The organism is Neobacillus niacini, from assembly GCF_019749295.1.
Classification (GTDB): Bacteria; Bacillota; Bacilli; order Bacillales; family Cytobacillaceae; genus Neobacillus; species Neobacillus niacini_D.
In genome coordinates this window covers 57,672-173,014 of the sequence record NZ_JACWFG010000005.1, presented here as the reverse complement: position 1 = coordinate 173,014, position 115,343 = coordinate 57,672, and the positions used below count along the sequence as shown (strand labels likewise).

117 protein-coding genes, 3 pseudogenes and 1 riboswitch (1 of these 121 only partly in view) are annotated in these 115,343 nt (G+C 37.0%); of the genes and pseudogenes, 44 read left to right on the top strand and 76 right to left on the bottom strand.

The genetic code is table 11. The features are described from left to right. Window positions 1–1,468, top strand: partial view of a squalene--hopene cyclase gene (gene shc / locus H0184_RS09665; RefSeq protein WP_221823836.1) — the 3' portion only. 398 nt of this gene lie to the left of the window's left edge; the window shows 1,468 of its 1,866 coding nt (coding positions 399–1,866); the start codon falls outside the window, past its left edge; it ends in the stop codon at window positions 1,466–1,468. Between the two features lie 200 nt (window positions 1,469–1,668). Here shc and mug read toward each other — a convergent pair whose 3' ends face one another. From mug to H0184_RS09565, 21 genes are all read right to left on the bottom strand, one after another. Next, window positions 1,669–2,178 (bottom strand): G/U mismatch-specific DNA glycosylase, encoded by a 510-nt coding sequence (gene mug / locus H0184_RS09660; protein ID WP_221823834.1) that lies wholly within the window; start codon window positions 2,176–2,178, stop codon window positions 1,669–1,671. Window positions 2,179–2,228: 50 nt separating this feature from the next. Then, window positions 2,229–2,804: a YitT family protein gene (locus tag H0184_RS09655; RefSeq protein WP_221823832.1), complete on the bottom strand. Its 576-nt coding sequence runs from the start codon at window positions 2,802–2,804 to the stop codon at window positions 2,229–2,231. Window positions 2,805–2,889: 85 nt separating this feature from the next. Next, window positions 2,890–4,203 (bottom strand): Na+/H+ antiporter NhaC family protein, encoded by a 1,314-nt coding sequence (locus H0184_RS09650; RefSeq protein WP_221823830.1) that lies wholly within the window; start codon window positions 4,201–4,203, stop codon window positions 2,890–2,892. 100 nt (window positions 4,204–4,303) lie between these two features. Next, window positions 4,304–4,732, bottom strand: a complete 429-nt coding sequence (locus H0184_RS09645) for a cell wall hydrolase (protein WP_221823828.1) — start codon at window positions 4,730–4,732, stop codon at window positions 4,304–4,306. 120 nt (window positions 4,733–4,852) lie between these two features. Beyond that, window positions 4,853–5,845: an L-glyceraldehyde 3-phosphate reductase gene (gene mgrA / locus H0184_RS09640; protein ID WP_221823826.1), complete on the bottom strand. Its 993-nt coding sequence runs from the start codon at window positions 5,843–5,845 to the stop codon at window positions 4,853–4,855. A gap of 97 nt (window positions 5,846–5,942) precedes the next feature. After that, window positions 5,943–7,829, bottom strand: a complete 1,887-nt coding sequence (gene abc-f, locus H0184_RS09635) for a ribosomal protection-like ABC-F family protein (protein ID WP_463674756.1) — start codon at window positions 7,827–7,829, stop codon at window positions 5,943–5,945. Between the two features lie 136 nt (window positions 7,830–7,965). Continuing rightward, entirely contained in the window at window positions 7,966–8,100 is a 135-nt protein-coding gene (locus H0184_RS27980) for an RAxF-45 family protein (RefSeq protein WP_313771738.1), read from the bottom strand. 114 nt (window positions 8,101–8,214) lie between these two features. Then, window positions 8,215–8,628, bottom strand: coding sequence for a hypothetical protein (locus H0184_RS09630; protein WP_221823822.1), 414 nt, complete (start codon window positions 8,626–8,628; stop codon window positions 8,215–8,217). 22 nt (window positions 8,629–8,650) lie between these two features. After that, on the bottom strand, window positions 8,651–9,544 hold the full coding sequence (locus H0184_RS09625; RefSeq protein ID WP_260631515.1) for a peptidylprolyl isomerase: 894 nt from the start codon (window positions 9,542–9,544) through the stop codon (window positions 8,651–8,653). A 21-nt stretch (window positions 9,545–9,565) separates the two neighbouring features. Further along, window positions 9,566–10,978, bottom strand: coding sequence for a S1C family serine protease (locus H0184_RS09620; protein WP_221823820.1), 1,413 nt, complete (start codon window positions 10,976–10,978; stop codon window positions 9,566–9,568). A gap of 163 nt (window positions 10,979–11,141) precedes the next feature. Then, complete coding sequence (locus tag H0184_RS09615) at window positions 11,142–12,563, bottom strand: sensor histidine kinase (protein ID WP_221823818.1); 1,422 nt, start codon at window positions 12,561–12,563, stop codon at window positions 11,142–11,144. After that, the gene (locus tag H0184_RS09610; RefSeq protein ID WP_221823816.1) at window positions 12,535–13,236 is read right to left on the bottom strand and encodes a response regulator transcription factor; all 702 of its coding nucleotides are present in this window, start codon (window positions 13,234–13,236) and stop codon (window positions 12,535–12,537) included. Before H0184_RS09610 ends, H0184_RS09615 begins: the two co-directional genes overlap by 29 nt. 169 nt (window positions 13,237–13,405) lie before the next feature. After that, a complete protein-coding gene (locus tag H0184_RS09605; RefSeq protein ID WP_221823814.1) occupies window positions 13,406–14,401 on the bottom strand; it encodes a phosphotriesterase family protein in 996 nt (331 codons plus the stop codon). Window positions 14,402–14,435: 34 nt separating this feature from the next. Then, window positions 14,436–15,410 carry a quinone oxidoreductase family protein gene (locus H0184_RS09600; protein ID WP_221823812.1) on the bottom strand — a complete coding sequence of 325 codons (975 nt, stop codon included), beginning with the start codon at window positions 15,408–15,410 and terminating at the stop codon, window positions 14,436–14,438. A 15-nt stretch (window positions 15,411–15,425) separates the two neighbouring features. Then, the gene (locus H0184_RS09595; RefSeq protein WP_396953592.1) at window positions 15,426–16,202 is read right to left on the bottom strand and encodes an enoyl-CoA hydratase/isomerase family protein; all 777 of its coding nucleotides are present in this window, start codon (window positions 16,200–16,202) and stop codon (window positions 15,426–15,428) included. Window positions 16,203–16,267: 65 nt separating this feature from the next. Further along, window positions 16,268–17,341, bottom strand: a complete 1,074-nt coding sequence (locus H0184_RS09590; protein ID WP_221823808.1) for a phosphotransferase family protein — start codon at window positions 17,339–17,341, stop codon at window positions 16,268–16,270. 112 nt (window positions 17,342–17,453) lie between these two features. Further along, on the bottom strand, window positions 17,454–18,017 hold the full coding sequence (locus tag H0184_RS09585) for a TetR/AcrR family transcriptional regulator (RefSeq protein WP_221823806.1): 564 nt from the start codon (window positions 18,015–18,017) through the stop codon (window positions 17,454–17,456). 99 nt (window positions 18,018–18,116) lie between these two features. Beyond that, window positions 18,117–19,730 (bottom strand): long-chain-fatty-acid--CoA ligase, encoded by a 1,614-nt coding sequence (locus H0184_RS09580; RefSeq protein WP_221823804.1) that lies wholly within the window; start codon window positions 19,728–19,730, stop codon window positions 18,117–18,119. Window positions 19,731–19,757: 27 nt separating this feature from the next. After that, window positions 19,758–20,510 (bottom strand): SDR family NAD(P)-dependent oxidoreductase, encoded by a 753-nt coding sequence (locus H0184_RS09575; RefSeq protein WP_221823802.1) that lies wholly within the window; start codon window positions 20,508–20,510, stop codon window positions 19,758–19,760. A 108-nt stretch (window positions 20,511–20,618) separates the two neighbouring features. Then, window positions 20,619–21,827 (bottom strand): acyl-CoA dehydrogenase, encoded by a 1,209-nt coding sequence (locus H0184_RS09570; RefSeq protein WP_221823800.1) that lies wholly within the window; start codon window positions 21,825–21,827, stop codon window positions 20,619–20,621. 122 nt (window positions 21,828–21,949) lie between these two features. Next, window positions 21,950–22,144, bottom strand: coding sequence for a hypothetical protein (locus H0184_RS09565; RefSeq protein WP_221823798.1), 195 nt, complete (start codon window positions 22,142–22,144; stop codon window positions 21,950–21,952). Window positions 22,145–22,361: 217 nt separating this feature from the next. Here H0184_RS09565 and H0184_RS09560 point away from each other — a divergent pair, with 217 nt between their 5' ends. Continuing rightward, window positions 22,362–23,243 carry a VanW family protein gene (locus H0184_RS09560; protein WP_221823796.1) on the top strand — a complete coding sequence of 294 codons (882 nt, stop codon included), beginning with the start codon at window positions 22,362–22,364 and terminating at the stop codon, window positions 23,241–23,243. A 25-nt stretch (window positions 23,244–23,268) separates the two neighbouring features. Here H0184_RS09560 and H0184_RS09555 read toward each other — a convergent pair whose 3' ends face one another. Together H0184_RS09555 and pssA are read right to left on the bottom strand one after the other, a co-directional pair. After that, a complete protein-coding gene (locus tag H0184_RS09555; protein WP_221823794.1) occupies window positions 23,269–23,544 on the bottom strand; it encodes a hypothetical protein in 276 nt (91 codons plus the stop codon). A gap of 159 nt (window positions 23,545–23,703) precedes the next feature. Next, the gene (gene pssA, locus H0184_RS09550; RefSeq protein WP_221823792.1) at window positions 23,704–24,195 is read right to left on the bottom strand and encodes a CDP-diacylglycerol--serine O-phosphatidyltransferase; all 492 of its coding nucleotides are present in this window, start codon (window positions 24,193–24,195) and stop codon (window positions 23,704–23,706) included. A gap of 144 nt (window positions 24,196–24,339) precedes the next feature. Here pssA and H0184_RS09545 point away from each other — a divergent pair, with 144 nt between their 5' ends. Continuing rightward, window positions 24,340–24,591 carry a sigma-G-dependent sporulation-specific acid-soluble spore protein CsgA gene (locus tag H0184_RS09545; protein ID WP_221823790.1) on the top strand — a complete coding sequence of 84 codons (252 nt, stop codon included), beginning with the start codon at window positions 24,340–24,342 and terminating at the stop codon, window positions 24,589–24,591. Window positions 24,592–24,825: 234 nt separating this feature from the next. Here H0184_RS09545 and H0184_RS09540 read toward each other — a convergent pair whose 3' ends face one another. Beyond that, complete coding sequence (locus tag H0184_RS09540) at window positions 24,826–25,695, bottom strand: YitT family protein (RefSeq protein ID WP_396953591.1); 870 nt, start codon at window positions 25,693–25,695, stop codon at window positions 24,826–24,828. Between the two features lie 1,159 nt (window positions 25,696–26,854). Here H0184_RS09540 and H0184_RS09535 point away from each other — a divergent pair. From H0184_RS09535 to H0184_RS09520, 4 genes are all read left to right on the top strand, one after another. Continuing rightward, window positions 26,855–28,108 carry an erythromycin esterase family protein gene (locus H0184_RS09535; RefSeq protein ID WP_221823788.1) on the top strand — a complete coding sequence of 418 codons (1,254 nt, stop codon included), beginning with the start codon at window positions 26,855–26,857 and terminating at the stop codon, window positions 28,106–28,108. 92 nt (window positions 28,109–28,200) lie between these two features. Next, the gene (locus tag H0184_RS09530; RefSeq protein WP_221823786.1) at window positions 28,201–28,404 is read left to right on the top strand and encodes a DUF1657 domain-containing protein; all 204 of its coding nucleotides are present in this window, start codon (window positions 28,201–28,203) and stop codon (window positions 28,402–28,404) included. A 64-nt stretch (window positions 28,405–28,468) separates the two neighbouring features. Continuing rightward, complete coding sequence (locus H0184_RS09525; RefSeq protein ID WP_221823784.1) at window positions 28,469–28,672, top strand: DUF1657 domain-containing protein; 204 nt, start codon at window positions 28,469–28,471, stop codon at window positions 28,670–28,672. A 20-nt stretch (window positions 28,673–28,692) separates the two neighbouring features. Next, window positions 28,693–29,553 (top strand): DUF421 domain-containing protein, encoded by an 861-nt coding sequence (locus H0184_RS09520; protein WP_221823782.1) that lies wholly within the window; start codon window positions 28,693–28,695, stop codon window positions 29,551–29,553. A 42-nt stretch (window positions 29,554–29,595) separates the two neighbouring features. Here the strand turns inward: H0184_RS09520 and H0184_RS09515 are convergent, their stop codons facing one another. Next, window positions 29,596–30,564, bottom strand: a complete 969-nt coding sequence (locus H0184_RS09515; protein WP_221823780.1) for a DMT family transporter — start codon at window positions 30,562–30,564, stop codon at window positions 29,596–29,598. Between the two features lie 226 nt (window positions 30,565–30,790). Between H0184_RS09515 and H0184_RS09510 the strand changes: the two genes are divergently transcribed. Then, entirely contained in the window at window positions 30,791–31,405 is a 615-nt protein-coding gene (locus H0184_RS09510) for a PH domain-containing protein (protein WP_221823778.1), read from the top strand. A 50-nt stretch (window positions 31,406–31,455) separates the two neighbouring features. Here the strand turns inward: H0184_RS09510 and H0184_RS09505 are convergent, their stop codons facing one another. The 3 genes from H0184_RS09505 to asnS form a co-directional block, all read right to left on the bottom strand. After that, window positions 31,456–31,656, bottom strand: coding sequence for a cold-shock protein (locus H0184_RS09505; protein WP_045523885.1), 201 nt, complete (start codon window positions 31,654–31,656; stop codon window positions 31,456–31,458). A gap of 254 nt (window positions 31,657–31,910) precedes the next feature. After that, window positions 31,911–32,132 (bottom strand): helix-turn-helix domain-containing protein, encoded by a 222-nt coding sequence (locus tag H0184_RS09500; RefSeq protein ID WP_221823776.1) that lies wholly within the window; start codon window positions 32,130–32,132, stop codon window positions 31,911–31,913. Window positions 32,133–32,536: 404 nt separating this feature from the next. Then, window positions 32,537–33,928 (bottom strand): asparagine--tRNA ligase, encoded by a 1,392-nt coding sequence (gene asnS, locus H0184_RS09495; protein ID WP_221823774.1) that lies wholly within the window; start codon window positions 33,926–33,928, stop codon window positions 32,537–32,539. 258 nt (window positions 33,929–34,186) lie between these two features. Between asnS and H0184_RS09490 the strand changes: the two genes are divergently transcribed. After that, on the top strand, window positions 34,187–34,417 hold the full coding sequence (locus tag H0184_RS09490) for a hypothetical protein (RefSeq protein ID WP_221823772.1): 231 nt from the start codon (window positions 34,187–34,189) through the stop codon (window positions 34,415–34,417). Here the strand turns inward: H0184_RS09490 and H0184_RS09485 are convergent. Beyond that, window positions 34,414–34,890 carry a GNAT family N-acetyltransferase gene (locus tag H0184_RS09485; protein ID WP_260631512.1) on the bottom strand — a complete coding sequence of 159 codons (477 nt, stop codon included), beginning with the start codon at window positions 34,888–34,890 and terminating at the stop codon, window positions 34,414–34,416. The two genes, H0184_RS09490 and H0184_RS09485, sit on opposite strands and share 4 nt — an antisense overlap. A gap of 83 nt (window positions 34,891–34,973) precedes the next feature. On the opposite strand from H0184_RS09485, the gene H0184_RS09480 reads away from it, so the two are divergent. Continuing rightward, window positions 34,974–35,111, top strand: a complete 138-nt coding sequence (locus H0184_RS09480) for a BA3454 family stress response protein (protein ID WP_221823769.1) — start codon at window positions 34,974–34,976, stop codon at window positions 35,109–35,111. A gap of 33 nt (window positions 35,112–35,144) precedes the next feature. Here the strand turns inward: H0184_RS09480 and helD are convergent, their stop codons facing one another. The 3 genes from helD to H0184_RS09465 all read right to left on the bottom strand — a co-directional run bounded on the left by helD (window position 35,145) and on the right by H0184_RS09465 (window position 38,819). After that, window positions 35,145–37,469, bottom strand: a complete 2,325-nt coding sequence (gene helD / locus H0184_RS09475) for an RNA polymerase recycling motor HelD (RefSeq protein WP_221823767.1) — start codon at window positions 37,467–37,469, stop codon at window positions 35,145–35,147. A gap of 188 nt (window positions 37,470–37,657) precedes the next feature. Continuing rightward, complete coding sequence (locus H0184_RS09470; protein WP_221823765.1) at window positions 37,658–38,530, bottom strand: hypothetical protein; 873 nt, start codon at window positions 38,528–38,530, stop codon at window positions 37,658–37,660. A gap of 148 nt (window positions 38,531–38,678) precedes the next feature. Continuing rightward, window positions 38,679–38,819 (bottom strand): hypothetical protein, encoded by a 141-nt coding sequence (locus tag H0184_RS09465; RefSeq protein WP_221823763.1) that lies wholly within the window; start codon window positions 38,817–38,819, stop codon window positions 38,679–38,681. A gap of 230 nt (window positions 38,820–39,049) precedes the next feature. Here H0184_RS09465 and H0184_RS09460 point away from each other — a divergent pair, with 230 nt between their 5' ends. Both H0184_RS09460 and H0184_RS09455 read left to right on the top strand, forming a co-directional pair. Beyond that, window positions 39,050–41,515 carry a S8 family serine peptidase gene (locus H0184_RS09460; protein ID WP_221823761.1) on the top strand — a complete coding sequence of 822 codons (2,466 nt, stop codon included), beginning with the start codon at window positions 39,050–39,052 and terminating at the stop codon, window positions 41,513–41,515. A gap of 532 nt (window positions 41,516–42,047) precedes the next feature. Continuing rightward, window positions 42,048–44,453, top strand: coding sequence for an immune inhibitor A domain-containing protein (locus tag H0184_RS09455; protein ID WP_221823759.1), 2,406 nt, complete (start codon window positions 42,048–42,050; stop codon window positions 44,451–44,453). A gap of 43 nt (window positions 44,454–44,496) precedes the next feature. On the opposite strand, the gene H0184_RS09450 is transcribed toward H0184_RS09455, so the two are convergent. The 5 genes from H0184_RS09450 to H0184_RS09430 form a co-directional block, all read right to left on the bottom strand. Next, on the bottom strand, window positions 44,497–45,228 hold the full coding sequence (locus tag H0184_RS09450) for a DUF3784 domain-containing protein (protein WP_221823758.1): 732 nt from the start codon (window positions 45,226–45,228) through the stop codon (window positions 44,497–44,499). 293 nt (window positions 45,229–45,521) lie between these two features. Beyond that, entirely contained in the window at window positions 45,522–46,016 is a 495-nt protein-coding gene (locus tag H0184_RS09445; RefSeq protein WP_221823756.1) for a L,D-transpeptidase family protein, read from the bottom strand. Between the two features lie 68 nt (window positions 46,017–46,084). Further along, complete coding sequence (locus H0184_RS09440; RefSeq protein WP_221823753.1) at window positions 46,085–47,593, bottom strand: aminotransferase class V-fold PLP-dependent enzyme; 1,509 nt, start codon at window positions 47,591–47,593, stop codon at window positions 46,085–46,087. Between the two features lie 109 nt (window positions 47,594–47,702). Beyond that, a complete protein-coding gene (locus H0184_RS09435; RefSeq protein ID WP_221823751.1) occupies window positions 47,703–48,047 on the bottom strand; it encodes a hypothetical protein in 345 nt (114 codons plus the stop codon). Between the two features lie 146 nt (window positions 48,048–48,193). Then, window positions 48,194–48,589: a sporulation protein gene (locus tag H0184_RS09430; protein WP_221823749.1), complete on the bottom strand. Its 396-nt coding sequence runs from the start codon at window positions 48,587–48,589 to the stop codon at window positions 48,194–48,196. Between the two features lie 108 nt (window positions 48,590–48,697). Then, window positions 48,698–48,837: riboswitch (cyclic di-AMP (ydaO/yuaA leader) on the bottom strand. Between the two features lie 245 nt (window positions 48,838–49,082). Between H0184_RS09430 and H0184_RS09425 the strand changes: the two genes are divergently transcribed. From H0184_RS09425 to H0184_RS09415, 3 genes are all read left to right on the top strand, one after another. Continuing rightward, the gene (locus H0184_RS09425; RefSeq protein ID WP_221823747.1) at window positions 49,083–49,871 is read left to right on the top strand and encodes an HAD family hydrolase; all 789 of its coding nucleotides are present in this window, start codon (window positions 49,083–49,085) and stop codon (window positions 49,869–49,871) included. Window positions 49,872–50,039: 168 nt separating this feature from the next. Then, the gene (locus H0184_RS09420; RefSeq protein ID WP_221823745.1) at window positions 50,040–50,912 is read left to right on the top strand and encodes a MerR family transcriptional regulator; all 873 of its coding nucleotides are present in this window, start codon (window positions 50,040–50,042) and stop codon (window positions 50,910–50,912) included. A gap of 52 nt (window positions 50,913–50,964) precedes the next feature. Next, complete coding sequence (locus H0184_RS09415; protein WP_221823743.1) at window positions 50,965–51,492, top strand: MerR family transcriptional regulator; 528 nt, start codon at window positions 50,965–50,967, stop codon at window positions 51,490–51,492. Window positions 51,493–51,541: 49 nt separating this feature from the next. Here H0184_RS09415 and H0184_RS09410 read toward each other — a convergent pair whose 3' ends face one another. Further along, a complete protein-coding gene (locus H0184_RS09410) occupies window positions 51,542–52,516 on the bottom strand; it encodes an acyltransferase family protein (protein WP_221823742.1) in 975 nt (324 codons plus the stop codon). Window positions 52,517–52,784: 268 nt separating this feature from the next. On the opposite strand from H0184_RS09410, the gene H0184_RS09405 reads away from it, so the two are divergent. Then, the gene (locus H0184_RS09405; RefSeq protein ID WP_221823740.1) at window positions 52,785–53,768 is read left to right on the top strand and encodes an NAD(P)H-dependent flavin oxidoreductase; all 984 of its coding nucleotides are present in this window, start codon (window positions 52,785–52,787) and stop codon (window positions 53,766–53,768) included. Between the two features lie 46 nt (window positions 53,769–53,814). On the opposite strand, the gene H0184_RS09400 is transcribed toward H0184_RS09405, so the two are convergent. After that, window positions 53,815–54,300: a nitroreductase family protein gene (locus tag H0184_RS09400; protein ID WP_221823738.1), complete on the bottom strand. Its 486-nt coding sequence runs from the start codon at window positions 54,298–54,300 to the stop codon at window positions 53,815–53,817. Window positions 54,301–54,449: 149 nt separating this feature from the next. Between H0184_RS09400 and H0184_RS09395 the strand changes: the two genes are divergently transcribed. Then, the gene (locus H0184_RS09395; protein ID WP_221823736.1) at window positions 54,450–54,788 is read left to right on the top strand and encodes a hypothetical protein; all 339 of its coding nucleotides are present in this window, start codon (window positions 54,450–54,452) and stop codon (window positions 54,786–54,788) included. Between the two features lie 33 nt (window positions 54,789–54,821). Here H0184_RS09395 and H0184_RS09390 read toward each other — a convergent pair whose 3' ends face one another. After that, on the bottom strand, window positions 54,822–55,553 hold the full coding sequence (locus H0184_RS09390) for a M50 family metallopeptidase (protein WP_221823734.1): 732 nt from the start codon (window positions 55,551–55,553) through the stop codon (window positions 54,822–54,824). Between the two features lie 201 nt (window positions 55,554–55,754). On the opposite strand from H0184_RS09390, the gene H0184_RS09385 reads away from it, so the two are divergent. Together H0184_RS09385 and H0184_RS09380 are read left to right on the top strand one after the other, a co-directional pair. Further along, window positions 55,755–56,879 carry an ABC transporter ATP-binding protein gene (locus H0184_RS09385; RefSeq protein WP_221823732.1) on the top strand — a complete coding sequence of 375 codons (1,125 nt, stop codon included), beginning with the start codon at window positions 55,755–55,757 and terminating at the stop codon, window positions 56,877–56,879. Then, window positions 56,879–58,435 (top strand): ABC transporter permease/substrate-binding protein, encoded by a 1,557-nt coding sequence (locus tag H0184_RS09380; protein WP_221823730.1) that lies wholly within the window; start codon window positions 56,879–56,881, stop codon window positions 58,433–58,435. Before H0184_RS09385 ends, H0184_RS09380 begins: the two co-directional genes overlap by 1 nt. A gap of 24 nt (window positions 58,436–58,459) precedes the next feature. On the opposite strand, the gene H0184_RS09375 is transcribed toward H0184_RS09380, so the two are convergent. Then, complete coding sequence (locus tag H0184_RS09375) at window positions 58,460–59,077, bottom strand: GntR family transcriptional regulator (RefSeq protein ID WP_221823727.1); 618 nt, start codon at window positions 59,075–59,077, stop codon at window positions 58,460–58,462. Window positions 59,078–59,290: 213 nt separating this feature from the next. Here H0184_RS09375 and H0184_RS09370 point away from each other — a divergent pair, with 213 nt between their 5' ends. Continuing rightward, entirely contained in the window at window positions 59,291–59,887 is a 597-nt protein-coding gene (locus tag H0184_RS09370; RefSeq protein ID WP_221823725.1) for a hypothetical protein, read from the top strand. 159 nt (window positions 59,888–60,046) lie between these two features. Here H0184_RS09370 and H0184_RS09365 read toward each other — a convergent pair whose 3' ends face one another. From H0184_RS09365 to H0184_RS27645, 10 genes are all read right to left on the bottom strand, one after another. After that, window positions 60,047–61,408 (bottom strand): aspartate kinase, encoded by a 1,362-nt coding sequence (locus H0184_RS09365; RefSeq protein ID WP_221823723.1) that lies wholly within the window; start codon window positions 61,406–61,408, stop codon window positions 60,047–60,049. A 146-nt stretch (window positions 61,409–61,554) separates the two neighbouring features. Beyond that, window positions 61,555–62,172 (bottom strand): NUDIX hydrolase, encoded by a 618-nt coding sequence (locus H0184_RS09360; protein ID WP_221823968.1) that lies wholly within the window; start codon window positions 62,170–62,172, stop codon window positions 61,555–61,557. A 135-nt stretch (window positions 62,173–62,307) separates the two neighbouring features. Next, entirely contained in the window at window positions 62,308–63,462 is a 1,155-nt protein-coding gene (locus tag H0184_RS09355; RefSeq protein ID WP_221823721.1) for a homogentisate 1,2-dioxygenase, read from the bottom strand. Between the two features lie 14 nt (window positions 63,463–63,476). Then, window positions 63,477–64,400 (bottom strand): fumarylacetoacetate hydrolase family protein, encoded by a 924-nt coding sequence (locus H0184_RS09350; RefSeq protein WP_221823719.1) that lies wholly within the window; start codon window positions 64,398–64,400, stop codon window positions 63,477–63,479. A 19-nt stretch (window positions 64,401–64,419) separates the two neighbouring features. Then, the gene (locus H0184_RS09345) at window positions 64,420–65,028 is read right to left on the bottom strand and encodes a flavin reductase family protein (protein WP_221823717.1); all 609 of its coding nucleotides are present in this window, start codon (window positions 65,026–65,028) and stop codon (window positions 64,420–64,422) included. 91 nt (window positions 65,029–65,119) lie between these two features. Further along, complete coding sequence (gene hppD, locus H0184_RS09340) at window positions 65,120–66,235, bottom strand: 4-hydroxyphenylpyruvate dioxygenase (protein WP_221823715.1); 1,116 nt, start codon at window positions 66,233–66,235, stop codon at window positions 65,120–65,122. Window positions 66,236–66,404: 169 nt separating this feature from the next. Continuing rightward, window positions 66,405–67,199 (bottom strand): ABC transporter ATP-binding protein, encoded by a 795-nt coding sequence (locus tag H0184_RS09335; protein ID WP_221823713.1) that lies wholly within the window; start codon window positions 67,197–67,199, stop codon window positions 66,405–66,407. After that, the gene (locus H0184_RS09330; RefSeq protein ID WP_221823711.1) at window positions 67,174–68,205 is read right to left on the bottom strand and encodes an ABC transporter permease; all 1,032 of its coding nucleotides are present in this window, start codon (window positions 68,203–68,205) and stop codon (window positions 67,174–67,176) included. The genes H0184_RS09335 and H0184_RS09330 overlap by 26 nt, the downstream gene beginning before the upstream one ends. Before the next feature lie 105 nt (window positions 68,206–68,310). Continuing rightward, window positions 68,311–69,306: an ABC transporter substrate-binding protein gene (locus H0184_RS09325; protein WP_221823709.1), complete on the bottom strand. Its 996-nt coding sequence runs from the start codon at window positions 69,304–69,306 to the stop codon at window positions 68,311–68,313. Window positions 69,307–69,523: 217 nt separating this feature from the next. Beyond that, entirely contained in the window at window positions 69,524–69,658 is a 135-nt protein-coding gene (locus tag H0184_RS27645; RefSeq protein WP_260631511.1) for a hypothetical protein, read from the bottom strand. A 223-nt stretch (window positions 69,659–69,881) separates the two neighbouring features. Between H0184_RS27645 and H0184_RS09320 the strand changes: the two genes are divergently transcribed. From H0184_RS09320 to H0184_RS09305, 4 genes are all read left to right on the top strand, one after another. Beyond that, window positions 69,882–70,430, top strand: a complete 549-nt coding sequence (locus tag H0184_RS09320; RefSeq protein WP_221823707.1) for a cupredoxin domain-containing protein — start codon at window positions 69,882–69,884, stop codon at window positions 70,428–70,430. Further along, window positions 70,420–71,886, top strand: coding sequence for a cbb3-type cytochrome c oxidase subunit I (locus tag H0184_RS09315; RefSeq protein WP_221823704.1), 1,467 nt, complete (start codon window positions 70,420–70,422; stop codon window positions 71,884–71,886). The genes H0184_RS09320 and H0184_RS09315 overlap by 11 nt, the downstream gene beginning before the upstream one ends. A gap of 92 nt (window positions 71,887–71,978) precedes the next feature. Beyond that, complete coding sequence (locus H0184_RS09310) at window positions 71,979–72,080, top strand: YjcZ family sporulation protein (RefSeq protein WP_221823702.1); 102 nt, start codon at window positions 71,979–71,981, stop codon at window positions 72,078–72,080. A gap of 125 nt (window positions 72,081–72,205) precedes the next feature. Continuing rightward, a complete protein-coding gene (locus tag H0184_RS09305) occupies window positions 72,206–72,682 on the top strand; it encodes a hypothetical protein (RefSeq protein WP_221823699.1) in 477 nt (158 codons plus the stop codon). A gap of 71 nt (window positions 72,683–72,753) precedes the next feature. On the opposite strand, the gene H0184_RS09300 is transcribed toward H0184_RS09305, so the two are convergent. From H0184_RS09300 to ltaS, 10 genes and pseudogenes are all read right to left on the bottom strand, one after another. Then, a complete protein-coding gene (locus H0184_RS09300) occupies window positions 72,754–73,284 on the bottom strand; it encodes an HD domain-containing protein (RefSeq protein ID WP_221823697.1) in 531 nt (176 codons plus the stop codon). Window positions 73,285–73,469: 185 nt separating this feature from the next. Beyond that, the gene (locus H0184_RS09295; protein WP_221823695.1) at window positions 73,470–74,117 is read right to left on the bottom strand and encodes a ThuA domain-containing protein; all 648 of its coding nucleotides are present in this window, start codon (window positions 74,115–74,117) and stop codon (window positions 73,470–73,472) included. A gap of 110 nt (window positions 74,118–74,227) precedes the next feature. After that, on the bottom strand, window positions 74,228–74,929 hold the full coding sequence (locus tag H0184_RS09290; RefSeq protein ID WP_221823693.1) for an SDR family oxidoreductase: 702 nt from the start codon (window positions 74,927–74,929) through the stop codon (window positions 74,228–74,230). A 9-nt stretch (window positions 74,930–74,938) separates the two neighbouring features. Further along, the gene (locus H0184_RS09285; RefSeq protein WP_221823691.1) at window positions 74,939–75,418 is read right to left on the bottom strand and encodes a VOC family protein; all 480 of its coding nucleotides are present in this window, start codon (window positions 75,416–75,418) and stop codon (window positions 74,939–74,941) included. Between the two features lie 6 nt (window positions 75,419–75,424). Further along, a complete protein-coding gene (locus H0184_RS09280) occupies window positions 75,425–75,904 on the bottom strand; it encodes a VOC family protein (RefSeq protein ID WP_221823689.1) in 480 nt (159 codons plus the stop codon). 78 nt (window positions 75,905–75,982) lie between these two features. Further along, window positions 75,983–76,861, bottom strand: a complete 879-nt coding sequence (locus tag H0184_RS09275; protein ID WP_221823688.1) for a carbohydrate ABC transporter permease — start codon at window positions 76,859–76,861, stop codon at window positions 75,983–75,985. Between the two features lie 89 nt (window positions 76,862–76,950). After that, on the bottom strand, window positions 76,951–77,859 hold the full coding sequence (locus H0184_RS09270) for a carbohydrate ABC transporter permease (RefSeq protein ID WP_260631510.1): 909 nt from the start codon (window positions 77,857–77,859) through the stop codon (window positions 76,951–76,953). 68 nt (window positions 77,860–77,927) lie between these two features. Continuing rightward, window positions 77,928–79,241: an ABC transporter substrate-binding protein gene (locus H0184_RS09265; RefSeq protein WP_313771737.1), complete on the bottom strand. Its 1,314-nt coding sequence runs from the start codon at window positions 79,239–79,241 to the stop codon at window positions 77,928–77,930. A gap of 237 nt (window positions 79,242–79,478) precedes the next feature. Beyond that, complete coding sequence (locus H0184_RS09260) at window positions 79,479–80,519, bottom strand: LacI family DNA-binding transcriptional regulator (RefSeq protein WP_221823686.1); 1,041 nt, start codon at window positions 80,517–80,519, stop codon at window positions 79,479–79,481. 615 nt (window positions 80,520–81,134) lie between these two features. Continuing rightward, window positions 81,135–83,099 (bottom strand): annotated as a pseudogene (gene ltaS / locus H0184_RS09255) (lipoteichoic acid synthase); the annotation flags it as partial. A gap of 462 nt (window positions 83,100–83,561) precedes the next feature. Here ltaS and H0184_RS09250 point away from each other — a divergent pair. Beyond that, window positions 83,562–83,741 carry an H-type small acid-soluble spore protein gene (locus H0184_RS09250; protein ID WP_221823681.1) on the top strand — a complete coding sequence of 60 codons (180 nt, stop codon included), beginning with the start codon at window positions 83,562–83,564 and terminating at the stop codon, window positions 83,739–83,741. Between the two features lie 60 nt (window positions 83,742–83,801). On the opposite strand, the gene H0184_RS09245 is transcribed toward H0184_RS09250, so the two are convergent. Both H0184_RS09245 and H0184_RS09240 read right to left on the bottom strand, forming a co-directional pair. After that, entirely contained in the window at window positions 83,802–83,954 is a 153-nt protein-coding gene (locus tag H0184_RS09245) for a hypothetical protein (protein ID WP_221823679.1), read from the bottom strand. A gap of 88 nt (window positions 83,955–84,042) precedes the next feature. Then, window positions 84,043–85,201: pseudogene (locus H0184_RS09240) on the bottom strand (acyl-CoA dehydrogenase family protein). Window positions 85,202–85,500: 299 nt separating this feature from the next. Here H0184_RS09240 and H0184_RS09235 point away from each other — a divergent pair. Both H0184_RS09235 and H0184_RS09230 read left to right on the top strand, forming a co-directional pair. Next, the gene (locus H0184_RS09235; RefSeq protein ID WP_221823677.1) at window positions 85,501–87,000 is read left to right on the top strand and encodes a NarK/NasA family nitrate transporter; all 1,500 of its coding nucleotides are present in this window, start codon (window positions 85,501–85,503) and stop codon (window positions 86,998–87,000) included. Between the two features lie 215 nt (window positions 87,001–87,215). Then, on the top strand, window positions 87,216–88,517 hold the full coding sequence (locus tag H0184_RS09230) for an MFS transporter (protein WP_221823675.1): 1,302 nt from the start codon (window positions 87,216–87,218) through the stop codon (window positions 88,515–88,517). Window positions 88,518–88,955: 438 nt separating this feature from the next. Here the strand turns inward: H0184_RS09230 and H0184_RS09225 are convergent, their stop codons facing one another. From H0184_RS09225 to H0184_RS09210, 4 genes and pseudogenes are all read right to left on the bottom strand, one after another. Continuing rightward, window positions 88,956–89,747, bottom strand: a complete 792-nt coding sequence (locus tag H0184_RS09225; protein WP_221823673.1) for a 3D domain-containing protein — start codon at window positions 89,745–89,747, stop codon at window positions 88,956–88,958. A 199-nt stretch (window positions 89,748–89,946) separates the two neighbouring features. Then, window positions 89,947–91,866: a formate dehydrogenase subunit alpha gene (gene fdhF / locus H0184_RS28080; protein WP_396953590.1), complete on the bottom strand. Its 1,920-nt coding sequence runs from the start codon at window positions 91,864–91,866 to the stop codon at window positions 89,947–89,949. Further along, window positions 91,843–92,028, bottom strand: a pseudogene (locus H0184_RS28075) (hypothetical protein); the annotation flags it as partial. The gene fdhF and the pseudogene H0184_RS28075, both read right to left, overlap by 24 nt. Before the next feature lie 116 nt (window positions 92,029–92,144). Next, window positions 92,145–94,688, bottom strand: a complete 2,544-nt coding sequence (locus H0184_RS09210; protein WP_221823667.1) for a PAS domain S-box protein — start codon at window positions 94,686–94,688, stop codon at window positions 92,145–92,147. Between the two features lie 305 nt (window positions 94,689–94,993). Between H0184_RS09210 and yhfH (H0184_RS09205) the strand changes: the two genes are divergently transcribed. The 4 genes from yhfH (H0184_RS09205) to H0184_RS09190 all read left to right on the top strand — a co-directional run bounded on the left by yhfH (H0184_RS09205) (window position 94,994) and on the right by H0184_RS09190 (window position 95,892). Further along, on the top strand, window positions 94,994–95,128 hold the full coding sequence (yhfH, locus tag H0184_RS09205; protein WP_082799471.1) for a protein YhfH: 135 nt from the start codon (window positions 94,994–94,996) through the stop codon (window positions 95,126–95,128). An 82-nt stretch (window positions 95,129–95,210) separates the two neighbouring features. Beyond that, window positions 95,211–95,345: a protein YhfH gene (gene yhfH / locus H0184_RS09200; RefSeq protein WP_221823662.1), complete on the top strand. Its 135-nt coding sequence runs from the start codon at window positions 95,211–95,213 to the stop codon at window positions 95,343–95,345. Between the two features lie 105 nt (window positions 95,346–95,450). Then, window positions 95,451–95,621 carry a hypothetical protein gene (locus tag H0184_RS09195; RefSeq protein WP_221823660.1) on the top strand — a complete coding sequence of 57 codons (171 nt, stop codon included), beginning with the start codon at window positions 95,451–95,453 and terminating at the stop codon, window positions 95,619–95,621. A gap of 19 nt (window positions 95,622–95,640) precedes the next feature. Continuing rightward, window positions 95,641–95,892, top strand: coding sequence for a transcriptional regulator SplA domain-containing protein (locus H0184_RS09190; RefSeq protein ID WP_221823658.1), 252 nt, complete (start codon window positions 95,641–95,643; stop codon window positions 95,890–95,892). A gap of 44 nt (window positions 95,893–95,936) precedes the next feature. On the opposite strand, the gene H0184_RS09185 is transcribed toward H0184_RS09190, so the two are convergent. Further along, on the bottom strand, window positions 95,937–96,122 hold the full coding sequence (locus tag H0184_RS09185) for a cold-inducible protein YdjO-related protein (RefSeq protein WP_221823963.1): 186 nt from the start codon (window positions 96,120–96,122) through the stop codon (window positions 95,937–95,939). A 101-nt stretch (window positions 96,123–96,223) separates the two neighbouring features. Here H0184_RS09185 and H0184_RS09180 point away from each other — a divergent pair, with 101 nt between their 5' ends. Further along, on the top strand, window positions 96,224–96,370 hold the full coding sequence (locus tag H0184_RS09180) for a hypothetical protein (protein WP_221823655.1): 147 nt from the start codon (window positions 96,224–96,226) through the stop codon (window positions 96,368–96,370). A 12-nt stretch (window positions 96,371–96,382) separates the two neighbouring features. Here H0184_RS09180 and H0184_RS09175 read toward each other — a convergent pair whose 3' ends face one another. Further along, window positions 96,383–98,311, bottom strand: coding sequence for an endonuclease MutS2 (locus H0184_RS09175; RefSeq protein ID WP_221823653.1), 1,929 nt, complete (start codon window positions 98,309–98,311; stop codon window positions 96,383–96,385). 502 nt (window positions 98,312–98,813) lie between these two features. On the opposite strand from H0184_RS09175, the gene H0184_RS09170 reads away from it, so the two are divergent. Continuing rightward, window positions 98,814–99,506, top strand: coding sequence for a Crp/Fnr family transcriptional regulator (locus tag H0184_RS09170; RefSeq protein WP_396953589.1), 693 nt, complete (start codon window positions 98,814–98,816; stop codon window positions 99,504–99,506). 94 nt (window positions 99,507–99,600) lie between these two features. Beyond that, the gene (locus tag H0184_RS09165; protein WP_221823649.1) at window positions 99,601–100,200 is read left to right on the top strand and encodes an SCO family protein; all 600 of its coding nucleotides are present in this window, start codon (window positions 99,601–99,603) and stop codon (window positions 100,198–100,200) included. A 52-nt stretch (window positions 100,201–100,252) separates the two neighbouring features. Here H0184_RS09165 and H0184_RS27630 read toward each other — a convergent pair whose 3' ends face one another. Next, complete coding sequence (locus tag H0184_RS27630) at window positions 100,253–100,387, bottom strand: hypothetical protein (RefSeq protein ID WP_260631509.1); 135 nt, start codon at window positions 100,385–100,387, stop codon at window positions 100,253–100,255. 215 nt (window positions 100,388–100,602) lie between these two features. Here H0184_RS27630 and H0184_RS09160 point away from each other — a divergent pair, with 215 nt between their 5' ends. Then, window positions 100,603–102,225: an ABC-F family ATP-binding cassette domain-containing protein gene (locus H0184_RS09160; protein WP_221823647.1), complete on the top strand. Its 1,623-nt coding sequence runs from the start codon at window positions 100,603–100,605 to the stop codon at window positions 102,223–102,225. A gap of 41 nt (window positions 102,226–102,266) precedes the next feature. Here the strand turns inward: H0184_RS09160 and H0184_RS09155 are convergent, their stop codons facing one another. Next, window positions 102,267–102,398: a YuzL family protein gene (locus H0184_RS09155; RefSeq protein ID WP_221823645.1), complete on the bottom strand. Its 132-nt coding sequence runs from the start codon at window positions 102,396–102,398 to the stop codon at window positions 102,267–102,269. A gap of 99 nt (window positions 102,399–102,497) precedes the next feature. Here H0184_RS09155 and H0184_RS09150 point away from each other — a divergent pair, with 99 nt between their 5' ends. From H0184_RS09150 to modB, 3 genes are all read left to right on the top strand, one after another. Next, window positions 102,498–102,740, top strand: a complete 243-nt coding sequence (locus tag H0184_RS09150; protein ID WP_221823643.1) for a YkuS family protein — start codon at window positions 102,498–102,500, stop codon at window positions 102,738–102,740. 135 nt (window positions 102,741–102,875) lie between these two features. Beyond that, window positions 102,876–103,658, top strand: a complete 783-nt coding sequence (modA, locus tag H0184_RS09145) for a molybdate ABC transporter substrate-binding protein (protein ID WP_221823641.1) — start codon at window positions 102,876–102,878, stop codon at window positions 103,656–103,658. Window positions 103,659–103,663: 5 nt separating this feature from the next. Continuing rightward, on the top strand, window positions 103,664–104,326 hold the full coding sequence (gene modB, locus H0184_RS09140; protein WP_221823639.1) for a molybdate ABC transporter permease subunit: 663 nt from the start codon (window positions 103,664–103,666) through the stop codon (window positions 104,324–104,326). A gap of 33 nt (window positions 104,327–104,359) precedes the next feature. On the opposite strand, the gene H0184_RS09135 is transcribed toward modB, so the two are convergent. Beyond that, window positions 104,360–105,520 carry a D-alanyl-D-alanine carboxypeptidase family protein gene (locus H0184_RS09135; protein ID WP_221823637.1) on the bottom strand — a complete coding sequence of 387 codons (1,161 nt, stop codon included), beginning with the start codon at window positions 105,518–105,520 and terminating at the stop codon, window positions 104,360–104,362. A gap of 150 nt (window positions 105,521–105,670) precedes the next feature. Further along, entirely contained in the window at window positions 105,671–107,749 is a 2,079-nt protein-coding gene (locus H0184_RS09130) for a phosphatidylglycerol lysyltransferase domain-containing protein (protein ID WP_221823635.1), read from the bottom strand. A 184-nt stretch (window positions 107,750–107,933) separates the two neighbouring features. Between H0184_RS09130 and H0184_RS09125 the strand changes: the two genes are divergently transcribed. The 5 genes from H0184_RS09125 to H0184_RS09105 all read left to right on the top strand — a co-directional run bounded on the left by H0184_RS09125 (window position 107,934) and on the right by H0184_RS09105 (window position 113,678). Next, window positions 107,934–108,386 (top strand): cupredoxin domain-containing protein, encoded by a 453-nt coding sequence (locus H0184_RS09125; protein WP_221823632.1) that lies wholly within the window; start codon window positions 107,934–107,936, stop codon window positions 108,384–108,386. A gap of 318 nt (window positions 108,387–108,704) precedes the next feature. Further along, a complete protein-coding gene (pflB, locus tag H0184_RS09120; protein ID WP_221823630.1) occupies window positions 108,705–110,930 on the top strand; it encodes a formate C-acetyltransferase in 2,226 nt (741 codons plus the stop codon). A gap of 64 nt (window positions 110,931–110,994) precedes the next feature. Further along, on the top strand, window positions 110,995–111,747 hold the full coding sequence (gene pflA / locus H0184_RS09115) for a pyruvate formate-lyase-activating protein (protein ID WP_221823628.1): 753 nt from the start codon (window positions 110,995–110,997) through the stop codon (window positions 111,745–111,747). A gap of 435 nt (window positions 111,748–112,182) precedes the next feature. Then, window positions 112,183–112,968, top strand: a complete 786-nt coding sequence (gene yidC / locus H0184_RS09110) for a membrane protein insertase YidC (RefSeq protein WP_221823626.1) — start codon at window positions 112,183–112,185, stop codon at window positions 112,966–112,968. A 107-nt stretch (window positions 112,969–113,075) separates the two neighbouring features. After that, window positions 113,076–113,678, top strand: a complete 603-nt coding sequence (locus H0184_RS09105; protein WP_221823624.1) for a YhcN/YlaJ family sporulation lipoprotein — start codon at window positions 113,076–113,078, stop codon at window positions 113,676–113,678. A gap of 40 nt (window positions 113,679–113,718) precedes the next feature. On the opposite strand, the gene H0184_RS09100 is transcribed toward H0184_RS09105, so the two are convergent. After that, window positions 113,719–114,312, bottom strand: coding sequence for a GNAT family N-acetyltransferase (locus H0184_RS09100; RefSeq protein WP_221823622.1), 594 nt, complete (start codon window positions 114,310–114,312; stop codon window positions 113,719–113,721). A 52-nt stretch (window positions 114,313–114,364) separates the two neighbouring features. After that, window positions 114,365–114,571, bottom strand: coding sequence for a DUF6501 family protein (locus tag H0184_RS09095; protein WP_221823621.1), 207 nt, complete (start codon window positions 114,569–114,571; stop codon window positions 114,365–114,367). Window positions 114,572–114,787: 216 nt separating this feature from the next. On the opposite strand from H0184_RS09095, the gene sda reads away from it, so the two are divergent. Next, entirely contained in the window at window positions 114,788–114,913 is a 126-nt protein-coding gene (gene sda, locus H0184_RS09090; RefSeq protein WP_396953588.1) for a sporulation histidine kinase inhibitor Sda, read from the top strand. A gap of 91 nt (window positions 114,914–115,004) precedes the next feature. Here the strand turns inward: sda and H0184_RS09085 are convergent, their stop codons facing one another. Further along, window positions 115,005–115,244 carry a hypothetical protein gene (locus H0184_RS09085; RefSeq protein WP_221823617.1) on the bottom strand — a complete coding sequence of 80 codons (240 nt, stop codon included), beginning with the start codon at window positions 115,242–115,244 and terminating at the stop codon, window positions 115,005–115,007. Between the last annotated feature and the right edge of the window lie 99 nt (window positions 115,245–115,343).

Genomic DNA, 115,343 nt, shown 5'->3' with positions numbered 1-115,343 from the left:
GCAGATGCAATGGCCATCTTTTTCCCCTCTGCCCATTGAAATAATCCTATTACCACTCTATTTCCCTATCAATTTCTATTCATTTTCCGTTTATGGCAGGGCTAATCTTACACCGATGATGATCCTTTCTGATAAGAAATTTACCTTAAAGACAAAAAAGAGCCCAGACCTTTCTGAATTACGGGCAGGTCGTGATTTCCATGATTCCTGGGTTCGTTCAAATGAATTACGGTCTCTGTTTTCGGTTATTGAGGATGGAGTAAAGGATTTAATAGGTTTACCGAATATGCTGCACAAGCTGGCTATTGAGCGTGCTGAAAAATATATGCTCGGCCATATTGAAGAAGATGGTACTCTTTACAGCTACTACAGCTCCACTTTTTTAATGATTTTCGCCCTCCTCGCCCTAGATTACAAGAAAAGTGACCCCGTTATCACTAGTGCTATTGCAGGGATTAAATCAATGAGGAGCACAATTACTGGACTCCCGCATATGCAATATACGACTGCAAATGTATGGAATACCTCATTAATTGGCTATGCGCTGCAGGAGGCTGGGACTTCACGAGAAGATCCAATGGTCGAGAAAGCCAATCAGTATTTATTAACAAAACAGCACAATAAATTCGGAGATTGGGTGATTCATAATCCTAACAGTTTGCCAGGAGGCTGGGGCTTTTCGGATGTGAATACCATCAACCCCGATGTTGATGATACTACTGCCTCATTGAGGTCGATTTCTAGAATGGACTCTGCTCATCGTGACGCATGGAGTCGGGGGATTAATTGGTTGTTGTCGATGCAAAATGACGATGGCGGCTGGGCTGCTTTTGAAAAAAACACGGATTCGAAGATTTTCGAATTTCTTCCCATTGAGAAAAGCGAATACATTTTATCCGATCCTTCTTGTGCGGATATCACAGGACGGACCCTCGAATTCTTTGGTAACTATACTAATTTATCTAGAGAACACCAAAGTATAAAAAAAGGAGTCAAATGGTTGATAGATCACCAAGAATACGATGGTTCTTGGTATGGGAGATGGGGTATATGTTATATTTATGGCACCTGGGGAGCGGTAACGGGTTTAAGGGCAGTTGGTGTACCTGCTAGTGATTCTTCGATTCAAAAAGCTATACATTGGCTGGAAGGCATTCAAAACGCCGATAGCGGCTGGGGGGAATCCTGTTATAGTGATAGTTTGCAAAAGTATACACACCTTGGAGCCAGCACGTTAACTCATACCGCCTGGGCACTGGATAGCTTAATATCCGTATCAGATAAACCAACAGCTCAAATCGAGAAAGGTATTTCTTATTTGTTGAGGAACCTTCAAAAAGAAGATTGGACCACTGCCTACCCGAAAGGACAAGGAATGGCCGGAGCCTTTTATATCCATTATCACAGCTATCGCTATATCTTCCCGTTGATTGCATTAGCACATTATCGAAAAAAGTTTGAAAAATAACTCGACGGGACTAATGTTCCGTCGAGCTTTTGGTTCATCGCTGATATATTCGATTTTTCGCTGATATATTCGATTTTCGCTGATATGTTCGATTTATCGCTGATATGTTCGATTTATCGCTGATATATTCGATTTTTCGCTGATATATTCCAGTTAACGCCGATATATCCGATATCACGATATCTCTCCAGAAAAATAGTTTAAATATTTATTAGTACTTCTAATTTCTTATAAATCTCAACAATTTCTTCTATTTTCATTCTAACTAACCCGCTGGATGACGGTGCAACAAAATCAATTGTTCCGGAGACGACTGCTTTCTCCTGCTTCCCCCATGGAACAGTTTTCAAACCGCTGTATTCCTGATACACTCCTTTGCCTACAAAGCAGACAATCCTCGGCTTTAATTGCTCAATTTTTTTCCTTAGAATCTCTTTTCCCTCTATATATTCTTCTTTCGTAATCTCATCAGCGGCTTTGGTCGGTCTTGCAACAATATTGGTGATGCCCATACCTAACTCTAACAATTTAGCATCTTCCGCAGCATCAAACCTTCGTGGAGTCAAACCCGCTTCATAAAGAATTCGCCAAAACCGATTGTTGGGATTGGCAAAGTGATGTCCCGTTTCGCTTGAACGAATACTTGGATTAAATCCGACAAATAAAACCTTTAAATTTTCTTTTATATGATCATTTACTGGCTTTAACATATTGACCTCTATTCATTTAACATTAATGACCCTATTTTACTAAACATTCATCAATTTTCATAATTACGCACTGAGGTGAGTACAGTCGCTAGTAACCCTACAATCGAAACAATTAACAACGAATATAGCAATCTAGGTTCCCGAAGCAGAAATAGACTCGACATAATAATCACTGTATCAATCGCATAAGCAATGATCCCGACATTAATCTTTGTCCATTTTGCAAGTAGCAATGCTAGCAGATCCATTCCACCTGGACTAATGTGATTTCTTAACATTATCCCTACCCCAAGTCCAACGATGACTCCCCCGATTATCACAGAGCTAATAATCGGCAAATGGAATACATCTCGTAAAGGTACTAAGATTTCAATCATAAATCCTGAAAAAACAGCCCCGATTAATCCATAAAAGAAGTAATCATAATCCGATTTATAAGCAAGTAGATATACCGGTATATTCAAAAAGACAAACGTCAATCCAATACTAAAATGCCATAGATAGTTGAATACGATGCTAATTCCAAACATCCCGCCATTAATAAGATGGAAGGGTAATATAAACCCATTCACCCCGACTCCAATCATCGTACTGCCAAATCCGATAACCGCAAATTTTTTAAGCATGATTCCCATCCCTTGTCCAAAGTTCTATATATCCACTTATATGTGGTTACAAGGGAGTTCATTCTTAACAAAAAGGCATGTTACGTTAAGCAGATGCTATACTTTTTGACTTTCGGACATGTTTGAACAAGGAAACTGTTAGGGTCAAACAAGGTAAAAACCATAAAAATGATGCATAGGGCAAATACTCCAAAATGGGGATTCCGACTATAGTACTGCACATAATCGCCAACACACTCCAAGGCACAATACCAGGGAAAATCATGGTGGTATCCCCCATCACTCTTGCCAATTCTGCTTTCCCATATTTACTTGACCAATGAGGTAAGAAGGATCTCCCTGTCAGGATAATCGGCAGCGTTTGATTAGCGGCAATAAAACTTATCAATAGAGTAGCCAGCAAAGTTTTAAACGTGTCTCCTGTTAAAGAAGTTGAACTTTGCAGCCATTTATCAAGATAAGGCTGAATGACCTTTAATTCTTCCAGTAGACCATTATAGGCGCCGGCTACTGCAAGAAACAGCAATAGTTCGTACATTTGAATAAAGCCTCCGCCTAGGCCATCAATTCCATTCCAAAAAGCGTGAACAATTTCCACTAGCGCTACACCCTCAATTAACGAAATGATGCCAGCGGAAATGATACTTGTAAGAAAAGCATAAATAATACTAACTCGGAATAGAACCAAGAGAAGTAAAATGATAGGTGGGATAAACTTTATCAACGATAGATCACTCCATCGTAAAGGCGCTGAATAACGTATTGTTACATCAGAAAAGAAATCAAAGCTTCCATAAAATAGAAAAGATACAACAACAGAGATTAATGTAGTAATTAACATCGCATTCCATTGTTTTTTTACTGGTAATTCAATTGTATGTGCTAGAAGCTGATGAGCACTTGAAAATGGTGAGGTTCTGTCTCCGACAAACGCCCCTGAAACCAATGCCCCTGCTACAATCTCAGCCTGCAAATTTAAAATCACAGCTGTACCCAATATTGGAATCCCAATCGCACTAAGAGTTCCAACCGTTGTTCCAAGAAGCATAGAAAAGACCATTGCTGAAATAAATGTTAAAACATAAAAATAATGCGGATTAATTAAATTAAGTGCAATTTTCACCATTTGCTCAATCGTTCCTGAAAGATACCAGGAAGGGAGTAAAAAACTAACTAGGAATAGAATTAAAATGACAACCTTTGTCTTATTAACTCCTCTTATACTTATCATGAAGACTTGTTTGACACTCTGCTTAATCTGTATTGAAAGATAGACTAGAAATAGAAAACCAGGCAGAAACCCAATGACCAGCGGCTGATGGAATATAACTGACCATAATACACCGGTTAATGTAACAGTAAGGAGAATTATTAATTGCTTCATAGAAAATCTTTGCATTTTGGACCAACCTTATTTTTTTAATAAGTCTAATTATAATGATTGCTGTATTTTTCGAAAAGCAAAAAAATTAGAGCCGCGAAATACGGCTCTATTACGATTAATAGGTGTTATAAATATTTTCGCATTCTTCACCTGTAGGCTGGTAGAAACAATGCAGTTTGAATCGTCCAACTAGAGGTTGATCGTACCATGTTTGCGGGCAATCACCCTCAGGTCTGAAATACCAAAGAGAAAATTTCGCCGGCCAAATTCTTTCTCCATTAACAGCTCTTTGAGCTAAGCGCCTTTCAGTTGTTCTGGCGCGTTGATAAAAATAACCTTTTGTAGTAGCTTCAAAAGCATGCGGCTGGTAAATCATTTGCGGAACTGTTCTAAGACCTTTAAAATCAGAGCAATTTGCACGTATGCGATTGATCCCCACATTTCCTACCATTAACATTCCTTGGGTGCCTTCCCCTTCGGCTTCTGCCCTAAGCAGTCTTGCTAAAAGGTCAATATCCGAAGAACTGGCTTTAACTACTGCCATTAAGTCACCTCCCATGTGTATTCACCTACAGCATATTCCGATGGGAGTATTCGATGACAAATGATGAAACAAATCTTTCCTAACAAAACGCAAATCTCACACAAAGTTAGCTTCAGACATCTAACTCTTTAAAATATCTTCTATTCTATTTAATTCTTCCTCTGTGAAAGAAAGATTATTTAAAGCAGCAACATTCTCTTCTAATTGACTTACCCGGCTGGCACCGATTAATGCAGAGGTTACTCTTCCTCCTCTGAGGACCCAGGCAAGAGCCATTTGGGCTAAATTTTGACCTCGTTCCACTGCAATCTCATTTAATTTTTTCACTCGATTTACAACTTCGTCTGTCACTTGCTCTTTACTTAAAAAGCTTGATGTTTTTGCCGCTCGTGAATCAGCTGGGATGCCATTAATATATTTATTAGTTAACAAGCCCTGCGCTAACGGGCAAAATACAATCGAGCCCACTCCATTTTCCTGTAATACATCCTGCAAGCCATCTTCTATCCAGCGATTGAACATGGAATAGTTTGGTTGATGAATGACAAGCGGCGTTCCTAATGCATTTAAGATTTTGACTGCCTCCGCTGTTTGTTCGGCGCTATAATTTGAAATACCAACATAAAGTGCTTTTCCTTGGCGGACAATGGAATCAAGCGCGCCCATTGTTTCTTCAAGTGGTGTATTTGGATCAGGCCGGTGAGAATAAAAAATATCCACATACTCTAAACCCATACGTTTTAAGCTTTGGTCTAAGCTGGAAATTAGATATTTTCTTGAACCCCAATCCCCGTATGGTCCCGGCCACATGGTATAGCCGGCTTTCGTTGAGATAATCATCTCATCCCGGTATGGTGCAAAATCACCTTTTAACATTCTGCCGAACATTTCTTCTGCAGACCCAGGTGGTGGTCCATAATTATTAGCAAGGTCAAAGTGAGTGATCCCTAAATCAAATGCTCTTCTTAGCAATGCCCGGCCATTTTCATATGTATCTACTCCGCCAAAATTATGCCATAAACCTAGTGATATCGCTGGCAGTTGTAAACCAGATCTCCCGCTTCTATTGTATTTCATTGTGTTATATCGAGATTCTTCTGCTAGATATACCATTTTATCCCTCCTTTTTTCATTCATTTACTATTATAAACATTACCGGTTTAATAAAAAATCCCCCAAGAGACATTTCTCTTGAGGGTTGAGAGTGAATCTAAACCACATCATCCAGTTGCTTATATAAATGATCTCTTTCTATTTCTAATTTCTCTAATTCTTTGTAATTATTTTGAAGAATTTCTAGGTCTAATCCTGCTTCCATCCGCTGCTTCAATGAGTGAATCTGGGCCTCAAGTTCCTCCAGTTTTTGTTCAATATCCAATGCATTAATAGATACAACTGCTAGTTGTTTCTGAACTTTTTCAACTTTTTTCGGTGCTGTTTTTTCAGGTTGGGAGGATGGAACTACTTTAACCAAACTTAATTTCTCTTTCGCCCAATCATAGTTCCCATCGAAGAAATATACAGTCCCATCCTGAAGCCAATAAATTTTTGTAAACAACTTATTGAGAAAATACCGGTCATGAGATACGGCTAAAATGGTGCCGTTAAATTGCTCCAATGCTTCTTCTAATACCTCACAGGAATCAATATCAAGATGGTTTGTGGGTTCATCTAGTACCAAAAGGTTAATATCCTGATGCATAAGCTGAGCGAGACGCAATCGCATTCTCTCCCCGCCGCTCAATTGATTCACCTTACGAAACACCGCTGGACCATAAAATAAGAACCGGGCTAAAATATGTCGTGCTTCCCCTTCATTAACAGTTACTTCTGAACGAAATACATCAATAACCCGCTCATCACCAATGGTATGAAATACATGCTGAGATAAATAGCCAATCTTTACATTACTGCCAACCTTAACACTACCTTTATCACTATCACATTCACGAAGGATCATCTTTAACAGAGTTGATTTCCCCGTTCCATTTTCGCCCACAATCGCGGTCCGATCTCTGTACTGAATCAGCATATTTACTTCTTCAAAAAGTGTCCTGCTTCCAAAACTTTTCGAGACATCCTCTAGTTTAATAACATCCTTCCCGCTGCGGTTCTTGGCTTCAAAGTCAATCGCCATTTTTTTTACGTCTAGCTTTGGACGGTCGAGCTTTTCTATGCGATCCAGTGCCCGTTGCATATTAGTGGCCCGTTTATGAAGTGCAGCGCTCGGTGGATTGGCACGATTGGCCCAATCACGAAGACGTTTAATTGCTTCTTTCATTTTTTTAATTTTCCGCTGCTGTTCTTGGTATTCCTGGAACTCCCTTAACAACCGTTCTTCCTTCTCTTTTACAAAGCCGCTAAAATTTGTATGGTACAGCTCTATTTCGCCATCCTCCATATCGAGAACCTTTGTCACGACCTCATCTAAAAAGTAACGATCATGAGAAATAAGAATGATGGTGCCGGAATATTCCTTGAGGAAGGTCCCCAGCCACTCAATTGCCATTAAGTCTAGATGGTTAGTTGGCTCATCTAATAACAGCAGCTCTGGTTTCTTTAATAAACTTAACGCCAGACCCACCTTCGTCTTTTCACCGCCGCTTAACAGTGTAAAAGGTTTATCAATTAGGTTTGTAATATTTAATCCATGTGTAACAGTATCCATTTGCGCATCCATTTCATATCCGCCGTTTAGGATAAAATCATCCTGAAGCTTTCCGTATTCGTTCATGAGTTTTTGAAGCTGTTCAGGTGAAAGCTCTTGCCCCATTTCAAACTCTAATTGCTGAAGTTTTAATTCTGTTTTCACTAATTGCTCAAACGCAGTCTTTAAGACTTCTTTCACAGTTAAGTCGTTATAATCTGGAATTTGGGCTAGGTAGCCAATTTTCAGCCCCTTTTTCCAATGTATTACACCGCCATCAACCGTTTCTTGATTGGCAAGCATTTTTAGTAATGTCGTTTTCCCGCTGCCGTTCCGACCAACCAAACCGACCCGATTTCCTTCATGGATTTCAAATGATAGATCTTCAAAAATAATATTTCCGCCAAATGATTTTATTATATGATTAACACTACATACGATCATGTTCATTCTCCTTTTTTGAACACTCTCTTTACAAAAAAATGCAGGTATCAATAGATACCCGCAGCTTAAAAATGGCATGAAAAAAGAGTGCTAAAAAGGCACCCTCTTCCTACCTATTTTTATTAATGGGTAAAGAGATGTGTTATCGTTCTATATTCATATTGTAATTTCGAAAAAAGGGCAGACTACCCCCTTTGAAAATTACTTCATGAAAAATTGCACGGCACAAATATAGCGCTTCCAGCCACTGTACACGTACAAAAATAGAACGAACCATCTCTTTACACCTCCGTTTCAACTCAATATAACTATATTGTAAATATTTTTATTTATCATTGCAAGCCTATTTTTTCTGACTAATCAAAAGGTTTCAAATTGTATTTCGCAAGACTTAATGTAAATATTTCTTTCTTCCGCCAAACCTACGCCGATATACAAATCTCCTTACATCTTCATCAGTTATTTTTCCATCATAGGCCGCAAACAATAAAGACTGCAGTTCGCCATAATGCTCCATGACAAAAAGGGCAAACTCCTTCCGTTCGCCCTTAGCCTGCTTTTTGAATTCCTCATCATTTAGTATTTCTTGAATCTGGTCAAGATAAAATTCCTTTGTATTCTCCCATTTATTCTTTCGATTCTCTAAAATATCACGAGCGTACTCTGGCATTTTTTCGACAACGGTATCAATATATCCTTGAGACCACATTAGCATTTTGTCTTTTTCCGGCAGTTCCATGACCATTTTCATCAGTTCGAATCCATCAACTTCATCACTTGCTGCATATCTTCCGACCTGATTCACCTTTTTCACCTCTTCACGACAGTTATCCCACTACACTTTCAAGGGAATTTTCAATATCGTAATCCTTTTTCATTTCTTCAAGCCAAGTAGAGTATTCTGTTTCCAGTTTTTGATCAATGAGTGTTTCTTTAATCGTAGCTTTACTATCTTCAAAGTTTGCTTCTTTGGCTTCCTTTTTCTCTTCTACCTTAATAATATGGTACCCATAATCTGATTTTACTGGGTCACTAATTTCGTTTATTGGCAAAGAAAAAGCTGCATCATCAAATTCTGTTACCATCGTACCTCTTGGGAAGAAGCCAAGTTCACCGCCATTTTCCTTTGATCCCTCGTCTGTTGAATATTCCTTTGCCAGCTCTGCGAAATCAGCCCCATCCGTGAGCTTTTGTTTAACTTCCTTCGCAACAGCTTCATCCTCGACAAGAATATGGCTTGCTTTTACTTGTTCTGCTTCACCTAGAGAATCTTTGTTTTCATCGAAGTATGTTTTTATTTCCTCATCACTGATTTCTATTTGCGGTTCTATTAATTTACGCATGGTCAAGTAGTTTTTTAATTCATCTTTAAGTACATCAACTGTAGTATTATTAGATGCCAGTACTTGATTAAAGACTTCCTCTCCACCATAAGACTGCTTTAATTGCTCCACTTCTTTATCTAAATCTTCGTCTGTTATGCTGATTTTTTCCTTTTTTGCTTCAGCAGCAACAATTTTATCGGCAATTAATTGCTCCACCGCAGCTGAACCATATTGCTTGACCATCACATCATACAATTCATCTTTACTGATGGCATCCCCATTTATTTTGGCAATCGCTTTATCTTTTGTTAATACTAAGCTTAGAAATACTCCAATTGCTAGGATCAGTACCCCGATCATTAAAACTAATTTTTTATTTTCCTTGATAAAAGTCATTACTTAATTTGCTCCCTAAGATTATTTCGTTAGCTTAACGTTTACAGTGGTAAGCTTTCCATCACGATATACTTCAAATTTTATTTCATCTTCATTTTTCACATTAGTGTACAATTGTTTTCTTAAATCTGAAGAATTGGCAATTTTTGTACCATTCATGGAAACAATTACATCCTGGGCCCTTAGTCCTCCATTAGCAGCCGCAGAGTTTGGTTCAACTGCTGTAATCATAACCCCTTCCTTGACACTTTCAGGAAGGTTCTCCCAATACATTTGTGGCACATCGCTTAAATCAGCCAGGCCGATTCCAAGATATGGTCTTTCTACTTTTCCGTTTTCAATTAACTCATTTACAATTGGAATAAGGTCATTACTTGGGATTGCAAAACCTAAACCTTCCACACCACTCGTAGCAATCTTCAAACTGTTAATTCCAATAACCAGACCATCAGGATTAATTAATGCCCCTCCACTATTACCAGGGTTGATGGCTGCATCTGTTTGAATAACATTGGTTTCCCAATTTCCTGCTGATGTTGAAACGGCAATATTTCTGTTGATTGCACTAACGATCCCCTCAGTTACGGTTCTTGCAAAATCCAGTCCTAATGGATTTCCAATTGCATAAACCTGATCACCAGGTCTGAGGGTGGAGGAATCACCAAATTCTGCAACAGCCTCAACATATTTACTATCAATTTTAATCACAGCTAAATCCGTTAAAGCGTCGGTTCCAACTATTTCGGCACTAACTTTTTCACCGTTATATAACGATACCTCAAGCTTTGTGGCACCTTCTACAACATGATTATTGGTTACAATATAAGCTATGTCTTTATTTTTTTGAAAAATAACCCCGGAGCCTGTTCCACTCTCAACATTTTGCGAGGTACTGCTTCCATAAAAGCCTCTACTTTCACGCTGCTGATAATTGACTATCCCCACAATGGTTTTTGACAGCTGCTCCACAGTATCCGCAATGGACGACGCAGACTTTGATGATGTAGGTTGTGCTGTTACGGTATTCACTTCTGGATCAGCACTTTGCTGGGAGATTCCAATTGGCTGTTTTTCCTCAATTTGATGAAAATTTTCTAAGTAATCGGTGTATGGGAGGACTGTCAATGTCAACACTGAACCAACTACACCAGCTGCTACCATTGATGCAAAACCTTTTACATTTCTTTTCTTTTTCTTTGTACTGTTTTTGAACTCTACACGATTCGCAGGTTGTTCCGTAACCATCTCTTTTTGTGTTTGTTCTATTTCCTCCGTTCTTTTATCAGGCTCGTCCGCTGAATAAACTGGTTCATCTACGTTTTTGGATATTGGTTCATTTTCTTCTGATTGACTATCATAAACATCTGGTATTTCTTCTGATGTATGTTTGATGGTATTCTCATTCTCTTTTTCGAATTCATCTTTGTAATTCATACTCTTTCTTCTCCTTTACACGTAAATTTGTGTAATTTGTTTTCTTATCTATACTTTAGCCAACAATTATGAAAAAATTGTTAACAAACTATAACGGGATTTGGAAATTATTAAGAAAAAAGTCGGATAATCAAAAATAAAAACAGCAGGAATTACCCTGCTGCTACTGTTTAAAGGTTATGGTAAATTTGGTACCTTTTCCTTTTTCACTTTGAACATCGATCTCTCCGTTATGAAGGAGTACCAGTTGCTTTACAATCGATAAACCTAGTCCAAATGCCCCATAGGGATTACTCGTTCTAGAAATATCAGCTTTGTAGAAACGACGCCAAATGTTCTCCACTTCACTAGGGTCAATACCCACACCTGTGTCTTCTACTTCAATAATCGTACCTTTTGGATTTTTTCTGCCCCTAAGCCATATCGTACCATTAGAAGTAAATTGGATGCTGTTTTTTGTAATATTAATCAGAATTTGGACAAGTCGATCATAGTCAGCATTGACCATTACCTCTTCGTCTGCTTCAACCTTTATATCTACATTTTTCTCTTCAGCCTGCACGGATAATTGTTCTTGAATAATTTCTAATAATTCTAATAACTGAATATCTTCCCTAAATAACTGAATTTGGTTTGAACGTATCTTTTCATAATCAAGGTTTTCATTGACAAGACGCATAAGCCGTTTTGCTTCCTGGCTCACTAAATTGATCCCACGTTCTTTATCTTCTTCAGGAATCATGTCATTTTTTAATCCTTCAATAACGCCGCTTATCGTCGTTAATGGAGTACGCATTTCATGAGAAACATCTGCCATAAATTGACGTCTGCGATTCTCTAGTGCGTCAATTTCCTCCATCGAATGGTTTAATTTTTTCACCATATGGTTAAAGTCATTTGCTAATTCGCCAATTTCATCAAAATTAGAGGACGGGACGTGCACATGGTAATCCCCAGCTGAAACAAGCGAGGTCGCTTCACGGAGCCGTTTAATCCGGTTCACATGGATTTTTGATAACAGCCAGCTCAGTAAAAATGAAACGCCTAATGCAATTAGGATGGTATAAATTAAAAATTGGTTTACTTGGCGAATCATAGCACTTGAACCGCTTATTGGCGAGGTTAACAATATACCTCCCACAAATCTGTCGCGACTGTCTATATATGGTAAAACAACAAAGGTAACACCATGATCAAATCGCTTATAATCACTTTGGACAATAATGGTTTTACCATTTGTGATTTTTTTCCACTCATCAGGTTTTAATTCAATGGCAGGTCCACTTCTACCGACAGTATAAAGATTGGCCTCTTGATCAAACATACTAAAACTTATCTTTCTAGACCGCAAAGTATTACTATATTGAGTAATGATTTTATCCGTTGCAATTGGATTCTGTTCAATATCAGAAATGATGGCTTTCCCATAAGAGATTAATTCATCCGCCTTTTCCTCATATACCAGATTTCCGACATAATGAGCAAATAAAACACTTAAAACTAGAAAAGCCACTATGATAATACTAATATGACTGATAAACTGTTGAGAAAAATACTTAATTCTTATCTGTCTGAATCGACTCATCAAACTTATAACCTACTCCCCATACAGTGTGGAAGAATGGCTGTGTAGTGGTTTCCACTTTTTTACGCAGTCGCTTAATGTGTACATCTACTGTTCGTTCGTCCCCGTAAAATTGATAACCCCAAACACGTTCTAGCAGCTGTTCTCTTGAAAAAACCTGCCTTGGATGTTCAACCATATAATATAAAAGATCAAACTCTTTTGGTGTAAGATTTGTAATAGGAACGCCATTGACCAAAACTTCACGCGTATTCTTACTAATTTTAAAATGTTCCGTCTGCAGGTAATCATCTGGCTGATTATTCACTTGAGTTTGGTATCTGCGTGTGACTGCCTTAATTCTCGCCATTAAAGTTAGTGGGCTAAATGGCTTAGTAACATAATCATCCGCTCCCATTTCCAGCCCAAGTACTTGGTCAGACTCTGTATCTTTCGCAGTCAGCATGATAATTGGGACTGTATATTTCTCTTCTCTGATTTTTCGGCAAATACTTACCCCATCCATGCCCGGCAGCATCCAATCAACAATCAAAGCATCCCAATTTCCAGTTTTGAACGTGTTGTAACCTTCAAGACCGTCATTAACAAAGGTCCCTTCTATTCCTTCTTTGGCAAAAAACATCTCAATCATTGAACATACACTTGTATTATCTTCAATTACGAGTATTTTCAAAATATGTCCACTCCTTAGAAAAACTCTTCTATTCATCAGTTTAAACGATTTTCTTCTCATATCAACTATATCGTAAAAACTTCCCGGCTATGTAATACTTTGTTCATAGTTTGTTAATATACCCATGAAAAAAGGAGGCCTGGGATATGCCAGACCTCCTGCTAATGTTTTATACTCTTACAGGTGATCCCGCAAAAAGTTCTTTTGCATTTCCACCTAACATTTTATCAAATTGAGTTTCATTGATTCCCTTTTCACGAAGCACAGGAAGGATATTTTCAAAAATATGTGCCGGCTGCCAATTGCCCATAATTTGAGATACTTGTTCATCCATAACTGGCGGTCTGCCAAGCCAAACAATGATGCTATCGTGTGACAATAAAATTTGGTCCTCGTATCCCTCATTTAGTAAGCTTACTAAGGTGTTAATTCTTTCCTGATCAAACGGCGCACCCACCAATACCTGAATACCAAAACGATCAAAACCAATTCTCACGCCCTGGTCTAGAACTTCCTTATGATATGCAGGATTCGTATTGCCACACATATGACCAATGATGATTTTACTAGGATCAACACCAAGTTCAATTAACATTTTTGCTTGTTCTGGTCCCATCGTTCCTTCTTGCGTATGAGTCAGGATAACGATTCCGGTTTCTTGATGAACTCTAGCAGCTGCACGGAAAAACATTTTTTCATACTCTGTAATTTCGTCCTTACTAGAGGCGAGCTTAATGATCCCAGGCTTTATACCAGTTCCGGCAATTCCCTCCGTTATTTCTACTTTAAACATTTCGTAGATTTCCTCTTCTGCCGTACCTAGTCCCTGTCTCAGCTTGAAATAGGGAGGAGCTCCTTCACCTTCATAATAGTAGCCTGTTGCACAGATAATTTGCAGTCCAGTCGCTTCAGATACCTTTTTAAGAAAAAGAGGATTTCGTCCACACTCATTTGGAGTCGGATCGACAACCGTCTGTATACCAAAACTCATCATCTGCTTTGCAGCAGCAATCGCCGTCTCTAGTGCCTCATTTTCATTGAATCCCCCTAGTGTAACATCTCCCTGAAAGCCATGATAACCAAAAACAAAATGCTCATGAATCAGTGTTTTGCCTAATTGTCCTACAGAAATTGGACCCGTAACACTTTCAACAACCGAACTCATATCATATCCCCTTTGATATTTACTTTGTTTTTGACTACGGTTCTAAAATCAATTTTCCTGTGGTTTTCCGAGATTGTAATAATCGATGTACGTTTGCTGCTTCATCAAGTGGAAACACGCCGCCAATGGTCAGCTTCAGCTTACCTTCACCCAGATAACTTAGCAATTCTACTAAACTTGGCTGCAGTAACTCCGGTTTCCTCATAATCTGCGGCAGGAAAAAGCCAATCACTGACTGATTTCGGGCCATCAGCGAAGACGGATACATTTTGCTCTGCTCCCCGCTTGCTGCACCAAATACGACAAGACGGCCAAAGGTGGCTAGACACTTTAATGTTTTTTGGAAAACATCACCGCCTACCATCTCAAGAGCAACATCTACGCCCTTTCCACCAGTCGCTTCAAGGACCTGTTCTACCCAGTTTGACTCACTGTAATTAATTAGTATATCTGCACCCATTTGGCGGGCGAGTTCTAATTTTTCTGAAGAGCTTGCAGTAGCAATGACTTTTCCTGCACCAAACAGCTTTGCCAATTGTACAGCTAGAGTTCCAACTCCACCTGCGGCGGCATGAACAAGAACGGATTCCCCTTTTTCCAAACGGCCCATCGTTTTTAACACATGATAGGCACTTAATCCTTGAAGTGGAAGGGCAACTGCATTTTGATAGTCTAATTGCTCAGGAACTGGAATCAGAGAGCGCTCATCAGCAAGAGCAAATTCTGAATATCCCCCCGATTCAATTAACGTCACAACCCTCATTCCAGGCTTAACGCTTGTCACCTTATCTCCGACTGAGGCTACTATACCTGCAATTTCTGCTCCAGGAATAAAAGGAAGTGGTGTTTTGACAACATATTGCCCTTCTCTTCTAGCTGTATCTGCATAATTGACACCAATTGCTTTGATTTCGATGAGTACCTCACGACCTGAAGGAACAGGTTTTTCAATTTCAACCATCTCCAATACTTCAGGTCCGCCATATTCTTTTAACTGAACTGCTTTCATGTTTAAACTCCCCTTCTATCTGCCTTTATACGCCGGCTTTCTTTTTTCCTTAAAGGCTGCTACGCCTTCCTTATGATCTTCTGTTTGTACCATTAGCACTTGTGTGAGCCTTTCTTCTTCAAGGATTTCTTCAAGCGTTGAGTTGAATGAATGATCAATTAATTTCTTTTGCTTTCCAAATGCCTTGCCAGGCCCTTGTGCTAAACTCAATGCTAGTTTCGTAGTTTCTTCTTGAAGTCTCTCTAGGGAGAATAATGAATTAATCACGCCTAATTGATAGAGCCGCTTTGCAGGAATCGGTTCTGCACTAAAGAAGAATTGTTTTGCTAAGTGCGGTCCAATCAACTTAGGAAGGAAATAAGACCCGCCGCCATCAGAAACAAGACCCACTTTTGAGAAGCTAAGGGCAAATTTACTATCTTCCGCAGCAACAATGAGGTCACAAGCTAAAGCTAAATTAAAACCTGCTCCTGCCGCAAAGCCATGGACAGCAGCGATAATTGGTTTTTCTAAATCCTTCATTTGTAAAATTAGTTCATTTAGTTTTCCAATATGGTCATAGACTTGACTGCCATCTGCTTGCCCCATTGTTTTCACATCACCACCAGCACTAAAGGAGCGGCCAGAGCCAGATAAAACAATTACCTGTATATCTGAATCATTTTTTGCTTCGTGAAGTGCGTTTTTCAATCCAAGAATCATATCCGGACTAAATGCATTTAAACTCTCTGGACGATTCAATGTTAATGCCAATACAGGACCCAATTTTTCTACTAATAAATCATTATTCATCAATAAAATCTTCCTCCCTTATCTTCTCGCTATTCGCAAGTAATTTCCGCCCTGCATCCCCTCAGCTACAACTCTTCAGAAGCAACCCTGGCAGCATGTTCAATTAACGTTTTTACCTTATCGTTGAAGTTTGCAAAACGGTAATCATTTGTTTGCCCTTTCTTATAACGGTAGTAGATTTGCTGGCATATAACCGCTAGTTTAAAATAGGCAAAGGTTAAATAAAAGTTCATATTGGAAACATCTCGTCCGCTTTTCTTGGCATATAGCTCAATAAATTGCTTCCTAGAAAAGAATCCTTCGTTTACTGTTATTGATGCAGTTCCTTGTCCCTTTTTTAGTTCATCTGGATCATCGGTTTGATTCCAATAACCCATCGCTACACCAAGGTCTGCAAGCGGGTCACCTACCGTTGCCATCTCCCAATCAAAAAGCCCCGCCATATCACTTAAACTTTCATTAAACATTGCATTATTAAACTTGTAATCATAGTGAATAACAGCAGCATCTTGTTGAATTGGAATATTACCAGCCAGCCATTTTTTTAGAGATTCAACCGCATTTATTTCATCGGTTTTCACCCGTTCATAACGGCTAATCCAGCCATGAACCTGTCTTTCAGTGAAACCCTCAGGTTTACTTATCGCTCCTAGACCCGTTTCTTTATAATTTATTCCATGCAGCTGGACTAATTTATCAACCATTACTTCTGAGAGCCTATGACATAGTTCTTCCGTTACCTTTATTTCTTCTGGGAAAGAGGTGTCAATGACAATGCCATTTTTTCGTTCCATAATGAAGAAGGGACTTCCGACAATCTCTTCTTGATTTGAAAAAAGGACCGGCTTCGGTGTAACTGAAAAGACTGAATGAAGCTCAGATATAATTTTGAACTCTCTTTCCATATCGTGTGCTTTAGGTGCAACAGGTCCTAACGGCGGACGTCGTAACACGGCTTCCCATTCACCCATTTTAATTTGATAGGTCAGATTAGAATGACCTGCGGAAAATTGCAGAAGTTCTAGGGGGCTATTTGGCAGGTTTTCAATATTGCTGCGTAAAAATTGTTCCAATACAGTTAAATTTAATTCCTCCCCTTTACGGACTGGAATGGTATCTTTATTCATTTGATGAGGCATAATGTCCCTCCCCTGTTTTTCTAAACATTCAGTATTTTCGCATCATACCAACTGGATAGTATGCAATCATCAAAAGAGGGTTTAGTTTTTATACAAAACCCTCTAAATTTTTTCAATTTGCTTGAATGCCTTCTAATATCATTTCAACGAATATCTCTGCTACCTCGCGATCCGTAGATACCCCATTTGGATTAAACCACTGATAGCTCCAGTTTGCAGCACCAAGAATGCCAAAGGTTATGATAGGAGCATTTAAGTCGTTTCGAAACTCTCCATTTTCAATTCCCTCTTTAAGTATTTTCTCAACATTTAAGCGGAATTCGTCTCGTTTTGGCACAATTAAGGCAAGTCTTTCTTCATTTAAGTTTTTCATTTCCCTAAAGAAGATTTTGGCAGCAGAGCCTTGTATTTTTATATTACTTATTAACATATAAACAATCTCGAATAACTTCTCTTTGCAGCTATTGTTATCCTCTAAGATTTTTCTTTGTTTTTCTAATAAGTAATTAATGTATCCAAGATGAATATCCATTAAGAGTTCTTCTTTACTAGAAAAATAATAATAAAACGTCCCTTTTGTTACTCCAATAGAATCAACAATGTCCTGTATAGACGTTTCCTTAAACCCCTTTTTCTCAAACAATTGTATACTGTGTTCAGTTATTTTGTCTTTCACCGCTTATGTCCTCGCAATCTGTAATATGTCTAGTGAAAATTATACCATATTCCTTTTCGCATCAAACACGGACAATCTGCGCAAAAATGGGTAGTCTTTCTATTTTTTTACTGATTCCTCTCGTAAGGCACGTCGGAGTATTTTACCAACTTGTGTTTTTGGCAATTGATCACGGAATTCAACACTTCGCGGTACCTTATATGCTGCCATATTTTGCTTACAATATTGAATGACTTCTTCTTCATTCACTGTTTGCCCTGCTTTTAAAACGACAAACGCCTTCACATCCTCTCCACGGTAAGGGTCAGGAACACCAATTACTACAGCTTCTTGGATAGCAGGGTGTTCATACAGAACTTCTTCAATATCTCGAGGATAAATATTGAAACCGCTTGCAATAATTAGATCCTTTTTACGGTCAACAATATATAAATATCCATCTTCATCTACCTTTGCAATATCACCTGTGTATAGCCAGCCGTCTCTTAATGTATTAGCACTTTCTTCTGGCATATTCCAGTAACCCTTCATGATTTGAGGACCTTTAATAATCACTTCGCCAAGCTCTCCCACAGGAACTTCTTCTAATCCACTACCCACATCTACAATTTTATATTGCGTTGATGGCATCCCAATTCCTACACTGCCAGGTTTGCGGTCTGCAAATGGGGGGTTGCAATGTGTTGTTGGTGAAGCCTCAGATAATCCGTACCCTTCTAAAATCTTCGCCCCTGTTTTTCGTTCAAACTCACGCAGAAGTTCAACTGGCATAGGTGCACTTCCGCTATTGCAGGTTTTTATACTATTTATTCCGTACTCCTCAGCACGCGGATGGTTTGTAATCGCTACATACATGGTTGGAACGCCTGGGAAGGTAGTTGGCTGTTCATTTTTAATTGTATTTAAAACTTCCTCTATTTCAAAACGTGGAAGCATGATAGATTCCCCGCCTGTATAAATGGTTAGGTTCATACATGCCGTCATCCCAAAGACATGGAAGAGCGGTATTACCGTTAAACATCGTTCCTTCCCAAGTTCAAATTCGTGCTTGAAGAATTCATAGGACTGAAGGACGTTTGCCACAATGTTTCGGTGGGTTAACATCGCTCCCTTAGACCTGCCTGTTGTACCGCCTGTATATTGAAGGACAGCAATATCATGCTCCATTTCAATATTTACTGGTGTTACCTGTCCGTTACCAGTTGCCAAGAATTGTTCAAAACTGCGATCTGGAATAAATTCTTGTCCAGTAGGCTGGATACTTACGACAATAATATTTTTCAAATTGGTCCTTGGCTGAACACTTTTTACTCTAGGATAAAACGCATCCATAACAACAATAGTTTCTGCTCCGGAGTCTTTTAGGATATATTCAAGCTCTCGCTCAACACTCATTGGATTTACTTGAGTCACAATTGCCCCTGCTCCTAAGGTTCCATAATAGGAAATGACATATTGCGGGCAGTTTGGAAGCATTAGTGCCACACGGTCTCCCTTTTGAACTTGATTCTGCTGAAGAGCAGAAGTAAATCCTTGGGAAAGTCCTAGTAATTGTTGATAGGTAATTTTTCTTCCGAAGAAGGATAGTGCATTATTTGCAGGATATTTTGAGGTAGTCTCTTGAAGTATTTCTACTAAATTTTTTTCAGGGATTGAGATTGTTGATGAAATTGACTCTGGATATTGAGCCATCCCCGTTTTTTTTACTGCCATTCTTTTCCCTCCAAAGAAAATATTTCACTAAAAAGTAAGTCCGCCGCCATCAACTGATAAAGTTGTACCTGTAATAAACGAAGCTTCATCTGAAGCTAAGAAAAAAATAGCATTTGCTACTTCATCTGGAGTTCCAATCCTGCCTAGGGCATTTGCTTTTGAAATAAATGGCCATCTTCTTTCATCTTGTTTCCAGACATCTATAATCTTTGTGTCTATAACACCAGGTGCAATAGCATTAACACGGATGTTGTACTTGCCATATTCAAGTGCAGCATTTTGTGTAAGCAGGACTACGCCTGCCTTCGAGGCGTTATAAGCAGATTGATATTTTTTTCCCTTTAAACCTAGTAAACTTGAAGTATTAATGATTGATCCGCTTCCTGATTTTTTCATTTCAGGAACAGCATACTTAATTCCCAGGAATACACCCTTTAAATTAATGTCAATCACGTGATCCCATTCTTCTTCTGAAAGATCAACACTTCTGACCTCTGAATTACTAATTCCTGCATTGTTGACCAATATATGCAGGCCTCCAAATGTCTTTGTTGTGGTGTTGATTAGCTCTTTTACCTGATTAGAGTCTTTCACATCACTTTTGACAAATATGGCATCCCCTCCATATTCTCTAATCAGGCTGACGGTTTCTTCACCGCTTACGGAATCTACATCCGCAACACTTACTTTTGCCCCTTCTCTTGCAAAGCGAATCGCTGCAGAGCGCCCGATACCTGAACCCCCGCCGGTAACAATGGCAATTTTTTGATTCAATTTCATGTTACTATCACTGCCTCTCTCCTAATCTCTCTCTACAAACCTTTTCTTTCGACAGCAATCTTCTAATACCTTTTTTTGAATACCGCACTGTTATAAAAATTGATAATATTATTGATATTTTCTTAATTCAAGCTTGGCAATCTGAGCACGGTGAACTTCATCCGGACCGTCTGCAAGTCTTAGAGTCCTAGAGTTTGCCCACATCGCAGCAAGTGGAAAATCATTTGATACTCCAGCTCCGCCAAATGCTTGAATGGCTCTGTCAATAACACGTAAAGCCATGTTAGGTGCTACTACTTTAATCATGGCAATCTCCGCTTTCGCCTCTTTATTCCCAACTGTGTCCATCATATACGCTGCCTTTAGCGTCAACAGCCTTGCTTGTTCAATTTCAATTCTTGAATCCGCAATCCACTCTTTAATTACTCCTTGACTCGAAAGAGGTTTACCAAAGGCTTCGCGTTCTTGAACGCGCTTACATAATAGCTCAAGAGCTCGTTCTGCAGCACCTATTAACCTCATACAGTGATGAATCCTGCCTGGACCTAGTCTGCCTTGCGCAATGGCAAAACCCTTACCTTCTCCCCAGAGAATATTTTCTGCAGGCACACGAACATCTTTATAGGTGATCTCTGCATGTCCATGCGGGGCATGGTCATAGCCGAATACAGGAAGCATTCTTTCTATTGTCACCCCTGGTGTATCAAGAGGAACGAGAATCATCGACTGCTGTTCATGACGGGCTGCATTAAAGTCTGTTTTTCCCATAACAATCGCTATTTTACATCTTGGATCTCCAGCGCCAGATGACCACCACTTACGTCCATTAATGACGTACTCATCACCATCTCTAACAATACTTGCTTCAATATTTGTTGCATCAGAAGAAGCGACCGCCGGTTCTGTCATCGAAAAGCAAGATCTTATTTCACCTGCTAATAAAGGTTTTAGCCATTTTTCCTTGTGCTCCTCCTTACCATAGCGAACAATAACCTCCATATTTCCGGTATCGGGTGCACTGCAGTTAAACACTTCAGGTCCTATCATAGAGCGTCCCATAATTTCGCAAAGTGGTGCATACTCCAAATTTGTTAAGCCTGCTCCATATTCACTTTCTGGAAGAAACAAGTTCCAGAGACCAGCAGCCTTTGCTCTTTCCTTTAATTCCTCCATCACAGGAGGAACGTCACTCCATCGATTTTCCTGCTCATTTAATTGTTGCTCATACACATGTTCATTCGGGTATACATGTTCTTCCATGAAGTTCGTCAGCTTTGTCTGTAACTCTTTCACTTTAGCAGAATATAAAAAATCCATTCACTCTACCCCTCCCACATACTAACCAGTTGGTATGCCACACCTATTATTATACCTCCAAACATTAAATATTCAAATTTATTTCTAAATATTCTAACAAATTTTTGATACTTTGTATAAAATCAATATCTCTTAATTCCTTTTTTTTGCTTATTCATAATCTCATAGGATTTTTCAATAATATCCGTTAAGACATCTCCTTTATAAACTCGACCTAATTTGAGGTTTTCTTGATAGTATTCCACAATTTCATCTAATTTGTCTGACGTTTCTTTAGTAATCCTTACATTTAATTGTATTCTTCCGTTTTCAGCCAAGGGAGACACTCCTATCAGTTATATAGCAAGCTGCTAGCATATTGCTTAATTCGCGTTATTACTTGATTATATACTATTTTTCAACACTTTTTTCATTAATAGATTAAAAAAGATATGACACTTTTTTAAGTATCACAACCTTTCATAACAACATTTAGTTTTTCTTTTACATAAAAATACAAACTTTGCCTCAAATTATCCTGAGGGAGGTTTGTTTATGAGTTTTACATGGTTAGTTACTGTTCTATTTATGATTCAATCAGTAGTACCTCAAGGCAGTGTACCAATAACCAGAGACGGGAAGCCTATATCCATCATTAATAAAGAAGATTATGCTGTCGGTGATCACAGTTTCTACATACTAGATACAAAAAAATACAACAAATTAGTCAATCAATTAGACAAACAGTTATCAGTTTCACCTAAAAATGCAAGGTTAGATCAGTATGAAAATATTATTCCTGAGCAAATTGGCAGCTCTTTGAATCGACAAGCTTTTACAGAAAACTTCTATGCCTACTTTTTCAATGGCAGCACTTCAAGCATAGAAGTTCCGATGTATTCCGTTTATCCAAAAGTTGATAGTGAAATCCTTTCTGCTATTCGCAGTATTCGAATTGGAAGGTACATTACTTCCTTCAATCCCAGGAATAAAAAGCGCACAACTAATATTCAATTAGCAGTTGATGCCATAAATAATCATGTCATTTTCCCTGGTGAAAATTTTTCTTTTAATTCTGTCGTTGGCAGGAGAACAGCTGCGAAGGGGTATGAAAAAGCAAAAGTGATAGTGAGAGGTGAATATAGTGAAGATATTGGCGGTGGAATCTGCCAAGTTTCTTCTACTTTATTTAATGCAGTCGATAGTGCAGGACTAAAAATCGTTCAACGTTTTTCCCATAGCAGGCATGTTCCCTACATACCACCTGACCGTGACGCCACGGTAAGCTGGTATGGTCCTGATTTTGAATTTAGAAATAACTATAATCAGCCAATTATCATTCAAGCACGAACGATTGGAAATCTCTTAGTCATTAAGCTATATTCTTCTGATATCATTGAATATAATCCGAAGAAAGTTCCTTTTCCTCCACTTTAAAAAAAGTCCGCTAAGCGGACTTCTTTTATCGATTTTTATTATCATTTCTCAATGCACTTGCTAGTAACTCTTCAGAGAACTCAGCCATTGCACTGTTATTTAGATTAAGATTATTTTTGTGTGTAAAGCTTTGGATTACATCTTGAAAAGGCACTGTAATATTATCTTTACGTCTTACCCTTGATAAACCAAATACCGCAGCACTTATTCCAACTCCGAGAAGAGATACCCACATGGTCCCCCTGCTCTTTCGTTTATTACCAAACATATTGAAAAAAGGTTTTAAAATATTTTTTCTCATCCAAAGCACTCCTTCATTTAACAATGACATGGAAGGTTGAAATGTGGAACAACCCTTCCATTAGCTTAATCTTTGCATTATGGATGAATAAAATGTTTGGGAAACTGAAGCTAAAATGTTATATGTTTACAGTAATTGTTTACTGTTAACATAATGTATTTATAGTTTCTTTATTCTGACAGGGCTTACCATAAGTATGGAGAGTATAAGGGTAATAAATGCATTACTATACAGAAATACTCCCATTAAAGCCATTAACAATCCAGCAGCAGTTATTGGTAACCCCATAAAGTATCCTCTTGTTGGCTTTACATTGAATTTTGCTAACCGCAATGCGCCCATAGTTGGGAACAGCATAAAGGCAATGGTTGTTAAGGTTGAGGGCGGTTCTAACGAGTAAAAAAGAAGTGCCGGTGCTACTCCAAGGCTAACAATATCTGCCAGCGAATCCAATTCTACCCCAAATTCACTGTTTACCTTCAACCTTCTGGCTAAACGTCCATCAAAAAAGTCAAATACTGCTGATAAAAATATAAACATTGCTGCCATTTGTAAAAAACCATTCATATTAAAAGTAATCGAAAATACTCCAGATAATAAATTACCAATGGTAAATAAATTTGGTACTGCTCTAACCAGATGGTTTATCAAGCAGATCCCCCCTTTTTGTGCCAATCCTTCCAATATCGCTTCTCCTATATTCTGCACCAAATTTTAAAAAGTGAATCTATATTATCGATAAGGTATATAAATATCAATTCTTCAAATGATAAAAATGAAAGGATGGTTGAGAAAATGGATACAACATTGGGTTACTTACGAGAAATATTGTCAAATTACAGTGATGATCATTCTGTGGGCAGGCAAATTTATCGTAAATTATCTGAAGGGCAATTTTCATCTGAAGGAGACTTTGTCAGGCAGTTAAACCAAAAAGAAATAAACTTTTTAAATAAAATTCTTCCAAATGAAATTAATTATGCAAAGGAAGAGTTAGATGAAAAAAGAGCCCATGAATTAAATGAAGTATTCGAACTGTTATTTTAGAAAATAGTTACATAAAAAAGAGATGTTAGTTAGGAAACTAACATCTCCGACTTGGGAAATAATTCAAAAAGACTCTTGACTATTTCCTAGGTAAGCGCATACAACGACAAAATTTGTGGTTTACCAGGCCCAAATTCTTCAATAAACGACAGAAAGTGAGAATGTTTATAAGAGGATTTTCTTTAACCATAATAGATATCGAATAAGTCAAAAAACTGCCAAATGGCAGTTTTTCTAATGAATATCTCGTTTTTTAAACCTGCCCCCGCGAACTTCAGCGATATCGGCAACAGCGAGGAATGCATTTTCATCACTTTCAGTCACTATTTCCTTCAACTTAGCCTCTTCAAGCCGGTTAATTACGCAAAAAATAACCTTTTTGTCATCACCAGAGTATGCACCCTCTCCATGTATATATGTTACTCCACGACCGAGGCGATTCATAATGGCCTCTCCGATTTCCTTTGAATTGTCACTAATAATCCATACCGATTTGGATTCATCTAAACCGGTGATGGTTATATCAATGGTTTTATATGCAACAAAATAGGCAATTAGAGAATACATCGCTCGATCCCATGAAAAGACAAAGCCAGCGCTTCCAAGAATGAATAAATTAAAAAACATGATAATTTCACCAACAGAAAATGGAAGCTTCTTATTAAATAATATAGCGAGAATTTCCGTACCATCCAAGGATCCTCCATAACGGATAACCATTCCAACACCGATTCCAAGGACTATTCCTCCAAAGACGGTTGCTAGTAATATATCCTGGGTAAAGGCCGGTACTGGATGTAATAAAGTGGTGCCAATGGATAGTATGATAATTCCATATAGAGTGGATAGAGCGAAGGTTTTACCGATTTGTTTGTAACCAATAAAGAAAAAAGGAATGTTTAAAATAAAGATAAAAAGCCCTAATTTCCAACCTGTTAAATACGACAGCATGATCGAAATTCCTACAATGCCTCCATCAATAACATGATTGGGAACAAGAAAAATTTCCAAGCCTACGGCCATTAAAGCTGCTCCTAGTGTAATGAGCATAATTCTTTGAATAATCTTTCTTGTTGTTAATCCTCTGTGCTGTACTTTCTCCATAAGTACTTTTTGTTGATCGTTAATATTCATATTTGGGATTCCTGACATTATCTTGCCCCTTTCCTATATACTTCTAATTCCATTATAACAGCTTATCGAAAGTTTTTTGAATTTTTATGCACTTTATTGCCCAGTTTTCCTATTCATTTACACAGCCAAAAAAAGTAAAGAAGCCGCCTCTAATTGAGACAGCTTCTTGGGAATATTAACCTCTTAGGGGACCCAACCATGACATCAGCCAAAATGTTACTTCGCTCTTCCATATAGTCCATTTACCGATTTATGGAAGGTCTATAATTTAGCTAATGTGTGTTGTTCCGTTGAAGGAATTAATTCACATGAGATTAAATGGAATTCAAATTCCTTTGCAGAAACAAAATATCGTATTACTAATTGACTCAATATCCTTTTATTTGGATTAGCCTCTTGGCAATGTAAGATTTGTTTGGTTAAAGGATTAGATAATTATTCATATTGATAAAGTTACTTCATTTATCATATTTTATTATCTACTTACTACTCCTTACTTTTTAGGTGAGCACCTATTTCAAACGTGGGGACCAAATAGTTTACAACTTCTATTTGTTTTAGTTATCGTTTGTTGATTCTTTCTTTTCTTCATTACATTAGGTTTCTTCACAAATGGAAGCTTCCATCATAATTTTAAGAAAGATCGTTTTGGGTTTAAGAAATTTATCTGCGTACTTTTTACATAGGTAGATAAATATTACTTTACTCCCAAATCACAATAACCTTTGTACCTTCACTTGAAAGATGATACCTCGTTCACTAAAAAGAAGTTTCGTTAGTCTTGCACCCTTCCCATTCAAGTTACATCGCTCCACCTACCAAACATTGCAAAGGGAAAACCTTTACTACTCGTTCACAAACGGAACGAACACGGATGGTTGAGTCTCCTAAGAAGTTAACTTTTTATATCTTCCTTACACTTATAGTATATCACCAGAATTTCTCTGTAACGCATGTTGTTGTGACAAATTGGTGAATTTTTCAAAATCACTAGATTATTAGAAATACTTCTATTAGATTAACTATATATTGCTGTACCTCAACTCCCTTTTTATAAATTTCGGGAGTTTTTTGTTATACCTTTAGGGAAGATTAGCAGTATCACTTTGTATTGAAAGGATGTCTGCAAATGCTTGAGTCCATAAAAAAACATGCTAAACCCTTCGAATCTGTTGATGATCTTGATCCTCTAATTAATTCAATCGGTGAAGCTAAGTATGTACTTCTTGGTGAATCCTCACATGGGACTTCAGAATTTTACACCATACGTGCTGAACTTACTAAGAGATTAATCAAAGAGAAAGGCTTCTCAGTTATTGCAGTGGAAGGAGACTGGCCTTCATGCCAATCCATTAATCGTTATATAAAAAATATTGGTTCACCCCCAAATGATGTAAGACTGGCTCTTGAAAGCTTTAATCGCTGGCCAACATGGATGTGGGCTAATCAAGAAATCATTGAATTAATTGAGTGGTTAAAAAATTTCAATCAACAAACTAAGCGTACTAACAAAGTTGGATTTTACGGATTAGATGTCTATAGTCTTTGGGAGAGTATGGACGAAATCATCAAATACTTAGAGCGAACTGGTAACACAGGACTTAAACAAGCTAGAAATGCATTTAACTGCTTTGAGCCCTTCAACCGGAATAATGAATCCTATGCCGTTTCAGCAGGGTATTTATCAGAAGACTGTATGAAAGAAGCACTTGCGCTTCTCTCTACCATTCAAAAGAATAAGTGGAAGTACGATGATGATGAAGAAAGCAGCTTAAACATGGAGGTCAACGCACTTGTTACTGTAAATGCTGAAGAGTATTATCGGACAATGGTTACAAGCGATTCAAAGTCTTGGAATGTGAGAGACATACACATGGTTGAAGCTTTGAATTCCGTAATGAAGTATTATGGTGAGGGTACAAAAGTAATCATCTGGGAACACAACACGCATGTTGGTGATGCAAGAGCAACCGATATGAAAGATGCAGGTATGGTGAATGTCGGTCAGTTGATAAGGGAACAGAACTTCCCTGAGGATGTTTACATTGTTGGTTTTGGGACTAACACTGGTACAGTTATCGCATCCACGGAATGGGGAGTAGATTTTCGCGTTACGGATGTCCCCTCTGCTCAAAATGGCAGTTGGGAAAACTTAATGCATAAAGCGGGAGCACATAACCAGTACCTCTTATTTACAGATGAAAATCGAAAAGATTTCAGCAAAAGGATCGGCCATCGTGCAATCGGTGTAGTGTATCGTCCGGAACATGAGCAATATGGAAACTATGTCCCATCTATTATGAGCAGCCGCTACGATGGATTTATCTTTGTTGATGAAACACATGCTTTACATCCACTTGCATTAGAAAGTCTTATTTATTGAAAAAAACAAATTCTTCCCATCACATAAATTTCTCGTAAACACACATAATATTGCATGTAATAAATTTTATAAATAGGAAGAAGGATTTAGACATGACTGTCGGAACACAAGTCAAACAAGCTTTAGCTGGTCTAAAAAGTGCACAAGCTAGTTTTGAAACCTTTGCTCTAGCAACAGATAATCAAAACGCAAAAAAACTCTATCAGGATGCAGCCCAGCAAACTCAATCCGTGCTAGATAGTCTTGAACCACGACTCCAAGAAATTTTAGATGAAGAGCCCCAATATAACCAATAATAAAAAGACGAGTTGGCAACTCCGCCAACTCTTTTCGTCATTACTTTTGAAAGGGAAAACGATCATGACTATTGCTTCCAGTGTTAAACAGTGTCTTGCGAATATGAAAGGAATTGAAGCACAATTATCCTCCCTTTATTTAAATTCATTAGATCCTGAAGCTAAAGGGTTATTCCATGAATCGATGTTAACGATATCTTCCGTAAAAAAAGATTTACAAAACCGTGTCTTGGAACTTGAAAGGCATGAACCACAGTATAAAAGTTAAAATTCTCGAGGTGAATGAGTGTGCCTGATTGGATTGATACTGTCATCCGTTCTTTTATCTTCTTAGCTGCTTTGTTTTTTATGACAAAAATACTCGGTAAAAAGCAAATATCTGAGCTTTCTTTCTTCGAATATATTTCTGGAATTACAATCGGCAGTATTGCCGGAGAAGCAATTACTGGACTTGAAAATAGTATTATCCAAGGACTGCTTTCTATCGCTATTTTTATCTTAATAACATTATTGGTAGATTATTTAGCCTTAAAAAGTAAAACCGTCCGGAATTTAGTTGATGGAAGAGGAACTGTGCTTATTAAAGATGGTAAGGTGTTGGAGGAAAATCTGAAAAAAGAAAAGTACACGATCGATGAATTATCCGCACTACTTCGTCAGAAAGATATTTACCGTGTTGCTGACGTTGAGTTTGCAGTGCTCGAGCCAAGAGGTACGCTAAGTGCACTTTTGAAAAAGGAACATCGCCCAATAACACCAAAGGATTTACAACTAAAGGTGCCAAATGAAAAGGAACCACAAACAATAATTATGGATGGACAAGTCGTTGATGAGGCACTAAGGTCCGCTGGGAAAAGCAGAGGATGGTTACATACTGAATTAGCAAAACTCGATCTTACTTTAGACAATGTATTTATTGGGCAAGTAGATTCATACGGAGAACTATCAGTAGATATTTATGATGATAAAATGCAAGTTCCTTCTCCTGCTCAAAGACCTTTATTATTGGCAACATTAAAGAAAACACAGGCTGATCTAGAAATATTTTCTTTAGAAACGCAAGACGAAGTATCAAAAGCCATGTATAAGAAAAATGCAAAACTGATGCAGGAAACAATTGACAAACTTACACCCTATCTTACAAGTTAATAACCTTTCAAGCCCAATCAGGAACTGATCGGGCTCGAGAAGTTATGCACTTACTTTTTTCCCGTGAGGTATATCACCTTTATGCGACACATAACTGTGAAGTACCATTCCCGCCATAACAAGAATCATTCCAGTCCAAGAAAGTGCAGTTGGAAATGCCGCTTTTAATAGGATTAGCTCCCCCATTATGGCAAATAAAACCTCCATAGACTGTGTTGCTTCTACATTTCCTAGTTTTTGCATATTTCCTCTGACAAGATCAGTTGCTTGGAAAAATAAAATGGTTGCAATGACACCTGAAGTAATGGCTACAAGTCCAGATTGAATCGATTGGCCGATACTAGGCGGCCCCACTGTAAACAGTCCAAAGATTGCAAGGACAATCCATAATGGCATGCTTGCAAGTGTCATTCCTAATACGCGTTGAAATACATCCAGCCTTCCTCCACACACGTCCATCATTTTCCTATTCCCTAGAGGATAAGCAAATGAAGCAATAATAACTGGAATCACTCCTAATAACACCTCGATAGGGGTAAGGAAACTTGCCTGTTCCACCTGCATAAAAATAATACCCACTAGGATAATAAACGACATCGCCATACCTTTGAAGGGTATTCTCCCCTTTACCTGAATGGGCCCATTTTGAGTCATCACCGTTTCAAAAAATAGCGGTGCCAATAATGAGCCTGAAATTATGGTTATTTGCCAGGTAGAGGCGATTAGCCAGCCAGGGGCATAAGCAGCAGAGAAACAAATGGGAGCGTAAAACAGACCAAAGCCTACAAAGCTCCATAAAAGCCAGGAACGTGGATTATTTTTCATCTCCACGAATAAGGGCTTTAGATTTTTTCTACCATAAACCAGCAGCAAAAGTGGAGGAATCATAAAGAAATATCGGAGTGAAGCACTCCAAATCCAGCTGCCTCCATCTAGTTCCATTGAGCGATTGATAATAAATGTAAAGGCAAAAAAGAAGGCAGCTAAAATGCCTAGCAGAATTGGACGCATTTATCTATTTCCCCTTTATATTTCTTTTTCTTCCAATGATTTTTTCAATTCTATTGGATGTATTTTTTTATTATACTAGAAATCAGAATTATTTGTAATTTATAAAGAGAGCATAAGATGAAAAAATTGTGCATAAAGTGATTTGTCGTTCAAAAAAATGAAACTTTGTGGATCTATACTCGTATAGTTGGATGGCAACTAAATTTAGGTAAGTGGGGATGATACAATGTTTGGAAAAGTAGCAGCAGATATTTTAGGATTAAGCGATGTTGGTTCCGTTATTAAACCAGAAAATTATGATAAGGTTGATTCCGATGATTATGTTATGCATGAAGATAACGAAAGGATATACTTTTTAATCAAGTCAAAATCCGATGAATATTGCTTCACTAATAACGCCCTTATTCATCTTGATGGAACAAGCGCTACGAGTAAAAAGAGGATGCTTCACCGTTATAGTTACGCAACTAACAAAATCTCCGACGTGAAGCTTGAGACCGCTGGAACTGTTGATCTTGATATCGAAATTAAATTTAAAATTGGCGCACAGCCATTTTCGATTGATGTCCACAAAAAACACATTGAAGAAGTCAAAGATTTATATAAGGCGCTAATTAAGATATCTGAACTAACTCATGATAATGAAATTTCCCTTCGTTTTGCTAAAGAAAGCCTTGATATTGCCTCAACAACACTAGGTCGTGTTACTAGTACAGATAACAACCTAGTCGTTCAATTTAAAATGCTAAATCAAGCTGCATTCCAATGGCTGGAGGATAGTAAAAAACAATATATCGTAAAAGATTTTGGCTATGTATTTGAAAAATACATTAATAACTAGACAACAAAAAAACAGACCCAAGTAGGTCTGTTTTTTCACATGCTATGTGATTAAGCTTTGTTTACGTTAGCTGCTTGAGGTCCACGAGCGCCTTTTTCAACGTCAAAAGTTACTGCTTGGCCTTCTTCAAGAGTTTTGAAGCCTTCGCCTTGGATTGCTGAAAAGTGAACGAATACATCTTCTCCGCCTTCGCGCTCAATGAATCCGAAACCTTTTTCTGCATTAAACCATTTTACTTTACCGTTTTCCATATTTGTTGCCTCCTAGTGTGATATCCACACATTGTATTACTATTCTTGCTCTTTGTGATCCAGGCGAAAAGCAATAACTATTCTTCCCTTTACTACCGAACAAAAATAATTCTTCATAATCATACCAGAGAAAGGAAAATTAAGCAAGTTCTCTTCCCATTCCTTCCACTTAAAAACTGAATAATCAACAATTAGAATGGTGAAGTTATTAAAAATGTCACTAGGAGATATCCCCTAGTGACACTAATAAGAGCTTAAGCTTTCTTTTCTATTTCCCATTCGTATAAATCTTCGATTTTGCAATTTAATTCTTTAGAAATCGTCATTGCAGTGCTTAGATTCATCACTTTCTTTGACATGTAGCCGTTAAGCTGTTCTAAAGGGATGTGTGTACTCTTTTCCAAACCCTGAAGGTTCATACTGTTTTTTGATAATAGGGCTTTGAGGTTACTCTTTTTCGCTTTATAATTTGACAAAATGACACCTCACTTTTTAAATAGTGTAACACAATGGAAAATTAAAAGAAAGGAATCATACCTTTGCCATTATGAACAACAGCATAAAAATCACTGAAAAAGCATCATTACCTAGTATCAAGCATCGAAAAAAAAAGTATGTTATAATTAAATTTGATGATAAAAAGGGGTGTTGATTTGAGAAACTCAAATAACAGGTTCAATAGCGGGCAAACTGTGAAACTAAAGGACACTGGCGAGGAAGTTACGATTTTAAAATGGCAATATGTAAAAAATATGAAAAGATATTCTTACATTGTGAAGGAGCATCCTGGTACATTTTTTTTCGAAGAAGAATTTCAAACCCAATAAATGAATGAAAAAAGACCAAATCCAAAGGATTGGTCTTCTTTTATTATCTAATATTAAAATTCAGCGTTACCTGTTGTTCTTGGGAAAGGAATGACGTCGCGAATGTTTGACATTCCAGTAAGGTACATAATTAAACGTTCGAAGCCCAAACCGTAGCCTGAGTGTTTTGTTCCGCCATATTTCCTAAGCTCAAGGTACCACCAATAATCCTCTTCATTCATACCAAGTTCATTAATTTTACCCGCAAGAATATCCTCACGCTCTTCACGCTGGCTTCCGCCAATTAACTCTCCAATTCCTGGAACAAGTAAATCAGTTGCTGCTACTGTTTTATTATCTTCATTTAATCTCATATAAAAGGCTTTAATTTCCTTCGGGTAATCCGTTACAAACACAGGTTTTTTGAATACTTTTTCGCATAAATAGCGCTCATGCTCAGTTTGCAGGTCAAGTCCCCATTCAACTGGGTAGGCAAAGGTTTCGCCTGATTCGATTAAAATATTAATGGCTTCTGTATAAGTCACACGTCCAAAATTTGATGTATGAGCATTATTCAGGCGTTCTAATAAACCTTTTTCAATAAAGCTATTAAAGAAATTCATCTCCTCTGGAGCTTGTTCCATCACATAGCCAATCACATATTTAACCATTTCTTCAGCAAGGTCCATGATATCTGGAAGCTCTGCAAATGCTAATTCCGGTTCAATCATCCAGAATTCTGCTGCATGTCTTGCTGTATTAGAATTTTCAGCTCTAAAGGTAGGACCGAATGTATAAACATTGCGGAAGGCTAACGCAAAAGCCTCTGCAGATAATTGGCCGCTTACAGTCAAATTCGTTTCTTTGTTAAAGAAATCCTTTGTTAGGTCTGTTTTTCCCTCTTCATTTTTCGGAGGATTATCCATATCTAATGTAGTAACACGGAACATTTCACCTGCACCTTCTGTATCACTTCCTGTGATAATTGGTGAATGTACATAGACAAATCCTTTATCTTGAAAGAATTTATGAATTGCATAAGAAGCTAACGATCTAACACGAAACACAGCAGAAAAAGTGTTAGTACGTGGTCTTAAGTGAGAAATGGTTCTTAAGTATTCAAATGAATGTTTTTTCTTTTGTAAAGGATAGTCACTATTTGAAAGTCCTTCAATGGATATTTCCGTAGCTTTGATTTCAAACGGCTGTTTAGCTTGTGGTGTATGAATGAAATCTCCTTCAACTTTAATAGAAGAACTAATTGGAAGTTTAGCGATTTCTTTGAAATTCTCCAATTGCTCATCAAATACGATTTGAACACCTTTAAAGAAGCTGCCATCATTCAATTCAATGAAACCAAAGGTTTTGGAATCTCGAATTGTGCGAATCCAGCCTGATAATTGAACCTTCTGTTCTATGTAACTTTCAGTATTTCTGTACAAATCCTTAATTAGGGCTTGTTTCATTTAAATGCAACCTCCAACTTTTTATGAAAAAATAAAAATCCTCACGTCTATGGGACGTAAGGGTTATTTTCCATTGTATCTTACTATCTTTAATCCCTTCAATATTATATAAAACTCCCAACAAATAAGCAATATTCAACAAATTTTCCTGCAATTTAGTCCTTATTTTTCAGAATATTTGCAGGATTTTTAAAACCAACAGTCGAATAATATTTGTAAATGTTCGATTCTTGATTTTAATATGAGGAGTGTTGATTTGTGGATAAAGTTACTTGTATTGCTTATCTCCTGTATCAGTCTTCAAAGCGTCAAGACATCCGAGAAAAAGCCATCCAATTATTGAATGGCGATGTTTCCATTAGGGATTTAAAAAGAAATCCTGCATTCAAAGCCCATTTAGTTTTGGCGGAATCTGCATTAAGGAAGAATAATATCGATAAACATCAGGTTCAGATATTTGCCGAGGAATTTATGTTACTTGAGGTCTAAGCTTCCTTCGGGAAGTTTTTTTCATAAACGAAAATTTCCTTGCCATTTTCACTTAAAGCTGTTTTAATATAAAGAAACCCTAATGATTCCCAAAACTGTTTTCCCTTTACATTTTCATTTATAACTCCAATTCGAATACGTCTTAAACCTCTTTTACGCATGTCACTTTCGTATAGTGCATATGCCTGTGTACCAAATCCAAATCCTTGGTAATCACTATGAATCATTAAGAGTCCCAGCCATGGGCACTGATCTTTTGGATTTTGCATTAAGTAATCCATAACCCCAATATAAGTATCATCCAGCTTTACTAAAACACTAGTAGTATTCGGGTTTAAAAACTCTACTTCAATTTCTGCAAGCTCCCTTTGCTCACGACCAGTCTCAAAAACATTATAATCTGGATTTGAATTTATTATTTCAAGCGCGATATATAGCGTTTCTTTTGTTATTTCTTCAAAGTACACTGACATGATTGACCTCCTGTTTCAAACAATAAAACAATTATACCAATGACCTTAAATGACATACAAATTTAAATGAGAAAGGTGATATTATGCTTCAAATTAATGTAAAAGTAACATATGAAGGAAGATACTATTTAACAAATGTTCTAGCCAATCCAAATACCCCCGACGAGGAAGTTTACCGTCTAGCTTATGAACAGGTTCAAAAACAATGGCGGACTAACTAAAACAGCGCCCAATTTTGGACGCTGTTTTTGTTTTTATTCCATTTCATATAAAATTTCCGCTACATCCTTCATGAGCGGGCTCAAATTATTGGTTACAAACATATGAAGCCTGTGCATCGCACGGGTACACACTGTGTAGAACAACTTACGTTCACTTTCATTCCTATATTGCGAATTATCATATAGAATAACTGCATCGAATTCGATTCCTTTTGCCAAATAGGACGGAATTACCAAAATGCCTTTTTCATAAGCGATTGTTGCCTTCTCAATTAAATGCAGCGGAACCTCATCTTTAAGGGCATCATATACATTTTTACTTTCGGCTGCCGTTCTGCAAATAACTGCAATCGTTCTATGTCCTTCTTCAAAAAACTCATTAATTTTATTCAGAATAAGCCCATTAAGAAAATGCGGCTCAGCTTTTTTTATTGAGGGCTTTTTGCCATGGCGATTAAAGGGTTCAATTTTATCGCCGCCTTCTATTAAGGAGCTGGTGAAATCCACAATTTCCTTAGTAGATCGATAGGTCTTAGTTAAATTAATTTTTTCCACGTCTTCTCCGTGATTTTCATAATCCGATAGGACCGTCGGTGACCCTGTTGCTCCAGAAAAAATAGCTTGATTGAAATCACCCAGCAGAGTCATCTTACTAAAAGGAAATAGCCTTTCAATTAACGCAAACTGAAATGGCGAATAATCCTGTGCTTCATCTATAAAAATATGACGTACGCCAGTTGTAGATTTCCTGCCTTTTAGTAAATCCTGCAGGTAGACATAAGGGGTTGCATCCTCATAAGTAATTTTATAGTTTTCCAATTGCTCAATTGTCTGGGAACAAATTTGAGCCCAATCATCAAGAAGGACTTCTTTATTATCAATACCCGCTTTAAATAATTGGCTATATAACCCCTGCATATCAATAAAGTTCAACTTCTTAACTCGATTAAATAATGGTCTGAATTTATTCTTTACTACTTTATCAGCGAGAAACTTTTGTTCCTGTTCAAAATCATCAAAGCTTTTTTCAGAAAATTGATCTTTATCTTGAAGTTCTTGGTACGCCTCTAAATAATCCTCTTTTTCAAGGAATTGAACTTCTTCCTCTACCCAAGCTTTTGAACGTTCTTGTCTGACTCTCCTCTTCAACTCTCTTAACAGCCAATCCTTTACCATTTCCAGTCGATTTGGAATGGTATAAGTGTTATCTAATGAATAAAAATATTCATACATTTCTTCCTTTGATATGAAGTTCTCGCCCCTAAAGGTTAAATCCTTAAATTGCAGACCTTCTCTTGATAAATCAATGACATACTGATCAATGATTTTTTTAAATTGTAAACTTGATTTATAACGTATTCCCTTGACTCTAGTATGATAATTCGAATTATTTTCCTCATTAAGTAAAAATTCCATCTGGTCAAAGGGATCCTCTACTCTAAATTGATTTCCGATCCGATTATTTAAATACTCCATAAACGTAGCCTGCTCCATGTTCTCTTCCCCCAATTCCGGGAGAACTGTCGATACATAGGAGTTAAATAAAGGATTAGGCGAGAACAGCATGATATTCTCAGACTTTAGGGTTTCACGGTTCCGGTATAATAAATATGCAACACGTTGAAGGGCTGCAGATGTCTTGCCACTTCCCGCTACACCTTGGACAATAAGAAGTTTACTTTTCTCATTTCGAATAATTAAATTTTGTTCTCTTTGAATTGTTGCTACAATACTCTTCATTTGGGCATTTGCATTATTTCCTAAAACCTCCTGGAGCATTTCATCACCAATGGTAACCCCAGTATCAAACATCGCTTTAATAGCAGAAGCTCGAATGATAAATTGTCTCTTCAATTCCATTTCGCCTTCTATTTTCCCGTCCATTGTATGATAGGAAGCAGGACCTGGCGCAAAATCATAATAAAGACTGGAAATAGGTGCACGCCAATCATAAATTAAAAAGTTTTCATCATGTTCATCCATAAGGGAAGCAATTCCTAGATAAACATGATCAACGTCTTTCTCGCCTGTTTCCATAAAATCGATTCTCCCAAAATACGGGGAGTATCTTAAACGCTCAAGAATTCGGAGTTGTTTATCCATTTGTTTGAAAGTGCGTTCCCGCTCTGATAACAGTTCAGCCTGCTGCTTTATACTGGCTGCTGTTTCAATAACGTCATCCGGATCATCCATATTAACTGTTACATCTTCCCAAAACGTCTTCCGAAGCTCTAGTACATCTGACCTGACTCCTCCGGTACTTTGCTGAATTTTTTGCTGCTTCTTATCAATTTCGTTAATAACAGTATTTACTCGTTCCTGTTCCATTAGCAAGTCATTATTCATGCTATCGCTCATTAGACCACTCTCCAGAAATATTTTGGTCCCTTATATTTGACAACTATAATCTTGATGTGTTAATATAATATAGGGATAATTTATTTTTCTATCTAATAACTTTAAGAACCAAAAATCATTTTATCATGTTTGCCCTGTGATTACAAGAGGATTCCCACGCCCTAAAGGCGTTTTTTTTATGTTTAGAATCACTCATTAATCAAATCTAATTCTTCTTCCCCGTTATTCCCCGTTCCATAAACCCAGTCTCTATATTTTCCGTATAAAAGTATCACCAAGATTCTGACCGTATAATAATCTGCCACTTTGAATTTTTCCTTTACGATTTTTCGCTTTTTAAAAATCTGGTCTATTACCATAGAAATTACCAGAATTCTTATTTTAGACCCCCAATTATTCTGCTTTAATAATGACAAAGTTGAAAAGATAGAAATCGAAATTGCATATATAGGGACAATGATAAAATGTTCCGTCCATGAGTGATGCTTACCAAGCCCAAAGCGAATCTTCCGAGCAGAAGCAAATACAAATAATAAATTGGCTTCCGTTACCATTATCATAAGGAAAAGTGAAATAAAGCGAATAATGGGATTTTTTCTACTTAAGAAAATACTCCACCAATCACTGATTTTGAAATATAAAGGAATCAAGATTAAGGTGTACTTAGTCCTCCACCAATAATGTTTATACACTTTTAACTTCAAAAAGAAGAGTTCTACTAGTGAAAAATATATTCCACCTAATAAAAATTTTCTGATCCACCCTAGTTTTAGGGAAGTGGAGAAAACCGCTGTAAATGGAACAAAAATGGCCTGAGACAAAATAGCACCAAGGATATTATCGAAATAATTACTTTTCATTATCTTCGGTTTATACTTATAAGCTTTAAGAAGATTCAATACAAAAAACTCCAGTAAATAAGCAAAACCGATATTTGACATTAAAAGAGTAAATAATTGCTTTTTGTTTTTACTTTTATAGAACGTGTATCCAAGCAGTCCAGAGTGGATAAGAAACAAAGCTATAAAAGGTATTTTATTATTTCGTTTTGGATTCTTCATAAACATAACCCATTTCATTAATCAGTTTTAATTAGTATTTGATTTCCCCCTCTTTTCATTCCAACATTTAGATAACAATTCTGCTTTGATTTCTAAATTTACAAAATATTGATAAAAAATGTTTGACAGCATGCGTGTTTCCAAAAGCTTAACCAATTGAACATAGTAAAAAGCTCTCCAGCAGGAGAGCTTTAATTTCTAATTCATATTTCAAAACCTTTGCAAGCTCGAGCATGCCATATACTCTAGCCCTCTCTTCTGCATCGGAATGATAATTTGTATTTACCACTGTCAAGCCGTCATGATTGAACATTGAATGTGGTGCAAATAGACTTAAGTACGGGGGATTTTTGTCTAATATTAGTGAATTTGCCCTAATTAATAGATAGAAGGTCTCAAGGAAAAGGTCTTGCATTAACAGAATGTTTATAATGTTACAAAATTTAGGCGTTTGTGCGATTAAGGGGGGGCAATTATCGCGCACTAAAAAATATTAAAGAAAAGGGGTTTGGTCTGTCCATGGCAAAAAGATATTTAAAATCTTTTCTGGTTTCACTCGTATTTTTATTAATTTTATCAACAATGGGTGCTGGTGTCGGAGCTGTTGGTGTAAACGATAGTAAATCAACGTTGGGACTTGCTAACTTAGTTGGTAATTTTAATTTTTCATCAACTAAAAGCACTGGTGTAATTGTTGAACTTGAAGAACCGTCGATTGTAGAAGCAAAACATAAAGGAATAAAACAAACAAAAGCAAATTTATCAAAAAAGCGTAATCAAGTTAAGGCCGATGTTAACAAAGCTGTAAATAGCTCAAAAGTAAGCCGCGAATATGACTATGTATTTTCTGGATTTGCTGTAGAATTACCTGCTAATGAGATCCCTGCTCTATTGGCTGTGCCAGGAGTAAAAGCGGTCTATCCGGATGTTACATACACAGTAACAAGTGTAGGTAACGGCGAACTACTTTCTAAAGACGAGTATAGCCCGAATATGCTTGCAAGTGCCCCGTTTATCGGCGCTAATGAAGCATGGGAAGCCGGCTACACTGGAGAAGGTGTAACAGTTGCTGTTATTGACACAGGTGCTGATTACACTCACCCAGATTTAGCTCATGCCTTTGGCGACTATAAAGGATATGATTTCGTAGATAATGATAGCGATCCACAAGAAACCCCAAGAACAAGCAACCCTGACGATGAAACAGCACATGGTACTCACGTTTCTGGTACAGTCGCAGCTAACGGACAAATTAAGGGTGTAGCTCCAGAGGCGAAGTTATTTGCTTATCGAGTATTAGGACCTGGCGGCAGCGGAACAACTGAAAACGTAATTGCTGGTATTGAACAAGCTGTTAAAGACGGTGCGGATGTTATGAACCTGTCATTAGGAAACTCTATAAATGATCCTGATTACGCTACTAGCATTGCATTAGACTGGGCAATGGCTGAGGGTGTAGTTGCTGTTACTTCAAATGGAAACAGCGGTCCTGCTAACTGGACAGTTGGTTCACCAGGAACGTCCCGCGATGCTATCTCTGTTGGTGCTACACAGCTGCCTTACAATGTTTTTGATTCAACAATTACTACTACAGGTGGAGTTTCATATCCTTCTGCAAAAGTAATGGGCTTCCCTAGTGACGAGGCAATCAAAGCACTCGATGGACAGGAATATGAATATGTTCATGTAGGTTTTGGCTCCCCTGCAGAATTTAAAGATATTGATGTAAAAGGAAAAGTAGCATTAATCAGCCGTGGTAATGGGATTGCATTCGTTGACAAAGCCTTAGCAGCACAAGCTGCCGGTGCAGTTGCAGCGATTATCTATAACAATGTGGCTGGTGAAATTGTTATGGTTCCAGGTACAGCAATACCAACCATTAGAACAACCCAAGAAGATGGTAATAAGTTAATATCAGAATTGGAAAAGGGTAACAATAAAGTAACCCTAAATATTGAATATAATTCAACGGTTGGAGAAACAATGGCTGACTTCTCTTCTCGTGGACCAGTAAATAACACATGGATGATTAAGCCAGATGTTTCAGCTCCAGGTGTAAACATCACTAGTACTGTCCCAACACATGACCCTGCAGATCCACATGGTTATGCTTCATACCAAGGAACTAGTATGGCGTCACCACATGTAGCAGGTACAGCAGCTCTGCTTTTACAAGCTCATCCAGATTGGGATGTTAAAGATATAAAAGCTGCATTAATGAATACAGCTGAGGATGTTATTAATCCAACAACTGGTAAAGTGTACCCGCACAACACGCAAGGTGCTGGAAGCATCCGTGTATTAGACGCGCTTGCAACAGAGACACTAGCTGCACCTGGCAGCCATTCTTTCGGAACTTTCTTAAAGAATAAAGGCAAACAGGTTGAAAAGCAGCAATTTACGATTAAGAATCTATCTAAAGAAAACAAGACTTATAGTTTCAAAGTGAATATGGGTGAAAACTCAGATGCAATTAAAGTATCAACTAGTAGCAACTTAAAAGTAAACGCAGGCAAGTTACAACAGGTAAACTTGAATGTTCAAGTTGATGCAGGAAAACTAGCACAAGGCTATTATGAAGGTTCCATTACAATCAGTGATGGAAAATCAACCCTTAATGTGCCAACTATTTTGTTCATCCAAGAGCCTGATTATCCACGTGCTGAATATGTTGGTGTAAATCAACTTGGCGATGGTCAATTTGAGATTGAAGGATTGTTCCCAGGCGGGGCTGAATCAGTTGAACTGTTCGTCTATCTCTCAAATGCAGAAGGAGCACCACTTGCGTACTTAGGTGACATTGCCACTTACGAGAATGTTGCAGCAGGTTATTCTACGTTTGCTTGGGATGGAAAAATTGCTGTCGGAGCTAATGGTGTCCCAAATAGCTATAAGCTTCCTGCAGGAAATTACTATAATGTCTACACTTATGCAACATACAAAGGCCAATCAAATACAGCTGGTGCGAATTTTCTCCTTGAATAGTGGTAAGATAACTGCCCCCCAACCAATTACAACACTGTAGGTTTATAACTCAAATCTAGACTTTTTACCCCTCGGTTACTTAAATAAAAGTAACCGAGGGGTTTTGTTTATATACGGACTGCTAATTATTTTCAGATATAATATATCAGTATATCTGTCATTTTACCTTGATATTTTTGAATAATGTATCAATTTCAAAATACTGCCATTAACTCTCTATTTAATAATTACTAATATCTCGAAAGTCAATGACGGTCTAGCATTACTTACTATTAAAAGTGAAATAATTTTCAACATAAAGAGAGTATTTTATATTTGTAAATACATTTTATTATTTTCATAGAACAATTATTTTTCTTCATAATTCGACATATTCCTAGAAAAAAACAAAGAATTTCCTCGAAAACCATGTTAAATGACCTAAATTTTGATAATTTAAACTTTTAATTTAGGTAAATATCCCTATTGTTTAGTCCTAATTTTCAAAATATTATATTAATACGGCCGTAATACATTGAAATGGGGAAAATATTTGAATAAGTTTATTAAAACTAGTCTTTCTTCCGTAATGCTTGCAGGTACATTATTTGCAGGATTCCCAAGTATTGATGCTTCTGCTAAGAATGTGGAACTCCTACATAAAACGGATGCCTCTTCTATCTCTTCACACAGCTCATTAGATTTAGCGATTGTGAACGAAGAGAGATTAATAGAATCCTTTATTAAACAAGGGCTCCTCCCAAAAAATGCGTCTGAAAAAGTAAAACAAACATTTCTGAAAAACTACCTTGAGTTAAAAGGAAAGCAATCAAAAGTTAAGGAATCAGATCCATTAGCAGCAAAAGTAAAAAAAGCTGAAGCAGAAAAGCAAAGTAAGTTCAAAGATTTTAACAATGGATTATTGAATGGAAATGGGAAGAAAAATGGGCACTTAAAGGGCAATCCAGATCCAGTTAAAGAAACACCATACAATGGTGAAAAAAGAGAAGACAAGGTCCTTGTATTAGCTGTCGAGTACTCTGACTTCGAACATAATAAAATTGACCCGTCCGAGACTGATAATTATTATAAGGATTATCCTCTTAACCACTATGAAGATATGATTTTTGGTGAAGATGGTGTTAAAGGTCCCAATGGGGAAAATTTTGTTTCCATGAAACAATTTTATGAAGAGCAGTCAGGTGGAACTTACTCTGTAGATGGTAAAGCCTATGGCTGGCTGAAGGTTCCTGGTACTGCAGCTTATTACGGTGGAGACAAAGCTACAGGTGGTCATGATAATGTTAATCCAGGTGGATCGAAGCAGTTAGTTGTTGATGCCTATAAAGCAGCAATTGATGCCGGGGTACCAGTAGAAGAATATGATAATGAAGATGTCCATGATCTAGATGGAGATGGAAATATTAAAGAACCTGATGGGTTAGTTGACCACTTAATGATTATTCACTCTGGTGTTGGTCAAGAAGCAGGTGGAGGATCATTAGGGAACGATGCCGTTTGGTCACACCGTTCAGCAAAATTTGTTGACATTGATGGCTTAGGAGTAGGAAAACCAGGTTTTTACGATTATACAATGATGCCAGAAGACGGTGCAACGGGTGTATTTGCGCATGAGTATGGTCATGATTTAGGTTACCCAGATGAATATGATACAGTGTACTCTGGTACTGGTGAGGCAGTCGCTTACTGGTCGATTATGGCAAGTGGTTCATGGGCTGGTAAAATTGGCGGTACAGAGCCAACTGGATTCTCCCCATTGGCAAAATCCTATTTCCAATCCTACCTAGGTGGAAACTGGACAAATGACACTGTTGAATTAGACTGGAATGAAGTAACTACAAAAGGAACACAAGTGTTACTTGATCAAGCAAACTCGCCAAATGGAAAAAACGCAATTGCGGCTAAAGTACACTTACCAGAAAAGAAAACACCAGTAAACACTCCAGCAGCGGGCAGCTTTGAATATTGGGGTGGACAAAAGGACGAAACCGACACTAATATGGTAGCTGACGTTGATTTATCAGGCAAAACCTCTGCTACACTTACGTTTGACGCTTGGTATGATATTGAACCACAATGGGATTTTGCATTTGTTCAAGTATCAACTGATAACGGGGCAACTTGGAAGTCATTAGGAAATGGAAATACCCGTTCGGATGTTGTTCCAGAGGGTTATCCAACGATTTTAAATTCCATGCCGGGATTCACTGGTAATTCTAACGGATGGCAAGCTCAATCCTTTGATTTATCAGAATATAAAGGTCAGAAAATTAAGCTACGTCTTCGATATGCAACTGACTGGGGTACCTCTTTCATCGGCTTCTTTGCTGATAATATTAAAGTGGTTGCTGATGGAAAAACTCTAGTAGAAGATGGCGGGGAAAATGAAACATCTCCATTTACTCTAAATGATTTTACAAAGATGGATGGAAATAAATTAACAGACCATTACTATCTACTTGAATGGCGTAACCATAAGGGTGTCGATGAAGGTCTTGCTCATATTGCGCGCGGTAACTCCTTAATGAGTTATGATGGTGGATTAGTTGTTTGGTATGTTGATGATAGCTTTACTGACAACTGGACAGGAGATCACCCTGGTGAGGGCTTTGTAGGAGTTGTAGATGCTCACGCAAATACAGACTTACTATGGAGCTTTGCTGACGGTTCAGACCCAGCTCAAGCATCTACTCGTTACCATATCGCAGATGCTGCATTTGGTTTAAATCCTACTTCAGGATTAAATCTTAACTATCCTGGTGTTCAGACGTTGTTTGGACCAAGTCAACCAGCAGTTTCACTTTTCAATGACAGCAACTCATTTACAAACACATTCATGCCAGATGCTGGCCGTAATATTGGAAATTTTGGACTTAAGGTTCGTGTAAATGGTCAGGCTAAAGATAAATCAGTTGGTTCGATTGTAATCTACAAATAATCAACAGAAGTCTCACCTCCCCTTTTTATGGAGGTGAGATTTTTTATTGAGTTAATTTTGCTTTTTCGCTGACCTGCTCAAACCAAAGTCGTGTCTGATCCGAATCTTTATCGTTAATAAAAATCTTCTTATTACCTAATTCAATATAGATATACGGTGAAGAGCCCTTTTGGATAAAGAGCAAACTGCTGCCGTAACCCCTCACTTTAAAATGTCCTTTTGAAAGTGCAGGCAGACCAACGCCATTTGTTCTCACTGTAACCTCTGGAAGTTTTTCCATTAGTTCAATCGAAGTTATATCCTCATACTCCCACTCATTACCATACATTCCTGTAATCTCAAAGCTCTCTTCCTTTGTAACAAGCTCATACCCTTGATAACTAAAGTATGATAGAGCGCTAAGGCCGCCAATTATTACAATAAATGAGGAAATACTAATAATATAGCTGCGTTTGCGCTTTATCGGAACTTCATATTTAGTTAAGAAAATCATTCCACCCATTAAAAATATGAACATAAAACCAAATTGAACTTCCATTGCATATCTAAACGAAGTAAACATGAGCGGCAGGAGAAACAACATGCCAATGGCCGTTACGATTAATAATCCACCCATCTTCTGAGGATAACCATTACGAATTAACTCCTCCTGTTCTTCCTTCGGCCGGGAAGCAAAACCTGAAATCAGCCAATATCCTTCCTTTTTCCTTACTGCCCACCCGAGGATGGCGAATAGAAGGATAACAATACTATGTACAGTTAAAAGACCCCACATTATACTACCTCCTTTCACTCTAATTTGTTTATACATACTATACGATTGTGCATTTTAAATAGATTCACTTTTTCCTCAAGTCTATGGCTATAAGTGACCAAGTTTCTGTATATTTCAAAAAAGCGGTCACTCATAAGTGCTATGAGTGACCAAATACCTGTTTATTTTAACATAGTGGTCACTTATGAAGGCTATGAGTGACCACGTTCTGTTTCTTTTGAAAAAATTGGTCACTCATAGGAGCCTTCATATAAACCCACCCTAATCCAGTGGATATTATCCCCGCGATAATTTCATGGCCGGATGATTACTCTTGTGCCATTTGGAACCTTTTCGGCAAGTTGAAGTACATCTCGGTTTTGCATTCTCACACAACCTGCTGAAACGGCTTTGCCGATTGAACTCGGATCGTTGGTCCCATGAATACCGTATCCTTGCTTAGATAATGAAAGCCACAAAACCCCAAAAGGACCGCCTGGATTCATTTGTCGGTTAACAATGACAAAATCGCCAGTCGGTGTTCCTGAAAGCATTTTCCCTACGGCAATCGGATAGATTTTTTCCAACTTCCCATTTCTGTATAACGAAAGTCTCCTTTTCCCAATTGAGATTTGGATCGAATAGGGTATTGTATTTGGATCTGGCAGACCAGGTATCTGAATTTGTTGTCCTATATATAATTGCTGGTAATTTACTCCAGGATTGGCTGCATAGAGACTGGCGAGGCTGACCCGATAATCCAAAGAAATTTGATAAAGTGTATCGCCCCGCTTGACAATGTGAATCATGTTATCCCCACCCTTTTCTTATTAACATATGTCGGGATATCGGAACCGTTGCCTATTTATACAGGCTGTCAAAAATTTGGAAGATCAAACAGATCCGCCATATCCTTTCGAATGTGTTGATTAAAGAAATAATCATTACTGGCTGGGTCATACACATAATCCTTTTTCCACTCTTCAATGTTCCTCGTTATCTCTTTCATGGCCTCTACAAATAATAAAATTTCCTCATTGGTCATAATTGGATGCAGTGAAAATCGGACCCATCCTGGTTTAGTAGATAAATCTCCCAAGTCAATTTGTTCAGCAATCTGCTTTGATTTGTTTTTGTCTATGTTCAATAAATAATGACCATAGGTTCCTGCACAAGAGCATCCTCCGCGAACCTGAAATCCATATCGATCATTTAACAAACGGACAATAAGATTGTAATGAATGTCCGTAATAGTAAATGAAACAATGCCGATTCTATTTACTAGATGACCCTCTAATACACGAAGCTTCGGTATATCTTCCAAGCCAGTTAAAAGCAATTCAAGCTGCTCTTTTTCTCTTGCTAAAATTTGTTCTACACCCATTTGTTCCTTTAATTTAATACACAAAGCTGTACGAATTGCTTGAAGGATTCCCGGTGTTCCTCCATCCTCACGATGTTCAATGTCCGTAATATATTGATGTCCGCCCCAAGGATTAGTCCAAGTAACCGTACCCCCTCCGGGATGATCCGGGACTTTATTTGAATATAATCTTTTATCAAAAACTAAGACACCGCTCGTACCTGGTCCACCTAAAAACTTATGGGGTGAAAAAAAGATAGCGTCTAGTTTTTCCATAGGGTCTTCTGGGTGCATATCTATTTTTACATATGGTGCGGATGCAGCAAAATCGACAAAGCATATCCCTCCATGCTTATGCATGATTTTTGCCAATTTTTGATAGGGTGTTTGTATTCCTGTAACATTCGAGCATGCCGTAAATGAACCAATTTTAACATTTCTGTCTTGATAGGATGAAAGAAGTTGCTCCAGATGACTCATATCTACTAAACCTTCGGAGTCGGGTCTAATAATCTCGACATCTGCTAAAGTTTCAAGCCACGAGGTATGGTTGGAATGGTGCTCCATATGTGTTAGAAAAACAACTGGCCTATCCTTGTCTGAGAGCTTAATACTGTCTTTCCATTGTTCCGGGACTCTAATCCCCATAATTCTCTGTAATTTATTCATAACAGATGTCATCCCAAATCCATCCAGAATGATTGCGTCGTTTTCATTGGCGTTTACATGTTCCTTGATGATTTTTCTTGATTGATTGTAGATTCCAGTCATCATTAGACTTGTTATATTTGATTCTGTATGTGTATTGGCCATAAATGGACCAAATACCTCTGAAACTTTTTTTTCAATTGGTCGAAATAATCTACCACTTGCCGTCCAATCAGCATATATTATAGGCTTTCGACCGTATGGTGAGTCAAATTCCTGATGATTGCCGATAACCTGAGAGCGAAATTTTTGAAAATATTCTTCAAGACTTTCCGGAAGACGATACCATTTACTTCCGATTCTTGCAGTAATCATGCTTCAACACCTCTCTCGAGTGAATCTGTGTTAATTACTATATGCAAAGCTATTTCGATTGCCGACAAAAAAAGCCTGATCCATTTGGACCAGACTTTATCCTCTATTATTAGATTGTGTTCTTTGCCGATTCCTTACGATTTACTTCATCAATTTTTTGAACGAACATTTGAAATACACGTTGCTTTTCTTCTAAATCTTTAATATATTCTTTTAATTGATTATAACTTTCCTCAAATGGTTTATGATATCTCTGGCGAATATTTTCAATAATTTCCTCATTCACCGTCGATTGAATAACTTGCTTAGTGATTCCATATTTGTATGAGTAGACCTTTAATTCTTGAGCCACTTCTTCATATTCTTTATCTATTTCTGTAAGAACGACTGAAATATCATCCTTCCACTCTTCTAGTGATTTTTGTAAATAGGATTTAACCATTGTATCTTCCATCGTTGCACCCGCCCTAATAAAGTCTTATGTTACCTTTATTATAGCGATGATTGTTTACAGCCTAATTTCTAGCTGTTTACAAACCCATATCAATAAATAGGAAAATATGCCGATTTACATATAAAAACTAGTTTAATAGATACAAACTATGAAGCTGCCCCAATCAAGATAGGGACACTTTGCGTAATATTATTTGCATTTCCTAAATCAATATTAATCATTAAATTATATTGGTATGTGCTTTGTTTACTTTGTATATCGTCTGGAACATCGATTATGAATGTAATTTTACCAGTCTGGTTTGGACAACACTCTAGAGAACAGAAAACAGAATGACTATTTAGTGTTTCTTCTACAAATGCCTGTGAATCAATCCCGATTAGATCGATATCGTATCTCTTTATTTTATTTTTTATAAGTCCGCCAGTGATCTCAATGGTTCCGTTAATGACACTTCCAGCCTCATATACCTGCTTATCCAAATGGACCATTGTTTTTGGCAACCCAATCTTTAATTTTGTTAAATAATCTTTTAATGTCATTTTTTCTTCACCTGTTCCCTAAAAATAGGCATAAATAAAAGACCGTAGTAGTTAAGCTGCTTAAAATGTTTCTCACAACAAAAAAAGCCCCTGTACTTGGCGGTCCAAGACCTCCTTCGCTTTAGCCGACGAAGTTAGCTGACGGGTAGGATGGCGAAAGAAATTCTCATCCCTTCTACACAGTAGAATTAACCCCCATAATTGGTTCCTCCGTACCCAAAATAGATGGGTTTTGGCCGAAATATTTAATTTCGTATTGATTATGAGGCTAATTCTATCTTCATCCTGATTACTTGTAAAGAGTGATATTTACTTAAATAAACTCCCTAATCTTCAATTACAGTGAAAAACATTGATTTTTCTATGGTTTACTCAAGATTTATCGTTATTTTGACCATTTTATTCTCTTATTGGCTATTTCATATCTGGAATATTTTTATATTCAAATATTAATGTTAAACTTATAGAAAATACTGAATAAAGGAGAAATAACATGTCTGTTTACAAAGTTTTATTTTTAGATATTGATGGAACGATCATTAAGCCTGATGATTCCATAGAGGATACTACCATAAAAGCAATAGGTCAGGCTCAGGAAAAAGGAATAGAGGTTTTTTTAGCTACAGGCAGGCCGCTGCATGAACTTAGGGAGCTGGCTCAAAAGTTAAAAATCGATTCCTTAATTGGGTATAACGGTGCATACGCTATTCACCAGGGTGAAGACCTATTCCAAGAGCCTATGGATCAAAAGAGCGTCAGAAATTTCATAGACATTGCGAAAAAGAATCATCATGATTTTGTCTTGTATACGAAGGATCAAAATATATTTTCTAATATAGAGGCAGAATGTGTAAAAGAATTTATAAAGAAATTCCATTTACATAACAATGACTCTCTTTCCCCCTCCAAAGATTATGAAGTACTTGGAATGACTTTAATTAATTTAAAGCCAAGCGATACAGAATTATATAAACAGGAAGACCAAATCCATTTGTCCCAAGTTAACCTTGAAGGTATGCTTCATTGTTATGATGTGATTAGAGACAATGTCAATAAAGGAATCGGTGTTCAATATGTCTTGAAACACCTCGGCTTTAAGACGGAAGATGCAATAGCTTTCGGAGATGGCCTGAATGATAAGGAAATGCTCCAAAGTGTTGGTGAAGGCTTTGCCATGGGAAATGCTCATCCTGACCTCTTTCAATATGCCAACCATAAAACCACTTCAGTAAATGATTCAGGAATTTATAATGGATTAAAAACCTTGAGGATTTTAGAGTAAAAAGCTGTGCGAAAAGCACAGCTTTTTTTGCATGAATTTGTTGGTATTTCGTGATATCCGTCTTGTTTTGATAGCTTTTGTCAACCTGCAGGAAAATGGGGTATGCACTATAGAAATTACTATCTAAGGATGAATAACCGTAAATTAGATAGAAGGGATTTGAATACTATGAAAACTTTCACTTTAAAGGAAGTTTCTAAAAAAATAAATGTCAAACCTGCTACATTGAGAAAATGGGAAGAAGAACTTAAAGAAATTCTTGAAATTCCTAGAACAAAACAGGGAGCACGAATATATTCACAGGTAGAACTAGATTTGCTGCTAGAAATTAAACAAATGTACGAAAACAAACAAACTACATCAATGATATTACAATCGTTTCAAACGAAGGAGGAACCTGAAAATAGTGAGATTACTGAACCCTCAGCACCATCATTACCTATGATTTCAGAATCCTTTCCTGAAGTAACGAATGAAGAGATTGCAATCAAAAATACTGATGAATTTTTCGATGCTATGGATAGTTATAAACAAACCTTTTTAAGTGAAGTAAAGGATGAAATTCGATCTGTTCTCCGTAAAGAGGTCGTTGAAGAAGTAAAAAAGGAGATTTCAAAAGGGACCTTCTATACAGTGAAATCACTTTCAGATTCCATCTATAAATCGTCAGCTAACACAAAAGCAGAGATTGAAGAACTCTCTGTGCACCTTGAAAAAACAGCAGAACAAACTACAGAAAGGCTTCATTATTTATCCAAAAGTATTGCGAATGCCTCTCACGAAACCTCAGAAGAGATTTATACTCTATCAAAGCAGTTATCTGATTCTACGGAGGAACTAGCACATTATGTGGATATTACGAATACTGAAATCTTGAGTCTTTCAGAAGTAATCGAAAAGGATCGCGAAGAACGTGTAAAAGAACGTGACCAATTCCGGCAGGATGTTACACAAAGAGAAGCTGCTTTTCAGGATTTATTAACTAGCTTCCGAGATGTTGCTGCTGCGAAGGAAAAGAAATGGTGGAAGTTCTGGGAATAAACTGTCACGACTTGCTGCTATGGTGAAACTTTTCAAGCGGGGAGGATAAATGATGAATACGAGTGAAGTTGCAAAATTATTAGGGGTATCAGCCAGTACCATTCAACGCTGGGTAAAACAACTTGAATTGCCGATGGAGCGTAATGAGCGTGGACATTATCATTTTAATCAGGAGGATATTGACCTTCTAAAAAATATTCAAGCTCAAATTCAAAATGGGACCTTGCTCCAAGAAATTGCTCCTGTTCAAGAAAAGAAACCTAGAAAAGGAATTCTAAAAACTGCTCCTGAGAGCAATGCTGAGCTTGAAAGACTGTATACAATTGTTAACGAACTAGAAGCAAAGGTAAACTCGAAAGCAGACTCTGTCGCCTCATATCAGCTGCTGCAGCACCGCCGGGAAATTGAAGATTTACAGTGCCAAGTCATTGAATTGACAAAACAAGCAGAGTTTCTCCAATCGCAGCTTAATGAGATTAAAAATGCCGTAATGCCAAGTAGAGCATTGGTATTTGAACAAGGAAAAGGTAATAGGAAAAAGAAAAATTTAGTTAGTTCCTTGTTTGGATTTTTAGGCTAATACAAACAAAGCCGAATGTGTTTACGCACACATTCGGCTTTGTTTATAATTATATCTTTAATTCAACGAGTGGACGTGTATATTTTTTTATCATATAACTGCCGAGCACAATGCAGACAATGAACGAAAATGCGATTAAGAATAAATAATTTTCGGAAAAGCTGCTTGGTAAAATAGATTGAATACTTTTGATAATAAACCCATGAAATAAGTAAACATATAGTGTTCTTTCACCAATCTTCGTTATTCGATATTGATTGGATGGGATTAATGGTAAAAAGCCAAAGACAACAACTAGGGTTAAGATATACTGCAAAGTACGCAGCAGACCATCGCTAAGCTGCATTCCTCCCATGTGTGCATAAGATGTATCTCCCAACAGCCATGGCACAGCATTTGATGGAAAACTTAAACCAAAAAATAAAAACGTCATGATGATAATAACTACTCCTGCAGGTACAGCATACCTCGCCCCGATGACCCGTCTTAGATGGTCCCCGTTCAATAAGAAGCCTAACAAAAAGTATGGAAAGAAAACAAATGTTCTAGATATACTCATAAAACTTCCAACATCCTCGAAATAGCCAATACCTATTCCTAGTAACACTGCGATGAATAATCCCGCCCATTTAAGTCTGGCAAATACATACAATAACAAATTCCAGAAGAATAAGCTTAATAAAAACCACAATGACCAATGAGGCTGGAATAAATCAAATTCAAGTGTCTTTTCCTTCCCTGCTAAAAAATAAAAAATTGAGTAGATAATTTGAAAAATAAAATATGGGATCAATATTTTTTGAAACGCTTTACGTAAATACCCCTTATTTTTATATCCCTTGGCAAAATAGCCAGAAATCAAAATAAACGCTGGCATATGAAAAAGAAATATTACACTATATAAAGTAAATAAAACCTTATCCTGGTCCTTATAAGGACTAATTACATGACCAAATACAACAAGAAAAATTAATATAAATTTGGCATTATCAAAATACTTACTTCTACTTGTAGTTGAAGCCATCCTATCCCTCCAAACACAAAGATATTGTAATAAAATTTTATCTTTTGTTATTAACTATTTTAACTAAGCAATGTTACAGGGAGATTGAAACTAAGTTACGTTCTGTTTCATCAAACTTACAATTTCAAAATAATAATCGCAATGACCTATGCTCATTTAACTATTGGCAATTAATTCTATAACCTACTTTTATGACCTGATGATAAAAATCACATACAGAGGATTTGATTCATGATAGTATGCTGAGTAAGTTCTAAATTCATAACAATTGAAAAGGGGTTATAAATTGAATTTTCCACAACTAAAAATTGCTCATATTATGCCAAAGGTTCCTATTTTTCAAGGTGGTATGGGGGTAGGTATTTCACTAAGCAAACTAGCTTCAGCAGTAGCTAATGCAGGTGGTGTAGGAATTATTTCTGGTACAGGTATTTCTACCGATGAAATGCGCGATCACATTAGGAAAGCCAAAAGTTTAGTTAAAGGTGCAGGATATATTGGGGTAAATGTATTGTTTGCCATGAATGATTTTGCGGAGAAAATGAAAGCTGCACTTGAAGAAAAAGTAGATTTCATTATTTCAGGTGCAGGAATCTCAAGGGATATGTACGCATGGGGCAGGCAGGCGGGTATTCCCGTCATTTCTATTGTTTCTTCAGCTAAATTAGCCAGAATTTCTGAAAGACTAGGAGCTGCTGCAGTAGTTGTTGAGGGCTTTGAAGCTGGTGGCCATCTTGGTACCGACAGACCGATGTTTGACATTCTTCCTGAAGTAGTGGAAGCTGTATCAATCCCTGTTATTGCAGCCGGGGGAATTATGACTGGCCAGGATATTGCTATGGCCATTTCACTAGGTGCTTCCGGTGTTCAAATGGGAACTCGTTTTGTAGCAAGTGAAGAATGTGATGCGCCACAAGCTTTTAAGCAAAAGTATGTTGACGCTCGAAAAGAAGACACAGCATTAGTCAAAACAACCGTCGGCTTACATGGAAGAGTGATTGTCAATAACTTTGCAAAACTGATAAGCGGCACTGACAAATTGAAAATTGCCAAATGTCATGATTGCTTAAAAAATTGCTCTTATCGCTTCTGTACGCTAGATTCCCTCTTGACAAGCATGGGAGGAGATGTCGAAAATGGACTTGTCTTTGCTGGGGCACGTGTAGACGAAATTAAGGAGATACTTCCCGTTCAACAAATCATTGATAATCTTACAACAGAATATCAAGACACTTTTAAATTTGCTAACTAACGACAAAAAAGAGGTAACCGAAATCTAGCGGTTACCTCTTTTTAATTTAGGGTAAATTTTTTATTTTATTCTTGATTGATGTTCTTGGTTTCGGATCAGGTATCATTTCTGGATAACCTATTCCTAATACACCAACAAGATTATAGTCATCTGGAACACTTAGAATTTCTCGATTCTTTGCTGTTATTCCAATTGATGACCAAAATGTTCCAACACCCTCTGCCCATGCCGCCAAATTGAAATTTTGAATAAAACAAGCTGTTGCTAATGCATTTTCCTCTTTTTCAATTGCTGTGGAACCATGTTTAGACAAGACAGCAATAAGTAAAGGTACATTCCCGAAATCAGTTTTGTGTTTCAGTTTAGCCCTCGTTTCTGGCCCAACAAAGTAAACCTCCCAAGGTTCTGTCATTCGGTGATTAGGAGCCATTTTTGCAGCCTCTAACCATGAATATATCAAATCAAGCTGAACAGAATCGGATTTAAATTTTTTTATATTTCTCCTGCTTTTTATGACATCAAGAATATCCAATGTATCCCCTCCTCTATCTGTTGAAAATCTACATCAATCTATCATATGTCTATATTTTTAAAATATTTATACAGCCTAAAGATTCCGAAATTTTTATCCGTCACTAATTCCTTTTTCCCGAATAAAATGTGGGCGAGGAGGCGAATAAAATGAATAATTATTACTATGGACCTATTGGCAATCAAGGTTATCAGGATCAAGAAATCAACGATTATCGAAATATCATGAATACTTGCCAGCGTTATATGAATTATCATGTGGTTGGTCAAATGAGTGATGGCACTCAAATGAATGGTATACTTCAAGACATGGATGATGAAGGAGTTACAATGCTCGTTTCTGAGGATGTCGATGACGACTCCGATGACATGAGATTTGGCGGATACGGTGGATACGGAAGACGCAGGTTTCGCCGTTTCAGAAGGAGACGTTTTCCATACAATGTTTTTGTATTCCCATTTTTCTTTCCATTCCCTTACTTCTATTAATATAGAAGAGGCTCGCCATTACGGCGAGCTTTTTTAATAATAATCTTTTGTTCCTTCCAACTGATAACTTGGCTGTAAATCAACTTTCCCTATACTGTACAAGCCTTTCTTGAATCCAAGAAGGAAGAAAAAAAGTGATTGTGCAAAGAAGAATATCCCCCATCCTTGAGCCGGAATAAATGCTGTTAATTGAGATAAATTTGTTGCGTCCCCAGCTGCGTGTGGCTGAATTAAACTAATGATGAAAATATCATATGACGTACTTACTGATTCTACTAAAATGACAGCGGCAATTAACAATACAAGGTTATGAATTACCTTTTGACCACCTTTAATAAGCATGGCCAGAAACAAAATACCAAAGGATGAAAGCCAGAATAAACCATAGGGATTACGAACCCATAAGATAAAATTAATTACAATCAAACCTAATAGAATGTCGATAAAAAGTGTATGTTTTTTCTTTTTAATTAACCAAAAAGATACATATGCCATTAACGAAGAAATCAAGTAACCTGCTGCACAGGTCATAAAATCTATAATCCAAATAGATTGAGTGCCATGTGTAACACCATCTGCGTTCATAAACAATGAAATGGATTCTACGTTCCCTCCAAACAGAGCTAAAAATGCGTGGCCAGATTCATGGATCACCGTATTAATCATTCTAAAATAATCACCTATTATTGGAATCTTTATTAAGAGTAATGCCAACCCAACGAAGAGGAAAAATCTAAGACTAAGCCTTTCTTTTATATATTCCAATTTACTTCCCCCCTCTTTCACTAAGCTTCCTTTTTTTGTTTCCATCTTAACATTTTTCTTTATATTCTGAAAAATATTACACTTAATTTGCGTCATAAATGCAACCGACAAAAAAGAGCTTAATTCGACAAACCACCAACTCTTGTGTTACTATTAAGTTGTTGAAGTTGCTGAAGTGATTATTTTTTAGGAGGAATGATTTTGATAGAGTTTAAAGATATTGTAAAGAAATATAGAAATAAAACGATTATTAAGCCCTTCTCTATTGATATAGAAGCTGGTCAACTCGTTGTTTTTATTGGACCAAGCGGATGTGGAAAAACTACATTACTAAAAATGATAAATAAATTAATTCAGCCATCAGCTGGAAAGATTTTTGTAAACGGTAAGGATATTTCCAACATGGATGCTATCGAGTTAAGGAGAAATATTGGCTATGTCATTCAAAATACAGGTCTATTCCCTCATATGTCGATTAGAGAGAATTTAGAATTAATTCCAAAACTAAAAGGTGAGGACCCTGCTAATATTGCAAAGAAAACAGAGGAACTTCTCCATGTGGTCGGATTAAATCCTAGTGAATTCTTAGACCGTTTTCCAAAGGAATTAAGTGGTGGGCAGCAGCAAAGAGTAGGGGTAGCAAGAGCCTTTTCAACGGATTCAGATATTATTTTAATGGATGAGCCCTTTAGTGCCTTAGATCCCGTAACAAGAAACTCGCTTCAGGATGAACTTGTTCAAATGCAAAAGGAACTTAACAAAACCATTATTTTCGTAACCCACGATATGGACGAAGCAATCAAAATTGCAGATAGAATTTGTATTTTGAAAGATGGCGATATTCTCCAGTTCGACACCCCTGAAAATATTCTTAAGAACCCAGCCAATGAATTTGTCGAAGATTTTATCGGGAAGAGACGAGTTTGGAATAACCCTGAATTATTAATGGCTGAGGATATTATGATTCCGAACCCTGTTAAGATTACTGCTAAGCGAACGGTTTTGCAGGCTATTGAGATAATGAAATCCAATAAAGTGGACAGCTTAATGGTAACCGATAAAAACAATATTTTAATAGGCTTAGTGACTTTAAAAGGAATTCAACTACTAAACCGAAATTCTGAGATAGATAGTGTTATGGAGAAAAATGTATTAGCTGTTTCTGAGGACAGTAACTTAATATCCATCTTAGCAACAATGAATGAACATAAAATTGGCTATGTGCCTGTTATCAATCATTCAAAACAATTAACTGGACTAATAACGAGAAGCAGCATTTTATCGGCTTTAAGCAGCCAACTAATTGATTTGGAGGTGGCCTTTTAATGGGTGATTTTTATAACTATTTAAGTAGAAACTATGAACAGATTCTTGATTTAATAGGTCAACATATTTATTTAAGTATTATTTCCGTCCTCGCTGCGGTTATTATTGGAATTCCATTAGGCATTTTGATCTCACGGCAGCCAAAGCTGTCAAAGCCAATAATCGGAACAACGAACGTCATACAGGCAATACCAAGTTTGGCCTTACTTGGATTCTTGATTCCCTTCATTGGTATCGGCAGTACACCTGCGATAGTAATGGTTGTCCTTTATTCCCTTCTTCCAATCGTAAAAAACACATATACAGGATTAACGAATATAGATCCTGACATTCTGGAAGCCGCCAAAGGTATCGGTCTGACCAAGAGTCAAACAATGAAAAAGGTTCAACTGCCGTTAGCTTTTCCGATGATTATGGCGGGTATCAGAATTTCTGCAGTAACTGCTGTCGGATTAATGACAATCGCAGCATTCGTAGGTGCAGGCGGTCTTGGATATCTTGTTTTCTCTGGTGTTCAGACCGTTGATAACTATATGATTCTTGCAGGTGCAATTCCAGCCTGTATCCTTGCACTTTTAATCGACTTTGTTGTAGGGAAACTTGAAACGTCATTTTCCTACAGTAATAAACGAAAATCCCCATCTAAAAAGAGCAAAAAAGTAAAGCGTATCGTAATCGCATTTGCAAGTGTAGCCATCGTGGCTGCAGGTGCTTTTACCGTATATTCAAAAGCAAGTGCTGGAGAAAAAATTGTCGTAGGTTCCAAGAATTACAGTGAACAACTGATTCTAGGGAATATGCTGGCTGATTTAATTGAAAGTAAGACTGATATTGAAGTAGAACGAAAAATGAATCTTGGCGGCTCACAGGTAGCCTTTAGTGCTATCAAAAATGGTGACGTTGATATGTATGTAGAATATACAGGGACCGGTCTTGTAAATATTCTCAATCAAAGTCCACAAAGTAATCCTGACCAAGTTTATGACTATGTAAAAAAGGAGTTCAAGGAGAAATTTGGTATCGACATGTTAAAACCCCTTGGATTCAATAACACCTATGCTTTAGCAGTACGTCAAGATACTGCCAAACAATATAATTTGAACACCATCTCTGATCTTGCTAAAGTTAGTGAAGGCATGATTATGGGTCCTACCATTGAATTTCCTAATCGGGAAGATGGATTAATTGGTCTTTCTAAGACCTACAATTTGAAGTTTAAAGATGTAAAAGCGATAGACGGAGGCTTGCGCTATACTGCGCTTGATAATCATAAGAGTGATGTCATCGATGCCTTTTCTACTGATGGGTTAATTGAAGAGTTTGGATTAAAAGTATTAGAGGATGATAAAAACTTTTTCCCTCCTTATTATGCTGTTCCCATTGTAAAAGAAGAGACATTAAAAGAGCACCCTGAACTTAAAAAAGCACTAAATTCACTTGCTGGTACTCTGACAGATGATAAAATGAGAAAGCTTAATTACAAAGTTGACAGCCTGAAGGAATCCCCTGCAAAGGTAGCAAAAGAGTTTTTAAAAGAGGAAGGTTTAATAAAATAATAGAGCCGGCGCTGCCGGCTTTTTTTAATCCTCCATAAAATGAACCACCCTCTCATACGTTTCATCATCCCCAATAATAAGAAGAACGTCTCCTTCTAGAATCAATGCATATGGCCCAGGAGAAATAATCAATTCTCCCTTTCTCTTCATCCCTATAACGGTCCCGCCTGTATTTTGCCAAAATTTTACTTCTGAAATCGTTTTACCGATATGTACACAGCCCGCAAAAACCTCTACCTCAATGGGAGCTAATGGATTCGTATGTCGGAGTTTTGTAGAATAATCCATTATTTTTCTTACTGAATCAAAAAGCTGTTCATCTAATTTATCTCGCTCGGTAATGAGGGAATTAATTTCTTTCTCGAGATCTTTGATGCTGGCCAAATTGGAGAAGCGATGAATATATTTGTAAGCATTCTCCCGAGAAGAAATAACTATTCCGCTACCCTTCGTAGATTTGACAATCTCCACATCTTCTAATATCTTTATCGCTCTTCTAACTGTTTCTGGTGAAACTTTATATTCACTGGCCAAGGTTGACCTGCCGTGAATCTTTTCACCCACTTTGAATTTACCGTCGTAAATTCGATTAGCTAAGTCAATTGCAATCCGTTCATAAGTTGGTATTTGTGCCCTCTGCATAAAGTCCTCCACTGGTTATAAGTCAAAGTTACTTGATACTTCCACTATACTCTAAAACCTTTTTCAAAGCCATTTAGGGGGAAAAAATGAAACTTTCTCATTTTTCATGAGAGCATACTTCTATAATTGTGTTTATGTATTATTAAATTTAAGGGTGAGATAATTAGAAAGTGGATATAATCTAAATAATGTGAATCTACCTGAGGTGAATTTATGAACCGAAAGCTAGTCCTTTTGCTAAGTTTTCTCTATATAGCATTTATGGCCTATTTATTTTTTCATTATCGTTCTACAGAGGAATCCTTTAAATCAACCATTGCCATCGGAGGAGTAGTTTGCGGGGCAGTTCCTCTTCTCCTTGCCCTGTTTACAAAGCTCCAGTTTAACTTGCCAATTGTCATTTCCTATTTGCTCTTCTTGGTAGGCTCTCAATACTTTGGTTCAATAAGAGGCTGGTATGGACTGGGCTGGTGGGACACCTTTATGCACTTTCTAAGCGGAGCTATTCTTGCCTTTTCTGGAATCGCTTTGTATGAAAGATTGGTTCATCGAGACGGAAAAGTGGAAATATCCCCTTGGATTATTTTCCTTTTCACACTATCCTTCGCTGCTCTTGGCGGCGTTATCTGGGAAATCTATGAGTTTAGCTCTGATCAATTTTTTAATATGACGTTACAAGGCGGGGGTAATGACGATACTATGATTGATTTAATCTCTGATACAGGTGGAGGTTTGATTATTGCTCTATGGGCTGGTTTTAGAACAAAGATGAAAGTTAAAAAGAATCATCAGTATCCCAAGCTATCATAATTAGACGTAGGGTTCGCGGATATATTTGGATTAACGCTGATATATTCTGTTCGCTGATATATTTGATTTATCGCGGATATATATATAAATTCGATAAAACATGTAAGTCTCAACATAAAAAAGCAGTCTAAAACGTTAATTTTAGACTGCTTTCTCTCTTTAAACAGGTACTGCTGCGAAAAATTCATCGTAAAGTGCTTGAACGGCCCTTTTTTCATCAACTTCTTTTACCCCAAACATCATGCTAACTTCAGAGGACCCTTGGTTTATCATTTCAATATTAACCTTGGCCTCCGCTAATGCTTTAGATGCTCGTGCCATCGTTCCTACATTCCGGCGCATTCCCTCACCAACCACCATAATCAGTGAAAGGCTGTGCTCTATTTTCACTTCATCCGAATGTAACTCTGACTCGATTCTCCAGGCAATTTCATTTTCCATATCAGGGTCGAGCTGTGCTTCTCTTAAAATAACGGATACATCATCAATTCCAGAAGGTGTATGTTCATAGGAAAGACCATATTCTTCTAAAATACTTAAAAGCTTTCGGCCAAAACCAATTTCTCTATTCATTAAGTATTTACTGACGTAAATGCTGCAGAATCCTTTGTCACTAGCAATTCCAACAACAGGACCATTCGTATTATCACGAGCATACACAATTCTAGTACCAGGTGCGCTAGGATTGTTTGTGTTTTTAATTTGAACGGGAATCCCTGCACGGAATGCTGGTACAAGCGCTTCGTCATGCAAAACCGTAAATCCTGCATAAGATAATTCTCGCATTTCGCGGTAGGTTAACTCTTTTATTTCCTTCGGATGATAAACAAGATTTGGATTGACTGAAAATACAGCATCCACATCTGTAAAATTCTCATATAAACTTGCTCTAATACCATTCGCTAAAATTGAACCTGTTATATCTGATCCACTTCGTGAGAAGGTGAATACTTCGCCCTCTTTACTATAGCCAAAAAACCCTGGAAAAATAATGATTCCTGGAACCTCTCGCAGTGAATATAAATTTTCATACGATTCATGTAAAACCTGGGCATTACCTGGTTCATCACTGACAAACAATCCTGCTTCTCTTGGGTTTATATACGTGGCTTCGACACCCTGTTCCCTAAAGTAAGCCGCAACTAATTTAGCGTTATTATCCTCACCGCTTGCTTTTACAAAATCCATATACCTGTCAGGTCTGCTTTTATCTCCATTTAATCTCTCTGATAAATCGTGATGTATTTCACTAATTATCTCATTCGGGAGAGCTAACTCTGCTGCAATGGAGGCATACCTTGATATAACAGCATTAAACTTATCCTTTGGATTATTATCTTGAAGGCATTGTTCAGCGCACTCGATCAATAAGTCCGTTACCTTCTCATCCTCAGCAAACCTCTTCCCAGGAGCAGACACAACCACAACCTTTCGCTCAGGATCAGACATTACAATTTGAAAAACTTTTTCAATTTGTTCTCCTGACGATAAAGAGGATCCTCCAAACTTTACAACCTTCATCACAACATCACCTATCCCAAAAAGTATAATTTTAATTTTACAGCTATTCAGAAATTAATCAAGTGTTTTTTCTCTCCAAAAAAGACATTTGTCCTTCCAGGAAGGACAAAAACAAAAAAAAGACAGTAAATTTATCCTAAATAAATTTACTGTTTTAGTATTTCAATAAAATGTGAAAGGATTTTAGCTGTAAGACCCCAGATCGCCTTCTCTTCATATAGGTAAAAGTATTCATCCAATGCTCTAGTCCGCCAATTGTAATTTTCTCCACCTACAATTAAATCAAATGGGAAGTTCTCCTCCGGCTCCACCTTAAAATGAATATTGTATATGTCCGGATCATGTGTTAAAAAATAAGTCAATGGAACGGTAAAAACCTCTTCCACTTCTTCGTCGTTAGGATTAATCTTTTCGGGATTATCAATGAAAGCTGCGAAGGGATAAATCATCATTCCAAAAGGAGAAATCATAAAATCAAGTGGAAAAACCCCTGACAAGTTCTCGCTTTTAATCCCTAATTCCTCCACCGTTTCCCGAATTGCTGCGCTTTTTTCGTCCTTATCCTGTGGATCAATTCTCCCGCCAGGAAAACAAATCTCTCCAGGCTGTCTTCTTAACTTTAAGGAGCGTACCTCAAACAAAACGTGAATCCCGTCCTCTTTCTGAATAAGCGGAACCATGACAGCGTATTTTGAAAATTTCTCACTACCCAAAATTGTGGGTGAATGGCTTTTTAATTTTGTTTGGATAGATTCCAAATTCAAATTCATGATTTCACCTCCTTCTAATATTCTATCTTTCCATATTAACACGTATCATTTGGAACATGTTTATCAAATGGCTTTTTTTGCTAACAAAAAACAATCCAATGTTTATATCATCGGATTGTCCTCAAAAATTTATTCTATCCAAGAATACATGTAATTAGTGTCCTCTATCTCTCCCACACTCTTAACAACTTTAAGCGGATGGAAGGTATCAATCATTACAGCTAGCTCAAGCGTTTCTTTCTTACCAATGCTTGCTTCAGTTTTCCCGGGATGCGGACCATGTGGAATACCACTTGGATGAAGCGTTATCGACTCAAGCTGGACCCCTTTGCGGCTCATGAAATTACCCTTAACGTAATATAATAGTTCATCACTATTCACATTACTATGATAATAAGGAGCAGGTATGGCTTCGGGGTGGTAATCGAATAATCTTGGTACAAAGGAACAGACTACAAAGTTATTCCCCTCAAAGGTCTGGTGAACCGGAGGAGGCTGATGGATTCTCCCGGTGATTGGTTCAAAATCCTCAACATTAAAAGCCCATGGATACAGATACCCGTCCCAGCCAACGACATCGAATGGGTGATGCCCTAGTATATGAGAATGGATGGCTCCCCTCGACTTTGTTACTACCTCAAACTCTCCCTTTAGATCATAGGTTTCTAATATATCCGGACCACGAAAATCACGTTCACAAAAAGGGCTGTGTTCGAGCATTTGACCATATTCATTCCGATACCTGCGAGGTGTAGTAATTTGGCTAAAAGCTTCTATAAACAATAGTTTTGTTTCTTCTTTCTCATTGGGTATTAATCGATATATGGTTCCGATTGGAATTAACAGATAATCACCGGACCGGTAGGTGATACTTCCAAATATGGTTTCAAGCTTGCCGGAACCGTAATGTACAAACAACATTTCATCCCCATCACCATTTCGGTAATAGCTTTTCATTGGCTCATTAACAGAAGCAGTCCCAATTAATAAGTCCTGATTCCCTAGAATATATTGACGTGCTGAAAGGGCATCCCCTTTCTGAGTCCATTTATTTGTTAAAAAAAGGCGATGCTTAAGCGTTTCCTGTTCTTCATACTCTGGTAAATAACTGCCAATCAGATCCGCTTTCACTACTTCCGTTGGCATGTAATGATGATAGAGGATTGATTGTGTTCCGGAAAAGCCGCGTGTCCCCATTACCTGTTCACGAAAGAGACTTCCATCGTTCTTTTTAAAGATAGTATGGCGCTTGTGAGGAATTCTCCCCATTTGCCGATAATACATCTTTTCACCTCGCTCTATTCACACTCAATTGAATTCCTTAACACTCCAAGTTTATCAATCTCCAATTCAACCACATCTTCCGGCTGCAGCCAGCGATGTACCTCTGTACCGAGCTCAAGGATACATCCTGTCCCAACCGTACCAGATCCAATGACTTCCCCTGGATAAAGTGTAACGCCCGCTGAAGCCCTCTCAATCATTTCTCCAAAGGAATAATAGATATCCTTCATATTCCCCTCAGATAGGAGGACACCATTAACTCTTGCTTTCATGCTGATGTCAAAGCCTTTACCCTTTCTTAAATGCTCGATCTCATCCTTTGTGATAATCCATGGCCCAATCGAAGTAGAAAAATCCTTCCCCTTAGCAGGTCCTAAACCTACCTTCATCTCCTGTCTTTGAAGATCCCGGGCACTCCAGTCATTTAAAATACAATACCCAAATATATAATCCTCTGCTTCCTCAGCTGTGATATTCCTGCCTCCTTTTCCGATGATGCAGGCTACTTCAAGTTCATAGTCCAGCCATTCGCATTGTACAGGCATAGAAATTTTATCCTCTGGCCCCTTAATTGCCAGGTGATTGGAAAAATAAAATACTGGTATTTGGTACCATTCGGGTATCATTTTTAGGCCTCTATTCTCCCTGGCAGATTTCACATGCTGCTCAAATGCATAAAAATCACGAAGGCTTTTTGGTACAGGGAGCGGCGCCATCATCCTAACCTCATGTAAAGGATAAACTCCTAAATCTCCTTCAGTAAGTTGTAATAGCTGTGAAGCAGATTTCATATTTCGCTCGCTATTCTCTAAAAAATCTATCAATTTTTCAGGTAAGCTGCATTTTGTTGCTTCGTACATATCAACTACCAGGTTAGATTCTGTCAGTACTCCAGATCGTACACTCCCATCACTCTTTTCAAACGTTACGAATCTCATATTATGTCACCTAGTTTCCTTATTTCCTGATAATATCAAATGTTTTCCCTAATGGATTGGTATACGTATTACCTGCCATTCTTCCAATTGGCTGGAGTTTGGCCGTGTCGATTCGCCCATTTTTAATTAATTCATCTTCTACATGAACATTCAAAACTTTACCAATTACAAGACTCCCTGCCCCAGGAATGTCACCAAAATCCAGGACTTGATAGAGCTCGCATTCTAAGTGAACCAGTGATTCCTTGATACGAGGCACTTTCACCTTCAAACTCGATACTTTCGTTAAACCAGTTACTGCTGTCTCATCTACTTCAGGAGCAAATTCCACCGCACAATCATTCATTTGCTTCGCCATATCTTCACTGACAATATTAATCACAAATTGCTTGGTCTTTTCGATATTTACTAGTGTATCTTTCTTTGCTCCGTCACTTCCCCTTCTCATAGGTGAAAAACAAATAAGCATTGGATCTGCACAAATAGCTGTAAAAAAGCTAAAAGGAGCAGCGTTGGCAATTCCACTTTCGTCTAATGTTGTGACAAAAGCAATCGGACGAGGCAGAATGGAACCAATTAGCAGTTTATAGGCATCTCTCCATTCAAGTGTGTCAGGTGACACTTCCATTTTCCACACCTCTTTCCTAGTAAACTCTTTTAAAAAAGGGAGAAGCTTCTCCCTTTTTCTTATACCCCTTTAAAATACTGCTTTAAAAATATTATAAATTTCCTCTTCGAGCCTGTTCTCTTTCGATTGACTCAAATAAGGCTTTGAAGTTACCCTCACCGAAGCCTCGTGCCCCCTTACGCTGGATAATTTCCACAAATAAGGTAGGTCTATCGACAATCGGCTTCGTAAAAATTTGCAGAAGGTATCCCTCATCATCACGGTCTACTAAAATATTTAACTCGCGGAGCTTCTCAATTTCTTCATCAATTTTTCCAATTCTCTGCCCTAAATCCTCATAATAGGCTGCGGGTGTATTTAAGAACTCTACGCCATTCTTTTTCAGGATGGCAACGGTTGAGACAATGTCTTCTGTTAAAATGGCAAGGTGCTGTACCCCTGGACCATTATAAAACTCTAAATATTCCTGGATTTGTGATTTTCTCTTTCCTTCGGCTGATTCATTAATCGGAAACTTAATTCTGCCGCCATTGTGCATAACCTTTGACATAAGGGCAGAATATTCAGTCGTAATATCTTTATCTGAAAAATGCTTCATTTCAACAAATCCCATTACTTTTGAATAATATTCAACCCATTCCTCCATCCTCTCCACGTTACCGACCACATGATCAATTCCAATTAATCCGGCATCTTCAATTGGAAGATACACTGAATATGGATCATAACCAGGCATGAAAACACCTTGATAATTACTGCGTTCTACTAACGTATGGATGGTATCTCCATATGTACCAAGAACGGCTTTTTTAATTGTTCCCTTATCATCCTTTACCTCAAATGGAGGGACAAGGGCAATCCCGCCACGCTCTACAGCAGCATTATATGCTTTATCGACGTCATCTACTAAAAGAGCAACATCTTTTACACCATCACCATGGTTTTTCACAAACTGAGACACACGGGTATCCTCTTTATATGATCCTGTAAGAACTAGCCGAATATTTCTTTGTTGAAGAACATAGGAAACGGTTTCACGATTCCCAGTTTCAAGGCCGGAATATGCAACAGGCTTAAATCCAAATGCTGTGCAGAAAAAATGGCAGGCTTGCTTCGCATTGCCGGTATAAATTTCAATGTAGTCAACATCCCTAACAGGAAAAAAATCATTAACAAGTTGATCCGCCTTTAATCGTTTTTCTTTCATTTATATTCCTCCTATTATCATTTAATTAATAATATTCAGAATATATATTAAGTGATACTAGCATGTCCTATCAAGAGCAGGGGGTAAAGCAATAACGCTGTTGAGCAGTAAAGGATGTACAAAAATAAAAAAAGAAACAACCCTAATTCAGGCTGTTTCAAGATAGTTTTTAGGAAAGTACTGCACGGTCGCTGGCCATTTGGACTCCGCGAATGCGTTTAAATTCTTCTAATAATCCTTCTATGGTTAGATTTTTCTTGTCTTGTGCATCTACTTCTAATATGATTTGGCCTTTATCCATCATAATTAGACGATTTCCAAGATCAATCGCTTGCTGCATATTGTGCGTGACCATTAAAGTGGTAAGCTGATATTTCCCAACAATCTCTCTTGTAAGGTTGGTTATTAATTCAGCTCGCGAGGGATCAAGAGCAGCAGTATGTTCATCAAGCAGTAAAATGGAAGGCTCCGTGAAAGTTGCCATTAGTAATGATAAAGCCTGACGTTCCCCGCCTGACAATAATCCAACCTTGGCACTTAAGCGGTTTTCTAAGCCCAGGTGCAAAGATTCAAGCACCTCACGAAAGTAATCACGTCTTTTTTTTGTGACTCCCCTTCTTAGGCTTCTAGTTTTATTTCGAGAATAAGCCATAGCCAAGTTCTCTTCAATTGTCATATTAGGAGCTGTACCTGCCATTGGGTCTTGAAATACACGGCCAATCATCTTTGATCGTTTGAATTCTGACATCGTGGTTACGTTTTTACCAGCGATAGCGATTTCACCAATATCGGGTACCAATACTCCTGAAATAATATTCATTAAGGTAGATTTTCCGGCACCATTACTGCCAATTACGGTTACGAAATCGCCTGGATTTAAGGTCAAATTAACATGATCAATCGCTATTTTTTCGTCAGGAGTTCCTTCATTAAAAATCTTATGAATCTGATTTAAATGCAGCATGATTCTCACCCTTTCGCTCAGCCGATGATTGTAACATGTTCAGCTTTTCTTGTCTTCTTTTGGCTTTACGCTTTTTCTCTTTAGAGTGATCTATTATCTTTGGTGCAGTTAAGGCAATGATCACAATTAATGCGGTGATTACCTTCATGTCACCCGGATCTAGGAACTCTACCCTTAATGCGAGTGTAACAACAATACGGTAGATGATTGCTCCACCGATAACCGCAAGAGTGGTTCTTGCAATTGATTTAGTTCCAAACAAGGCCTCACCGATTATAACTGAGGCTAAACCAATCACAATCATACCAATCCCCATACCTACATCCGCAAATCCGCCTTGCTGTGCAATTAGCGCCCCTGAAAAAGCCACTAGTGCATTCGATAATCCAAGTCCTAGGATGGTGAGGAGATTTGTATTAGCTGAGAAACTGCGAATCATCTGTTTATTGTTACCAGTCGCTCTTACAGCAAGACCAATTTCCGTCTGTAAGAATAAATCCGTAAGCCCTTTAATGACAAATGTAACGATTATCATAAAAATAAGAATTCCCCATGTACCAGGAAGGCTGTCTCCTAAACCAACAGCGGTAAGGATCCCATTAAAAAAAGCATCTAATCCAATATCCTCAAAAAATCCACCGATTTTTGTAAAGGATGTTTCCATATTTAATAATGGGATATTTGATCTTCCCATGATTCTAAGATTAATAGAATAAAGAGCAATCATCATTAAAATTCCTGATAGTAAATTATTAATCTTTCCAAAGGTATGCAGCAATCCTGTCATACACCCTGCTGCAAACCCTGCAAATAATGCCAATAATGTGGCTAAAAACGGGTTTACCCCGCCAGCAATTAACACAGCTGATAGTGCTGCACCTGTAACAAAACTCCCATCTACCGTTAAATCCGGAAAATCCAGAATACGAAAGGAAAGATAGACGCCCAGTGCCATAATCGCGTAGATGATTCCTGCTTCAAATGATCCAAATATGGCTGTAAACATTGAGAACATCCTTTCTGTAAGTCTTTTTTCTTCATTATTGAACCTATACAGTTATGAAGGAGTCAGCCATATCATGGGCTGACTCCTTACAATACCCTATGTTTATTATTCGCCTTCGTAAAATTCACCAAGGTCTTTCCATTCATCTTTCACTTCAAGCCCCTGTGCTTCTGCGGCTTGTTTGTTAATGATAAGTGTTAAGGTTTTTGGCAATTCAACTGGGATTTCAGAAGCCTTCTTATTTCCGCTTAAGATTTCAGCAGCCATTAAACCAGATTGATGGCCAAGGTCAAAATAATCGAATCCGCTTGCTGCAACAGCACCTTTTTTCATTGAATCTAACTCACCAACGAACAGAGGAATCTTTTTGCTGTTTGCAACTGAAATAACGGATTCAAGGGCAGAAACCACTGTATTATCAGTTGGAATGTAGATAGCGTCTACACGACCTACCAAGGATTCAGCTGCTTGTTTCACTTCAGCAGAGGTAGAAACGGATACTTCTACAAGTTTTGCACCCTTTTCTTCTGCTAACTTCTTCACTTCATCCACCTGAACAACAGAGTTTTGTTCACCAGAATTATAAATAACACCAATTTCCTTAGCTTTTACTTCATCCGTAATAAAATTGATTGTTTTCGCCGTTCCTTCAGGATGATTATCCGTTGTACCAGTAATATTTTCACCTGGCTGGTCAAATGCTTTTACTAATCCTGCACCCACTGGATCTGTTACAGATGTAAAGATGATTGGAATTTCCTTCGTTGCATTTAATGCACTCGTTGCACTTGGTGTAGCATTCGCAAATATTAGATCCACTTTATCCCCAACAAAGTTATCAGCGATTGTTTTAACATTGTTCAAGTCTGCTTGTGCATTCTGTTCGTCATATTCAACCTTAATGCCTTTTTCCTCTAATGCCTTTTTAAACCCTTCTGTTGCCGCATCCAATGACGGGTGGGCTGCAAACTGAGTGATACCTATTTTAAAAACTTTTTCCCCTTCTTTTTCCGTTCCTCCAGTTGATTCCTTGCTGCCGCACCCAGCAAGCAGCATCATCCCCGCTAACGCAACTGCCAATCCTTTTACTCGTTTTTTCATCTTCCATCCCCCTAAAACTTAATCCTAATTTTCTAAAAATTTATTATATTATAAAAGTTATTCTAGTATTTTTATGTACTAAAAGTCAATAGAATTAGATAAAATTATTCTTCTGCTTTAAAGCGACAAATTTCTTAACTCAATATCATTGTTGTTTTTCTCCAAAAAATAAATAGAGCTCTCGGTTATTCCGAGAGCTTCTTGTCTAATCATCTATTTATCTTGACCAGTCTTGTGTTTGAGCTAATAGTTTATCAATTTCAATTTTTTTTAATTTATTTGTGATTTTCTCAGATGTTAGATTTTCTGTAGAATCTAGTAACTTATCGATATCAATCATTGTTGTATTCATATCTAACCTCCATGTGTTTATTTATTACAACATTCGTACCCTATGTGGACATTTATGGGGGTATAAAAAAAGATAGTTAGTAAGAACTAGTCCTAAAGTGGTTTGTTAGTAAGGGTATGATTAAATTCACTTTTTATTCACAAATTCTAGATTAAAGTGAATTTGGATTAAACATGTGGTTGGGGGACTGCTTGTTTAATAAATTTAATTAGGGGGGATGTATATGTACCAATCTATTGCATGGTACGCTACATTATTTCTCGTATTCTTGCTAGCATTGGCTTTTGCTATTGTGTATGGGGAATCGAGAAGATTAAGAGAATACGGACCTATTCAAGAAAAAGGCTACAAAATTCGAAAATTTTATTTTCTAGGGCTGCTCGCAGTAATGGGGTTTGCATCAGCTATGTCACTTAGTAAGCTGCCATATCATAATCAACATGCTGTTGCTAAAGAACATGCAAAGGTTGTTGAGGTGGCTGGACTGCAATACGCATGGGAATTCAGCGATGAAAACTTTACAGTTGGAGAAGAGATTCAATTTCGAGTAACAAGTAAAGATGTGACACACGGATTCGGTATTTACAACACGAAGTTAGAATTAATTGCCCAAACACAGGCAATGCCGGAATATACGAATACACTCACAATTACGTTTGAAAAACCTGGTACATACAAAATACTATGCCTAGAATATTGCAGTGTTGGACATCATGTGATGATGAAAGACATAGTTGTAAAACCAAAAGGAGGAAACGACCATGAACTCTGAAGCTCGCAGTTTTAATAATAAAGGCGTTGCTTTAGCCTTAATGGTTACCTCTGTTGTTCTTGTATTAATGATGATTTTCGGTGTAATGATGTTATTAAATCAGGGAAATATGATAAAAATATCACCACAGTTTTTCTATAAGATTATGACCATACACGGAACAGGGATGATTGGAATTGCTGCCTTAGGAGGCAGTGCCATTATGTGGTACTTCCTTTCAAAACATATCTATCTAAATTCAAAGGTATTTTTCTCAAATTTAATACTGTCTTTATTTGGGGTTATCTTAATCCTAACTGCCATTTTTGGCTTTAATTTTTCCGACGGCTGGACTTTCCTTTTTCCACTGCCTGCATACTCATCAGGTTTATATGGTAAAACGGGTGCTTTATTATTCTTAAGTGGGATGTTGTTTTTAGCTATTGGATATTTAATCATGTACTTCTACTTAGCAGTCAGGTTAACAATGGAATATGGCGGATTGCATAAAACTCTTGGCTGGGATTATATTTTCGGAGGAAAGAAAGGCTATGGTCCTCCTCCTGCTGCCGTTGCGACAACAATGGTTATTATCACGAATTCAATTGCCATTCTTGCAGGTGCTTATGTCCTTGTTGCTTCGATTCTAAATATTATCAATCCAGCTATCACCATTGATCCAATGTTAGCAAAGCATTTGACGTATGCATTTGGACATATATTTGCAAACTGTACCATTTATATGGCCGTCATCGCGGTTTATGAAATTTTATCAAAGTCTACTGAACGTCCATGGAAATCAAATAAGGCCTTTTTAGTTGCCTGGAATTGTTCAACAATCTTTACTTTAATGATTTACACACACCATTTGCTAATGGACTTTGCCGTACCAAAATGGATGTTGATTGTCGGCCAAGTGTTTTCATATGCAAACGGTCTTCCAGTTATGGTTGTCACTGCTTATGGCGCATTAATGATTGTATACCGTTCTGCAATAAAATGGGATTTTGCTACAAGCATGATGTTTTTGGCCATGTTTGGCTGGGTTGCAGGCGCAGTACCTGCGATTATTGACTCCACCATTGTTGTCAATCACGTTATGCATAATACCAAATGGGTTCCAGGTCACTTTCACACGTATATGGGGATGGGCGTCATTGCGATGATTTTCGGATTTATGTATTATTTTAATAAAACCGAAGGAGCTCAGAAACAGAATAGTTATGATAAATTGGCAGTCTTCACCTATTTTATTTTCTTTACCGGTTTAGCGGGTTCATTCTTATACGCAGGAAAAATCAGTGCACCACGCAGATGGGCTGAGCATTTACCTCAGTGGACAGCTTCAGACCAAGTTGGGGCTATTTGCGGAATATTTATAGCAGGCGCTGCCCTTGTCTTTACCACTCGCTTTATTATCGGATTAACAAAAGTTAGTAATAACACAATAGCAGAAGAGCTAAAATCAGCTTCTTAAATAAAATAAGTACAAAAACGTGAACTTCGTCCAAGCTTCAGCACGAGCTTTTTCATAAATTGAAATAGTAAAATGCTGGAGGTGGATACGGAATGAGTCAAAAAGGTGGTAATAACAACGCATTTGCATTAATTGTTGTTTTATTTATTCTTTTAATTATTGTAGGTTCTGCCTACATTGGCGGCGGATTTTAAATAAGAACCTTTTCACAAAAAGTGCTTTAGCGTTCAAACGCTAAAGCATTTTTAAATAAAATGTTGTACCTTCAGTTAAACTATCTGTATGATAGGTACATTACGAAAAAATATTGGAGGCTCCTATGCTTACTTTTAACGAAAAATTAGCTATTATTGAATCATTTCCCGAACTAGAGCGAAAAGACGTTTCGCTAAAACGTGTTAATTTCCAGCTGCCAAACAGCGCTTCTGACAAAAAAAATGTAGTTTATCATCTTCATCCAAATGGAAACGGATTTGTTTATGCTGGAAACTTACAATCTTATCAAACAGATGATAAAGGAATGGTAAATATCCGTGATTTTTCTGAAGATGAATTAAAAAAGTTACTAAAGGAATCGATTGAATCCTTATTACCCGTTGAAAAATCAGTTGCCGAAGAAGCCATTATTGGTAATCAGGTGGAAGAGCGCTGGGTTGACGCAGAAAAAAACCATCTTATCTTAATCAATGAGAACGATTCATGGAATATCTACTTTGGATTAAATCTAGAGGAAAGCTTCGATACCTATGGAGAAGCAGAAGACTTTCTAGCAGAGGAAGGTTTTCACAGAGTTTAAACAGAGGATATATCGTCTTTAATATGAATTTAATACATATTATTCAAGCTGTGCTTTATGCACAGCTTTTTTTAATCATAATCAGCGACTTTTGCTAATTCAGTATCTATCCAATTATCTAGAGTGATAATGCTCTTTTTCGCACGGTCATATTCTATGGTTCGATAATGATGCATTCCACCCTCTTCTTCATCTTTTTCATCGGCCCACTTCACAATTTGCTGCAGTGGAGTGCGCACAATATCATTTGATGGTAAAAATGAATCCGTGTGAAATAGAATCGCTAGAGCAATAGTCTTTGCCTTAATTGGATTTTCACCAAGCCGGATTAATAATTTGTGTGCTCTTTCCGCCCCCTTAATCGGGTGAATATCATTTTGTTTATATAAATCATAATCCCATTTACCATTTTTATACCATGTGTAATGCCCCATATCATGTAAAAGCCCCGCTTTTGCAGCATTATCAATATCCTGCTGATGTTGTTTTGCTAAATGAAAGGCATGATAGGCAACAGCAATTGCATGGGCAATTCCAGATCGATTCAAGTATTTTTGAGCAATATGATGTTCAAATATGTTAAGTAACCTTACATCCCTCATACAATTTCCTCCACACCCTGCAAGATGAATTTTTTTAATATCCATTATATTACAAACTTAATTCTAACACCACCTATTATTCACTTTTATTACCTTCTAAAAAACAATAAAGGTCAATGCTCTAATTTATATAAAGCATTGACCTTTATTGTTTTTATCCTTTTCAGTTAACGGTGGACATATTCTTATTTACTCACCCATTTGATCGTCTTAGCAAGAAGCTGAGTAAAAGAATCATCCAGCAATCCTTCTTTATTATGAGCAGGAGTTAGACAGCATACCCGACCTTTTCCAAAGTCATGAAACCATCCTGCAGTGGAAGAACCGTCTTCCGATTCCGAGGTTAAAAAGATTGTTGTTTCCTCCTCCTTTACTTTGACAAAGTAATGCTCATCTTTTATTTCAAACGAAACAGGACCAAACACATCGTTTCCACGTACACTCGTATATTTCACTTGAGAATGATGATTAGGATGATATTCAAAATAGCCTTTTAGCATTTGGGAATAATTGCTATCTATAGCATAGGATGCTAGCCCTGAATGCCATCCTAACCAACCGCCTCCTTGCTGGACATACGCTGTAATCGCTTCATCAATTTCCTCTGTCATCCAGGTATCTATTTTTTCTTCAGTTGGATTAACCCGATCTTCTTTAAACAAAATCACAGCATCTGGTTTATTCTTCAATTCTACTAGTAACTCATCTGTATGAATGTCCACATATTCTACCTTTTCGTTTTCACTTAGTAAAGTTAATGCTTGATCTAAGGAAGCGTTAATCCACTCTTTGCGATGATAATAATCACCTGAAATGATTACGATTTTTTTCATTTTCATCACTCCTTATTTCTAATTTTTCTCATACGGTTTATTTCATTAATATTGATTTTCTATTCTGATTCGTTTTTTGACCCCCAAACACTGGTTTGAGGGTCAGTTCTTTATAGTGGCATTGGCTCTCCCTTTGTATTGATAAAAGAAGAGGTGCTGGTAATTTTCTGTTTTTTCTCGACAATATTCAAGATCCCTCTTGCGGATTCTTCTGGTGTTCCAGGGGCTTGCTCCCCGCCCATGTCTGTTTTGATCCAGCCGGGATGAACCGCATAAACAGATACTTGGTCATCCGCAAGATATTTTCGAAGCTGTTTCGAGAACATGTTCAATGCGCTTTTAGAAAGAGCATATGGATAATCCCCGCCATATGCATTTTGGAAGCTTCCTGCTTCAGATGAGATGTTAATGATGGAGGAATCAGACCCTTTAGTCAGGATAGGCAAGAAAAATTTAATCACTCGCATCGGTCCAAAAAGGTTAATCTGAAAGCTCTGTTCTACTTTCTCTAAATCTAGTTCTTCTATTCTCTTTGAACGTTCATTCAAAATGGCAGCATTGTTAATAATAACATCGAGAGTAATGTTTTCCGACTCTAGCCTTTTCGTAGCTGACAGACAAGTTGCCTCATCTGTCACATCGAGTGGAAGAAGAATTACTTGATCTGGAAAATCAGAACGTAGTTGTCTTAAACTTTCTATTGGATGTTCCAGCGAGCGGACACCTGCGAAAACCGTATGTCCCCTTTCAACCGCCTCCGTGGTCAAGGCAAATCCTAACCCACGATTTGCACCAGTAATGAGTAATTTCATATAATCCTCCTAGATTCTTTCTTTTGGTCCTAATTCTTGGAGTCCTAACATGACGCCGAGTTGAGGAACGGCGTCAAAGAAGCAATAGCGCCCAGCCCCGTATTCTCCTTTATGTACTAATGGAATACCCTTATCTTCAACAAATTCAATGTGCTGTTCAAAACCATTGATTGTAAAGGTAATAAATTGTACCCCTTGGCCATGCTTTTCCTTAAACTCTGTATAAGGACTCGCTTCGTCAATCGGCTCTAACAGTTCCACTGTAACTGGCCCCATTTGAAGGTTCGCTATTTTCACTCGAGCTGGAACATGTTCCCCTCGGAACAGGGTATATGTTTCACCTGTTGGATCTGGGGTGTACTCTTCTGATGGTAAAATAATATTTGGCATTTCAATGCCAAATAATTCAGAAAAGTTCTTAGCAGCAACATCTATATCCTTCACGACTAAGCCTATTTTTGCAAGTGTGTTATTTTCAATTTTATTCAAGACCTCTCACCCTTTCTTATCATTTTCAAGAAGTTCTAACATGATCTTTAGCTCTTTAAAGGTGTCCATATAAGCATATCTTCCACCTGTATATTCCCCTTTTTGAACTAAAGGCATATTTCTCGATTCCATTAAAGCAACCTTTTCTTTCATTCCATCAATAATAAAGGCAATATGGTGCGGTCCTTCTCCATGTTCATTCAGATGATTCCTCCAAGTGCTTGGATGCTGATCAGGTTCTATTAATTCTAGTTGCAGGGAACCCATATCAAAAAAGGCTAATTTTGATCGGGCTTCAGATGAAGCTCCTTCGAATTCTGTTTGTGCAACATCTACGGTGTCCGTCCAGTTCCACTTTGGTTTTTCTACACCAAAGAAATCTGCATATGCCTGTGAAACAGTTTCAATATCATGAACCAAAATTCCAATTTGAGCAATTACCTTTGTACCTAGTACACCATTTTGTGATTGAGTTTGATTTATCATTATTTACCTCTCCTTTTTAACATATATGATTTTAAAATGGATGAACCACTGTTGTTCACATTTACTACTAATAAAAAATTAATCCTCAAACCCCCATCTTTTCGAAAGTTTGAAAAAGGTCATGGTCATAATTAAGGCAATGATCAAGAGGATCCATGCTTGAGCAGAAGCATATCCCATATTGAAGTACTGAAACGCATTTCGATAGAGATAGAGAGAATAAAACAACGTAGAGTTGTCTGGTCCTCCGTCGGTGATAATAAATGCCTCTGCAAAGGATTGAAATACCCCAATCATTCCTGTAATGCTATTAAAAAGAATAGCAGGTCTTAATCCTGGTAATGTTATATGAAAGACTTTTCTAAGCACATTGGCACCATCAATTGAAGCCGCTTCATACAATGATTTAGGAATATCACCTAGAGCCGCTAAATAAATTAAAATCATATTTCCAGACATCCAGATTGTCATTAAGATAAGCCCTGGTTTCGCCCATTTCGGACTCGAAAACCAACCAGGTCCATCGATACCGAAAAAGCCAAGAATCGAATTGACTACACCTGAATCAGGTTGTAATACCCAAATCCATAAAATGGCCAGTACAACAAAAGGAACAAGAGTTGGGATGAAGAAAACAATCCTAAAAAAAGACATCCCTTTAATATTCTTAGTATTTAGTAGAATCGCAATCATGATTGTAACCACTGTCGTAATGGTTAATCCGACAATGATCATGTACATGGTGTTTCCTAACACGGTTAAAAACAAATCATCTTCAAAAAGGAGCTGCTTATAGTTATCAAATCCAATAAAGTTAGGTTCAGAAATTAAATTATATTCTGTCAAAGAATAATACAGAGAACTAACCATTGGATAGGCTGTGAAACAGAGAAAACCTATAATCCAAGGAGAAATGAATAGCAGCCCATTCCGTAAAATTCTTTTTTGTATGTTCATAGAAATAGCACCCCTGTAAAGAGTATTTATTAACGTTCCTGTCTTATTAGAATGAAGGGATCAGCACTATTATTTTTCTCTTCAACACTTTATCCTTTTGTCCCAGTGAATGTGATGCCTTCAATGAAATATCTTTGCAGGAAGAAAAAGATAATAATGATTGGCAGTGTCATAGCCACACCAACAGCCATCAGTAAACCCCACCTTGGATCGTTTTGTGACATAATTTGTTGAACACCTAAGGAAAGGGTGTAAAGTTTATTATCACTTAAGAAAATTAGAGGTCCTAGGAAATCTCGGTATGCTTCGATAAACTGAAAGATTACAACCGTTGCTAAAATGGGTTTCGATAACGGTAAAATCACTTTCCAAAAAACGGTGAATTCATTTGCTCCATCCATCTTTGCTGCTTCGGAAAGTTCCTTAGGTATCCCTTTGAAAAACTGGCGTAATAAGAAAATAAAGAAAGCATTTCCAAAAAAGTGCGGAACAATTAGAGGATAGTAAGTTCCAATCCATCCAATTTCTTTAAATTGGAGGAATAATGGAATCATAATGACTTGAAAAGGCATCATTAATGTTGCTAAAACGACAATAAAAACCGCATCTCGATACTTCCAATCAATTTTAGAAAATCCATAGGCAATCAATGAATTAGAGAGTACAGCACCAATACATGAGAAAACCACAATGATAAGCGTGTTCTTTAAGTATAACCAGAACGGAAATGCCGAGAATGCTTCTTTAAAATTCGACCAATTCAATACTTCTGGTATCCAGATAGGTGGATTAGCAAAAAGCTCCGAACTACTCTTTAAAGAGCCAGATATGAGCCAGAGAAAAGGCAGAATAAATGCTAAAGAAAATAGAATCAAAATCAAGTAGATGAAAAACCTACCCATGTTTTTATTCATACTTTGATGGATTTTAGCTTGTTTTTGTCTGGGAATAATGTGTCTTTGATGTTTTGGCTCCTCAGCTGGGAGTGTCATTTTCATATATATCTCCCTCCTAAACTTTTAAAAGCCCCCGGATCTTGCCAAAAGCAAAATCCGGCTGCCATACTTTATTTTTTTTCAAGAGTTTCTTTCAATTTATCCTGAGATTTTTGAAGAAGCTTTGCTGGGTCTTCATGATTATAGATCACAGCATCACGAATACTCGTTAGTTCATCTCCCATTTCACCAGCTACAGATGTTAGTGCAGGGTGTCCTGAATTAGGTGATGCGGCAACATTTAACACGGTTTCATAAACGGAGTCATTGTCCCATTTAATCGCATCTGATTTCTCTTTCCAGATAGAGATGGATCGCCAAATATTAATGTTTCCAGCTAAAACTTTATCTTGGTTTCCATACAAAGCAAAGTTGATTGCAGCTTGTGGGTTTTTTGCTCCTTTTGGAACAAAGAATACGTTTGTTCCAAAGACTGTTGCATTTTCTCTTCCTCCTGGAGGGCTAGGAATAGGTGCTACTTTATATTTCGTATCTGGCGAGTAGATTTTAAGTGCGTTCGCAAACCAGTTTCCGTTAACCGTCATTGCTACTTTTCCAGTCATGAATGGGTGATCTGGAGAAAATGCACCACCGAATCCGGATGTAAAACTCTTAATTTTTTCTGGATTATATTTAACAGCGTAACTATCCATCCATTTTAGTGATTCGATCATAGGTTCCTCATTCAATGTAACTTTATTGGCTTCTGTGTCAAACATGTCAGCACCAAATGCCCATGGCCATGTATACGGATCCTCACCAGCATCAATCCATGGAATAAAACCTAATGTATCAAAAGATCCATCATCCTTTAATTTCGTTAACGCTTCAGCAGCTTTATCTAGTTCTTCAATCGTCTTTGGAGGATTATCCGGATCCAACCCAGCTGCTTCAAACATGTCGACATTATAATAAAGCAAGTTAACATTTGAATCCTGTGGAAGAATATATGTTTTTCCATCCGGCTGTTTCATTACATCATGAAAACCCTCTAAAACAGTATTCTCATCAAAACCTGCTTTTTCTAAGTATTTATCAAGAGGTTCTAAAGCACCTTGAGCTGCAAGACTATAAGCAAGTTGATAATCATTTCCATCCCCTAATACTAAGTCTGGCGGGTTTCCTCCAGAAATGGCAGATAAAAGCTTACCGTTTGTAATACCATCAGGAACGTATACGGCATTAACCTTCATTCCTTCTTCTTTTTCATAATCTGCAATTCTCTCTTTATCCCATTTCTCAGAATCTCCCCCCCAAGGATACCAATATGTAAATTCTTTGGAGTTAGATGTGGTTGAAGATGAGGAATTAGAATTTGAACAACCTGAAAGGACCAATATAATAACAAGTACCGAGATTAAACTCATTGACATGATTTTCTTCACAACAAAACCCCCTAATTCAAATGAAATTACTCCGCTGTATAGTAGACAATGATGAGGATACATACTCTATTACTGCGGAAATCACCCCCTTCATGTTTTTTAATTTTTTCTTATAAACACGCGTTCACAAAAAGCAATAGTAATTTACCTATATTCAGATAGCCCACTCCATATATAGGTAAACGCATACATTTTAAATATTCAAACAATAGTAACAAAAAAAAATAGGTATAATGATTAAATCGGAAGACAGGATTCTCTAACAATCAATTCCGATCCCATTGTGAGTTTAATCGCCCTGTAATTTGGATGTTCAATTGTTTTTATCAGATCATTCGTTAAACTTTGCATCATATAACTAAAATCAGCTTTAAAAGTCGTTAATGGTGGATTAAATAAACTACTGAGCACGTGGTCATCGATTCCAATAATGGAAATGTCGGATGGAACATTAATGTTTTTTTCATTAAGTGCCTGAATTGCTCCAAAAGCGATACTATCATTTCCAGCAAAGAATGCGGTAGGTAAATCAACCTTTGTTTTCAGAAAATTATTCATGGTATTATAGCCATCGATTCTACTAAAGTCAGATTGTAAGACCCACTCTTTTCTAATCGGCAAACCATGAGATTTCATCGAATTTAGAAAGCCTTCGTATCTAGCAGAGCCAGCATGTCTTTTTAAATCTCCATTAATGATGCCAATCTTTCGGTGGTTTAGGCTGACCAAATAATCAATCGCCTTCACAGCACCATTTTTATTGTCAAAGCTATAGACAATCCGATTTGGTTCATCGCGCCCAGGTAAATCCTGGTCGACGATTCCGATTATAAATCCTTCGGCAATCAGTTCTTCAATGAATGGTTCGTGATTATCTGTACCCATAAAAATACCTGCATTAATTCTATTTTGGTAAAAAACCTCTTTTACACGTTCAATACTTTTAGGGGACCTATTGTCGCGAATTATATTTGTTAAAACATAGTAATCATGGGCTGAAGCGGCTTCTATGACACTACTAATAAGCAAATTACTTGTTGGGTCACTGGAAACGCTTCCTTTATCAATGATGAAGAGTCCAATGGTCCTCATATTTTTCCCCGCAAGAACTTGCGCAGACATGTCTGGAAAATAATTGTATTCCTTGATGACTTTCATTACCCTTTCCCTTGTTTCTGGTGGGACACTCGGATAATTGTTAATCACTCTACTTACCGTGCTTCTAGATACACCAGCCAGTTGAGCAATTTGTGTGCTATTCATTTTGGTTCTTTTCATTTATCCCCCTGCTTCCGTGAACACGCGTTTATGAATTGACTTTATTCTAAACCGACTACTCAATTATGTCAATTAGAAATTATAATTTTTTGAATTTTATGAATCGTATCCTTTAAATTTGTTACTGCTTTTCGGACAATGTGTTTTAACCTAAATCTATATAAAATTATAAATCATTATGTAATAATAATAATCGTGACTATTCTGTATTATTTATTTTTTTGAAAATAACCTAAATTCAAAACGCAAAAAGTTGCCAGAGATGACAGTCTTTTAACTGATTAGTACAATAGATTACTATTAGAAATTCTCGAATGCTCAATATTTTATTTATTGGGATCTTCAATTTACATTAATCGTTCCAATAATTAATTCTTATTTAAATAGAATTATGGAAAACTCTGCACAAATTTTACTCTCCTGTGGTTTACTTCGTACTTAGTACCCCTCCTTGTCAGCTGCCTATACGATAAAGAAAGGAGCTTTCGTTAGCAACGAAAGCTCCTTTCTTTATTATTTTTAAATCATTTATTACTCATTTACAATTTCATCCTCATTTATACCATCCGTTTCATCTTCACTCATACCTTCGGTACCGACTGTAGGATTTATTCCTTCTTCGTCCTTTACTTCGTTTGTTTCATTAGGCTCTTTCTTCACTTTTGGAGCTAAATATTCAAAGTCATTAGGGTCAATAGGTGTATATCCCTCTGGCTGGTAGAATCGTAAAAGGTCCTTATAGACGATTTCATCCGACATTTGAAGCTCTGTCGCTGCTTTTTCGGCAATATCCTTACATGCATCTGTACCTTCGAGTAATTCACCCGTTACATTACTGTAGCATTTGCCTTTTACCTGAACAATTTCAGGAGAGACAAAATCCCCATTTCTAAATAAAGCCCAATTACGGTGATCCTTAGATAATAGATCAGATCCAAGTTCCAGATAGTCTTTTGTATCAATACCTAATAAGTGAAGTATAGTTGAACGAACATCTGCCTGACCTCCAAATTGCTGCTGGATTCCACCTTTTACACCAGGAACATGAATAAATAAAGGAACACGCTGCAGACCGACATTAAGTGTTGGAGTGATTTCTTCCACACCAAGAACCTTCGCCATTGCCTCATTGTGATTTTCAGAAATACCATAATGGTCCCCGTACATCACAATAACTGTATTATCGTATAAACCTGAAGCTTTTAGGTCATTAAAGAATTGTTCAATCGCTTCATCCATATAATGTGCCGCTTGAAAGTATTGGTCGACTACTTTATCCCCAGTATCACCGGCAGGAAACTCTGTGTCCTCTGGGTCCATTTCAAATGGGAAATGGTTAGAGAGTGTTAGAAACTTCGTATAGAACGGCTGTGGCAGACTCTTTAGCAAAGGCATTGATTCAGTAAAGAATGGCTTATCTTTTAAACCATAGTTTTTTGTATTTTCTTCTGTCATATCGTAATATTCCGCGTCAAAAAATTGATCATAACCTAAAGCCTTATACATAACGTTTCGGTTCCAAAACGTCTTATAGTTTCCATGGAACGATGCGGAGTAGTAGCCATTACCTTTTAGTATAGCAGGCATTGCATGGTATGTGTTTTGCGCTTTATTGACGAAAACAGCACCTTGAGCCATTGGATATAAACCATTTTCCATCAGGAACTCTGCGTCAGATGTCTTCCCTTGACCTGTTTGATGAAAGAAGTTTTCAAAATAAAAGGCACCGTTTCCATGTACTAAGGAATTTAAGAACGGTGTTACTTCCTGACCATCTGGCATTTTATAATCAATTGCAAAACTTTGGAGCGATTCCATCGCAATATAAATCACATTCATCCCTTTAGCTTTGCCGAAGTACTCAGGATTTGGTGCAGCAAAATTAGCTTTACGGTAGTTTTCGACATCCGTAATATCACTGCTGTCAGCAAGTGCTCTTTGACCTGAAGATTTGATATTCTGAATTACATCATAGATGGTAAAGTTATAAGCACCTAAATATTTAACTAAGTAATTTCTATCAAATGAACGGCTTAGCAGCTGCGGACGATCTTTTTCTGCCAATCCAAGATTGAACAGAAATACAGTGACCGCAAACAATAGAACCACTTTAAAAGTCTTTCTGTTTTCAACCGTTACCTTCTTGAATACAGTTAGAGCTAGTGCAATTAGAATAAAGAAATCTAAGAAGTACAAGAAATCAAATGGAGACATTAATGAAAGGGCACTATCCCCCAATTGTCCTGCATTTGTTTTGGTCGACATCAAAACTGGAACAGTAATAAAATCACTAAAGAATCTGTAGTAGGCAATATTTGCGTACAATAAGAAGGACAAAATAAAATTCGTAATAATAATAATCACTTTCATGCGCTTCTTGAAAAGTAAAGCTAATCCAAAAAAGAATAATGCTGAACTTAAAGGGTTAATAAATAATAGAAATTTTTGTAGGTTATTATCAATGCCAAGTGTAAATTCAATTTGATACGCTGCATATGTTTTTAGCCAAAATAAAACAACGGCAATTGCAAAGAAAGCAATTGAGCCATTTTTTATATTGTGCAGTCTATTCTTTACCATTATAATTCTCCTCTCACTTACCAATAACTTCGGTAAACGAACCCCAATTACTATATCACATATTAATAAAAATAAAAACAAAACCATTACCATTAATAACCAATTTTTTTCGTCATTTTTCACTATTTTCAGCTAGGAACATAACATTCTATATAGCTTGGTCCATTTCTTTGGAAAAATCAAAATTCATTATTCTGACCGTTCTATGCTGATTAGAACTTCTTTTATATAAGACGACAGGAAGCCCATTAAGTTTCAAATATTTTTAGGAATCTTTTTCTAAGTAATCATAAACCGGATAATTACCTCGCGCAATATGATTTTAGTCTTATCTTTTACAGGATATAAAACAAGCTATTCTTTTAGAACTATTATTAATAGAAGAAAACGGTTTCAAGATATACGAATGAAAAATTACATGTAGGTAAAAATAAAAAGACTATTTTATTAGGAGTGAAATTAATGAACGTGAATCGTGTCAAACAAATTCTTTCTTCTTCTGCAGATATTGAAGTTAAATATAATGGAGCTTCTGTCTGGATTGATCAATTAAACGAAGATGGAAGAACCGCGACAGTACACCTAAGAGGTCCTCTGGAGGAACGCAGTATCGTTGAAATTGGGGAATTAATTGAAGAATAAAAGAACCTCCACCTTATGATTTTAAGGTGGAGGTATCTATTTATGACATGAAATTTACCGCTATATCATGTCCTCATTTTCTTTATCCACTTCATTAGGCTGTGGCTTTATCTGCTGATCAAAACCCTTTTTAAGGACTTCTTTTGTATTTGTTCCTACGTCTATAGTGGTGTTCGACTTAGGCAGCTGGCTTAATTCCTTTCCTCTTGGCATTTTCTTCACCCCTTATATGTTAAGGTGTTCAAGGAGAGTAAAATTTAATCAAAGATTGTGCCATTAATAACAACTTTTATGCTGGTTTTTAAAAATCTTGGATGTCTTTAATAGCTTGGTTTGCTAAGACTTGGATAGTCATATCGTCCATTGGAGGATTGTGCAGCCCCGCTCTTACATCTCGATAGTAACGCTGCAGAGGATTCTTTAGTGATAGACTCCTTGCACCTACTAATCTCATCGCTAAATCCACTACTGCAATAGCATTATTTGTAACATTTAGTTTGACTGCACCCAAGATAGGCCCCATTTTACCCCTGGATTCCTCGTCAGAATCATCCCATTGCTTTGCAGCAGAATGTAAGAAATACTCAGACTCCATCAATTTTAATTCTATTTCCCCTATTTTTTGTCGTACGTTTGGGAGGTCAATAATTGTACCTTCAACACTATTTGGAGAGTATTCTAAAGCAAATTTAATGGCATATTTCTTTGCCGCTTTTGCAATTCCAAGGTAACAGGCGGGTATATGAAGAAGCCAGCCACTCGGTTTCTTTCCCTCATTTCCTATTTGCTCTACAAAGAACTCTTCAGGCACCGATACATTCTTAAGAATTAAATCATGACTTCCCGTTCCTCTTAAGGCAATACTATCCCATGTTTCTTCAATAAAAATTCCTTTGGAGGATCTAGGGATTAGGAAATTCCCTACTTGATTTGTACCTTTTAGAGATGCGCTTACAATAAAATAATCTAGTACAGGTGCCATAGTAGTAAATGTTTTCCTGCCATTTATTATCCAATTCTCTCCCTCTTTATGAGCTGTCGTTTCAGGCTTTCCCCCTCGTGTAGGACTGCCTGTTTTTGGCTCCGTTGCAGCACTATTAATTAATGAACCTTTTTTTTACGTCTTCACAGAGCATTTTAAAGGTGCTCTCATCCCAAGAACTCTTTTCAGTGAGGTTCTTAATAATCCCCATATGCCAGCCGATAGATAACGCAGTGGCACCATCTCCCTCTGCAATTTTCTCTTGAAAACGAAGCATGTCAAATAATGATATTTCTCTTCCCCCATACTTCCTAGGAACCGTTAAGGAGGTATAACCTGTATCCTTTAGGTCTTGAATATTTTCATAAGGAAAACTTCCCTCGATATCAACCTGGTGAGCTCTTGAGAAAAATTGTTGTGAAAGAACATTTATAAATGCATGCTGTTCATCAAATGATTCTATTTCCTGAAATTTCATAACTTTCCTCCTAACTATACTGATTTTACCCTTGGTTATCGGAATTGTATTTTGCATACACACAAGAATGATAATAGGTTAAATTAATATGATAATACCTGAATGAGGGCATACTTTCCATTTTTTTTAGAAATAATGCTATATTTGTAGATTTTGTGTCATACCTCACTGTTAAATGATGAAATTTGTACTATAATACAATAAGAAAAATTTACCAATGGCTTATTTGTATAAATTTATTAGATTGTATAACAGTTTTATGGAAATACTACTCGTAATGAAAGTGAAGGGGGATTGGAATGTCACAAGGAGCAAAACAGTTATATCTTCAAACTACAAGCCTTGTAGCTGGATTTATGGTTTGGGTACTTATTTCTTCACTCATGCCTTACATTCAAGCAGATATCAAGCTATCATCAACTCAAATTTCCTTAGCCACCGCAGTACCTGTAATCCTTGGGTCATTACTTAGAGTTCCAATTGGATATTGGACAAATCGATTTGGAGCTAGAACCATTTTTACGATTAGTTTTGCAATTTTATTACTGCCGATTGGGATTCTAAGTATTGCAAACTCTTTATTCATGTTAATTTTGGGTGGATTAATGCTCGGTATTGGCGGAGCCGTTTTTTCTATCGGTGTCACTTCACTTCCTAAATATTACCCAAAAGAAAAACATGGATTTATTAATGGAATTTATGGTGCTGGTAATATTGGGACAGCAATTACTTCCTTCGCTTCACCGGTACTAGCAAATGCATTTGGCTGGAGAACGACCATACAAATCTTCCTTGTTGTTGTTTTAGTCTTTGCTGTATTAAATTTTCTCTTCGGTGATAAGAATGAGAGGAAAGTTAACAACTCCTTAACAAATCAAATTAAAGAAGTTTATAAAAATGAAAAGCTTTGGTTTTTAAGTTTATTCTATTTCATTACATTTGGGTCGTTTGTTGCCTTCACGATCTACTTGCCTTCTTTCTTAGTCAATCATTTTGATTTAGAAAAAGTGGATGCTGGTTTACGGACAGCCGGATTTATTGCTTTAGCTACCGTATTTCGTCCAGTAGGCGGCTGGCTTGGGGATAAATTAAATCCATTTTTTATTTTAATGGGTGTTTTCACAGGTCTGACTTTCGCAGGTTTTCTATTGGCTTTTACTCCTTCCCTGCCCATTTATTCATTTGGCTGTTTATTCGTGGCGATTTGTGCAGGACTCGGGAATGGTACTATATTTAAATTGGTACCTTTATATTTTTCAAAACAAGCAGGGATTGTGAATGGTATTGTCTCTGCAATGGGTGGTCTTGGAGGCTTTTTTCCTCCAATCATCTTGACCATTCTCTATAATTGGACTGGGCACTACGCAATTGGCTTCATGTCACTTTCTGAGTTTTCATTAGCTAGTTCTATTCTAGTCGTCTGGCTTTACTTCCGTGAGAAACAGGATATTTCAGCCAAAATTGTCAATCATGCTACGGATGGAATAACTGTTACCGATAAAAATGGAATTATCCAGAGTGTCAATCCCGCCTTTACCAAAATTACCGGATACACTAAGGATGAAGTGATTGGAAAAACACCAAGTGTACTCCAATCTGGAGAACACGATAATGAGTTTTACAAGAAAATGTGGGATAACTTGATAAATGCTGGCTATTGGGAAGGATTCATATGGAACAAACGTAAAAACCAAGAAATTTATCGAGAATGGTTAACAATTACAGCCATCCGCGATGACAGCGGCGATACAAAGAACTATGTTGCCATGTTTCATGAAGTCGATGATGAAAAGAAATGATAGACTATGACCTTCTCCGGAGGGTCTATTTTTTTTCCTAAAAAAGCTTTCTCGGAGTAACTTTTGACAACTTTTTGTCTTTTATCTCAAGTTCACATTTCCTTCACTAATTTTGTGACGTACGTCACAAAAATCATGTTACCATCTGTTTTATAGTGAAAACACAAACAATATCCACTTAGAAAAATAAATGTGAATTTAGGGGAGAGATAAAAATGGCACGAATAAATTATTGGAATCCTGAGGATGAAAAGTTTTGGAATGCAGAAGGAAAAAAACATGCTAAGCGTAATCTATGGATTTCTGTACCATCATTAATGCTGGCATTTATTGTTTGGCAGATTTGGTCTGTAGTTGCAATTAGATTAAATGATATTGGGTTTGCCTTTACAGATGAACAATTATTCACATTAGCCGCGATTCCGGGACTTGTCGGAGCAACCCTTCGCTTTGTTTATACTTTTGCAGTCGGTTCAATCGGCGGTAAAAACTGGACAGTTATTTCAACAGGCGTGTTAGCAATTCCTGCTATCGGTATTGGATTCGCGGTACAAAATCCTGATACACCATTTTCAATTATGTTATTGTTAGCAGCACTTTGTGGTCTTGGTGGAGGTAACTTCTCTTCCTCTTCAGCAAATATTAGCTTTTTCTTTCCGAAAAAAGAAAAAGGGACTGCTTTAGGTATTAACGGCGGTTTAGGAAACATGGGTGTTTCTGTGGTACAATTTGTCACACCATTAATCGTTACAACAGGAGCTTTCGCTTTTGCTGGTAAAGGTCAAGTTTTAGCAAACGGTCAACAAATATGGTTACAAAATGCTGCATTCATCTGGGTTATCCCTATAGTGATTATGACATTACTTGCTTACTTAAAAATGGATAATGTTCCAGGTGCTAAGCAATCTGTGGCAGATCAATTTGTTATCGTTAAACGTAAACACACTTGGATTATGACAGTACTTTATATTGCAACATTCGGTTCATTTATTGGCTATTCAGCTGCTTTCCCGCTTTTATTGAAATCACAGTTCCCTGAATACATCTCACTTGCCTTCCTTGGTGCGCTTGTAGCAGCAGCTGCAAGACCTGTTGGCGGTTGGCTCGCAGATAAATTGGGTGGTGCAAAAGTAACAGCATATGTATTTGTAGTAATGACAATTGGCGCTTTAGGAGTTATTTACTTTTTAAATCTTAACCAATTTGCTGGTTTCTTGGGTGCATTCCTTGTACTATTCCTTGCATCTGGTATTGGTTCTGGATCAACGTTCCAAATGATCCCTACGATTTTTATTCCAAAAGAAGCTGCACCTGTTATTGGTTTCTCTGCAGCATTTGCAGCCTACGGTTCATTCTTAATTCCTAAACTTTTTGGATGGTCCGTTGATACAACAGGTTCATATGTAACTGCCTTCTATTTCTTCATTGGTTTCTATGTAATTGCCTTTGCACTTAATTATTTTTACTATCAACGTAAAACTACAGAAGTAAAACAGTTGGTAAAGCAAGCTGGGTAATCAACATTGCAGATTAGTCCTTCATCATGCCGATGAAGGACTAATCTCATTTAGACTTCTCCAGTTTTGTCCTTCATCATGTCGATGAAGGACTAATCTTATATAGACTTCTCCAGTTTAGTCCTTCATCATGTCGATGAAGGACTAATCTCCTCTAGACTTCTTCGGTTTTGTCCTTCATCATGTCGATGAAGGACTAATCTTATATAGACTTCTCCAGTTTTGTCCTTCATCATGTCGATGAAGGACTAATCTCTTATAGGCATCTTCAGTTTTGTCCTTCATCATGCTGATGAAGGACTAATCTCGCATAGGCTTCTCCAGTTTTGTCCTTCATCATGCCAATGAAGGACTAATCTCATTTAGACTTCACCAGTTTTGTCCTTCATTTTCACTTTAAATAATAAGCAAAAGAAAAAGCCACCTTATAGGCAGCCTTTAGTTTAATATTTTGACTTCTACTTGTTGTTTTCCCCAGTTAATTGCGTCTTGTTTATCTGGGATAAATACATCAATTTTATTTCCTTTAATTGCTCCGCCTGTATCTGCTGCAACTGCATAGCCATAACCTTCAACATATACTTCGGTTCCTAACGGAATGACAGATGGATCAACCGAAATGACCTTTTTATCTGGATTATCTTTTATATTAACTCCTGTTGCAGTGATCCCTGAACATCCTTCACAAGATGCTGTGTAAGCAGTAGCCGTTACGGTAATTTCCTTAGTTTCTTCTTGACTTTCAACCGAAACAGGTTCTTGTGATACAGGCTCTTCTTGAATAACCGGACTAGGTGTTTCAACAGCTTGTCCCTCATTAGAAGCTTCCGACTTTTCTGCTAAAATAATTTCATTATCTGCAAGTATTTCAGTTTCATTTGCCGTACGATCACTGACGTCCATAATCAACTCTTCACCAGGATGAATGATATCACCCTTTAAGTCATTCCACTCTTTTATATTTTCAATAGATACATTATTAGAATCAGCGATGTCCGATAATGTATCATTTGGTTTTACAGTGTAGTTTTCTTCCTTTTGAACAACCTGTACTACTGTAGGCTGCTCCTTCTTAATATCTAAAGGTTTTAAAACTATTTCATTATTAACTAATTTTGTTTTCTCCTCTTTTGGCTCCTCGTTTCCTTCAACAAACTCAGCCGCCAATACATTAGCACCTACAGTTACAGAAAGAGCAGCAACTGCAATGAATGTTTTAAACTTATTCATTTGTGTGTACCTCCTGTCTTCTCTCGAAGCTAACTTGTCTTCATCTTAACATGGATTGTCCGAAAACAAAGAACAGGGAGATGTTAATTGGTTTACACCTTTATTAAGTATATTACAATAGTATTTCTAGTGAATCTTGTATTCTGAAACCCAAACCAAAAGCAAAAAGCACGGGACATCATTATCCCGTGCTTTCCTTTTATACCTTAGAAATCGCTACCGCACATGCTTTATACTCTGCGGTTCCTGATATAGGATCATATTCATTTAAGGTTAATACATTGGTTGGAGTTTCACTCCAATGGAAGCTCATAAACACTAGTCCTGGAACGACTTGTTCTGTGATTTTCGCTTTAACCTTGAGCTCTCCTCTTCGAGACCTGACCTGAACCATTTCACCGTCAGTAATCCCAAGTGCTTGTGCATCGTCTGGATGGATATCAACTGTTTCTTCAGTCTGTTTCACTTTAACTCCAGCTGCATAGTAGCGAGTTTGTGAATGTGTGTTATAGGACTCATAACGCCTTCCAGTTGTTAAGGTAAATGGAAACTCTTGATCAGGAAGCTCCAAGGGAGGTGTGAAATCAACTGGAACAAAAGGTGATTTTTTAGCTATAGTCTCTTGATTGTGAAACCTTTCATGCATAACAAATGTACCTGGATGGTCCTCAGTTGGACATGGATAATGGATACTGTATTCTTTCTCAAGTCTTTCATAAGAAATACCGCCATACATCTCCCAAGCAAGTTTTCTCACTTCATTCCAGATTTCTTCACTGTTTGAATAATTCATGGGATATCCCATAATCGTGGAAAGCTCACACAAAATTACCCAATCTTCTTTAACATATATCCCAGGCTCAACTGCCTTTCGGACTCGTTGAATTCTTCTGTCCGTATTGGTGTAGGTTCCATCCACCTCTCCCCATGAACAGGCAGGAAGAACGACATCGGCCATCTTGGCGGTTTCAGTTAAGAAAATATCCTGCACGATTAACAAATCAAGCTTTTTCATCAGCTCTTTCGTATGGTTCATATGAACATCTGCAAGCAATGGATTTTCACCTATGATATAGAGTGCTTTTAATTCGCCATTTTCTAGTCTGTCAAAGGTTCTCGTTTGTGTATCACCTACATTAGGATTTAGTGTAACATTCCATTCTTTCTCATAACGTTCACGATACCCATCATTAACTAAACTCATAGCACCTGCCAATTGGTTTGGCAGACATCCCATATCACCTGCACCTTGAACATTATTTTGGCCGCGTAACGGCATAATACCTGTCCCCTGCTTACCGATATTGCCTGTTAAAAGTGCCAGATTTGCTATATCAAATACATTATTTACACCACAATGATGCTCTGTAATTCCTAGTGTATAAGCAATCATCGAACCGTTTGAACCCGCATATTCCCTTGCTGTCGTTACAATATCTTCTGCATCTAAACCTGTAATGGAAGCCGCGTATTCAGGTGTGTATAGGTCAACATGCTTCTTTAAAGATTCAAAATCAATTGTAAATTGCTTTATAAATTCTTCATTATATAAGTTTTCTTTAATAATTACTCGAAGGAAAGCATTGATTAGTGCAATATCCGTTCCTACATTGATTTGCAAATGACGGTGAGCAAATTTAACCATATCAATCTTTCTTGGATCTATAACAATTACTTTAAGACCATTCTTGATTGCTTTCTTAATTCGGTTTGCAATAATCGGATGTGCTTCTGTTGTATTTGATCCCATTAGCAGCAATACTTCAGCTCTATCAAAATCCTCTAACGTATTCGTTGGGAAACCGCTTCCAAAAACAGTTGCCAGACCGGCAACACTCGGTGCATGTCAGGTTCGGTTACATCCGTCGATATTGTTACTTCCTATCACTGTTCTCATAAACTTTTGTGTAATGTAATTCGACTCATTCGTTGTCCTGGCACAGGCAAACATCGATATCGCATTTGCCCCCCATGTATCACGAATGCCAGACAATTTATCAGCAATAAATTGGTACGCTTCATCCCATGTTGTTTCAACTAATTGCCCAGCTTTTCGAATGAGCGGGTTGATTAATCTATTTTTCGAATGAACATACTCATAAGCAAATGCGCCTTTCACACAGGTTTGACCTTTATTAACCGGTGCATCTTTATCTCCGCGTATTTTCATGATTCGATTATCTTTGACTTCAAGAACTAAGCCGCAGCCTGTACCGCAATAACCGCAAATCGTTTTAACAAAATTCGCTTCCCCCACAATTTCCCCTCCCAATTCAAACATTAGTACTTATATAAACATATTAATCTATTTATCCTAAAAGTAGCTTTGTTTTTTAAAAAAATTATTGTCTATTTTTTGAATAATAAAAAACGGAAGAGCTTCTCTTCCGTTTTTCGTCATGCTGGTTTTGCAGGTAATAGAATATTAAAAGTTGTTCCTTTATTAGGCTCACTTTCAACAAACACTTTTCCGTTATGATTTTCAATAATTTTAAAGCTTACCATTAATCCTAACCCATTCCCATTTTTCTTGGTTGTATAGAAAGGTTCACCGATTTGTTTTAGTTTTTCCTTCGGTATGCCAACACCTGTATCCTGGATTGAAATCTGGACATTATTATCATGGATTATCGTCTTAACATGTAATTCCCCGCCATTTGGCATTGCTTCTATTCCATTTTTGATAAAGTTTAGAAACACTTGCTTTAATCGGTTCTCATCACACTCAATCTGGATGATTTCATGAGGACACTCAAATGAAAGTTTGACATGCTTCTTTCTTGCTTCAAATTCAAGCAAGGATACCACGTTTTTAATCACTGGAACTACATTCTTTTCTTCTAACTCGACCATCTTTGGTTTCGCTAATACCATGAAGTCCTCAACAATGGTGTTAACACGCTCAATTTCATCAAGAATAATATTCATAAATTCCAAGCGCTCAGGATCCTTTTCATCTAGAGTAAGGAATTCAGCATATCCTTTCATAGAGGTGAGCGGATTTCTAATTTCGTGTGCCACACCTGCAGCCAATTGGCCAACCGCGGCAAGCTTATCTTGGCGGTGAAGAACTTCTTCTGTTTTCTTACGCTCTGTAATATCATTACGAATCGCCACATATTGATATGGCTTCCCATTTTCATTTAAGAAAGGAACAATCGTGGTATCCACCCAATAGTAGGTACCATCCTTCGCTTTATTTCTTATTTCACCTTTCCAAACCTTGCCTGCTCCAATCGTCTTCCATAATTCTTTGAAGAACAATTTTGAATGATGACCCGAATTAAGTATCGCATGGTCTTTTCCAATAATCTCTTCACGACTGTATTTTGAGATCTCACAGAATTTATCATTTACACTGGTAATTATTCCACGTGCATCTGTGAAAGCAACGATGGTAGATTGGTCTAGGGCAAAGCGAATGTCTGTATTATCCTTTATAGATTCTCTTAAATGCTCTTCTGCTCTCTTTCGATCAGAGATATCAGTACGAATGGCAACATATTGATATGGTTTCCCATTTTCATTTAAAAAAGGAACAATGGTGGTATCCACCCAATAATTTGTTCCATCCTTTGCACGGTTACATATTTCGCCTTTCCATACATCTCCCTGACCAATTGTCCGCCAGAGTTCCTTGAAGAATTCCTTTGAATGGTAGCCAGAATTTAATATCCTGTGGTCCTCGCCGAGTAATTCCTCACGACTGTACTTCGATATTTCACAGAACCTATCATTTACACTGGTAATTTTCCCTTTTTGATCGGTAATCGCAATAATAGAAGATTGGTCCAGCGCAAATGTGATATCACGTGTTTCTTTAATAGATTCCAATAGCGCCTTTTCCGCTATCTTTCGATTGGTTATATCAGACCGAATGGCGATATATTGAACCGGATTCCCCTTTTTGTCTAGGAAAGGGACAATTGTTGTATCCACCCAATAATCGGAGCCATCTTTTGCTTTATTCTTAATTTCTCCCCGCCATATCCTTCCGGATTTAATGGTTGACCACAACTCCTGAAAAAACTCTTTTGAGTGATATCCTGAATTTAATATGCGATGGTTTTTTCCGATAATTTCTTCCTTACTATACTTAGAAATTTCTTCAAACTTATCATTTACAAAAACAATCGTTCCTGCCGGGTCAGTAATCGCCACTATGGCAGAAGCATCTAAAGCTGCTTTGATGTCCTTTAGGTTTGTATCAGATTCAGCTAACTGCTTGCTTATAAGGGTACTCGAAGCTATTAAACCGCCTATTATTAAAATTGCAACGAACAATACTAAATATACTAAAAATGTCTCTGTTGCAATTAACACATTTACGGCATTATTATTTGAGATAATTGTTGAGGCTCTTTTTAAAAGAAAATGCCCCTCTGCAATCGCACATGAAATGATTAGGGCACTAATTGGTTTTAACCATGTTTGGTTTCCTTGTGAATAGGTTTTTGACGAAAATAGTATCCATAATGCAAATAAAAAAGAACCGAATATTAACAGTCCCGAAAATACAAAAAGCGAAACATTGTATTCTATTGTTAGGTTCATTGCATAAACACTGATGATATGAATAGAGAAAACTGCAATGGATAAAAATAAACTCCCCAAGACCAAATGGATAGAACGAACTTCCTTGCCAAATAAAGGTATAAAAGCCATTCCTGAAAAGGCGATTCCTATAAATATAGACAATATTGTCATGGGTATTTGGTAACTAGAAAAGCGGTTAATGTCAGCAGCAATTAAACCGAGGAAATTCATCGCCCATATCCCGACTCCCATTGCTAAAGAGCCGCCGAGATATAAAAGTCTTTTATTTTTCTTGGATTTTTTTATTAAAGTAAACATATCTAAACCTGTATATGAAGCCATAACTGTTAATCCGATGGCGATAACAATTAAAAATGGACGAAATTCTCCTGTTACTGAATCCATTTACATCCATCCCCCCTATTTTAACTAATCTCTTTCTACTTTGATTGTAATGGAAACCAATACGTCAGGGAAGTGTTTTTGTCACAAAATTGTCGAATTTAAATTATTTTATCCAAATAAATTTTTCTTATCATACATAGTATGAACCAAACTTGCACAAAATTTTTATACAGGATAAATGTATCATTTTTCAAAAAAAATAAATTATTTTTCCAAAAGGACTACACAAACTTATTTTTTTTGATTATACTGTACTACAACAGGTTAATAATTTATAAACTGTATTAAAAAAGGGGGAGATTTTAATGTTAATGAATCCAGTTGAATTTTTCCGTACTTTGCCAAAAAAGGAATGTCCAGAATGTGGGCAGCACATGGAAGAACAAGCAGAAAGCTACTTAATGGAATGTGACCGCTGTTTAGCAAAAAGAGAAGAATAAACAGAGGATAATTTTTTTAACTATACTGTACTACAACAAATAAATATTTAATACACTGTATTAAAAAGAGGAGGTTTTACCAATGTTAATTAGTCCAGTTGAATTTTTCCGTACTTTGCCAAAGAAGGAATGTCCAGAATGCGGCCAGCACATGGAAGAACAGGCAGAAAGCTACTTAATGGAATGCGATCGCTGTTTAGCTAATAAGGACGAATAGAACAAGTTGCCACGCTCTCCAGAATGGGGAGTTTTTTTTGTTGAAAATTTAGGAAAGAATAAACCTGATACAGAAAGCAAATGCTTAAAAAAGGAGGTGTTTGTAATGGTTAAGGAATCTAATTTCTCCAAAAAGAAGCAAACATCCATACATGGAGGTATTTATCCCTCTGAAAAATATGTACCTGGTGAGTCCGTTGATCAACATAAGGAACTTGAGGATGCAAATGTATTGATTACCGGTGATGAAATTCGCCAGCAAAACGAGAATTTATGAAAGAGGAAGGTAACTAGATATGGATATGGTTGATATTTCGAGTGCTAAACCTGGCGACGAAGTGTTTGTGATATATCGTAATCCACATGTACCAACTGTAGCTAATATTAAGGCAGCAGAAATTGTCGCTCATCCTAAGGATCCAAATGCACTTGCGTTATTTCTGAATGAAACCTTTCATGTTATTGAAGATGATGATGCACTCTTTACAACTTCCGAATCTGCACAACAAGCATTCGATGGTCATTTCTTTGACTTTGACGAACAATAAAAGACTGTCATTTATTTTGACAGTCTTTTTGATTACTACCTTCATTATATTTTTGGAAGCTCTCTTATTTCTGCAGCCATTTCATTACCACACATTGGGCATAGCAAATCGTCAGTTACAAAATCCTTTCTCATCCAACCAATACAAGCATTATCCATACAAGAGTAGATTTCGGTTTCAAGCATAATTACTTCAATTTCTTCATCCTTAGCCCTTTTACCATAAAAAATGGGAACCGCCTCCTTTTTTTATAGTATGTACCAAAAATGCACTTTTCATTGCTTAAAAAAACATCTTTACCATAAACATAAATTAGGAAGGAGTAATCAAAATGAAATCGAATGAAAAAAAAGTAACAGTTGTCGGAACGGATATCGAAGAAGTGAAGAGATTAAACAAACAGTCAGGTTTAAGTTATAACCAAGTAAAACAGCTGCTGGCAGAAAAATACGCAGCCAAAAGTCAGCCCTCCGAGTAGGAGGGCTGACTTTCAAATATCACTATGCTCAATAATTACTTCATCATCATGCCTTTTGGAAAGTATTTTACTTTTCTTCCGGTTTTCTTTCGATTGAAAAATTATATCGAAATCATAATCCTCTGGATAAAGATCTTTAGCGGCGATATAAAGCTTTATTCTTTTGTGGTTAACAGATATTTTTTCTCCTTTAACTTGTACCATATAGTTTCCTTGCTGATCAGGACCGCTATAAACAATCCCGAATTCATTTGTCGGTGAAATCTTCACATTATCCCCTTGACTGAAATCATTAAACTTGGTCAAAGGTATATCAGCCTTTTTTCTATGTTTGTATTTATTAACAATCACTTGTTTTTCTAATTCCTTCAGTTTCCAGATATCTGTTACTTTATTGTCATAGTGTTTTATTTCTTTATACGTTACTTGATGTGCCCGCTCAATGATTTTCGGATGAATTCCTAGTTTTAAGGCAATCGCAAAGGCCTGGCTCTCTCCTCCTTTTCCTATATGAAGGCGGTAGGTAGGGCTGAGTGTCTCAATATCAAATTCCATCGATCCATTTATAAATCCCGGATGTTCTTCAGCAAACTCTTTTATTTCACTGTAGTGTGTTGTTGCTAAAATAATCGCTCCCTTGTTAAAAAGTTGTTCTAAAATGGCAGTCGCCAGACCCATCCCTTCCCCTGGATCTGTTCCAGACCCAAGTTCATCAAGAAGAACTAAACTTTGGTCATTGGTATCCTTAAGGATTTCGATAATATTCACTATTCGTGAGCTAAATGTACTTAAATTTTCGCTAATACTTTGACCATCGCCAATATCTACTAAAATCTTTTGAAAAACATTAAGATTACTCTCTTTAGAAGCAGGAATGTGGAGTCCGCACTGGACCATAAACGTCAACAAACCTATTGTTTTAATACTAACTGTTTTTCCTCCTGTATTTGGACCTGTTATGACAAGAGCATTTTGCCCATCCTTCATCTCTAATGATAATGGAACGGCTTTATCACCTAGGAGTGGGTGCTTTGCTTGAATTAACTTTATCTCTTGATGGTCATTTACCTTAACCTTCACAGCATTAATAGACCTGCTATATTTCGCTTTAGCAAATAAAAAGTCATAATGGACCATGGTTTCGATTGCTAAAACAATTTGCTGCTCTTTCTCCTCAACTAATCCTGTTAAATAGGACAAGACTTTTTGAACCTCAACATCCTCATCCGCTAGCAGCAACGTTAATTGCTCTTGAAATAAGGCGATCTCCTCCGGCTCGATAAATAACGTTGAACCGGAAGCAGAAGTATCCAGTACTGCCCCTTTAATTTTATTCCGATATTCCTTCTTAATGGGAATAACATATCGCCCATCTCTTTGACTGACAACATTCTCTTGTAAATATGTTTTATATTTATTTGAGCGAATCAACTGCATCGTTTTTTCCTTTAACCGCTCCTCATGAATGGCAATCTGTTTTCTAATTTTCAATAATTCTTTTGTTGCATAATCATCTACCCTTCCATTTCGTATGCAGCGAATGATCTCACCAGCAAGCTCTGGCAATTCTTCAATCACGTCCACATACGAGGAAACTCTAGGTGCATAAAACTCTTTATCTTTCATAAAGCGTCGCATCTTCCCACAACAATCTAGGAAATCGTAAAGCTTGGTTAATTGGTCTGGACGTAATGCAGTACCTTTATTTAATTTTAATAAAATCTGTCCCATTCCTCCTAGCCCATGGACAGGTACACTTGAGCTCTTCTTGAGAATTTCAACACCTTCAGAGACTTCATCAAGCCATGCTTCAATTTGCTTCAAATGTGTAGAAGGTTCAAGGTTATAGATTTTTTCTTTTCCTTCATTCGTTAAAGCAAATTCAGCTATTCTCTCTTTAATCTCCTGTACTTCCAAAACCTTAAATGTATGTGTATTCAATGTTTTTTCCCTCCAAAATAAAATAAAAATAGCCGCAATGAACAATGTCATTGCGGCTGCACGAATAAAACGAGTACTTACTCGCTTTTAATATACAAGTTAATCCATAAAAAAAACTGTCTACTTAGAAGGTACACAGCAACATGGAGAAAAAATGTATGCTTGGTATGCCCATTGTTCTTAACTTCATTCCAAAACACACTCAAATAGACCTAAAGTTCAACTAAAATTGAAATAGGCAAAATGGAATGAAAATATCCAATTGATTGGATTAGTTAAGAACGACACCTAACATACAACATACTCCCTTATTTAGAAAATATTGATTCTTTTAAAGAATACAATAATCAGAAACGCTTGTCAAAGTACTCATATTTTTATTATATGCAAAATTTCATAAATGTTTAACAAGTTTGACTTTATTTCGCCTATTTCTCTACTTGTTTTACACTTAATATAAAAGTAGGTCAAACAATTACAGGTGGGATATATGAATACTAAGATACAAACCGAGAATCTACTTACCAAGGAATTGATAGATCTTTTACATTCTGCAGGAAGAATGGTTGAAATTAAAAAAGGTTCGTTTCTGTTTCAAGAAGGTCAGCCTGCCTCAGAAATGTTCCTTATCCTCTCTGGAAGAATCCAAATATCGAAAATGAACGCCGAGGGTGAGGAATTATATTTACGCTTATGCTCTACGCATGATATCGTTGGTGAGCTGACTCTATTTACTGAAGATCCAAGATACATTTTCAATGCAAGAGTAATTGAAGATGGTCATGTGGCAGGTATTCAATTAGACATGTTAGAGAAAGCCTTATTTCAAAATAGTAATTTAGGCTATCAATTTATTAAATGGATGAATGATCATATTAGAAGAACAATGACCAAATTTCGAGATTTAGTCTTATTTGGTAAAAAAGGTGCACTCTATTCTACATTAATTCGATTATCAAACAGCTATGGCTTACATAAAGATGACGGAATTCATATCACAGTACCCATTACCACACAGGATTTGGCTCATTTTTGTGGCACAGCTAGAGAAATCGTTAGTCGAATGCTCACTGACTTAAAAAAAAACCAAATTATCTCAATCGACCACAAAAAAATCATCATTCATAATATTGAATATCTTAAGGCAGAAAATGATTGCGGAAATTGTCCAGTTTCTCATTGTACGATTGACTAAATGTTTTAGTGCTAGTACTACTAAATAATGTTCACGAAATATCCACATCTTTTTATAAAAAACTCCTTTATCTTTATGTTAGGAGGGAGAAATCATGAAAAAAATCTATATAATATGTAGTTTGGCAGTGTTCATTTTGATTACAGCTGGAATCTCTTATTTTCTGATTCGGGATGCAAGTTCCAAAGTACCTGCAAATATTACCTTACTTAAACACAATGGTGAATCTTATAGCTTTGGTGAAGATAAAAAACTAAAGCTTGTGGAATTTATTTATACTCATTGTCCAGATATTTGCCCCACCACAACGCAGAAGATGGTGCAATTACAGAGTGATTTAGAAAAGAGTGATGTCTTCGGTAAAGAAATTGAGTTCGTTACGATTACGATAGATCCTTACCGTGACACCCCTGAGGTGCTGCAAAAGTATATGAACGCTTTCGAAATTCAAAATTCCGACAACTGGATTTTCCTCACTGGTAACCAAGAAACTATTAAAGAGGACCAGAAAAAAATTAGGGAAGTAGCAGAATCGCTGCAGTTCCAATATAAAGACCCTGGCAATGGTCAATTTGTTCATACATCCTTCACCTATTTAATCGATGAAAATAATCAATACATTTCTAAGTTTCCAATGGGTGAAGAATTTAATAAACAAGAAGTTTATGATGAAATCATGGATGAAATTGAATAAGAGCATAAAAAAAGCGGTTAGTCCTCTGGATTAATCGCTTTTTATTACCTATTTAATTCACGGATGAAGGAAACTTTTTTATTTGCTGCAGAGATAATAGGTAGTTTGACTTTGGTTTTGTTAAACTTGCTTTTATTCCGGCCTGTTTTAACTTATTAACAAATTCAGTAAGTTGCTTTTTCGACATACTTCTCACCCACTTTATTCCTTCAGTACTTCTTTACGATAATTCTACAACAAAAATATGAATAAAGTGTGAAAACTACGAAAAAAAATTAGAAAAATTTTCTTCAATTTATTTTATTTTCTCCCATCAAAATGTCCCTTTCAACAAAGAATTCGCTCTTCACCCATTTTAATGGTATAATTAGTAGATATTTTGCTGTTGGAGGATATTATACAATGATAACTGTAAGTAACGTAAGTTTAAGATATGGAGACCGGAAGTTATTTGAAGATGTAAATATTAAATTTACACCTGGAAATTGCTATGGTCTAATCGGTGCAAACGGCGCTGGGAAGTCTACCTTTTTGAAGATTTTATCTGGAGAGATTGAATCTCAAACCGGGACCGTTCAACTCGGTCCAAATGAACGGATGGCAGTATTAAAACAGAACCACTTTGAATACGAAGAACAAGAAGTATTAAAGACCGTAATTATGGGACATGCAAGACTTTATCAAGTGATGCAAGAAAAAGACGCTATTTATATGAAGGAAAACTTCACTGATGAAGATGGGATGAAAGCAGCTGAGCTTGAAGGTGAATTCGCTGAATTAAACGGTTGGGAAGCAGAACCGGAAGCAGCTATTCTCTTAAAGGGTCTTGGAATCGGTGAAGACTTACATTATAAAAAAATGGCCGAATTAACAGGCTCTGAAAAAGTAAAGGTCCTTCTTGCACAGGCGCTTTTTGGCAGACCTGATGTATTATTACTAGATGAGCCAACCAACCATTTAGATATTAAGGCTATTCAATGGTTAGAAGAATTCCTAATTAACTTTGAAAATACAGTGATTGTCGTATCCCATGACCGTCATTTCTTAAATAAAGTCTGTACCCATATAGCGGATTTAGACTTTGGAAAAATTCAAATTTATGTAGGTAACTATGATTTCTGGTATGAATCAAGTCAATTAGCTACAAGACTGACTTCAGATGCTAACAAGAAAAAGGAAGAGAAAATTAAAGAGCTTCAAGCCTTTATTGCTCGTTTTAGTGCGAATGCATCTAAATCAAAACAGGCCACTTCCCGTAAAAAGTTATTAGATAAAATTACTCTTGACGATATTCGTCCATCCTCGCGCCGCTATCCATTCGTTGGATTTACACCGGAGCGTGAAATTGGTAATGATCTATTAATGGTCGAAGGGTTAACAAAAACAATTGATGGTGTAAAAGTTCTTAATAATGTCAGCTTTTTTATGAACAAGGGTGATAAAATTGCTCTTGTAGGACCTAATGAAGTTGCAAAAACCACTCTTTTCAAAATATTAATGGGTGAAATGGAAGCTGACAGCGGAACCTTTAAATGGGGCATTACCACTTCTCAGGCCTATTTCCCTAAGGATAACTCTGAGTACTTTGAAAACAGCGAGTTAAATCTGGTGGATTGGCTTCGTCAGTTCTCTCCTAAGGATGAAAGTGAAAGTTTCTTAAGAGGTTTCCTAGGAAGAATGCTATTTTCCGGTGAAGAAGTTCTTAAAAAGGCAAGCGTACTTTCCGGTGGAGAAAAAGTTCGTTGTATGCTTTCTAAGATGATGTTAAACGGAGCTAACGTTTTACTTCTCGATGAACCAACCAACCATCTCGATTTGGAATCCATTACAGCATTAAACAATGGTTTAATCAACTTTAAAGGTTCTTTGCTCTTTTCTTCCCATGACCATCAGTTTATCCAAACCATTGCTAATCGGGTCTTTGAATTAACTCCGAATGGATTAGTTGATAAGCAAATGACTTATGATGAGTATCTTGAAAATAGTGAGGTACAAAAGCAAGTTGCGGAGATGTACAATAATTAAATAGTTAGAGCGGACACAATGTGTGCCCGCTCTTTTCTTTGTTAATGCCGCTTTTGTTTTCTGCGCGAGGAGGAAGCTTCTCTTGCTCCTGTTTCTGTGGTTGTTGTACCTTGGCCTTCAACTTGTGGTGAAGCTAGGCCAATGGTGGATGGATCCTTTTTACGCTTTCCCATTGTAACACCTCCTCTTTTAGTTTCTGATGTTTATCGTGACTTATACAGAATAAATAACAGGAACTTTGGCATGATAATTTACAGGAGGAGGTGTTTTGTATGGCGAAAATTGGAGTAGAAGAATCTCTAACAGATATTCAACAAGCATTAAGGGAAAAGGGTCATGATGTTGTTCAACTAAGACAGGAATCTGACGCACAGAGTTGCGATTGCTGTGTTGTAACGGGTCTAGATTCTAATGTAATGGGAATGCAGGATACCGCTACAAAAGGTTCGGTTATTGAAGCACATGGGATGAGCGCAGATGAAGTGTGCCAGCAAGTCGAGAGCAGACTTCAGTAAGATTTAAACAACCTAAAATATTCAATTACTCATAAAACTGCCGCCCAGGCAGTTTTTTTTATTGCGAGCTACTTTTAGGAAAATTATTCTTTCGTTATAATAGTGATACTTGATAAGTTTGAGAGGAAGTCACACATGAAGAAACTATTACTTGTTAGTCTTGCCATTTTCCTCCTGATAGGAATATGTGCATGTTCATCCAAAGAGGAGCACCAAACAAAACCTGTAGAATTGACCATTTCTGCTGCAGCTAGTCTCAATGAGGCATTAAATGAACTTAAAAAGAGTTTCGAAAAAGAACATACTTATATAAAAATATTTTACAATATTGGCGCCTCTGGCGCATTGAAACAACAAATCCTTCAAGGCGCACCTGTCGATCTCTTCCTCTCAGCGTCACATGACCAATTTAACGAATTAGCCCAAGAAGGTTTAATCGAAGAGCAATACCAAGTTGATTTTCTAGGTAACCAGCTTGTATTAATTACGAACAAGGAGAACCCCTTACAACTTAATGTCTTTTCTGATCTAGCAGATAGCCAATTCAGTAAAATTGCAATCGGTATTCCAGAATCTGTTCCGGCAGGTAAATATGCCAAACAAACACTACAAAATATTGGTATTTGGGAACAAATTCAGCCTGCTATCATCCAAACTAAGGATGTCAGACAGGTTCTCACCTACGTTGAGACAGGTAATGTCGATGCAGGAATTGTTTATATGACAGATGTAAAAGTATCTGATAAAGTTAAAGTTGTGGCAGTTGCCGATGAACAGACTCACGATTCTATTATCTATCCTGCAGGCATAATAAATTCCACAGAAAATATAAAAGAGGCTAAGCTTTTTCTCGACTATTTACATAGTAATGCAGCAAAAACAATTTTTGAAAAATACGGCTTTAAAGTATTGGATTGATGAAAATGTCACATGAATTTTGGCAGCCCCTTAAATTCTCTCTAGAAGTTGCTTCAATATCAGTCATAATTGTTAGCATTTTAGGGGTCTTTTTTGCAAGACTACTATATAACAAAACTTTCAAAGGAAAGATGCTGCTTGAGACTTTCCTTATGCTTCCTATCGTTTTACCTCCCACCGTAATAGGATTTTTACTAATATACTTTTTCGGGAGAAATAGTCCAATTGGAGCTGTAATTGAGGAACTTTTTCAGCAATCCATCATGTTTACACCATGGGCCGCAATAATCGCTTCGACCACTGTTGCGTTTCCACTTATGTACCAATCCGTTAAATTAGGATTTCAATCCGTCGATAAGGATATAGAAGATGCAGCCAAAGTAGATGGCGGAAGCAGAGCAAAGGTTTTTTTATTGGTCTCCCTTCCTTTGACACTTCCCTCTTTTATCTCCGGTCTGATTATGAGTTTTGCACGTGCACTAGGTGAATTTGGCGCTACATTAATGTTTGCTGGAAATATTCCCGGAAAAACACAAACAGCTCCAACTGCGATATATGTAGCAATGGAATCTGGAAACATGCGTTTAGCCTGGACCTTTGTAGTAGCGATGGTACTCATATCCTTTCTTATGTTGTTACTCTCAAATATCGTTCAAAAAAAGCCATGAAGAGTTCTACTCTTAATGGCTTTTTTCGCAACCTTATTGTCTTTTGACCAATCTTTTCCTTACTCCAAGGAAGAGTCCAGCAAACGCAAATACAATTACTCCATACAAAATATTCACACTGCTCTGTTCACTAGATAGTAACTTTTCCTCTTTTACTTTAACAGGTTTTGTTTCTAATATTATTTCGGGTTCTTTTATTTCAAGTTGAATCGATTGAATGACCTTACCATCATGCAGTACATTTAGGATCCCTTTTTCAGTGATTTTTTCCTCAGAACCATCAACGTGCTGGGTAACAACAATATCATTTTTAGGAAAAAATTCTTTTTCATTAAACGTAAATAACTCATTTTTATTAATTACCGTATGTTGAAAGTTATTTAAACCGAATTCAATCAGTTTTTTTGTATCATTATACGTATCCTTACTTCTATCTCCTTTCAAGATGATAGCAGTCAGCTTTATTTTTTCATTTTCAGCAGTTGTGGCTAATGTATGTTTTGATTCATTCACAAAACCAGTTTTCCCGCCTGTAATTCCTTCAACAGGAATTTCGCCTTTTAGTAGGCGATGATGAGTCAGTAGAGTCGTCTCCCACGATTCTCCACTCCATGCAAGCTCTTTTGTTCTGAAAATCTCTGTAAAATCAGGATTTTCCTTTGCATAATTCGTTATTAAAGCTAAATCAATTGCAGAAGTATAATGATTTTCATTAAATAATCCATTGGGATTGGTAAAGTGTGTACCACTTACACCGATTTTCTCAATTAAATACCCATTTATATGGTCAGCAAATTTTTCGACCGATCCATCTAAATGTTCTGCTATTGCCACTGCAGCGTCATTCCCTGAGTTAATCAGCATTCCTTGGATTAGCTTTTTTAAAGGTACCTTTTCCCCTTCAACTAAATAAACCCTTGTCCCCTCTTCCTTTACGGCATTGGCACTCACTGTGACAAGGTCATCGAGATTACCCTTTTCAATCGCATAGATGGCTGTTGCGATTTTCGTCAAACTAGCAGGGTATAATCTTTCATCACCATTTTTATTATAAAGAATGGCACCCGTTTCAGAATCCAACAGTACCGCAGCTTCACTTTTTATCTCTAGCAGCTGATTTTCAGCTGCAAATGTGTTTCCTTGGTTAGATAAAAAGAGTATTAATAGAATAATAAAAGTTACAGTCTTTGACAATCTACAACATCCTTACTTTTTATTTACTATCTAATTTTATCAAATTATCTTTGACTGTAAATGTTTATGGAAATATTGTTATTTAATCGAAAAGAACTTACTTTGATTGAAATATTCGAAATAAAAAAATGGATGGGGATTCTAGCCTTCCTACATCTTCCGCTTAGAAATTAAAATAGTTATTTGTGTCATAGTTAATGGTAAAGAAAACATTGATTTTCGCCGGTACCCTAAATATTTTAAATCCCCTTCATTCGTATATTGTTCCTTAAACTTTTTTAACCCCTTAAATTGATTAAGCTCATTTCCATGAAGATAAATTTGAGCTGCAATTTTTTCACTAACAAATGCATATTTCGACACTCCCCCGCCTAACTTAAAAAAGGTATAGCCATTTCCATGGAGAAATGGAAGCATTTCATCACTTACTTGATAGAAAACGGGGGTATATCCATATCGATCTGATAGTTCTTGGAATTCCTCTATCGCATTTAAAAATTCGTTTTTTTCACCTATTGGATCCCCAAGAATTACTAGTTTGTCTGCATAAGGCTGAAAAGAAAGTAAAACGTTTTTCTTACTGTTCCAAAAAATATATTTTCCATGTAGGAAGATTAAATGAGAGTCCACCTTCATCTGATAGGTATTTAAATGATTCAGTATCTCTTTTTCATTACCGAATGAAGTTTCAAATTTCCACTTATTAGGTTTGCTTATTACATATCCTGTATAAAGAATGAGCAATGCAATCGTCAGCCCAATCATCGCACTGCTGAATAAATCCGATGAATCGACAATAACATATGGCAATAATGGTGATGGGATGGTTATTTTAGCAGATGGCAGGTTAGAGTATCCAATAATCAAATACATTGAAATGATAACCGTAATGATTAAAATATCAATGGTGGTCTTCCCCCAGGTAAGGACATAACTTTCCCGATAAAATTGGCCTTTTGCCATTCTAAGCAATAATGCTACTGTGATCAAAAAAATTGCTTCCTCATAATCTATTCCTTTAAAAATTGAAAACAATGCTGCGAGAATTAACACGAGCATGGTTAATTCATAGGTTCTCTTTACACTGTATTCTATCCCTCGAGATAAACCCAGCAAGAGAAAGCCTGCTGCTACTGTGAGTTGATGGGAAATGTTTATAACCGGGAAAGATAAAAGTTCCTGAGCGATTCTAAGTCTATCCATGATCCCAGGGACACTTGCAGACAAAAGAAGGATTAGACCAGATAAAAATACGAGTATAGTTACAATTACATGACTAATATTTTGGACAATTGTGTTGGGTATATTACTCCAAGACTTGTTCCATTTTTCCCAATAACGTTTAATAAAAAGGACACTGCTGAATATAAATGGAACCAAATAATAACCGATTCGATAGAATAACAGAACTACAAGAACTTTTTCTTCAGGAACATGTATATACTGCATTCCCCAAATAAACACGATATCAAATGAACCTAGACCACCTGGAATCATACTAATAATACCTGCACAAGATGCAACAACATAAACAGGAAAGAGCTGATCAAAGGTGATAGGAATATCCATGATCCAAGATAAAAACCAAATACTACAAAAGACTGCGGTCCACTCTAATACTGATATGAAGAAAAGCCTTAATCCCGCTTCAAAGGAAATCAACGACTGCTTGTCCCTTTTGTTTTTAACAACGAGTAATCCCAATAACAATGGTAAATAAATTGAAATAACGAGTACCGCAAAGTATAACCATTTTGTTTGTACAAATATGGGATGATCTTCGTAACCAAGTATCACGATTATGGCAAGCAAAGACATTCCTGTCATATAAAAAAGTGAAACAGCCGCAATTCCACCTACTAGCCTTCTCTTATCACCTTCAAACTTATGATAGAAATAGGTTCTTAGCATTGCACCAATTAAACCGCCAAAACCAAATAAATTGGAGTAGGTATTTACGATTAATGCCTGTCCAATGACTTCTTTTTTCCTTACCTTTAATCCAAGTACCTTAAATAACATCACATCATATAGAAGCATCGGTAAAACAGCAGCAAACAACGTGATTAAAATAAGCAGTAAAGTACCTAACCGAAGTTGTGCAATTTCAGTTTGAAGTAAACCAGTGTCTAAATTTCCAATAAACTTTTTCAATTCAAAAAATGCAATAAATAATAATAACGCTGGGAAGAGAAATTTTATTAGCGTATATAATTTTCCTTTTTTCATACCTATAGGAATCACCCAGACTTTCAATACAGTTTTTGCTATAAACCTTTAACAAGAAAAACAATAAAAATCAATACTTCTTTAAGTATATGTACGAGCATCAGAAAAAAATAATAAAAAAGAGACAAGTTTCCCTCCCATACCTGCATAAACATAAAATAGGACAAATTATTGGGGGGTAATTATGAGATTTTTAGTTTTAAAGAAAGATACTCTTGTATTTATTTTAGTAACTGCATTCCTACTCGTAACCATCTCTGCTTGGTTTTTGTTAAAAGCAGGGGATACGGCTGTCTTTAATCAAACTGCAGGTGAAGAGTTAAGAGAAATTCATATGGTCACAGTGGAGTATAACAGTACTACAAAAGACGGAAAGGAAATTGAAGTATACCGTTGGGACCCAGGTACGATTAATATTGATGCTGGCGAAAAAGTAAACTTATTTATTAGTGGTATCAACGGGGAGGAGCACCCTTTTTATATTGAAGGTACAGACATTAAAGGAACCGTAAAAAAAGGGGAAGAAACAATGATCCCCCTTCAAATTGATAAAGGGGGTACGTATCGATTAATTTGTGAAGTCCATGGAGACAGAGACCATAATGGTCCAATGATTGCTGACATTATTGTCGATTAGTAAGCAGGAGATTTTTTTCTCCTGCTTTTTTCATTTCAAATAGATATCTGTTTCACAGGTTTTCACTATGAAGGTGTTGATATCATCGTGTTTTTCTTATATAACAGATGACATATCGTTAGAAATAATTATAGTACAGATTTATATGTGTTCATAAAAAGTTCAAAAACATCCCCAAAAAACCCCTCAAAAACAAGACTTCACAATATGTTAACAATATCTGTGCTTACTTTCACAAAAAACCTGTTACACTTTAGTTAAGAAATAACAGCAACACTGTTATATAAAATTTTTAACAAACTTACGAGGTGAAATATAATGGAACAATGGAAAGGTTTTATGAAAGGCACTTGGACAAAAGAAGTTAACGTACGTGATTTCATTCTTAAAAACTATAATCAATACGAAGGTGATGACAGCTTCCTTGCGGGTGCAACTGAAGCAACAAACAAGCTTTGGGAACAAGTAATGGAACTAACTAATCAGGAACGTGAAAAAGGCGGAGTGCTGGACATGGATACTGAAACAGTATCTACGATTACTTCACACACACCAGGATACCTTAATGAAGAGCTAGAGAAAGTGGTTGGAGTACAAACTGACAAGCCTTTTAATCGTTCTATGCAGCCTTTCGGCGGTATCCGCATGGCTAAAGCAGCCTTAGAATCTTATGGCTATGAATTAAATCCAGAAATCGAAAGATTCTTTACAGAATTCCGTAAGACTCACAACCAAGGTGTTTTCGATGCTTATACAGATGAAATGATGTTAGCTCGTAAAGCAGCGATTATTACAGGACTTCCTGATGCTTACGGCCGCGGACGTATTATTGGTGACTATCGTCGTGTTGCACTATACGGAGTAGACTTCTTAATCAAGGAAAAACAAAAGGATCAAAAGAATACAAGCAAGGTAATGACAGAAGACAACATGCGTCTTCGTGAAGAAATTGCAGAGCAAATTCGTGCATTAAAAGAATTAAAAGAAATGGCAAGCAGTCACGGCTTTGATCTTTCACAGCCGGCTGCAACTGCACAAGAAGCATTCCAATGGTTATATTTCGGATACTTAGCTGCTATTAAAGAGCAAAACGGTGCTGCGATGAGTCTTGGACGCGTATCTACTTTCCTTGATATCTATATGGAAAGAGACCTGCAAAATGGCACTTTAACAGAAGTTGAAGCACAGGAAATCGTTGATCATTTTGTCATGAAGCTTCGCTTAGTTAAATTTGCACGTACACCTGATTATAATGAATTATTCAGCGGAGACCCAACATGGGTAACAGAGTCAATTGGCGGTATGGCATCTGACGGCCGTTCACTTGTAACAAAGAACTCTTTCCGTTTCCTACACACATTAGACAATTTAGGTCCGGCTCCTGAACCAAACCTAACAGTACTATGGTCACCACAACTGCCTGAGAATTTTAAAAAGTATTGTGCAAAAATGTCTATTAAAACTAGCTCCATCCAATATGAAAACGACGATATTATGCGTCCTGAATATGGCGATGACTACGGAATTGCCTGCTGTGTATCTGCTATGGAAATTGGTAAACAAATGCAATTCTTCGGTGCACGTGCAAACCTAGCTAAAGCTCTTCTCTATTCCATTAACGGCGGTATGGATGAAAAGTTAAAAATTCAAGTAGGTCCACAATATCAGCCAATTACTTCTGAGGTATTGAATTATGAAGAAGTAATGCAAAAGTTTGATCAAATGATGGAATGGCTCGCAGACCTTTATATCAACACATTGAATGTTATTCACTACATGCATGATAAGTACAGCTATGAAAGAATTGAAATGGCTCTGCATGACTCTCAAATCTTACGTACCATGGCAACAGGCATTGCTGGATTGAGTGTCGTAGCTGACTCATTAAGTGCCATAAAATATGCTGAAGTAAGAGTTATTCGTGACGAAAACGGTCTAGCTGTCGATTTCGAAACAACTGGAGACTTCCCTAAATACGGAAACAACGATGACCGTGTAGACAGCATTGCGGTTGAAATTGTTAAAACATTTATGAAAAAGTTACGTAAGCACCAAACCTACCGTAATTCCGTTCACACAATGTCAATCTTGACGATTACATCAAACGTGGTTTATGGTAAGAAAACTGGGAATACACCAGATGGCCGTCGTACAGGCGAACCATTCGCGCCTGGGGCAAACCCAATGCATGGCCGTGATACAAAAGGTACACTCGCTTCCCTTTCTTCTGTTGCTAAATTGCCATACAGCTCAGCAATGGATGGAATTTCAAATACTTTCTCTATCGTTCCTAAAGCATTAGGTAAAGAGGAAGAAAGTCAGGTTCGTAACTTGGTTTCTATCTTAGACGGATATGCTATTAAATCAGGTCACCATCTGAATGTTAACGTATTTAATAAAGAAACATTAATGGATGCAATGGAACATCCAGAATTATATCCACAATTAACCATTCGTGTTTCTGGATATGCGGTTAACTTCATTAAATTAACAAAAGAACAGCAATTAGACGTTATTAACCGTACTTTCCACGAATCACTATAATAATAGATTACGGGGCTCCTTTTCTAGGGGCTCCTGCTTTAAAAACTAAAGGGGGATCATCATCATGAACGGAAATATTCATTCTATTGAAACATTAGGAACAGTAGACGGACCAGGTATACGCTATGTTGTATTTACACAAGGCTGCCTATTACGCTGCCAGTTTTGCCATAACGCTGATACGTGGGAAATTGGCAGCGGCAAACAGATGACTGTTTCCGAAATCATGGATGATCTCATGTCCTACCTTCCCTTCATCCAATCATCTGGCGGCGGAATCACTGTCAGCGGCGGTGAACCACTTCTGCAGGTACCGTTCCTTACTGAATTGTTTAAGGAATGTAAAAAGAAAGGGATTCATACAACCATTGATTCATCTGGGGGCTGTTTCTCACACGCTAAACTGTTTATTGAACAGCTTGAGGAGTTATTACAGTACACGGATTTGATTTTACTCGATTTAAAGCATATTAACCGCAAAAAGCATATACAATTAACGGGTATGGCAAATGATCATATTCTTGAATTTGCCAAGTTTTTGTCAGACCGAAAAGTACCGGTTTGGGTACGTCATGTTCTCGTTCCTACTGTTTCTGATGATCCAGAAGATCTTCAAAAGCTAGGTGAATTTATTGGAACACTAGAGAATGTACAAAAGATTGAGATACTTCCCTATCATAAGCTTGGTGTATATAAATGGGAAGCGCTCGGACTAGAATATCCATTACACCATGTTGAACCACCATCCGAGGAAAAAGTAGATTTCGCCTATAAGAGTATTACAGCACACTGGAATAAACCGATTATTACCAATTAAGAAGAAAGCTGTCCTCGCCGACAGCCTTTTTTTTTCACTTGTAATTCAATTGATTCTTTGTGCTATCTCCATTATACTCATAACAGCAGCAGTAAAAGCGAGGTGATTATTTTTGTACCAATTGCTCATTGAAATTACGGATTCCAATACGTTAGAAGCACTATATTTAAGTTTATACTTTGGAGTGATAATTAAAATACTTTGGGCGTGGAATGTGGAATATTGCTTTATGGGATCCATAAGCGAACCCGCACATACAAAAATCAATCACCCATTTTGTTTATATAAGAAAAAAAGTTCATTAAACAGAAATATCATTCTCATTCGAATTGTAAAATATATTCGTAGAAAAGAAAGTTCACAGGATGATACAGAAGAACCTATTTCCTCCTCCCTTTTTCAACCAATAACAACATAAACAAACTAGGAGGAAATATGAAAAACAAACACTCACTTTCTGTATTACTACTTTTAACTTTAACCACGACTTTGCTTTCAGCATGTTCTGCAGCAGACGGAAAAGGTGATGGATTTTTCCATACGTATTTTGTAGAACCATTTATTGTTTTCATTCACTTTTTAGCGGAACTGTTCAATGGCAACTATGGATTATCGATTATACTTGTTACCCTTATCATAAGACTTGTATTACTGCCATTCATGCTGAAGCAATATAAAAATCAGATGAACATGAAAGAAAAAATGGACGTCATGAAGCCAGAAATGGAAGACATCCAGAAGAGAATGAAGGAAGAAAGTGACCCAAAAAAGAAACAAGAACTGCAGCAGGAAATGATGGGCCTTTATCAGAAGCACGGTGTAAATCCTTTAAATATGGGGTGTTTACCTATACTGATTCAAATGCCAATTCTGACAGGTTTTTATTATGCTATTCGGGGTTCTGAAGAGATAGCCACGCATGAATTCCTTTGGTTTAGTCTCGGACACCCTGACATCATTATTACCCTAATTGCAGGAGTCATTTATTATATTCAATTCAAAGTTTCTCAATCTTCTATGCCTGCTGCTCAACAGCAGCAAATGAAATTTATGGGACTCTTGTCTCCCCTAATGATTGTAATATTCTCTTTCAGTTCACCTGCAGCACTTCCTCTTTATTGGGCGGTAGGCGGTTTGTTTTTAATCCTGCAAACACTATTAAGTAGAAAAGTTTATCAAAATGGAAAAAAAACAGAATTAAAAGCAAGTACAAATCAATAAGAATGAAAAAGAAGCATTGGAACCCAATGCTTCTTTTTTCGTATAACCTTATACTATTTTGGAATCATAACCATGAATACCTTTTGACAAAGGAGATTATATACGTAATGAAAAAACGATATCTACTTTTTTCTATACTTATTGTAAGCATTTTCCTAGCAGGATGTGCCCAAAATAACAGTAACGACGATTTTGCCCGCCGAAATCAAAACGGAGCGGAACTTAATACTGTAAATTATACCCCTAATCTTGGTGAGCGCACTAAAAACAACAATGACATAAGTGCTCCCGGCTCAGGAATGGTACAAACCAACCAAGATGACCAAAGTACTGATATTCGATACAACCATGTTACTAACACAGGTCCCACAAGAGCAAGAATACAAGTTGCTGATTATGCAGCCGATAGGGTGACCAAAATTCCTCAAGTTGAACGGGCAAATATAATTGTTGCAGATAAAAATGCTTATGTAGCGGTAAAATTGAAAGAAGATAATACAATTGGATTGTCAAATGGATTGGAACATGAGATTTATAGAAAAGTTAAGGGTTCGGATGGCCATATTGACAATGTTTATATCTCAACAAATCAGGCATTCTATAACCGTATGAATAGGTATGTAAGGGATAGCCGAAATGGAAATAGTGATGAGAACTTCCTCCATGATTTTACCAGTACCATTCGACAAGTGTTCCCTGATGCAAAATAAAACATAAAATTTAGCCAGGCTATCCCAGCCTGGCTTCTTGTTAAGAACTTCGTTTCAATTTCTTCTCTAATTCCTTTTTTACTGCATGCCATTCCTCTTGAAGGATACTGTAATAAACGGTATCACGAACGTATCCACTAGAGATGGTTCGATCCTTACGTAATACTCCTTCTTTAATAGCTCCAATTCGTTTAATCGCGTTCTGGGAACGAATGTTTCGAGAATCCGTTTTTAGTTGTACACGTCTAAGGTTCCAGCATTCAAATGCATGTTGAAGAAGCAGGTATTTGCATTCAGAGTTTACTTTTGATCTCCAGGAGTCTGGATGATACCAAGTAGAGCCAATTTCTAGACTTTTATGTTCAGGTAAAATATCAAGGTATCGTGTACTCCCTATAATTTGACCCTCGTGATTTATGACAGTAAATGTATAATCGGTACCCTTACTTCTCTTCTCAATGGCAGATATGATCATCTTCTCCATTTCTTCTCTACTTCTCACAGTTGTAGCCATATAGGTCCATATCTCATCAGGTTTAGCTGCTTCCCATAGTCCGTCGATATGATCAAGGCTGATTGGAAGTAGTCTAACTGATTCCCCATTTAACTCAAAAAGCTCATTCCACATCTTCATAACACCATTCCCCTATTCCTTTATTAAAAAAATAGACTGCAGGCTTGGCCCATCAGTCTACATCTTGGAAATATTCTTTGTAAAACCCTCCGACTTTGCCAGTATTGTCGATAATATAATAAAACTCTTCTGTTTCATTTTTAACATCATAGATTTTTCCGGCAGTTAATGCGTTATTTACTATATATTTTTTTGCATCTGTATGAACACATTTTACTTTTTTACCTGTTTCACGCTCTCGCCATGTTAAATGAATCATTCTGCGCACCGTTCCTTTCGATAATAACTAATCCTTAGTATAATCAAACGTTACACTGTAGTGCAACTAAATTATCCTTAGTCCTTACGAATGATTTTGTGTTTTAAGTATGACAATTATGTGAAAAAGGTTCTCAAATGATTAGTAAACGATTACAATAATAAAAACTGAATATTCAATCCATTATTCCGAGGGAGGCTTTCTAAGTTGAAAATAATGAGTAACGAGCTGTTAATTGTTACGTATCGGGATGCTTTAAAATCTGGAAAAGAAAAAGAATGGGTAAAGATTTTAAAAGATGAAATAAAACGTCGTGGATTGAGGCCCTTTAAGAATCGTTAACTTGTACCATTTTCCTTTAAGACCGCCAAAACTGGCGGTTTTTTACTGAATAAAAAATAAAAGGCCGGAGAGTCCGGCCTAAGTTTCACAATTATAAAAATCCCTTTGTTAACTCAAACAATTTTGTTGGAAATAGAGGGTTCTTTCTTTTTTCGCTTATGGACGAGTCAATAATTTCTTTTACCTCGCTTGATAATTCACTGTGATCACAATTAATGCAGGTTTTAATAGCAGCACTTCCACTAAATACATTAATACCATCTTCCGTCGTAAAGGCAACATGCTCCTGGCAATCAACTAAGCGGTGGTGGAAAATTTTTGACTCTTTCATCACTAAGCTCCCTTTCTATTTATTGATTATACTTATATTATAATCTGTAATAGGAGGTGATAGCTGTGGAAAAATTTAGAATTTTCGTTCACCAATCAC

Bases quoted from the DNA above. Each gene is read 5' to 3' on its own strand.
- mug (WP_221823834.1), bottom strand. From the start codon at position 2,178: ATGTTAAAGCCAGTAAATGATCATATAAAAGAAAATTTAAAGGTTTTA.
- H0184_RS09655 (WP_221823832.1), bottom strand. From the start codon at position 2,804: ATGCTTAAAAAATTTGCGGTTATCGGATTTGGCAGTACGATGATTGGA.
- H0184_RS09650 (WP_221823830.1), bottom strand. From the start codon at position 4,203: ATGCAAAGATTTTCTATGAAGCAATTAATAATTCTCCTTACTGTTACA.
- H0184_RS09645 (WP_221823828.1), bottom strand. From the start codon at position 4,732: ATGGCAGTAGTTAAAGCCAGTTCTTCGGATATTGACCTTTTAGCAAGA.
- mgrA (WP_221823826.1), bottom strand. From the start codon at position 5,845: ATGGTATATCTAGCAGAAGAATCTCGATATAACACAATGAAATACAAT.
- abc-f (WP_463674756.1), bottom strand. From the start codon at position 7,829: ATGAACATGATCGTATGTAGTGTTAATCATATAATAAAATCATTTGGC.
- H0184_RS27980 (WP_313771738.1), bottom strand. From the start codon at position 8,100: ATGGTTCGTTCTATTTTTGTACGTGTACAGTGGCTGGAAGCGCTATAT.
- H0184_RS09625 (WP_260631515.1), bottom strand. From the start codon at position 9,544: ATGACTTTTATCAAGGAAAATAAAAAATTAGTTTTAATGATCGGGGTA.
- H0184_RS09620 (WP_221823820.1), bottom strand. From the start codon at position 10,978: ATGAATTACAAAGATGAATTCGAAAAAGAGAATGAGAATACCATCAAA.
- H0184_RS09615 (WP_221823818.1), bottom strand. From the start codon at position 12,563: ATGAGTCGATTCAGACAGATAAGAATTAAGTATTTTTCTCAACAGTTT.
- H0184_RS09605 (WP_221823814.1), bottom strand. From the start codon at position 14,401: ATGAGTTCGGTTGTTGAAAGTGTTACGGGTCCAATTTCTGTAGGACAA.
- H0184_RS09600 (WP_221823812.1), bottom strand. From the start codon at position 15,410: ATGAAAGCAGTTCAGTTAAAAGAATATGGCGGACCTGAAGTATTGGAG.
- H0184_RS09595 (WP_396953592.1), bottom strand. From the start codon at position 16,202: ATGAATAATGATTTATTAGTAGAAAAATTGGGTCCTGTATTGGCATTA.
- H0184_RS09590 (WP_221823808.1), bottom strand. From the start codon at position 17,341: ATGCCTCATCAAATGAATAAAGATACCATTCCAGTCCGTAAAGGGGAG.
- H0184_RS09580 (WP_221823804.1), bottom strand. From the start codon at position 19,730: ATGGCAGTAAAAAAAACGGGGATGGCTCAATATCCAGAGTCAATTTCA.
- H0184_RS09575 (WP_221823802.1), bottom strand. From the start codon at position 20,510: ATGAAATTGAATCAAAAAATTGCCATTGTTACCGGCGGGGGTTCAGGT.
- H0184_RS09570 (WP_221823800.1), bottom strand. From the start codon at position 21,827: ATGGATTTTTTATATTCTGCTAAAGTGAAAGAGTTACAGACAAAGCTG.
- H0184_RS09560 (WP_221823796.1), top strand. From the start codon at position 22,362: ATGAGTTTTACATGGTTAGTTACTGTTCTATTTATGATTCAATCAGTA.
- H0184_RS09555 (WP_221823794.1), bottom strand. From the start codon at position 23,544: ATGAGAAAAAATATTTTAAAACCTTTTTTCAATATGTTTGGTAATAAA.
- H0184_RS09545 (WP_221823790.1), top strand. From the start codon at position 24,340: ATGGATACAACATTGGGTTACTTACGAGAAATATTGTCAAATTACAGT.
- H0184_RS09540 (WP_396953591.1), bottom strand. From the start codon at position 25,695: ATGGAGAAAGTACAGCACAGAGGATTAACAACAAGAAAGATTATTCAA.
- H0184_RS09535 (WP_221823788.1), top strand. From the start codon at position 26,855: ATGCTTGAGTCCATAAAAAAACATGCTAAACCCTTCGAATCTGTTGAT.
- H0184_RS09530 (WP_221823786.1), top strand. From the start codon at position 28,201: ATGACTGTCGGAACACAAGTCAAACAAGCTTTAGCTGGTCTAAAAAGT.
- H0184_RS09525 (WP_221823784.1), top strand. From the start codon at position 28,469: ATGACTATTGCTTCCAGTGTTAAACAGTGTCTTGCGAATATGAAAGGA.
- H0184_RS09515 (WP_221823780.1), bottom strand. From the start codon at position 30,564: ATGCGTCCAATTCTGCTAGGCATTTTAGCTGCCTTCTTTTTTGCCTTT.
- H0184_RS09510 (WP_221823778.1), top strand. From the start codon at position 30,791: ATGTTTGGAAAAGTAGCAGCAGATATTTTAGGATTAAGCGATGTTGGT.
- H0184_RS09505 (WP_045523885.1), bottom strand. From the start codon at position 31,656: ATGGAAAACGGTAAAGTAAAATGGTTTAATGCAGAAAAAGGTTTCGGA.
- asnS (WP_221823774.1), bottom strand. From the start codon at position 33,928: ATGAAACAAGCCCTAATTAAGGATTTGTACAGAAATACTGAAAGTTAC.
- H0184_RS09485 (WP_260631512.1), bottom strand. From the start codon at position 34,890: ATGTCAGTGTACTTTGAAGAAATAACAAAAGAAACGCTATATATCGCG.
- H0184_RS09480 (WP_221823769.1), top strand. From the start codon at position 34,974: ATGCTTCAAATTAATGTAAAAGTAACATATGAAGGAAGATACTATTTA.
- helD (WP_221823767.1), bottom strand. From the start codon at position 37,469: ATGAGCGATAGCATGAATAATGACTTGCTAATGGAACAGGAACGAGTA.
- H0184_RS09470 (WP_221823765.1), bottom strand. From the start codon at position 38,530: ATGAAGAATCCAAAACGAAATAATAAAATACCTTTTATAGCTTTGTTT.
- H0184_RS09460 (WP_221823761.1), top strand. From the start codon at position 39,050: ATGGCAAAAAGATATTTAAAATCTTTTCTGGTTTCACTCGTATTTTTA.
- H0184_RS09450 (WP_221823758.1), bottom strand. From the start codon at position 45,228: ATGTGGGGTCTTTTAACTGTACATAGTATTGTTATCCTTCTATTCGCC.
- H0184_RS09445 (WP_221823756.1), bottom strand. From the start codon at position 46,016: ATGATTCACATTGTCAAGCGGGGCGATACACTTTATCAAATTTCTTTG.
- H0184_RS09440 (WP_221823753.1), bottom strand. From the start codon at position 47,593: ATGATTACTGCAAGAATCGGAAGTAAATGGTATCGTCTTCCGGAAAGT.
- H0184_RS09435 (WP_221823751.1), bottom strand. From the start codon at position 48,047: ATGGAAGATACAATGGTTAAATCCTATTTACAAAAATCACTAGAAGAG.
- H0184_RS09430 (WP_221823749.1), bottom strand. From the start codon at position 48,589: ATGACATTAAAAGATTATTTAACAAAATTAAAGATTGGGTTGCCAAAA.
- H0184_RS09425 (WP_221823747.1), top strand. From the start codon at position 49,083: ATGTCTGTTTACAAAGTTTTATTTTTAGATATTGATGGAACGATCATT.
- H0184_RS09420 (WP_221823745.1), top strand. From the start codon at position 50,040: ATGAAAACTTTCACTTTAAAGGAAGTTTCTAAAAAAATAAATGTCAAA.
- H0184_RS09415 (WP_221823743.1), top strand. From the start codon at position 50,965: ATGAATACGAGTGAAGTTGCAAAATTATTAGGGGTATCAGCCAGTACC.
- H0184_RS09410 (WP_221823742.1), bottom strand. From the start codon at position 52,516: ATGGCTTCAACTACAAGTAGAAGTAAGTATTTTGATAATGCCAAATTT.
- H0184_RS09395 (WP_221823736.1), top strand. From the start codon at position 54,450: ATGAATAATTATTACTATGGACCTATTGGCAATCAAGGTTATCAGGAT.
- H0184_RS09380 (WP_221823730.1), top strand. From the start codon at position 56,879: ATGGGTGATTTTTATAACTATTTAAGTAGAAACTATGAACAGATTCTT.
- H0184_RS09375 (WP_221823727.1), bottom strand. From the start codon at position 59,077: ATGCAGAGGGCACAAATACCAACTTATGAACGGATTGCAATTGACTTA.
- H0184_RS09370 (WP_221823725.1), top strand. From the start codon at position 59,291: ATGAACCGAAAGCTAGTCCTTTTGCTAAGTTTTCTCTATATAGCATTT.
- H0184_RS09365 (WP_221823723.1), bottom strand. From the start codon at position 61,408: ATGAAGGTTGTAAAGTTTGGAGGATCCTCTTTATCGTCAGGAGAACAA.
- H0184_RS09355 (WP_221823721.1), bottom strand. From the start codon at position 63,462: ATGTATTATCGGCAAATGGGGAGAATTCCTCACAAGCGCCATACTATC.
- H0184_RS09350 (WP_221823719.1), bottom strand. From the start codon at position 64,400: ATGAGATTCGTAACGTTTGAAAAGAGTGATGGGAGTGTACGATCTGGA.
- H0184_RS09345 (WP_221823717.1), bottom strand. From the start codon at position 65,028: ATGGAAGTGTCACCTGACACACTTGAATGGAGAGATGCCTATAAACTG.
- hppD (WP_221823715.1), bottom strand. From the start codon at position 66,235: ATGAAAGAAAAACGATTAAAGGCGGATCAACTTGTTAATGATTTTTTT.
- H0184_RS09335 (WP_221823713.1), bottom strand. From the start codon at position 67,199: ATGCTGCATTTAAATCAGATTCATAAGATTTTTAATGAAGGAACTCCT.
- H0184_RS09330 (WP_221823711.1), bottom strand. From the start codon at position 68,205: ATGTTTACAGCCATATTTGGATCATTTGAAGCAGGAATCATCTACGCG.
- H0184_RS09325 (WP_221823709.1), bottom strand. From the start codon at position 69,306: ATGAAAAAACGAGTAAAAGGATTGGCAGTTGCGTTAGCGGGGATGATG.
- H0184_RS27645 (WP_260631511.1), bottom strand. From the start codon at position 69,658: ATGAATACAACAATGATTGATATCGATAAGTTACTAGATTCTACAGAA.
- H0184_RS09320 (WP_221823707.1), top strand. From the start codon at position 69,882: ATGTACCAATCTATTGCATGGTACGCTACATTATTTCTCGTATTCTTG.
- H0184_RS09315 (WP_221823704.1), top strand. From the start codon at position 70,420: ATGAACTCTGAAGCTCGCAGTTTTAATAATAAAGGCGTTGCTTTAGCC.
- H0184_RS09310 (WP_221823702.1), top strand. From the start codon at position 71,979: ATGAGTCAAAAAGGTGGTAATAACAACGCATTTGCATTAATTGTTGTT.
- H0184_RS09305 (WP_221823699.1), top strand. From the start codon at position 72,206: ATGCTTACTTTTAACGAAAAATTAGCTATTATTGAATCATTTCCCGAA.
- H0184_RS09300 (WP_221823697.1), bottom strand. From the start codon at position 73,284: ATGAGGGATGTAAGGTTACTTAACATATTTGAACATCATATTGCTCAA.
- H0184_RS09295 (WP_221823695.1), bottom strand. From the start codon at position 74,117: ATGAAAAAAATCGTAATCATTTCAGGTGATTATTATCATCGCAAAGAG.
- H0184_RS09290 (WP_221823693.1), bottom strand. From the start codon at position 74,929: ATGAAATTACTCATTACTGGTGCAAATCGTGGGTTAGGATTTGCCTTG.
- H0184_RS09280 (WP_221823689.1), bottom strand. From the start codon at position 75,904: ATGATAAATCAAACTCAATCACAAAATGGTGTACTAGGTACAAAGGTA.
- H0184_RS09275 (WP_221823688.1), bottom strand. From the start codon at position 76,861: ATGAACATACAAAAAAGAATTTTACGGAATGGGCTGCTATTCATTTCT.
- H0184_RS09270 (WP_260631510.1), bottom strand. From the start codon at position 77,859: ATGAAAATGACACTCCCAGCTGAGGAGCCAAAACATCAAAGACACATT.
- H0184_RS09260 (WP_221823686.1), bottom strand. From the start codon at position 80,519: ATGAAAAGAACCAAAATGAATAGCACACAAATTGCTCAACTGGCTGGT.
- H0184_RS09250 (WP_221823681.1), top strand. From the start codon at position 83,562: ATGAACGTGAATCGTGTCAAACAAATTCTTTCTTCTTCTGCAGATATT.
- H0184_RS09245 (WP_221823679.1), bottom strand. From the start codon at position 83,954: ATGCCAAGAGGAAAGGAATTAAGCCAGCTGCCTAAGTCGAACACCACT.
- H0184_RS09235 (WP_221823677.1), top strand. From the start codon at position 85,501: ATGTCACAAGGAGCAAAACAGTTATATCTTCAAACTACAAGCCTTGTA.
- H0184_RS09230 (WP_221823675.1), top strand. From the start codon at position 87,216: ATGGCACGAATAAATTATTGGAATCCTGAGGATGAAAAGTTTTGGAAT.
- H0184_RS09225 (WP_221823673.1), bottom strand. From the start codon at position 89,747: ATGAATAAGTTTAAAACATTCATTGCAGTTGCTGCTCTTTCTGTAACT.
- H0184_RS09210 (WP_221823667.1), bottom strand. From the start codon at position 94,688: ATGGATTCAGTAACAGGAGAATTTCGTCCATTTTTAATTGTTATCGCC.
- yhfH (WP_082799471.1), top strand. From the start codon at position 94,994: ATGTTAATGAATCCAGTTGAATTTTTCCGTACTTTGCCAAAAAAGGAA.
- yhfH (WP_221823662.1), top strand. From the start codon at position 95,211: ATGTTAATTAGTCCAGTTGAATTTTTCCGTACTTTGCCAAAGAAGGAA.
- H0184_RS09195 (WP_221823660.1), top strand. From the start codon at position 95,451: ATGGTTAAGGAATCTAATTTCTCCAAAAAGAAGCAAACATCCATACAT.
- H0184_RS09190 (WP_221823658.1), top strand. From the start codon at position 95,641: ATGGATATGGTTGATATTTCGAGTGCTAAACCTGGCGACGAAGTGTTT.
- H0184_RS09180 (WP_221823655.1), top strand. From the start codon at position 96,224: ATGAAATCGAATGAAAAAAAAGTAACAGTTGTCGGAACGGATATCGAA.
- H0184_RS09165 (WP_221823649.1), top strand. From the start codon at position 99,601: ATGAAAAAAATCTATATAATATGTAGTTTGGCAGTGTTCATTTTGATT.
- H0184_RS27630 (WP_260631509.1), bottom strand. From the start codon at position 100,387: ATGTCGAAAAAGCAACTTACTGAATTTGTTAATAAGTTAAAACAGGCC.
- H0184_RS09160 (WP_221823647.1), top strand. From the start codon at position 100,603: ATGATAACTGTAAGTAACGTAAGTTTAAGATATGGAGACCGGAAGTTA.
- H0184_RS09155 (WP_221823645.1), bottom strand. From the start codon at position 102,398: ATGGGAAAGCGTAAAAAGGATCCATCCACCATTGGCCTAGCTTCACCA.
- H0184_RS09150 (WP_221823643.1), top strand. From the start codon at position 102,498: ATGGCGAAAATTGGAGTAGAAGAATCTCTAACAGATATTCAACAAGCA.
- modA (WP_221823641.1), top strand. From the start codon at position 102,876: ATGAAGAAACTATTACTTGTTAGTCTTGCCATTTTCCTCCTGATAGGA.
- modB (WP_221823639.1), top strand. From the start codon at position 103,664: ATGTCACATGAATTTTGGCAGCCCCTTAAATTCTCTCTAGAAGTTGCT.
- H0184_RS09130 (WP_221823635.1), bottom strand. From the start codon at position 107,749: ATGAAAAAAGGAAAATTATATACGCTAATAAAATTTCTCTTCCCAGCG.
- H0184_RS09125 (WP_221823632.1), top strand. From the start codon at position 107,934: ATGAGATTTTTAGTTTTAAAGAAAGATACTCTTGTATTTATTTTAGTA.
- pflB (WP_221823630.1), top strand. From the start codon at position 108,705: ATGGAACAATGGAAAGGTTTTATGAAAGGCACTTGGACAAAAGAAGTT.
- pflA (WP_221823628.1), top strand. From the start codon at position 110,995: ATGAACGGAAATATTCATTCTATTGAAACATTAGGAACAGTAGACGGA.
- yidC (WP_221823626.1), top strand. From the start codon at position 112,183: ATGAAAAACAAACACTCACTTTCTGTATTACTACTTTTAACTTTAACC.
- H0184_RS09105 (WP_221823624.1), top strand. From the start codon at position 113,076: ATGAAAAAACGATATCTACTTTTTTCTATACTTATTGTAAGCATTTTC.
- H0184_RS09100 (WP_221823622.1), bottom strand. From the start codon at position 114,312: ATGAAGATGTGGAATGAGCTTTTTGAGTTAAATGGGGAATCAGTTAGA.
- H0184_RS09095 (WP_221823621.1), bottom strand. From the start codon at position 114,571: ATGATTCATTTAACATGGCGAGAGCGTGAAACAGGTAAAAAAGTAAAA.
- sda (WP_396953588.1), top strand. From the start codon at position 114,788: ATGAGTAACGAGCTGTTAATTGTTACGTATCGGGATGCTTTAAAATCT.
- H0184_RS09085 (WP_221823617.1), bottom strand. From the start codon at position 115,244: ATGAAAGAGTCAAAAATTTTCCACCACCGCTTAGTTGATTGCCAGGAG.